A 96637-nucleotide genomic window follows, 5' to 3' on the forward strand; every position below is an offset into this window, starting at 1 on the left:
TCGACCCCTTGCCTCGTTCCATAAAAATCGGGTCCATATTAACTGATTTAAAAGCACGTACCGGACTATTTACTCCGCCTGGCATAATGGCTTGGGCTTCTTTAAATGCTTCAATCGACTTAGTATACGAACGCATGCCGATCCCTCTTTTCAAATTATTGGTCTTCTCTTAACCAGCGAACCGCATCTTTTGCAGCATAAGTGATGATTAGGTCTGCACCTGCACGTTTCATGCCGATTAACATTTCAAGCACGGTGTTTTTCTCATCAATCCAGCCGTTTTGCGCTGCGGCTTTAATCATTGAATATTCTCCGCTTACATTATAAATAACAATCGGTAAATTAAAAGTGTTTTTCATATCGCGAACAATGTCAAGGTATGGCATTCCTGGCTTGACGATGAGGAAATCTGCTCCCTCTGCCACATCGGATTCTGCTTCCCGAAATGCTTCCATACGGTTTGCTGGATCCATTTGATAAGTCTTCCGATCGCCAAATTGCGGTGCGCCTTCAGCCGCTTCCCGAAATGGGCCGTAGAAAGCGGATGCATATTTCACGGCATAAGACATGACCGGAATCTCCGTAAAGCCTGCTTCATCTAATCCTCTACGAATGGCAGCAACAAACCCATCCATCATATTAGATGGTGCAATAATATCAGCTCCAGCTTCAGCCTGGGCGACAGCCGTTTTTACAAGCAATTCAAGAGATTGGTCATTTAGAATCTTCTCACCTTCAACCACTCCACAATGACCGTGGCTTGTATATTCACATAGGCATGTATCTGCTACGACAATAATTTCCGGGAATTTTTCTTTGATAAAGCGAGTTGCTACCTGGACAATCCCATGGTCGTGATAGGCTTGCTCACCACATGCGTCTTTCGTTTTTGGAATACCAAAAAGTAAAACAGACTTAATACCATGGGCCACGATATCATCCATCTCTGCTTCTAAGTGATCCATCGATACTTGGAATACACCTGGCATTGATGAAACTTCATTGCGAATATTTTCACCTTCATAAATAAATAGTGGATAAATGAAGTCCTCCGCTTTCAGATGATTTTCTCGGACAAGTGAGCGCATGTTTGCACTTGAACGTAAGCGGCGATGACGTTTAAATTGAAGTTCCATTTATTATTCCTCCGTCTCTAAATAAGCAATCGTACTATTAATCATTTCTTTAACCGTATACTCTTTTGGCGAAGCATGGACGGTTAACCCATAGGCACGTAATTTTTTCTCAGTAACAGGCCCAATACAGCCGATAAGGCAGTTTCTTACCTGCTCATTAAGACCATATTCCTTAACAACTGCCATCAGATGGTCCACCGTTGAAGGGCTCGTAAAGGTAAGGATATCAAGTTGCTGATTCGCGAGCATCCGGGCCAGCTTATCACGACTTTCATCCGGCAGGTACGTTTCGTAAATGACCACTTCATCTACCTGAGCACCGAGTTCAGTTAAAGATTGGGCGATATATTCTCGGGCAAGATTTCCTTTCGGAAGCAGTACTCGTGCATTTTTATCTATAAATGGGCTAACTTCTTCCACAAATGTTTCCGCCACATAGGCACTCGGAACAAACACAGGCGAGAATCCCCTCTCTTCTAAAACCTCAGCAGTCTTTTTTCCGATCACAGCGATTTTGGGAAGGGAACTGCCAAGTTTATCCTCATCCAAGAAAGAAAAGAAGGTTTCTACAGTGACATTGCTCGTAAAAATAATCCAGTCATATGTATCAAGTGCCATCAAAGCATCGTGAAGGAGTTGATTTTCTTCAATCGGACGAAAGGCAATAAGAGGGATTTCGATTGGAATCCCTCCATACCTTTCAACCAGTTGTGAAAAGGATTTTGCTTGATCTTTTCCTCTAGGAACAAGAACCGTTTTATCAAGCAAAGGTAACGATTGGGTCATTGACCTTCAAGCTCCCGTTTCACCTTTTCAATTAGGTCTTTACCACCCTTTTGAATTAATAGGTCAGCTGCCTGAACACCAAGCTCTTCTGGATTTTGTCCTCTAACTTCCTCTTTAATGATTTCATGTCCTTCTGGTGAACCAACTAAAACATTTAGGACGATTTCATCATTTTCAGCTGCATAAGCGAAGCCGGCAATCGGTACCTGACAGCCGCCCTCCATTTTTTGAAGGAAAGCACGCTCGGCACGAACGGCTCTTTCTGTTTTCTTGCAGGTGAATTTTTCAAAAAGTTCTAGAAGTTCTTTATCATCTTCACGGCATTCGATTGATAATGCCCCTTGCCCCACTGCAGGAATACAAAGATCTGCATCTAAAAACTCAGTAACCACGTCCGTTGCCCAGCCTAGGCGTGAAAGGCCGGCTGCTGCAAGAATGATCGCATCGTATTCTTCCGTTTCTAATTTTGCTAATCTTGTATCCACATTGCCACGGATCCATTTAATCTCTAAATCTGGACGCGCCACTAATAGCTGTGCACTTCGGCGCAGGCTGCTTGTCCCGATAATTGCACCTGGTTTTAAATCTTTTAACTTTACATGACCTCTTGAGATAAGGGCGTCACGGTGATCCTCACGGAATGGGATGCAGCCGATTGTCAGGCCCTCAGGTAAAACCGCTGGCATGTCTTTCATACTATGAACAGCCATATCAATCTCTTTATCAAGCATAGCCTGCTCGATTTCTTTTACAAATAATCCTTTACCGCCCACTTTTGAAAGGGTAACGTTTAGAATTTGATCCCCTTTTGTCACGATTTCTTTTACTTCAAATTCAAAACGAGGGTCCAACTTTTTGAGTTGGTCTATCACCCAATTTGTCTGTGTTAAAGCCAATTTGCTTCGTCTTGAACCTACAATTATTTTTCTCATGATTGTGCCTCCTGAGTTTATGCGCTACGAATACCATAAATGAAAAGATGATAATCGACCAAATAAGAAAAAGTTAATTAGGACTATTAAAAATGCAGCTGTATTCCAAATAGCTAATTGTCTTCCAGATACATTTTTCATAATATGCAAATATAAAAGGATACTATAGACTGTTAGTAACAGAAAGGACCCAATGATTTTCATATCGTACCATGGCATCCCAGGCACCTTTAGGAAGGCCCACTGCAGTCCTAAAATCAAACTAAGCAGCAGCATCGGCACACCGATAACGGCCAATATGTAAGATGATTTTTCAAGTTTATCTAAGTCTGCCAGTCGAATGAGCCTTGTTCCCCATTTTTTCCTTTTTAATAAATCATATTGAAGTAGATATAAAGATGAAAAAACAAATGATAGTGAAAATGCCCCATATGAAAGTATCGCCATCGTAATATGAATCAACAGTAGTTCAGAAACAAGCTGCTTCGCCATGATATGTGAACTATATTGCATCGGGGCGAATGTATGAATGGCCATAACTGTAAAGCCAAGGATATTTGTGAAAAAAACGATAAAATCAACCCGTAATAAATGATTGATGACAATGGACAACGTAACTAATATCCACGCATAAAAATAAAGTCCCTCAAAAATCGTTAGTACAGGGAACCTGCCAGTTTTATACATATAACTTACGAGGAAAACTGTTTGTAAAACCCATACAAATGCAAGTAACCAGAAAGCAATACGGTTTGCCTTCCGGTTATGGTGTAGAAAATCGAAAAAATATAACAACACACTAAAGGCATATAGAACAACGGTCAATTCGTGAAGCCTTGTCATAAAGACATTAAACATAGAATGTACCCCTTATGACTGAAAGGAAGCCCGCGGTGTTGTAACCGGTATTGGATTGGTTTCGGCTGCTTTCGAATGTTGTTCTTGAACAAGCTCTTCTATATTAAAGATTTTCATGAATAAATCCATAGCCTGATTTGCATCAGGTCGGGCAGCCAATTCTTTTGCTTGTAAAATAGGGTCCTTTAAGAGCTGGTTGATAATACTTTTTGTGTGCTTATTTAATACTTTTAAATCCCGATCCGATAAATTAGGCAATTTTCTTTCCAAACTAACCATCGTTTCAGATTGAATGATATGGGCTTTTTCACGAAGCGCTGAGATGACAGGAACCACACCAAGCGTTCCAAGCCATTGCTTGAACTCGACGATTTCTTTTTCGATCATGAGCATGATTTTTTCAGCAGCTTTTTTGCGTTCTTGCAGGTTGGCCTCCACAATTCCCTCTAAATCGTCAATATCGTATAAAAAGACATTTTCAAGATCGCCAATTCTTGGATCTAAGTCACGCGGTACAGCAATGTCCACCATAAATAATGGCTTGCCTTTGCGTTTCTTCTCAACCTTTGCCATTGTCTCTTTTGTAATGACAAAGTCCTTCGCACCGGTTGAACTGATCAAGATATCTGCTTCCACCAATGCTTTTTCTAATTCAGCCAATGTTCTTGCTTTACCGCTGAAACGATTCGCTAAGTCGATCGCCTTTTCATGAGTTCGATTAATTACGGTTACTTCCTTCACTCCATTTCCATGGAGGTTTTGGGCAGCCAGTTCACCCATTTTTCCAGCACCAAAAATTAATACATGTTTATTGGCAAGCGAACCGAAAATCTTCTTCGCCAACTCCACTGCTGCATAGCTGATAGAAACTGCATTTGCACCAATATCCGTTTCTGAATGTCCCCGTTTGGCAAGGGTAATTGCTTGTTTAAACAAGTGATTACATACGGTACCTGTCGTGCCTTGTTCCTGTGCCAACATGAAGCTAGTACGCACCTGACCAAGGATTTGTGTTTCCCCTAAGACCATGGAATTAAGTCCGCAAGTAACGTTAAATAAATGATCAACCGCCCCATCATCTTCATAAACAAATAAGAACGGAGAAAATTCTTTTTGTTCTATTCCGAACCATTCGGACAGAAATTCTTTAATATAATAGCGGCCTGTATGTAATTGATCTACAACCGCATAAATTTCCGTACGATTACATGTAGATAAAATGATATTTTCTAGGATGCTTTTTTTGGTATTTAACTTTTTTATTGCACCCGCAAGGTCGGCTTCGTTAAATGACAACCGCTCGCGAATTTCAACAGGGGCAGTTTTATAGTTTATACCGATCACTAATGTATGCATTTCTAAGGACACCCCCAATAGATATTACAACTTAACTAGTATGATTATATCATGTGCAATTTCGACTTTTGCTCGAAAAATGTGAACAGAAAACGAAACTATATGTTACTATATTAAAGAAAAGTGCAGATTACCATTCCCTATAGGGACAGATTAGCAAAGTTTTCTTTAGTATTTCTTAATAATCATAAATGTTTTCGTAAAATACTTCCTTATGTACATTATCAAAAAAACGGACGAGATTCAAGTGAACCTTACTGGAAGTGTGGTGTTTTTAATGAAGAATCAACGAATTTTTCCTGGGATTATTCTAATAGGTTTTGGTGCTTATTTTTTGTTGCAGCAAACCGGTATTACTATTTTCCAACAATTTTTCACATGGCCGACTCTGCTGATTATTGTCGGAATTGCTTTTTTAGGACAGGGGTACTCTGCTCATGACTTTGAGGCAATTCTTCCAGGGGTCATTATGGCTGGATTTGGACTCCATTTTCATCTGGTCGGCAAAGTGTCCTTTTGGCCTAGCAACACGATTGGAATGTTAATATTAATTATTTCGATAGGATTTTTTCTCCGCTTTCAAAAGACGAATTCTGGTTTATTTCAAGCATTCCTCTTTCTTATTTTAGCTGTTCTTCTCTTATTTTATGATAAAATTACTGCATATTTTGATGTCCTGCAAAACGGAATGAGTTTTGTTTGGAAGTTTTGGCCTGCACTCCTTATTGTGGTTGGAATTTATTTTCTGCTTAAGAAAAAAAAATAACGCCTGGCATATGCGCCAGGCGTTATTTTTTACATAAAGCTCTGTAGAGCGGACCACGCATCATCTTTTCCTAAACCTGTTTCGGATGAGAAAAGAATCATTTGGTCTTTTTTATCAACATCCATTGTTTCGCGGACAATTTTTAAATGCTTTTGCCATTTCCCTTTGGGGATTTTATCGGCCTTGGTTGCAATGATGATGCAAGGGATATCATAATGCTTTAAGAATTCATACATCATCACATCATCCTTTGATGGTGGATGTCTAAGATCAACGATTTGCACAGCAGCTCTTAGTTGCTCCCGTGATGTAAAATAAGTTTCGATCATTTTCCCCCATGCTGCACGCTCCGATTTAGAAACCTTCGCGTATCCATAACCAGGAACATCCACAAAATGCATCATTTCGTTTATCAAATAGAAATTTAGCGTTTGCGTTTTTCCAGGCTTGGAGGATATTCTTGCCAGACCTTTTCGATTTAGCATTTTATTGATAAACGAAGATTTACCGACATTAGAGCGTCCGGCGAGGGCAAATTCAGGAAAATCGGTTTCTGGGTATTGATCTGGCTTTACGGCACTGATGACAATTTCTGAACTTACTACCTTCATCTCACTTCACCTTCCAAAAGGGCATGTCTCAAGACTTCATCCACATGAGAAACAAGGACAAAATCAAGATCATTCCTTACACTTTCAGGGATATCATCAATATCCTTTTCATTATCTTTTGGAAGAATAATCTTAGTTAAGCCGGCGCGGTGCGCACTAAGTGTCTTTTCCTTCAGACCGCCAATCGGCAAGACCCTTCCTCTTAACGTAATCTCTCCAGTCATGCCGACTTCGCGGCGAATTGGTTTCCCGGACAACGCAGACACCAATGCCGTTGCCATTGTAATCCCTGCAGATGGACCGTCCTTTGGAACAGCACCTTCTGGAACATGAATATGGATATCATATTTTTCATGGAAGTTTACATCAATTCCTAGCTCTTCCGCCTTGGAACGGATATAACTAAACGCTGCATGGGCCGATTCCTTCATGACGTCGCCAAGCTTTCCGGTTAATACTAACTTCCCTTTACCTGGAGCTAACGAAACTTCAATCTGGAGAGTGTCTCCCCCCACTGTTGTATAGGCTAACCCAGTTGCTACTCCGACCTGGTCTTCGGACTCGGCCATACCATAGTGGAATCTTGGTTTCCCTAAAAACTCTTCGATATTCTTTTCAGTAATAATGACGCGCTTCTTCTCACCGGAAACAATAATTTTTGCTGTCTTCCGGCAAAGGGTCGCCATTTGACGTTCTAAACTTCGAACGCCTGCCTCACGGGTGTAGTAACGAACCACTTTTAAAATGGCATCATCGCGGACTTGAAGAATTCCCTTTGAAAGACCATTTTCTGTAATTTGTTTGGGAAGTAGATGCTCCCTGCAAATGTGGACTTTTTCAAGTTCGGTGTAGCCAGCGATCGTGATGATTTCCATTCTGTCCAATAGCGGTCCAGGAATGGTGGATAGATTGTTGGCCGTTGCGATAAACATAACCTTGGAGAGGTCATAGGTTTCTTCTATATAATGGTCGCTAAAATTACTGTTTTGTTCAGGGTCTAGGACTTCAAGCATGGCGCTGGATGGATCACCGCGGAAATCACTGGACATTTTATCAATTTCGTCGAGTAAAAAGACAGGATTAATGGTTCCTGCTTTTTTCATTCCTTGGATGATTCGACCCGGCATAGCACCTACATACGTTCTCCGATGACCGCGAATTTCGGACTCATCACGAACCCCACCAAGAGAGACACGAACAAAATTACGATTGAGGGATGTCGCTATTGAGCGGGCAAGACTTGTTTTACCAACCCCTGGAGGTCCTGCTAGACAAAGAATTGGCCCTTTTAACGAATTGGTCAGCTTTTGGACAGCTAAATATTCGAGGACACGTTCCTTTACTTTTTCAAGACCATAATGATCCTGATTTAAGATTTTTTCTGCGCGGATAATGTCAATGTCATCCTCCGTTTTGTTCGACCACGGGAGGGAAATGAGCCAATCAATGTAGTTTCGAATCACGGCACTTTCTGCTGAACTTGCCGGTACCTTTTCATATCGGTCTAGTTCTTTTTGCGCCGCTTTAAGCACATGTTCAGGCATGCCTGCTTGCTCAATTTTTTTCGTCAGGTCTGCTATTTCACCCGTTTTACCTTCTTTATCGCCTAGTTCCTTTTGTATCGCCTTCATTTGCTCACGCAAATAATACTCTTTTTGTGTCCGTTCCATTGAACGTTTGACACGCTGACCAATCTTCTTTTCTAGGTTTAAGACTTCTTTTTCGTTATGAATGATATCAATGACTTTATTTATTCTTTCTTTACTATCAGTCGTTTCCAGGATTTCCTGCTTTTCCTTCAACTTGATTGGTAAATGCGAGGAAATGATATCAGCCATCCTGCCTGGCTCTTCAATATCTGCAACAGAAGCATACGTTTCTGCTGAAATCTTCTTCGATAATTTTATGTATTGTTCAAAATAGTCAAGCATGGTTCTCATTAGCGCTTGGTCTTCGACATCTTTCGTCTCTGCGTCATCATGGGTAATGACTGTAACCGCATAGTAGTCTTCCTCATCATGAAATGAAATTATTTCCCCGCGATTTAATCCTTCTACCAATACTCTTATCGTGCCGTTTGGCAGTTTAAGCATTTGTTTCACTTTTGTTAAAGTGCCTATCGTGTATAAATCCTCTTCAGAAGGATCATCAATCGATACTTCTTTCTGAGTGCTTAAGAAGATTAAATGGTCATCTACCATTGCTTTTTCAAGTGCTTGTACTGATCTTTCACGTCCAACATCTAAATGAAGGACCATAGTCGGATAGACGAGCAATCCTCGAAGCGGCAGGAGGGGGACGATCAATTCGTTCGTTTTCGTCAAATTACTGCACCTCCAAATGCAAACAATTTTTTTAACTGCAAAATCAGAATGGTCTTTGTACAATTCTATCCTATTTATTTTTAGGTGTCTATTTTTAGAGAGAGTAGGTAATTTCTCTTTTCAGCATACGTTTATTTTCCCCAATCATTCCGAATTCTTTCCTTATAAAGGTTAGAATTCTTTGATAAATTATGCAAAAAAACTTCGGTTTGCCAATTGTACCACAAACCGAAGTTTTTTATTAAAGCTATTTTCGCATTGATTGTTGTTTTTCGCATAAGTTCATCAACCCGTATAACTAGTTGCTTTGTAGCATCTTTTCGTAAGAACATTCGCGAAAATTGGCCTAGAAACTTAGTAAATGATCCTTATAAAGCTTCAAAAGCAAAAAAGTTTACGAAAAGTGCCTTTATTAAATACTCTCTTTTTTTGATAACTCAATCGATGCAGGGATTGCATCCATTTTTTGATGTTCATTGACAAGGGCAATATCAAATACTTCATGTAGATGGGAAACTGGAACAATATTGATTCCCTCTATCTCATTTAAAATGGTTTGCATGTTTTCCTCTGGTATGATCACTGTTTTTGCGCCGGCCTTTTTTGCAGCTTTTACCTTTGGATATACCCCGCCAATCGGTTTCACATTTCCATGGATACTTATTTCACCTGTCATGGCGACGGTGTTGTCGATTGGAATTTTATAAATAGCGGAGTAAATCCCTGTTGCCATTGCAATTCCTGCCGATGGACCGTCGATTGGTACACCGCCCGGGAAATTCACATGGATATCAAAGTCGTTTGCTGGGACTCCCATTGAGCGTAAAACGGTAATAACATTTTCGATTGAACCGCGCGCCATACTCTTCCGGCGAATCGATTTGCCTTGTCCGCCAATACTTTCTTCATCAACAATTCCTGTAATATTGATTGTCCCTTTATCTTTTGCCGGGATGACGGTTACTTCTATTTCAAGCAATGCACCTGAGTTCGGCCCATAAACCGCCAATCCATTAACAAGTCCCACATGGGAGAAATCATTGATCTTTCGCTCCATTCTTGGTGACATTTGGCTGGCATGGATGACCCACTCAATATCTTCATCCTTGATATAATTACGATCTTCCGTGATGGCGAGACCTGCAGCAATTTGAATCAAATTCACCGTTTCGCGGCCATTCCTTGCATAATTTGAAAGTGTATTTACTCCTGTTTCGTTGATCTGAAGGTTTACTTTTTTAGCAGCCTTATTGGCAATTTCGACGATTTCTTCCTGTGTTAAGTCTCGAAAGAAAACCTCCATACAGCGCGACCGAATCGCAGGGGGGATTTCGCTTGGTGTTCTTGTTGTAGCCCCAATTAGACGGAAATCGGCTGGAAGGCCATTTTTAAAAATATCATGGATATGGGTCGGGATCTGGTTATTTTCCTCATGATAATACGCACTTTCGAGGAATACCTTCCGATCCTCTAATACCTTTAAGAGTTTATTCATTTGAATCGGATGCAATTCTCCAATTTCATCGATAAAAAGAACTCCGCCATGAGCGTTAGTCACTGCTCCCTGCTTTGGCTGTGGAATTCCTGCTTGCCCCATTGCACCTGCTCCTTGGTAAATCGGGTCATGCACTGAACCAATTAACGGGTCAGCAATCCCTCTTTCATCAAATCGTGCCGTTGTTGCATCCAGTTCGATAAAAACGGATTCAGGTTTAAAAGGTGATTTACGATTTTTTTTCGCTTCTTCTAACACAAGGCGGGCAGCTGCTGTTTTTCCAATTCCAGGCGGACCATAAATGATCACATGCTGGGGATTCGGTCCACATAGCGCTGCTTTTAATGATTTGATTCCGTCTTCTTGGCCGACAATGTCTTGAAAGCTTGAAGGCCGCACTTTTTCAGCTAATGGTTCTGAAAGTGAAATAGATCTCATCTTACGAAGTTGTTCCATTTCCTTCCGGGATTCCCGATCAATGGACACTTTTTGTGTACGCTGATTCCTAAGCAAATTCCAAAAATACAGCCCAATAATGATCCCGAAAAATAGCTGTATAAATAAGGCAATCCCCGTCCAACTCATACATTTCCCTCCTGCACTTCAACTTTTTACTAAATATATATTAATAAGTATTTCCTGCAGTGGGATGGAATAAACCATTATATTGTGAGAAACTGTTTTGAGTGACGAGGAAAAGCAGATTCGCTCAATGAATCGGAAAATTCGCTCATTAATCTGGAGATTCGCCCATTAAATCGAGAAATTCGCCCATTGATCATAGAAATTCGCCCATTACTTACGAAAATACAGAAAAAGACCCAGCACAAAGCCAGGTCTTCAGTATTATTATGCAGATTTTTCTTCTGCAACGACTGTTCCATCTTCTAATAAGAGTGTAGGAACACCATTGTTAACGACCGTTTCTTGGGTAATAACACACTTGGTGATGTCATCACGGGATGGTAGATCAAACATGACATCAAGCATTATTCCTTCAATGATGGACCGTAATCCACGGGCTCCTGTTTTGCGTTCAATTGCCCTTTTAGCAATCTCCGTCAAAGCACCCTCTTCAAATTGAAGCTCAACGTCGTCGATTTCAAGCATTTTTTGATATTGTTTCACAAGCGCATTTTTCGGCTTTGTTAAAATTTCAATCAATGCCGCTTCATCTAACTGCTCAAGGCTCGCAATTACTGGAAGACGTCCGATAAATTCTGGAATTAATCCAAAGCGAAGTAAATCTTCCGGTAATACTTTAGAAAGAAGTTCTTTCTGAGCTACTTCTTGCTGCTTAACATCAGAACCAAAACCAATCACTTTTTGGCCTAAACGTCGCTTAATAATTGGTTCAATTCCATCAAATGCTCCACCACAGATAAAGAGAATATTCGTAGTATCGATTTGGATAAATTCTTGGTGCGGGTGTTTTCTTCCACCTTGAGGCGGAACACTTGCAACCGTACCTTCAAGAATTTTTAATAAGGCTTGCTGCACGCCTTCACCAGAAACATCCCTGGTAATGGAAGGATTTTCGGATTTACGAGCGATTTTATCAATCTCATCAATATAAATAATCCCTTTTTCCGCCTTTTCTACATCGTAATCAGCAGATTGGATTAGTTTTAATAAAATGTTCTCAACATCTTCCCCAACATACCCTGCTTCGGTAAGTGAAGTAGCATCCGCGATAGCAAATGGTACATTCAAAATACGAGCCAATGTTTGGGCTAGTAATGTTTTACCACTTCCTGTAGGTCCAATCATACAGATGTTACTCTTTGCAAGTTCAACATCATCTATTTTGCTGTTGGAATTAATACGCTTATAGTGATTGTATACTGCTACAGATAGTGATTTTTTGGCCTGATCTTGACCGATAACATACTCGTCAAGAATTTCACAAATTTCTTTCGGCTTTGGTACGTCTTTAAATTCTACTTCTTCTTCTGTTCCAAGTTCTTCCTCAACGATTTCTGTACAAAGTTCAATACATTCGTCACATATGTAAACTCCTGGTCCGGCAACGAGTTTACGAACTTGGTCCTGTGTTTTACCACAGAAGGAACATTTTAATTGTCCTTTTTCATCATTAAATTTAAACAAATCCTTTCACCCCTTAAAAACGTGTTAGTATCCTACGAGAAGCAGTGAATTACACAAACAATGTCATTTTTCTCTCTAATTACTGAATAGTATGTATTTTGCATTGTAACACATAAAGCCAATGGACTGGAAATGAAAAGCTTTTGGTAAATAGGGTTTCATTTTGTTTGTGTAGTTCAATTGAAATGACTTATGTATTCATTAATTTTAACCATTATGATAAAAATAAATCTCAAAGCTGTCTGGAAATTATTTTATATTTATTCGCTTTGTCATAGATGATTTCCTGCCCATTGTAAAAAATGTTCCTGCTTCTTATTATAATATGTAATTGTAAAAATGTATAAAACAAGGCACGATTTTTATCGTGCCTTGCATTATTTATGTTAAATGTCTAGCTCTGCAACTAGTGAGCTTCGCTAAACGGGCGCTACCGCGTTTTTAATTACTTCTTGTTTTCAATAAGAAAGTCTACTGCTTTTTTAAGTTTAAGGTCACCTTGGATACCTTCAAGTCCGCCTAGCGCTTGTTTAATGCTATCAACTGTCATGTTGTACATACCAGCCATGTTTTCAAGTTCAGCATTAACATCTTCGTCCGTTACTTCAAGGTTTTCAGCCTTCGCAATCGCTTCTAGTGTTAAGTTCACACGTACGCGGTTTAAAGCTTCTTCCTTCATTTGCTCACGTAACGCATTTTCATCTTGACCTGAGAACTGGAAGTATAGTTCAAGATTCATACCTTGCATTTGTAAGCGTTGTTCGAATTCTTGAAGCATACGGTTTACTTCGTTCGTAACCATAACTTCTGGAATTTCCACTTCTGTATTTTCAGCAGCTTTTTCAACAACTGTATCACGTAAATGATGCTCAGCTTCGTGTTTTTTGCTGTTTTCTAAACGAGTTTTGATTTTCTCTTTAAGAGCATCTAATGTTTCAACTTCATCATCTACATCTTTTGCAAACTCGTCATCTAATGCAGGAAGTTCTTTACCTTTGATTTCATGAAGTGTTACTTTGAATACTGCAGGCTTACCAGCTAGTTCAGCAGCATGGTATTCTTCAGGGAATGTTACTTCAACGTCTTTAGATTCACCAGCAGCTAGTCCTACTAATTGCTCTTCAAAACCTGGGATGAATGATCCAGATCCAATTTCAAGTGAATGGTTTTCAGCTTTTCCACCTTCGAATGCAACGCCATCAACGAATCCTTCGAAATCGAGAACAGCTGTATCACCGTTTTCCACTGTGCCTTCTTCTTTGATAACAAGCTCAGCTTGGCGCTCTTGAAGAGTTTTAAGTTCGTTAGCAACATCTTCATCTGTTACAGTTGTATCGAATTCTTCTACTTCTAAGCCTTTGTACTCGCCTAATTTAACTTCAGGCTTAACTTGTACAGTTGCTTTAAAGATAAGGTCTTTACCTTTTTCCATTTGTTCAATGTCGATATCAGGACGGTCGATTGGCTCGATGCCTGTTTCATCAATCGCATTGCCATATGCTTCTGGAAGAAGAATATCTAATGCATCTTGATATAGAGATTCTACACCAAAACGTTTTTCAAACATTCCACGAGGCATTTTCCCTTTACGGAAGCCTGGAACATTTACTTGCTTAACAACTTTTTGGAATGCCGCGTTTAAACCTTCAGTTACTTTGTCCGCACTTACTTCAACAGTAAGAACCCCACGGTTTCCTTCTAATTTTTCCCATTTTGCTGACATACGTTTTCCCTCCAACAATCTATTCTCATATCATTCTTAACGAATTTGAGTAGTTCGGAAATCACCTGTCCAACAAGCAAATTTCCTTCTTTTAAATGTAAAATATAGTTTTTTACACAATGCAACCACTACATTATAACATAGGATTGTTTTCTTTCAACAGCCCAGCCTATATATTAGGATAAGAAATTTTCTCAATTTGTTCAATTTTGGCCATTGCTTCTTCTATTTCCGTCACGGATGCACCATATTCGCTTGAAAGAAGATCGATCCTCGTATTCATCCCCAGATAATCTTGTGCCAAATGGTGAAAGGCTGCGGCCCAAGCATGAGTGCTTTGCGGCTCTAATTCAAACGGATAGCTCATAAAAAAATTACGCTCTACCATTCCGCTGGTATTCTCAAAAAGACCAGGGTTATTACTTTCCAGTCGAGACTCTACTTGAGCCTTTACCTCTTTCATTCTTGGTGCTTCTCTAACCTCTGGAAGTTGTGTTGGAATAACTTTCATTTCCATTCCAAATTTCTTGATAGATAGTTCACTATCAATTTCCTGCTCTTTTAAAAGGGTTAAAAGGATTGTTTTTAAAAATGGATGGCCTGCTTCCGCTTCTAAATAATCTGCAATTTCAGCGAGATAGGGACGAATATTTTTCTCTGCTAGACTTGAAACTAGGAGCAATTGTTCATTTAGATTTTCATTGGCAAATAGATTTAACTCTTGGAGCGGCGGTGTTTCCTCCGGTTCGATTTCATCCCTTTGAAGTTGACGATTCTCTGCCATTCGCCTGCTAAATTGAAGAATCGTTATGAAATGATCATACTTGTCAGGCGGAATCTCTTTTTCATCTAACAGGGCTTCAACGGTCGATACGATTTCCTGATATTCATGTAGTTGAATTAGGACTGTCAAATAGAGGTCGACCATTTGGAGGTAGTCACCGATCCCCTTATGGAGCATTTCCTTAGCAAGCTCTTTCGCTTTTAGAAAAGATGAAGCTTCAAAATAAGCAAGAACCAGCCCGATTAATATTTCGTCATTGTCAGGGTCATACTCTCTTGCTTCTTCCAAAAAGGTAATGGCTTCTTTAAATTTTTTCTTTTCAAGGTTTTCGAGACCTTTGTCGGTTAATCTTTTTTCAAGGCCGGGAAAAAAGACTATATTATCTATTTTTTTTACAGGTTTCCTTTTTTTCATAAAAAACCGTCCTTAATTAGAAAAGCGCAAGCGCCTTGGACAGCCCTGACCTCCGCTACCGGGCCCGGCAGTGAAGTCGCTTTTTGACTTCATTGGCAAGTCCGAAGCGTCTCGAGGGGCTAGGCGCTGAAGTTAGGCATTTTTCAAAGTTATTTGGAAAATAGTGTAACATAAATACACGGCAAAAAAAACAACATCAATGGTGATGGTTTCGAAATAGAGAGGGAAAACTGTTTATCTACTTTAAACTTAGTTCCAATCCTATTGCGTCACTTTAAGTTACCGTAAACTTGGATCCATTGCCATTACGGTCACATAGAACCTCTTTAAGTTACCGTAAACTTAGCTCGCACACCTTTTCGGTCACATAGAACCCTATTAAGTTACCGTAAACTTGAATCCATCGCCATTTCGGTCACATAGAACCTCTTTAAGTTACCGTAAACTTGAATCCATCGCCATTTCGGTCACATAGAACCTCTTTAAGTTACCGTAAACTTGAATCCATCGCCATTTCGGTCACATACAGCCCCTTTGAATGACAGATTGTTGTTTATAAACAGAAAAAAACTCACTTATAAAAGTGAGTTTTTTTCTCTAGTATGTAGTATAGCGTCCCAGGAGAGATTCGAACTCCCGACCCACGCCTTAGAAGGGCGTTGCTCTATCCAGCTGAGCTACTGGGACATATAAGTTGTTTAAGACAATATTTATTATATTACCGTAATATCAAAAAGTCAACAGACTTTCTAATATTTTTTTCAAAAAAATAAAGGGAGAGAAAATCTCCCCATTATTTATGACAGGACAAACTCCCGGGCAAGCTCCGAAAGTTCCTTTCCGCTTATATCATAAACGGACATCTTTATTTTTTCATCCAGCAAATCAAGGATTATATAAGTTTTTTCAAAGCGCTCTCTTGGCAGACGGATGCTGCCTGGATTTAAAAATAAGATTCCATCAATTACTTCTGCACCGAGGACATGGGAGTGTCCAAAACAGACGATATTTGCTTTTACTTCCTGTGCCTTGTATTTTAAATTCATCAAGGTGGTTTTAACTGAATAACGGTGACCGTGAGTAATAAAGAACTTTCGGCCCCCCACTTCAGAAATCGTCTCTAATGGATATCCGCCGCCAAAATCACAATTCCCCATTACCGTTAGATATCCGGAAATCACTGGATTATCAGGGGTCAATTCCGAATCACCGCAATGAATCATTAAATCGACTTCATCCAAGTGTCTCTCTCTTAACACACTTAGTTCCTTCGTTAATCCATGGCTATCACTAACAATTAACACCTTACTCATTTCTGGTCCGCTCTTTCTACAATAGAATCCAAGACTGCATCTAGCTTTTTTAACGCATTCGCACGGTGGCTGATATTATTTTTTTCTTCCGCAGAAAGCTCAGCCATCGCTAAGCCTTTCTCAGGCACATAAAAGACCGGATCATACCCAAACCCATTGGTACCCCGTCTCTCTTCAAGAATACGACCTTCACAGGTGCCTGACACCGTTATCGTTTCTTGACCAGGAACGGCGACTGCTAAGGCACAGTAAAATCTTGCCGAACGTTTCCCCTCAGGAATCCCTTCTAATTCAGACAGTACCTTATCTGTATTGTTCTGGTCATTTTTTGGTTCACCTGCATACCGTGCTGAATAAATCCCCGGTCTGCCTTCTAGGGCATCCACAATTAAGCCTGAGTCGTCGCCAATTACCATTTTCCCCAGCGCTTTAGAGACAGCCTCGGCCTTCAATGTCGCATTTTCTTCAAAAGTATTTCCTGTTTCCTCGACCTCAGGAATCTCTGGAAAATCAAGCAAGGTACGAACGGTGATGCCTCTTGACGAAAAGATGTGCTCAAATTCCATCGCCTTGCCAGGATTTTTAGTCGCAATAATAACTTCTTTCATTTCGATCGCCTCTTATTTTAATTTCTTCCTTCTATCTTCAATCTTTTTGGTTATCTCTTCACCCAGTACTGCTTTTTGGTGTTCGAATAGTTCCATCAAACCTTCTTGAGCAGCACTAAGCAGTCCTTGTAGTTGTTCAAAAGAGAAGGTTGACTCTTCTCCCGTACCCTGTAGTTCAACAAATTCGCCATTACCGGTCATAACTACGTTCATATCAACTTGTGCCTTAGAATCTTCCGCATAGTTTAAATCAAGGACTGTTTGGTTATTTTGTAAGATCCCAACACTGGTTGCTGCTAAATAATCCGTAATTGGAAACTTGGCAAAAGACTTTTTCTCGGCATAGCCATTTAATGCAAGGGCCATCGCCACAAATGCTCCTGTAATGGAAGCTGTTCGGGTCCCGCCATCGGCCTGGATGACATCACAATCAATCCAAACGGTTTTTTCACCAAGTGCCGCTAAATCGACGATAGCTCTTAGAGCGCGGCCGATTAGTCGTTGAATTTCCATCGTTCGACCGGAAACCTTCCCTTTAGAAGATTCGCGAATGTTTCTTGTTTCTGTTGCTCGTGGGAGCATGGAATACTCGGCAGTAATCCAGCCTTTTCCTTCTCCTCTCATAAAGTGAGGCACTCTGTCTTCAATACTAGCTGCACAAATTACTTTCGTATTTCCTACAGAAATTAGGACAGAACCTTCCGGATGCATTAAATAATTCGGTTCAATATGTATGGGTCTTAGTTGTAACGGCTCTCTTCCATCAACACGCACCATTACTGCCTCCTTAATATTTTGGCTGTGTTAAACTAGCATGTTGATTTGCGCTCCAGGCACTAGCGGTTCGCGAGCGGTCAGAGTGTCTCCCCAGCCCCGAATTCCTGCAGGACATTGAAAAAGCATCGTCGAGTCAACACCGCACGAAGGAAATGCGATAGCATTTTCGAGGATCTCGCGCCTTCGGCTCCAATCAACGTAGCTAAAATAACAACAATAACCTTTAACACAGCCATATTTTTAAATTGGTATATCATGTGCTTTAAATACCAAATAAAGAAGAGGCGGCATTCAAGCCAACCTCTTTCATTTTCATTATATAGTATAACAAATATATATTTTTTTTAAAAACTACCTGTGTTTACTTTTTCTGGTCGAGTTACGGGTTCAGTTAATTTTTTCCCATTATCATTTTTAATATCTGCTTTGCCGTTAACTTCAACAGCTACTTTTTCAACGCCCTCTTGTTCCGTTAGAGAAAGGACAAGTGTATCTAATAAATGCTGGGAGATTTCCTTATCTTCAAAGCTGCCAAAAACATTTTCATTAAAATTCAAGGTGACTTTTCCATCCTCATATTTTGGTGCTTCAAGGAGTTTCACATCTGACATAAATTCAGATACAAGTGTTGATTTTTCACTAGGTCCTTTAATTAATTCATTAACGACTGCTACATAATTATCTTTTTCATTGTTATTTACCCGGCGCGTAACAGGCACATAATAATAGGAACCTTCTTCACCGCCGATATAATACACAGTCACAGGTTTGGTATTGGTAATATCATTTACATCCGTTGTATCAATGTTGATACCGGTTGCTCTGGAGAGATTTTCGCTAATAGGTGTGCCGTTCACAGGCATTTCAGTCAAATCATGACCATTCATTTTAAGCTTCACTGTTTTAATATTATCAAACTGAGTCAGCGTCCAAGTGACGGATTGGAGAATTTTCATCTCATCTTCAGCTTGGTAATTTTTAAACTCTTTCGAAAAATTAACCGTAGCAACACCATCTTTATCAATATTCACAGAAAGTTCCGTGTCCTCCGGGAGAACTGCGCGAAAATCATTTGGGAGTTTATCTGTAACTGGGCCGTTTGTTACTAAATATTCAAGCGCCTGTTTAGCGACTGAATTAGTTTTTGGAAGATCCAATGTTTGTGGAACGACATAACCGTCTTTATCGACCAAATAGAGCTCCGTTTTGACGGTGTTTGCATTTGCCTCCTTACCAGATTCCTTCTTTGTCGTTTCCTTACTTGTTTTATCTTCCTTAATCGTCACACTCTTTGGCGGATCAATTTTCTTCTCTGTTTCGGACCCTAATAATCCACATCCTGACAGTAGAACTGTTGATGTAAGCACAGTCGACATAAGGATCTTCGCCTTATTTGTAGACATAATTATTTCCCCCCTAAGACAGTTTGTACTAACATATATACGAGCCTTCCGATAAATTAGACCGACTTCCACAAAAAAATAGAACAAAATTTTAAAAATAATAGAAACAGAAAAAGGTGTCAGGCACCGCTCGTGGACAAATGTCCACGAGTGGTGCCTGACACCCTCATTTTTCCAAAAAAACGAGCCTCATCTAGAGAGTGCTCGAATTATAGCTTTAGTTTTTTGACTTCGTTAAGTGGAGATTCCAGCCACTGAGAGGCGATTTTTGTAAAGATTCGCCTTGAGCCAGTTGTGTAAAATTCGTGTTCTGGTTCTTCCTCACATGTTTCTAATAGCCCATTATACTGGAGGATTGCACTAATTTCCCGAGCGGTTTCGTCACCCGAACTAATAACGCTGACTGACTCACCCATCACTTGCTTAATTACTGGCTCTAAGAGCGGATAATGGGTACACCCTAAAATAAGCGTATCCAAATTCTGATTTAGCATCGGCTTTAAGGCTTCGTCGACAATTTTTTCTGCTATCGGACCATTAAATTCGTTACTTTCTACAAGCGGAACAAACTTCGGACAAGCATGTGCTTTCACAAAAAGCCGACTATTTAACGATTTTAATGCTCTTTCATAAGCCCCGCTTTTTACGGTACCCTCTGTGCCAATAATTCCAACACGATAGTTCTTTGTCTTCTTGATTGCCGCACGAGCTCCGGGATTAATTACTCCTAACACTGGTATGGATAATTCATTTCGAATCTCGTCCAAGGCAGCAGCTGTTGCCGTATTACAGGCAATCACGAGCATTTTAATTTTTTGATCTAATAAAAATGAGGTCATCTCCCAAGTGAATCTCTTGACTTCCTTTGTTGTTCTCGGACCATATGGGCAGCGAGCAGTATCACCCACATAGATTATTTTCTCATTTGGAAGCTGGCGCATCACCTCTTTGGCAACTGTTAGTCCGCCAACCCCAGAATCTATTACACCAATTGCTTGTTTCAAAACGTATCGCCTCTTTTAACGCATTTCCTTATGCAATTTCGTTAAGCTTTTTTGAAGAAGTTGAATTTCTTCAGGTGAGAAATCAACCAATACTTCTTCTAGATAAGCTTGCCGTTTTTTTATGACTTCATCAATGATTCTTTTGCCCTCTTCAAGTAAATGGATTCTCACCACACGACGGTCGTTTGGATTTTTCACCCGCTCAACGAGCAGATTTTTTTCCATCCGATCAACAAGATCTGTGGTCGTACTGCATGCCAAGTACATTTTAGTAGAAAGTTCCCCGATTGTCATATCACCATCTTCAAAGAGCCATTGCAAAGCAATGAATTGTGGAGGAGTAATGGTATAAGTACTTAACATTTCTCTTCCTTTTTGTTTAATGATTCCAGAAATGTAGCGTAAATCCTTCTCAATATTTGCAACAATGTCCCCATTTGCTCTTTGTAAATTTTCGACATTCATCTCATACACTCCTATAAAAAAACTTCTCTACTTCAAAAAACGATATCTATTTTAAAAGTAAGTTCAGTGTTTTCGGACTTCATGCTTCTACTTATTTTCTACTTTTTTCGCCAAAAATTCAAGTTGAAACTATTAGAAAAATACTATAATATCACTCTTTGGAGATAATAATCAAAGGAAATTTCAATAAAAAACCAAAGGTGAGAAAAGAATGGAAATTGTGATCAGCACGTCTGCACTAAAATGGTTTAAAGAAGAGGTCGAATTAAAAAAAGGGGATAAAGTGAAGTTTTATCCGAAGGTATATGGAAACAGCCCTGTCCAAGAAGGGTTTTCGCTCGGTTTCACTGTAGACAATCATCCTATCGATATAATTGTGAAAACCGAAGCTGAAGGCTTGTTATTTTATATTGAAGAAAGGGATTTGTGGTTCTTCAATGAACATGATTTACATGTCGACTACAACGAAAAAAGGGACGAAGTTGAATATCGTTATACCAAGTCGAAGGAATAATCGGTAAAAAATAGGAAGGGTGATGGTCAGCCTTCCTATTTAGTCCTTCTCAAATTTCCTGCCTATCTTACATATCATCATTAAATAAGCCCTTATTCCTCGTTTGTTTGTTAATCGATCGGCAATATTACTTCAATAAGCGTTCCTTTGTCATCGCTCCAAAAATGAACCGTCCCACGGTGATTTTGAACAATTTGTTTAGAATTCATAATCCCTAATCCTGTTCCATTTTCTTTTGTTGTAAAAAATGGTTCTCCAATCCGCTTTAACACATGTCTTGGCATGCCGCAGCCTGTGTCCTTAAATAACATCTTCACATGATGACTACCATGTTGTTTGATGTCTATCATAATTTTCCCGCCATTCGGCATCGCTTCAATTGAATTTTTTAAGAAATTAATGACGACTTGTTTTAGTTGATTTTTATCACAGTTAATAATTATATTTCCACAATCGCTCATAAATTTAATGTGAACATTTTTCATAATGGCCTGGGTATCAATCAGCGTCTTCACATCTTCGATTAAATTTCGGAGAAGGACAGGTTCAAATTTTAAATCCTGAGGTTTTGCTAATACCAATAATTCGCTGAGGATGAGATCAATCCGATTGATTTCAGATTGGATAATATCAAAATAAGTTTTATGATCATTCACTTTTGTTTCGATCAGTTGAAGAAACCCTTTAATCGCCGTGAGCGGATTACGAACTTCATGGGCAATCCCAGCTGCCAATTGTCCTGCAACATTTAATTTCTCGGAGTTTAACAATAGTTCAAGTGTCTTCTTTCTTTGGGTTATATCCCTGATGATGATGTGCCGTGCCGGTTTATTTTGAAAAATCGTCGGAATCCCTTTTACTTCCGCCTCAAAAGTGGTTCCATCCAACCGGAGCAGTTTATATTCAAGAAAATCGGTGGCTTCGCCTCCTGTAACCATTTCCACCCTGCTCTTTATAAACCGATGATAATCAGGGTGAACGATTTCACTTACTTTCTTTTGGTAAAGTTCCTCTTTTTTTGATGCGCCAAATAATCTTGTACCGGTTGCATTTATAAATAATATGTCATCTTCACTGGCAATAATCACGTTATCAGGAGAATTTTCAACTAAATCGCGATACGATTCCTCACGTTTTTCTATTTCTTCTTGGATTGTTTTTTTATCATTTTTTGTCGAACTATTCATCTCTATTTATCTATTCCTTCCCCATAAAATAAAAAGCCAAGATAGGAGTCATCCCATCTTGGCTTATGTCTAGCTCAATCGCAATTGTCTAGCTCATTTCCGCCTTTATGCTTTTGGTGATAAAATCAGTACGATTACACTTTTATCGCGGTTAAAATCCCAATCCACAAAAATATCATTCACTTTTGTTTGGAGGATAGATTCAAAATTACCGCTGCCATGTAATAATCGTTTTTCAAGATTGCGTTTCGCAAGCCTTAATGCTTCAAAATTTCCTAAACGAATTAATTCTTTTTCAATTGGAACAAGAATCCCATTTCGAACCACCACCAGCGTCCGTTCATTTAATAGGTAGGAAACGACGTCTTCTGGCGCTTTTTCCGCTTGTAGGCTAATTCTATTTATTTCTTGGTGAAGAGAATCTTGACCAGGGTAATGATATTGTTTTTCATATTGAGGGTCGCTTTCACTCGAGGTAGAGCCTATACAAACAAATATCCCACTTTTATTGTGTAATCCCCAATCATAATAAAATTCACTTACATCCATATCAGTCAGAATTTTAATATAAGCTTTAAATTCAGGGATTAATGTTTGCATCAACAAATCTCTTGTGGTTTGTACCATTGTTTCTTGTTGCTGCCCTAACAAAACACTCTCAGAAGGCGAAATAAAGTTACGTAAATAAACAGTCATTACTGAATGATTATAGGAAACAAAAACAGATTCGGGACCTTTTCCGAAATTTTCACGAAGAGTCCTTCCAATAAAACCTGCTAGCTCCGTTTGCACTTGTTTATTTTCCAAGTAAAACATCCTTTTATGAGATAAAAGCATTATTTCTTTTATCCTAAATTTATTTTAAATGTCTATAACTAGATTATCAATTTATTTCTGTGGATTTATTCGCAAATATTGTGAAATATTTACAACAAAATACATTTCGATTAGGTTTTTTCACTTTAAGGCCGAATAAAATTAGTTTGCAGATTAACAATAATGCTAGTGTTACTTTTTAACACTAAAACTTCAATGTGGAGGGGTATACTTTGAATATATTTTACAGCTTAGTCTCAACCTTATTCATTTTGGGTTTTAGAGCGGCATTCTTATTTAGTCATACATCCTCTTGGTTAAAAAGGATGGTAAGAATACCTGCTTTCATTTAAGCAGAGAAATATTTCCAAGTATTAATCATCCGCATTGTCATCAAAAAAGGTAAGCATTTCGCATGCTTACCTTTTTTATGACGATCTATTAATAATGAAACCGGCCTCCTAAAAAAGGATGCCGGTCTGTGTTAAAGTTCTAGCTCTCCCATTCGAAGGAGCTCTACAACTGCTTGAGAACGCCCCTTTACACCAAGCTTTTGCATGGCATTTGAAATGTGATTCCGAACCGTTTTTTCGCTTATAAATAATTCACCAGCGATTTCTTTTGTTGTTTTGTCTTGTACTAATAACTCGAATACTTCTCTTTCTCGTTTGGTGAGTAACGGCTTATGATTATAAACATTCTCCTTCAAGTACTGTAACCCTCCTTGCCTTCGCCAGTTATGAACACGGGGTGGGTATATATTTAGTCAACATATCTTATGTGAACAATACTAATGTAGTGACTATATTTGCTTAGAGGAGATTGTTTTTTATGAAAAAAAAGCTCCTAATCATTAGGAACTTTTGGGTGTTGCATAAATTATATATCGCTTTGGTGCATTCCCTACATAACGAAACGGATAACAGGTTGTCAAAATTAATTCCTCTTTCTCATGTTGGAGCGTAATAATGCTTGTATCATCAGACTTCACAATCTTCGTATCAGTGATTTCATAAGTATAGGATCCATACGGCATTTCCATCTTAAGTGAATCACCAATCTTTAACTCACCTAATTTACGAAATACGGTGTCTCGATGCCCGGATAAAACAATTTGTCCTTGATCCCCAGGAAAATATGCCCCTTTATAATGACCGACCCCTTTTTCGAGGTCATCCGGATCGGTTCCTTCGACTATGGCTAGCTCTGCTTTGATTTTTGGAATGGCTAAGAGACCGACTGTATCCCCCATTTTAGGAGGCGGGCTGTTTACAACCCTTTTTTGAGGAGCTACTGCAGGCCGATCGGCAATCAGTTCCTTTGCTTCTTTGAGTGATGCATGCGTTTGCGTTTTCACATCGATAAATTGCCGTAGTCCTATCCCTACTAAAATTAGACCTGCAATAATAATTAACAGCGGAAATTTATTTTTCACCTCTATATACCATCCTTTTCTAACCGGCTGTACATCAATATGAGTATAACAAACCGCTGCTGAAAGAACCAATGCAATCATTCGCCCATAAACGACAAAAAAACCTTCTTTTCCACACTTGAAAAGAAGGTTTTTCTATTGGATTACGCTAAAAGAGTTCTGCCCTTTTAAGCGTGGTCACTACCAAAAAAGCTTCTGAAAGCTTGAATGGTAGTATCACGGTTCAATGCCGCAATGGAGGTAGTCAACGGAATACCTTTTGGACAAGATTGAACACAGTTTTGTGAATTACCACAGTTAGCAAGTCCACCATCACCCATAATCGCTTCAAGACGTTCTGCCTTATTCATCGCACCAGTTGGATGTGCATTGAAAAGACGAACTTGTGAAAGCGGCTGAGCCCCAATGAAGTTTGATTTACTGTTTACGTTTGGGCATGCCTCAAGACATACACCACATGTCATACATTTAGAAAGTTCATATGCCCATTGACGCTTTGTCTCTGGCATACGTGGACCAGGTCCTAAATCATAGGTACCATCGATAGGAATCCACGCTTTTACTTTCTTTAAGGCATCAAACATTCTACTTCTGTCAACCTGAAGATCACGTACCACTGGGAATGTCTTCATCGGTGCTAAACGAATTGGCTGCTCCAATTGATCGATTAGTGCGGAACAAGATTGACGCGGCTTGCCGTTGATGACCATCGAACAAGCGCCACAAACTTCTTCTAAACAGTTCATATCCCATGTAATTGGGGTAGATGCTTGTCCTTTCGCATTGACAGGATTTTTACGGATTTCCATTAACGCCGAAATGACATTCATATTCGGACGATAAGGAACCTCAAATTCCTCCTCATAAGGAGCAGAATTTTCGCTATCTTGACGTGAAATAATAAATTTCACCATTTTAGTTTCAGACATTTTTCCTACTCCCCTTTATTTTTAGCATAGTTACGTTCACGTGGCTTAATCAATGAAACGTCAACATCTTCGTAATGGAAAGCCGGTGCTGATGTACTATCAACGAATTTCGCCATTGTTGTTTTTAAGAATTCCTCATCATTACGGTTAGGGAAGTCAGGTTTGTAATGCGCACCACGGCTTTCATTACGGTTGTATGCACCGATCGTAATTACACGAGCCAACTGAAGCATGTTTTGCAGTTGTCTTGTAAATGCAGCACCTTGATTGCTCCATTTTGAAGTATCATGGATGTTGATATTTTGGAAACGTTCTAATAGCTCTTGGATTTTCTCATCTGTCTTTAACAGCCTGTCATTGTAACGAACAACTGTTACATTATCCGTCATCCATTCTCCAAGCTCTTTATGAAGCACATAGGCATTTTCGTTTCCATTTAGAGACATAATCGAATTCCATTTGTCTTCTTGTTCTTTAACATGACGATCAAATACTGAAGAAGATACTGCATCCGAACTCTTTTCTAGACCTTTGATATATTTAACAGCGTTTGGTCCTACGACCATTCCGCCGTATATAGCTGATAGCAAGGAATTGGCACCTAAACGGTTCGCTCCATGCTGTGAATAATCACATTCACCTGCTGCAAACAGACCTGGAATATTGGTCATTTGGTCATAATCAACCCATAGACCGCCCATCGAATAGTGAACCGCAGGGAATATTTTCATAGGAACTTTACGTGGGTCATCACCCATGAATTTTTCGTAAATTTCAATAATCCCGCCTAGTTTAATATCCAATTCATGCGGATCCTTATGAGAAAGATCTAGGTATACCATGTTCTCGCCATTGACTCCGAGTTTTTGATTCACACACACATCAAAGATTTCGCGAGTTGCGATATCACGCGGTACAAGGTTTCCATAGGCTGGATATTTTTCCTCTAGGAAATACCAAGGCTTACCATCTTTATATGTCCAAACACGGCCGCCTTCACCACGAGCAGATTCACTCATAAGACGAAGTTTATCGTCTCCAGGAATAGCTGTTGGATGGATTTGAATCATTTCACCGTTAGCATAATAAGCACCTTGCTGATACACAATCGATGCGGCGGAACCTGTATTAATAACGGAGTTTGTTGATTTTCCAAAGATAATACCAGGACCTCCAGTAGCCATGATTACGGCATCGCCAGAGAAGGATTTAATTTCCATTGTTTTTAAATTTTGAGCAACAATCCCACGGCATACACCATCGTCATCAACAACGGAACCAAGGAATTCCCAGCCTTCGTATTTCGTAACAAGACCTGCTACTTCTTCACGACGTACTTGTTCATCCAAAGCATAGAGCAGCTGTTGACCAGTAGTTGCACCAGCAAATGCCGTCCTGTGAAACTGTGTACCTCCAAAACGACGGAAGTCCAATAATCCTTCTGGAGTACGGTTAAACATAACTCCCATACGGTCCATTAAGTGAATAATGCCAGGTGCTGCGTCACACATCGCTTTTACTGGAGGCTGGTTAGCCAAGAAATCTCCGCCATAAACGGTGTCATCAAAGTGGATATATGTTGAATCGCCTTCACCTTTTGTATTTACTGCTCCATTAATACCACCCTGGGCACAAACAGAGTGAGAGCGTTTAACAGGAACTAAAGAGAACAGCTCTACGGGTGTTCCTGTTTCTGCAACTTTAATCGTTGCCATTAAGCCAGCTAAACCGCCGCCGACTATAATCACCTTACCTTTACTCATTCGTGACTCACTCCCTTAATCCAAAATCCAATATTTTTCCGTTCAATCATTCATTTGTTATACAAAAGCTAGTAATGTTGTCACACCTACATAGGATAGAGCCAAGAAAATAACGATTGTCACGTATGTAGAAATAACTTGAGATCGAGGCGTTACAGTAATGCCCCAGCTAACCAAGAATGACCACAATCCATTTGCAAAGTGGAAAATCGCTGAAATGATACCAACGACATAAAATCCAAACATGAATGGGGATGAAAGAATATCTTGCATCATTTGGAAGTTAACTTCATTTCCAAAAGCGGCAGCTACACGGGTTTCCCAAACATGCCAAGTGATAAAAATTAGTGTAATTACACCAGACACACGTTGGAGTAAAAACATCCAGTTTCTAAAAAAACCATATTGACTTGCATTGTTTTTGGCTGTAAATGCAATATACAGGCCATAGATTGCATGGAATAAAATCGGTAAATAAATAATTACAGTTTCTAAAACATAGCGAAATGGAAGACCCCCCATAAAGTTCGCAGCTTTGTTGAAGGATTCTACCCCTTCAGTTGCATAGTGGTTCACAACCAGATGCTGCATCAAAAAGATCCCGATTGGAATAACACCAAGCAACGAATGCAATCTCCGATAAACAAACTCTCGATTACCCGCCATAAATTTACCCCCCTAAAATGTTAAAAAAATGATGTTCAGTTTCTATTAATTTAAATCCCATAAGTTTGAAACCTTCCATCACTGTGACAATAATGTGACAAGTACATTTTACTCCCATCATCTAAGAGCGTCAAGAAAACGGATACACAATTCCTACATAAAACTACAATTTTTTTAAATATATTGAAATTATAATAGATTGACTTTTTCACTACTTAAAATGGATATATTTTAAAAATAAATCGATTTTTATGATTAATTACCAAGATATTACGGTTGTAATTTTTCCCATAAAGGGAATCATAATTATTATGATAAACAAGGTTAGATATTGCAAAATAACAAAAAATGAAGCTAATTTGATTCGTTATAACTAGAAAAACTGTACTGAAACTTTTTAAAAAGTGTATATAATAGAATGATAGAAAGAGGGGAAGCTTGTGAATAATAGTACAGTTGTTAATGAAACGATAAATATCGATGAGCCAAGAACGATATCCATTTTCGGTTATGAATTAATCAGGGAAATTCTTTTGCCAGAAATTTTAGGAAAAGATACGCCTGAAATTTTATATTGGGCCGGAAAACGACTTGCGCGAAAATATCCATTAACGGATATGGAGCAGATTATTGATTTCTTCGCCAAAGCCTCTTGGGGCCAACTGGAACTAACAAAGGAAAATAAAACAGAAATCCAATTTGAATTGATGAGCCCGATAATGGTCTCTCGTGTTAAGTCCAAAGCAGAGCACTTTTTCCAACTCGAAGCGGGATTCCTTGCTCAACAAATTGAATATCAAAAAGAAGCTAGTGCTGAAACCTTCGAGCATCCAGTAAAAAAATCAAACAAAGTCCTTTTCACCGTCAAATGGGAAAAAAACTAAAGCGCAAGCGCCCGAAAATGGTGTCAGGCACTCAATAGTGCCTGACACCATTTTTGGCGTTTCCGCTTATTTATTAGCCAGTTCGAATGCTTCGTGCAAAGCTTCTACTGCTTTTAACATATATTTTTCTTCAACCACAGCAGAAACCTTAATTTCTGATGTGCTGACCATTTTGATTTGGATGTTGTGTGTAGCGAGTACCTCAAACATCTTTGCTGCTACACCAGGATTAGAAATCATCCCTGAACCGACAATGGACACCTTCGCTAATTTGTTTTCAGCATCAATTTGCTCATAATTAAGCACAGATTTATTGTCTTCTAAGACATTTAACGTTTCTAATAGGTCGTCAGTATGAATAGAGAATGATAAATTCGCAGAACCACCCTCTGTGGTGCTTTGAATAATAATATCTACATTCAGATGATTTTCTGCAAGTGTTGTAAAGATTGTAGACAGGCTTGTTAATGAATTGGCTAAGCCTAATACTGTTACTTTTGTAATTTCATCTTCAAATGCGACACCGCGGACTACTAAGTTTTGTTCCATTGCTGCTTCCCCCTCAATAACTGTTCCTTCTATTTTCTCCATACTTGAACGAACCTCGAGCCGAACTTGATAGTTTTTGGCAAATTCTACTGCCCGTGGATGAAGTACACCTGCACCTAAATTAGCTAACTCAAGCATTTCATCGTACGACACTGATAATAATTTACGAGCACTTTTAATATATCTTGGGTCTGTCGTGAAAACTCCCGTTACATCTGTATAAATGTCACATTTATCTGCTTTAAGAGCAGCAGCCAACGCTACTGCTGTCGTATCGGAACCTCCACGGCCAAGTGTTGTAATTTCTCCGTCTTCTGTGATTCCCTGGAATCCAGCAACAATCACCACTTTGCCGTCTTCGAGTTGAGTTTCAATCGCTGCTGTTTTAATACTTGAAATCCGGGCATTTCCATGGACTGGTTCTGTCATAATCCCTGCCTGCCAGCCAGTAAAGGAAACAGCATCAAGCCCTTGCTGGTTTAAAGCCATAGACAATAACGAGATGGTTACTTGTTCTCCAGTTGATAACAGCATGTCCATTTCTCGTTTATTAGGCTGCTGAGAAATTTCCTTTGCTAAACTAACTAGGGTATCCGTAGATTTCCCCATTGCAGAAACAACAACAACCACTTTGTTACCGCGATCTATCTCCTCTTTTACACATGATGCTACATTTAAGATTCTTTCTACGCTAGCAACGGAGGTACCTCCGAATTTTTGTACAATAATCCCCATGTTTGTTTTCTCCTTCTTTCCGGTGAATACGTTAATTTTTCGCAAATAAAAAAGCAATGAGAAGGGCATCTCATTGCTTAAAACACGAAAAAAATTCTCGCATCTACAATGTAAGATAGCTCTCCAAGACATTCGTCTTGACAATCCAGCATTTATTCAATACAGGACCAGCAAAGAAAGAAATGAGACCTTCCTTACTTCGGCGAACATCCCCTTTCATGATTCTTCTCAGAAGCTCATCCTTCTCAGAACCACTACTCTTGAAGTTCGCACCTCTACCTTCACTTTAATACGTAAAAGTGATAGTAAATTAAATTTTCACTTATTATAGCATGTTCCTTTTTTTCTGACAATCACTAGGATTGAAGTTTTTTGATTAATTCATCGGCTACATTGGTCGGAATTCCGATATTTATGAATTCCTCTTTGCTAGCCTCTTTCATTTTTTTCACCGAGCCGAACTGTTTTAACAACAACTTTTTCCGTTTCTCCCCAATTCCAGGAATATCGTCAAGCAAGGATTGGAAAGCACTTTTTCCACGAAGTTGGCGATGGAAGGTGATCGCAAAGCGATGGACTTCATCTTGTATCCTTTGCAGCAAATAAAACTCCTGGCTATTTCGCCCCAAAGGAACAATTCCTAATGGATTGCCATACAACAATTGTGAAGTACGGTGTTTATCGTCTTTTGCAAGACCCGACAGCGGTATATCTAAGCCTAACTCATTTTCCAATACATCTCGTACTGCTTCGACATGTCCTTTTCCACCATCGATAATGATTAAATCTGGTAGAGGGAGCTCCTCTTTTAGAGCACGTGAATATCTTCTGCGCGTTACTTCCCGCATCGATTCATAATCATCCGGTCCTTGGACGGTTTTGATCTTGTATTTTCGGTATTCACGATGATTCGCCTTACCATCAATGAAAACGACCATTGCGGAAACAGGGTCTGTTCCTTGAATGTTAGAATTATCAAAGGCCTCAATTCGATGAGGCGTATAGATTCCCAATAATTCGCCCAGGTTCTCGACTGCCTTAATGGTTCGCTCTTCATCTTTTTCAATCAATGAAAACTTTTCATCCAAGGCAATTTTTGCATTTTTAATGGCCAATTGAACAAGATCCTTCTTTTGCCCTCGTTGAGGCTGGAACACTTTAACTTCTAAAAGTTGTTCAGCTAAACTTAACTCGACTTCATCCTGGATGAGGATTTCCTTTGGCTTGAAGTGATTGGCTTTTGAATAAAATTGGCCGAGGAACGTTAGGATTTCCTCGTCAGGCTCATTATAAATAGGGAACATCGAAACATCACGCTCGATTAGTTTTCCTTGGCGGACAAAAAAGACTTGCACACACATCCAGCCTTTATCGACTGAATAGCCAAACACATCACGGTCCGTAAAATCAGTCATCGTGATTTTTTGTTTCTCCATAATCGTTTCTATATGGATGATTTTATCACGATATTCTTTCGCTCTTTCAAAGTCTAATTCTTCGGAGGCAGCAGACATTTTTTCCTTAAGTTCTTTCTTAATTTCCTTATAGCCACCATTTAAAAAGCGAGTGATTTCATCTGTCATTTGTTTATACTGTTCTTCCTGAACTTCATTCACACATGGTGCCAGACATTGCCCTAAGTGGTAGTATAAGCAAACTCGATCCGGCAGGGTTGAGCATTTACGAAGTGGATAAATGCGGTCAAGAAGTTTTTTCGTTTCATTGGCTGCGGTCACATTTGGGTACGGTCCAAAGTATTTGCCTTTGTCTTTTTTTACTTTTCTAGTAATGATAAGTTTCGGATGCCTTTCCGCTGTCAACTTTATAAACGGATACGTTTTATCATCCTTCAGCATGATATTGTATTTTGGATCGTACTTTTTAATAAGATTTAGTTCCAGTAGGAGAGCTTCAATATTCGAAGAGGTGACAATATATTCAAAGTCCTCAATTTCATTGACAAGTCTTAACGTCTTCCCATCGTGTGACCCAGTGAAATAAGAACGAACACGATTCTTTAATACTTTGGCCTTTCCTACATAAATAATCGTTCCCTGACGGTCTTTCATTAAGTAGCAGCCAGGCTGATCCGGCAGCAGCGTCAGTTTTTGCTTAATAGTTTCATTCATTCCGGCCACTCCCCTCCCGTCTTTTTTTGTTTACCTTATAAAATTTTAAATCATAGCACTGATAATTAAAAGTGGATTCTTTTACAAAAAAAGCTTTGTAAAACTTGCCTGTGGATTTTCGCTCCACTTGGTTAGACTATCAACAATGATCTTTAATACAGCCTTGCAAAAAGAAAAAACCTTAGCTGGAGTGATCCAAGCTAAGGTTTTTCGATATGGTTACACGTGTTTTTCTAAAACACTTGCTAATGCATCTTTTGGTTGGAAGCCGACAACTTTATCAACGACTTCGCCATCTTTCATAACTAATAACGTTGGGATGCTCATTACACCGAAGTTTGCCGCAGTTTGTGGGTTATCATCCACGTCAAGTTTTGTGATTTTTACTTTCTCGCCCATTTCTAAATCAAGTTCTTCAAGAACTGGAGCGATCATTTTACAAGGTCCGCACCATGGTGCCCAAAAATCTACAAGAACGAGGCCAGAACCTGTTTCAGTCGAAAAGTTTTGATCTGTTAAATGTGAAATTGCCATTTATATTGCCCTCCTAAAAATTACTGAATTACTATCGAAAGTATAACATCGTTTGGAAAATCAAGCTAATAAATTGCTTCACCTATCATTCTTACCATGAATAATCTTTCATATCCAAAAATAAAACGAGCGGAAGCATCCGCTCGCCCTTCTTATTATGAGTGTACTTTCAGCTTTTTAAACTCTTCAGTTAGTAATGGCACAACTTCAAACAAGTCTCCGACGATTCCGTAATCAGCTACCTTGAAGATGTTCGCTTCTGGGTCTTTGTTAATAGCGACGATCACCTTTGAGTTGGACATTCCCGCTAAATGTTGAATAGCCCCAGAAATACCGCAGGCAATATAAAGGTCTGGTGTGACAACCTTGCCAGTTTGGCCAATTTGTAAAGAGTAATCACAATAGTCAGCATCACAGGCACCACGGGATGCACCAACAGCTCCGCCTAGAACAGCCGCAAGTTCTTTAAGTGGTTGGAAACCATCCGCACTTTTTACACCGCGGCCTCCAGAAATAACCACCTTTGCTTCACTTAAGTCAACGCCCTCACTTGCTTTTCTGACGACCTCTTTAATTATGGCACGAAGGTCTTTAATGTCTACGGAAAGAGTTGAAACCTCGCCGCTTCTGCTTTCATCTTTTTCTAGAGGTGCGATATTATTTGGTCGTACCGTTGCGAAAATTAAGCCATCGGTAACAATTTTCTTTTCAAATGCTTTTCCTGAATAAATTGGTCTTGTGAAAACGACATTACCGCCAGCTACTTCAACAGCTGTGGCATCGGAAATTAAACCTGATGCTAATTTCCCTGCAATTCTTGGAGACAGGTCTTTCCCAAGTGAGGTATGGCCTAAAACCAATCCTTCTGGTTTTTCTTGATCGAGCACTGCTAACAGCGCTTGAGCATAACCATCTGATGTATATAGTTTTAATTTTTCATCCTCAACCACTACTACTCGGTCTGCTCCGAAGTGGATCAACTCAGTCGATAGAGCGCTTACAGAAGCGCCTACTAAAACACCAACTACCTCTCCGCCCTCAGCAATTGTTTTTGCTGCTGCAATCGCTTCGAATGATACATTACGTAATGAACCGTCACGAACTTCTCCTAATACTACCACTTTTCTTGACATTTCATTTACCTCCTGAGAACAATTTTTGTATAAAAACGTTTAAATTACTTTTGCTTCGGTATGAAGAAGGTGAACAAGTTCCTTCACTTGATCATTCAAATCACCTGCTAAAACTCGGCCCGCTTCCTTTTTAGGCGGCAAATAAATTTCAATCGTTTTTGTTTTTGCTTCAACATCGTCTTCTTCAAGATCTAGGTCGTCTAACTCTAATTCTTCAAGCGGCTTTTTCTTTGCTTTCATGATTCCAGGTAAAGAAGGGTAGCGCGGCTCGTTAAGACCTTGTTGTGCCGTTACTAATAATGGAAGGCTCGTTTCAATGATTTCTGAATCGCCCTCGACGTCACGGGTAACGGTTACATTTGTTCCCTCAATTTCTAACTTTGTAATAGTAGTTACATAAGGAATGTTTAGTAATTCCGCAACACGAGGTCCTACTTGACCGGTTCCGCCGTCAATCGCAACATTTCCGCCAATAATTAAATCAGCGTCTTTATCCTTTAAATATTCCGCAAGGATTTTCGCAGTTGTAAATTGATCTCCACCTTCAACATCATCCTCCGTATTAATTAGGACTGCTTTGTCAGCACCCATCGCAAGTGCGGTACGTAATTGTTTTTCTGACTCGTCAGTTCCAACTGTAATGACTGTTACTTCCCCACCCTTAGCATCGCGAACTTGGATCGCTTCTTCAATTGCATATTCGTCATAAGGATTGATGATAAATTCTGCACCATCCTCATTGATTTTTCCGCCTGAAATCGTTATTTTTTCTTCAGTATCAAAAGTTCTTTTTAGTAATACGTAAATATTCATGGTATCCCTCCTGATAAAATTTCGAGCATTCGCTCAGTTTGAAAGATTAAGAAAATTTTATAGAAAAAATTTTTTATTTAAGCCTTCCTTGCAATTATACCTGCAAAGATAAGTTTATTCACCTTTAAAATGTGGTTCCCTTTTTTCAATAAAGGCTTGTATGCCTTCTTTTCCATCCTTAGAGACGAAAACTTCACCAAATAACTGAGCTTCCCTTTTGGAACCTTCAAAGAACTCATCTGTTTTTGCATAATTTAACAATTCAATGGTAGCCTTAAGTGCACCAGGGCTTTTCTTGGCGATTTTCCTTGCAAGCTTATATGCCTGCTCGACCACTTCCGTTTCTGGAAAGGCACGATTTGCTAATCCAAATTGGACTGCCTCAACACCTGAGATAGGCTCAGAAGTAAACAGCATTTCCGCCGCTCTTGCCACTCCGACATATTTAGGCAGACGCTGCGATCCGGCGAATCCGGGAATTAAGCCAAGCTGCAATTCAGGAAGACCAAGTTTTGTCGTTTCACTTACATAACGGATATGACAGGCCATTGCTAATTCAAGCCCTCCGCCAAGTGCTGCGCCATGAATAGCTGCGATAATCGGTTTCGGAAATTTTTCCATCCGGTCAAATAAATCTTGTCCGAACTTACCAAGATTAGAGAACCCTTCTGAAGAAGAAACCGTTGTAAATTCTTTAATATCTGCACCAGCAGAGAAAAAGCGCCCTTCCCCATGAATGACAATCACCCGGATCTCGCGATTGGGTTCGATTTCATCAAGAACTGCCGCCAATTCCCTTAAAAGTCCTGAAGAAAGGGCGTTTGCCGGAGGACGATCAATTGTGATCGTGGCAATATTGTCTTGATATGACCATTTTAAGTATTCCATTTGAATTCCCCCTATTAACTTATCTACCGGCTCCCACAGCCATTAATCAAGAGACGATGGACTGGAGAGGCCAGTGCTACTAAATCATACTTTTCCTCGTTCATCACCCATGATGTTACGGTTTCATCGATAGTACCGAAAATCATCTGCCGGGCAAGACGAATATCAAGGTCATTTGAAAACTCTCCTGTTTCCTTGCCTTCAATAACAATCTTATCAATTACCTGGAGGTAACCTTTTAGAACATTATTAATTCGGAGTCGCAATTCCTTATTGGATTGCCTTAATTCAAGTTGTGTCACGATTGCCATGTGATGGTCTTCAGAAAGCATACTAAAATGAGCTTCGATCATCATTAATAACTTCTCCGCCGCCGACCCTTTTCCTGCTATCATGGTATCTATTTTTTCAATGAAACTTCCCATTTTTTCTTCAAAGAGAGAGATAAGGATGTCTTCCTTGTTTTTAAAATAAAGATAAATGGTGCCATCAGCCACTCCAGCTTGCTTAGCAATCTTTGAAACCTGGGCTTGGTGGTAGCCATTTTCCGCGATTACAACCACTGCAGCATCAATAATTTGCATGTATTTTGGTTTATTTTTTTTCAACTATATCCCTCCTTTGAAAGAAAAGTTCCGTTTCAGTTTTTACGGTTTACATGATTAAAAAAGAAAAAATATGAATGAATAATCATTCATATTTTAATAATAGTGATTATCTTTATCTGTGTCAAGATATTCTCCGGACCTTTTTTCATATTCCCAGCAATGGGACAGGCTTTATATGTCAAAAAAAGAGGGAGCAATAATAGTGCCATTATGCGTGTTTTTGGCTTTCTTCTTCTAATTTTTGTTTTTCTTCTTCAACAAGCATCCTTCTTAAAATTTTCCCAACAGCGGATTTAGGCAATTCCTGTCTAAATTCATAATATCGCGGAGCCTTATAGGCGGCAAGATATTTTCTTGAAAATTGGTTCATTTCTTCTTCAGTTACCGTGGACCCTTCTTTTAAAACAATATATGCCTTGACGGTTTCTCCGCGATACGGATCAGGAATACCGGCAGCCACGGCTTCAACCACATCCGGATGTTCATATAATACTTCCTCTATCTCCCTTGGATAAATGTTATATCCGCCAGCGATTATCATATCCTTTTTACGGTCAACCACATAAAAATATCCTTGTTCATCCATATAACCAAGGTCACCTGTATATAACCATCCTTCGTGGAGGACTTCCTTTGTATCCTCTGGACGATTCCAATACCCTTTCATGATTTGAGGGCCTTTTATCACGATTTCGCCAATTTCCTTTATCGGTACCGGTTCACCCGTCTCAGGAGATACAACTTTCACTTCGGTATCTGGCCAAGGCACACCAATACTACCCTTTACACGAGGGACATCCCATAAAAAGTTAGCATGTGTGACTGGAGAGGCTTCCGTTAATCCATAGCCTTCAACAAGTTTTCCTCTCGTAATGGCTTCAAATTTTTCTTGTACTTCAACTGGAAGTGCCGCAGATCCACTAATACATGAATGAATCGACGAGAGATCATATTTTTTCAAATCTGGATAATTTAAGATTCCAATATAAATGGTTGGTGCTCCTGGAAACAATGTTGGGCGCTGTTGTTGGATGGTTTTTAATGTTGTCTCAACATCAAATTTAGGCAATAAGATCATTTTATTGGCCTGCATCACTGATAAAATGAGCACGGTAGTCATGCCATAGACGTGGAAAAACGGGATAATGCCGAGAACAGATTCTTCACCTGGCTTTGATTTGTAAAGCCATGACTGGCACATCTTTGTGTTAGCAATTAAATTCATATGTGTGAGCATTACGCCCTTTGGAAATCCTGTCGTCCCTCCTGTATATTGAAGGAGCGCTACATCTTCATCTGGTGTTATTTCAACCTTTTTCACTTTTTGAGGCTTCATTGTTACAATTTCCGAAAGCAAATGTGTGCTTCCTCCATGCCTTACATTTACGACAATACCGTATTGTTTTTTCTGGATGAAAGGATAGATTAAATTTTTAGGGAATGGTAAGTAGTTCTTGATAGCGGTTACAATTACATGCTGTAACTCTGTTTGCGGAATAACTTTTGATACGCGTGGGTAGAGGATGTCGAGTGTGATGATAGCCTTTGCGCCTGAATCTTTCATCTGGTATTCAAGTTCACGTTCTGTATATAATGGGTTCGTTTGAACGACAATTCCGCCTGCCATTAATATCGCAAAATAACTAATCACGGCCTGTGGAGTGTTAGGCAGCATAATGGCGACCCGGTCACCTTTTGAAATGCCTAGGGTTCCCTGCAGATAACCGGCGAAATTCATTACATCATCGTAAAGCTTTTTATAGGTAATATCTTTTCCCATAAAATGAATAGCCACTTTTTCCGGGTATTGTTCCGCCGATTTCACTAAGTATTGCTGAACAGGCTCTCTAGAGTATTCCAATGTGGCAGGTATTTCGTTTGGATACAGTGCCAACCACGGTTTAGTTTCATACATAATATCCCCCTTTTCTATGTGTATAATTATAAAAATTCAGACTTCTCTTTTATTATAGTACAGTATTTTACAATTAACAATTAACGTTACAGTAAAAAAATCACCGCTGATGGTCTCAGCGATGATTTTCTTCTAAGCAAAAAACAACATATAGATCAAACCGATTAGCAAAAACAAGCCGCATAATCCAAGAAGTATCTTAGCTAATGTCTCCACTTTTTTCTCCCCTTACGTTATACCTGCACCAATGACAATCGATAAACCAATTGAGATCACCATCGAAATCAACCCAACAGCACGGTTATCATTTTGAATTTCTTCGTCAATTTTAAATTTGGGTGTTAAAAATTCAAAGATAAAATACCCTACTAATAATAGTAAAAATCCATAAATCCCCCAACCAACCATGGAAAGCAGCGAATTGTTCTGCTCAATCGTACAGCGAAAGATATTGGCCACGCCAAATATTTTTCCTCCAGTAGCCATCGCCACAGCCACATTGCCTTTTTTGATTTCTTCCCAATTTTTATATCTGGTCACCATTTCAAAGATCGCTAAAAAGACCACCAAACATAAAATGACAACACTATAATAAGCTGCTATTTGAATATATTCGTTCTCCCAAAACTGGTCCATTGTCAAAACTCCCCGGACATTATTTAAACTCAACGATGGTTACGCCTGATCCGCCTTCCCCAGCTTCTCCAAAGCGGATTTTTTTGACAGATCGATGGTTTCTTAAGTATTCCTGTACTCCCTGTCTTAACGCGCCAGTGCCTTTTCCATGGATAATCGATACACGTGGATAACTAGAAAGCAGCGCATCATCAATATATTTTTCCACCTTAAGGAGAGCATCTTCGTACCTCTCCCCGCGAAGGTCTAACTCCAGTTTAACATATGAATCCCGGCCTTTTACAATCGCCATCGGCTTTGTTTCAACTTGTTTCGGGGTACTCATATATTCCATATCTTTTTCTTTTACTTTCATTTTGAGAATTCCGATTTGAACCTGCCATTCACCCGAAGAAACTTTTGCAACAAGCGTGCCTTTTTGGTCAAAAGTAAGTACCTTTACCTCATCGCCAGGCATATAGGTATGTTTCTTTATTTTTTTATTCGCAAGTTTAGCGGATTTTGGTATTTCAGGTGCGGCTTCTTCAAGGCGACGTTTTGCTTCAATTAATTCATGTTCCTTAATATCTGCATGCTTTTCCGTCCGCATTTTGCGAAGATCACGGATTACCTTCTCGGCTTCACTCTTTGCCTCATCCACAATTTCTCCGGCTTTTTCTGCCGCCTTTTCCAACATGGAGTCTTTTTTCTCGTAGAATTCCATTAGTTGTTTTTGCAAGTCTTGATGGAGTTTCTCAGCAGATTTTAAATAATCGCGAGCTTCCTCTCGCTCTTTTTCTGCCAGTCGTTTACTGTCTTCCAAGGAAGAAATCATTTTATCAATTTGGTTCGTATCTTCACTTACATGGGAACGTGCAGCCTGAATGACCCAATCATTTAAGCCGAGACGTTTGGAAATTTCAAATGCATTACTGCGGCCTGGTACTCCTAATAACAATTTATAAGTTGGGCTTAAGGTTTCGACATCAAACTCGACGCTGGCATTTAACACACCCTCACGGTTATACCCATAAGCTTTTAATTCAGGATAATGAGTCGTTGCAATGACTCGTGCACCCCGCTTGTGAACCTCATCCAAAATGGAAATAGCCAAGGCTGCCCCTTCTTGCGGATCCGTCCCTGCACCCAACTCATCAAATAATACAAGGCTATTAAAATCAACTCTATTTAAGATATCAACAATATTAACCATATGAGATGAAAAGGTACTTAAGCTTTGTTCGATGGATTGTTCATCGCCGATATCTGCATAGACAGCATCAAAGACAGCTAACTCTGATCCGTCCAGTGCTGGAACCTGCAAACCCGCTTGGGCCATTAATGTACACAGGCCTAGTGTTTTTAAGGTGACTGTTTTTCCACCTGTATTCGGACCAGTAATGACAATCGTTGTATAGTCTTTTCCTAGCATGATATCGTTGGCCACGACTTCTTCAATTGGAATAAGAGGATGTCTTGCCTTATATAACACAATTCTTCCTTCATTATTCATGATCGGCATGGATGCTTTTATGCGTTTCCCATATCTTGCTTTTGCAAAAATAAAATCTAAATTAGCAAGGACTTCGACGATTACCTTGAGTTCACTATCGTGCTCCGCCGCTGCTGCGGATAATTCTGTCAGAATCCTGTCGATCTCCAGTTGTTCCTTCACACGAATATCCTGGAGTTGATTATTTAATTGAACAATGACTTGCGGTTCAATAAAAAGTGTTTGTCCTGAGGCACTTTGATCATGAATAATCCCGCCATAGTGACCGCGATACTCCTGTTTAACAGGAATCACAAAGCGGTCATTACGAATTGTCACGATAGCGTCTGAAAGCATTTTACTTGCATTTGATGAACGAATCATGCTTTCAAGTTTTTCCCGAATCCGCGATTCATTTGACCTCAATTGTTGCCTTAATGACCGCAGCAAATCACTTGCACTATCTAATACCTCTCCGTTATCGTCGATCGCGTGTTTAATCGAATGCTCAAGGTTTGTGAGCGGAATAATTCGCTCTGCTTGTTCAGACAAAATGGGAATTTCGGTTCTTTCATCGGCAAACTCCTCGATAAATCGTTTCATTTGCCGGCTTGCATGGATGGTACTGGCGATCTGAATAAGTTCATACGGGCTTAACACCCCGCCAATAACAGAGCGTTTAATGTGAGCGCTGATATCATGGACACCTGAAAGTGGAACATTTCCTTTCACACGATACACCGTGGATGCTTCATCTGTTTCTGCTTGGAGTTTAACTACCTCCTCAAAGTCAGTAGAAGGCACTAATTCCTGAATTTTTCTTCTCCCAAGGGATGAAGCAGCATGTTCTAGCAACTGCTCTTTTACTTTCGTGAATTCTAATACTTTTAAAGCTTTTTCATGCATGGAGATAACCTCCTATCCTCGATTATGTAAAAATTCTAGCAGTTCATGTTTATCTAGGGCATTTAGCACAGATGATTTTTTGATCCAGCCCTTTTTGGCTGCGGAAACACCGATTTCCATATGCTTTAAAGTATCCATTTTATGAGCATCTGTATTGATGAGAATTTTGACCCCCTCGTCCTGTGCTCTTCGTAAATATTCTGCTGCTAGATCAAGCCTGTTTGGATTTGCATTTAGTTCTAATGCCGTATTGGTTTCTTTTGCAAGTTGGATCAGTAAATCGATGTCGACATCGTATCCTTCGCGCCGGCCTATTTTCCGACCAGTTGGATGGGCAATTAAATCCACATGGGCATTTGTTAAAGCTGTCTTAAGCCGCTCCATAATTTTTTCCCGTGATTGGGAAAATGCTGAATGAATGGAAGCAATAACAAAATCCATGTCAGCTAGTAACTCATCGTCATAGTCCAAGCTGCCATCTGGGAGAATATCCATCTCGACACCCGCTAGAATAAGAAAATCATCGTATTTTTCATTTAGTCTTTTTATTTCTTCTCTTTGTAATAATAGTCTTTCACGTGTTAGACCATTAGCCACTTTTAAATACTGGGAATGGTCCGTAATCGCCATATACTGATAGCCTCTTGCCCGGCATGCCTCAGCCATTTGTTCAATTGAATGGGCACCGTCACTCCAGGTGGAATGCATATGAAGATCACCCTTGATATCTATTAACTCTATTAATTCCTCAGCGGAGGTGAATGTCTCTACTTCCTTCCCGTCCTCTCTTATTTCCGGAGGAATGAAGGGAAGATCGAAATGCTTGAAAAATTCTTCCTCCGAAGAGAAAGTAAGAATTTCCCCTGTTTCAATGATTTCCACACCATACTCACTGATCTTTTCACCACGTTCTTTCGCGAGTTGCCTCATCCGAACATTATGTTCTTTTGATCCGGTAAAATGGTGCAGGGTTGTGATAAATTCTTCTGGTTTAACGAGACGGAAATCAACCGAAATATCAAAATCATAGGCAAAAACTAAGGATACCTTTGTCTCACCAGCACCAATTACTTCTTTAATGTTTGGTAATTGTAATAGCTGTTCCCTTACTAGTTCAGGCTGATTGGTTGCAAGGATAAAATCAAGATCCTTTATCGTTTCTCTCATTCTCCGTAAGCTGCCAGCACGTGAAAACCGCTGAATATCCCGAAAATCCGCAAGCGTTGCTTCAATCTGCTCTGCAATTGGCAGCATATAAGCTAACGGAAGCCGTTCTGGCCGTGTACCCACATTAGCAATTGAACTGAGGATTTTTTCCTCTGTTTTCTTACCAAAACCTGCGAGTGCTTGAACCTTACCTGCTTCACATGCTGCTTTTAAACTGGTAACATCAACAACCTGTAACTGTTTATAGAGTTTGGCAATTTTCTTACCGCCAAGTCCAGGGAGCTGTAATAATGGGATCAGTCCGCTGGGAACCTCCGCCTTTAACTCGGTCAATACTGAGGAAGTTCCGTCTTTTATGTATTCATCTATGACAGCAGCCGTGCCTTTACCGATTCCAGAAATCGTTGTAAAGTCTTCAATCTCTGTTAGGTCGCGTTCATCGGTTTCCAAGGCATTGGCAGCTTTTCGAAAAGCGGAAACCTTAAAAGGGTTTTCTCCCTTTAACTCCATATAAATCGCGATGGTTTCTAATAATCGTAATAAATCTTTTTTCGTTACTTCCATTAATAAGTCACCTACCTACTGTTTAGCATTTTCAATTTATCCTACTTTAAGGCATGAATAGAAAAACTTCTCTGCTACAGAGAAGTTAAAGCAGCTGAATATTCAATCCACAAACTTTTAATTTGTTGTGAAAGGATAGGAGTGTGATTCACAATTGCTTTTGACAAAATGGAATGATCCAAAGCATTTTGCATAAATTCAATTGGTACAAGGGCTGAAATATATAATAAAATAAAGATAACCAAATACACTTCAACGAAACCTAGAATTCCTCCTGCCCAAACATTAAGCTGCCGGATGACCGGCAAATGGGCAACAAAATCAAGCATGGAACCAATAATTTGTAATAACACTTTTACCGCAAAAAAGATAATGACAAAGGCAATTGCACGGTAGAAGGCGGTTTCCATATTACTGCTTTCAGTAAGTATTTTTAATGATGTCACATTTCCAAAGTTCGGATATGGAATCCATAGAGTTAATTTTGGAGCCAACTGTTCGTAGTATGAATTTGCTGCCACATATGCAATAATAAAACCTATTAAATGAACAATTTGCAGAATAAAGCCTCTTTTAAGGCCTACAAAGAATCCAATAATTAAAAAAATAATAATTGCTAAATCCAACATGATATTTAGTCCTTTTCCTTTAGTATTTCTGTTTGAAGTCGATCTAAATGGTCTTTCATTTTAAGATAATCATTGACTGCATTTACAGCTGTTAAAACGGCGAGTTTAGTTGCGTCTAAATTTGGATTCTTAAAACTGATTTCGCGCATTTTATTGTCAACTAATGAAGCCACATGCCGGATGTGACTTGGACTTTCGGAACCCATAATAACGTATTGCTGTCCGTAAATATCTACGGTTGTTCTATTTTTTTGATTATTCGACAACGTCATGCCTCCATTCAGAGAATCCTACTCTATATCATAACATGAACCGTTATCTGTGGAAAAGTTAAAGCGTATTTTATATTAATTTAGAAATGTGGTGGTTGTAGTATGGGAAATGTTGTATTGAATCTGGAAATGAATAAAATAATGGAAATGAGGGGCTACTACGGGAAAAATTTAATAGATAAAAACATTCCAGGAAGTGTGTTTGCCGCGAAAACGTCAGCCTGTATGATCACAGCTTATAAATCAGGCAAAGTATTATTTCAAGGGAACGATAGTGAAAGAGAGGCCAGTAAATGGGGCAGTGCAACCGTGTCCCCGAACAAGCATGCCTCTTCTTCTAAACCGAAGTCAACAGCAAAAGGCGATCTGCCTATTGGCATTAGTCAAATGTCAGTAATTGGTTCAGATGAAGTCGGTACGGGAGACTTTTTTGGACCGATTACGGTCGTAGCAGCTTACGTAAAAAAAGAGAATATTCCTTTGTTGAAAGAATTAGGGGTCCGGGATTCGAAGGATTTAAACGATGAAAAGATTATTGCGATTGCAAAGGTCATTAAAGATATTATTCCCTTCAGTTTGATGACATTAAAAAACGAAAAGTATAATCAGGTCCAACAATCAGGAATGTCGCAAGGAAAAATGAAAGCTATCTTACATAACCAAGCCATCTTAAATGTTTTAGACAAAATTGCTCCTGAGAAACCGGAAGCGATTCTTATCGATCAGTTTGTTCAAGGCAGCACCTATTTTCAGCATATTAAAGGCCAAAAAGCGGTGGCCAAGGAAAATGTTTATTTTAGTACGAAAGCAGAAGGCATTCATTTGGCAGTTGCTGCAGCAAGTATTCTTGCCCGATATGCCTTTATCCAATATATAGATAAACTAAGCGAGTCTGCCGGATTTAAGATTCCAAAAGGTGCCGGGGCACAGGTAGACGTGGCTGCAGCAAAGCTGATCATGAGCAAAGGACGTGACATCCTTCCGTCTTTTGTAAAGCTCCATTTTGCCAATACCGACAAAGCAATGGCCCTTGTTAATAAAAAACGAAATTGAAAGGTTTTTTTGGGCTTTTGCGAATAGATATATATAAACAATGTTTGGAGGGGTTTTCTGAGTGGCCAATCGACTAAGTGAAGAAGAGATTACTACCGCAGTTGCCGGATTAACAGGCTGGAAATTGGACGGAAAATTTATTGTGAAAAAGTACCGCTTTCGTGAGTTTTTACAGGGCGTGGCGTTCGTAAATGTCATTGCCCAGCTTTCAGAGGAAAAAAATCATCACCCCTTCATTGCGATTGACTATAAACTAGTGACACTTAGACTAACCTCGTGGAACGCCGGAGGATTAACCGATTTAGATATCACATTAGCGAAGAACTATGACTCCATCTATGAAAAAATATAAAAGTGATTGAAAATGAAAGAGGATGTCGCAGTTATCGACATCCTCTTTTTGAATTTTAATAGTAAATAGGCAAGATTTATCGAAAAAATCGACTATGTTCTTAAAAAATAGAAATTGGTGTCATTGAAAGAATTAATTACACGCAAGGACAAGTACTTTGAACTAACCATCTAGTAATTAATCATACGTGAAGCGGATATAAGACTGTTTATTTGCGAATAAATCGTGCGGATTCGACGGTTTTATTTGCGCATTAAACGCTTTTATTTGCGGATTAAACGCTTTTATTTGCGGATTGAATTTTGAGGCATAATTTCATGGAAAATTAATTAGAAAATAAGTTCGCTGCTTTTTTGTTCCAGTACTTTTGAGATTCTCGGAACGCAACATTCTACCTGCTATATTAATTGAATCAAGATGGGTAAATTCTCGAAACTGTTGGTTGGTAATTTTTAAATCAATCAATAAAAAGTAATCCCTCAGGGCATTTATATGTGCATCTTTTGAAAATTTGTCGCAAGAAGGACAATACCATTTCTGTTTTTTACGAACAAGTGGTAAGAAGTTACAGTCAGGGCAACAGACACCGCTTAATAAATCCGCTTTGTTAATTCCGTACTTTTTCAAAATATTGCTTGTTGGTATCTTATTCATCTTTACGAGGAGGCGGCCCAGTTTTCGGAGGTCTTTGGCATGAAGGAGTGGATTAGAATATAGTTTTTCAAAAAACTGAATTTTATTAAGGAATACATCTGACTTACATACTCGCGGTTTCACTTTATGAGTATTTTTTCCGGTTATGACATATGAAGCATAGTTATTGCTTAGGACTACTATGTAATCAATTGGAACTGGAGGAAATTTATGTTCTGCCATCAGTTTCTCTAGATACTTTTTATGCCTTTCACTCTGAGCAATTGGATCGGGGTAGCCTTTTTCCTTGTCGTTGTTTATTTGGATAAACTGTTCATTTTCTGTATCAAATATTAATTTACCAGCCATATTTTTCACTTCAACAATTAGGACGAATTCTGGCGTGAGGAGAAGGGTGTCAATTTGGCAGTTGTAGTCACCATCGGGTAGGTTTAAATCGTGGAGGATCATATATTTATCAATTGGCAGGAGACGTAAATAATAATCAAGACTTACTTCACCTTTGTATCCAGCCTGCCTCCTCCCAAGTTCCTCTAACATTTGCTGGTACTTGGGGTAATTTAAAGGGAGTCGCCGGCATAATGCCTCTAAAATAAGAATTACTAATGGAGTTGTTCTTTCTTTTATAACCAATTTTTTCACTCCTTTCATTTTTAATAAAATAATTCTGATTGATACTTGAAATCCCTGCCGAATTTTAGCGGAATTTGTTAATAATATTTGTCTATTTATTTTTATCAGCGCTACGGGACCATTTATCAGCGAAAAATTCAATTTATCAGCGAAGCGGAAATTCCACTCAAAAAAAAAGCTAGCCCCGAAATCTATCTTCGAGCTAGCTTCTATTAATTAACCTCTCAGTACCGCGCCTGTTTTTTCCTCCAACGCTTCAAGCACTCGGTTATGAACCTTCGTTACTTCTTCATCCGTTAACGTACGTTCAGGATCAACATATTTAAGTGAGAACGCAATCGACTTTTTACCGTCCTCCATTTTGTCTCCCTCATATAAATCAAACACTTCCGCTTCCTTCAATAGTGGTGCCCCTGCTGTTACGATAATATCTTTTAGGGTGCCTGACACCGTTTCTCTGTTTACCACAAGGGCAATGTCTCTTGTAATGGAAGGGAAGCGTGGGATGGCTTCATATTGTAATGCTGGTGTTTCTGCTTCCAGTACTGCTTTCAATGAAAGTTCGAATACATAGGTATCTTTTAAGTCGAGTTCTTTTTGGACAGTTGGGTGGACTTGACCGATAAAGCCGATTTTCTCACCATTTAGGAGTAATTCTGCTGTACGGCCAGGGTGCATTCCATCTACTTGTGCTTGAACAAATTGAACCTGTTCTAACAGTCCAAGTTTTGCAAACATTCCTTCTAGGATTCCTTTGATCACGAAGAAATCAACTGCTTTCTTCTCTCCTTGCCAAGGATGACTTGACCAAAGCCCTGTGATGGCTGCTGCTAAATGTTCTTTTTCCAATGGTAGAGCGTCTGTGCCATTTGCTAAGAATACAGCACCAGTTTCATACACACCTAAGCTATCGTTTTGGCGAGCACTGTTGTATTTTAATACTTCTAAAAGCTGTGGCATGATGCTTAAACGCAGGATGCTGCGTTCTTCACTCATCGGCATTGAAAGACGGATGGTGTCTCGCTTTTCAAGTGCGAATTGGGTTGCCTTTTCCTCGCTAGTAAGAGAATAGGTCACTGCTTGATACAGGCCAGCTCCTTCAAGGTATTGACGAACCACTCGACGCTTCTTCTGGTACTCAGACAATCTTCCAGGTGTGGTTGAACCAATTGGTAATGTTTTTGGGATATTGTCGTAACCGTAAAGACGAGCAACTTCCTCTAGTAAATCTTCTTCAATTTTTATATCGCCGCGGCGTGTTGGTGCCGTAACGGTGATGGTATCCTCTTCGATGCTAACAGCAAATTGGAGACGATCAAAAATTTCTTTCACATCGTTCATGACAAGATCTGTACCAATGACACGATTGATTTTTTCTAAAGTAATGGAAACAACTGCTGGCTCAACGGTTAGTGTGTCCGCTTCAGCTGCGCCCTCTAATACTTCACCGCCAGCGTACTTTGCCATCAAGTATGCTGCACGCTCTCCTGCGGCACGAACACGATTTGGATCGACACCTTTCTCAAAACGAGCACTCGCTTCACTTCTTAAACCATGGTCTTTGGAAGCTTTTCGGACTGTTGCCCCGTTAAAATAAGCAGATTCAAGTAATACAGTGGTTGTATCTGACGTTACCTCTGAATTGGCTCCCCCCATTACACCGGCAAGGGCAACTGGTTCTGTTCCATTTGTGATAACGAGGTGGTCTGATGTAAGTGTCCGTTCTGTATCATCAAGTGTAACGAATTTCTCACCATCAGCCGCACGACGGACAAGGATTTCTTTTGAACCTAGGCGGTCAAAATCAAACGCATGAAGCGGCTGACCGTATTCAAGCAGAATATAGTTGGTAATATCAACAACATTATTATGAGGACGAATTCCAGCTGACATTAAGCGTGTTTGCATCCAGAGTGGAGATGGTCCGATTTTTACATTTTTAACGATTTTTGCTACATATAATGGGTTATCTTCTTTAGCCTCCACCACGATTTTTACATAATCAGAAGCTTTTTCAGTTGTAGACTGAAGGTGAGTTTCAGGAAGTTTCACGTCTCGTCCAAGGATCGCCGCTACTTCATAGGCCACACCAAGCATGCTTAAACAATCAGCGCGGTTTGGGGTCAAACTTAGCTCAAGAATTTCATCATCTCGATTTAACATGCTAATCGCATCGACGCCCACTTCAGTATCTGCTGGAAAAACAAAGATTCCCTCGGAATACTCTTTCGGGACCACTTTCCCTTCGATCCCTAGCTCTGTAAGCGAACAAATCATACCGTTTGATTCTTCGCCGCGTAGTTTCGCGCGTTTTATTTTAAAATTACCTGGCAGAACAGCCCCTACTGTTGCTACGGCAACTTTTTGCCCTTGTGCTACATTTGGAGCACCGCAAATGATTTGTACTGGTTGTTCCCCGCCTACATCAACAAGACACTTGCTTAATTTATCAGCATTTGGGTGCTGCTCACGTTCAAGGACATGACCAACTACTACACCTTGAATCCCATCATTAAGGATTTCGACTCCCTCAACCTCAATACCGCTTTTTGTAATTTTTTCAGCTAACTCTGCTGCTGTTACTCCAGTTAAATCGATATAGTCCTGGAGCCATTTATATGAAACGAACATGTCGTCATCCTCCTTTATTTATTCAACCTCAACAAGTTGAAGCATCAAGTTTACTCGTGTTTGGAAAATTGTTTTAAGAAACGAACATCATTTGTATAGAAATGTCTGATATCATCGACTCCGTACTTTAACATCGCAATCCGCTCTGGTCCCATACCGAAGGCAAAGCCAGTGTATTTTTTAGAATCGTATCCGGCCATTTCAAGAACATTCGGATGAACCATTCCTGCTCCGAGAATTTCGATCCAGCCGGTGCGCTTACAAACACTGCAGCCATGGCCGCCACAAATTTTACAAGAAATATCCATTTCAACAGACGGTTCTGTAAATGGGAAAAAGCTAGGGCGTAAACGAATTTCACGATCTTCCCCGAACATTTTTTTCGCAAAAACTTCTAATGTTCCTTTAAGGTCACTCATACGAATGTTTTCGCCTACAACAAGTCCTTCGATTTGCATAAATTGATGAGAGTGTGTCGCATCATCATTATCACGGCGGTACACTTTACCTGGGCAAATAATTTTAATTGGCCCTTTGCCTTGGTTCTTTTCCATCGTCCGTGCTTGAACTGGAGATGTATGGGTACGAAGAAGGATTTCCTCTGTGATATAGAACGAGTCCTGCATATCGCGTGCTGGGTGTCCTTTCGGCAAATTAAGTGCTTCGAAGTTATAATAATCCTGCTCTACTTCAGGACCTTCTGCTACTTGATAACCCATGCCAATAAATAAATCTTCAATTTCTTCGATGATTTTTGTAAGCGGATGATGATTTCCAACCTTTACCGGGCGGCCTGGAAGGGTTACATCGATGCTTTCAGAAGCTAGTTTTTCAAGGACCGCTGCCTCTTCTAACCCCTTCTGTTTTGCTTCCATTTTTACAGCAATCGCTTCACGGACCTCATTTGCTAATGCCCCCATAACTGGACGCTCTTCAGCAGAAAGTTTTCCCATTCCGCGCAGAACTTCGGTAATTGGACCCTTTTTTCCTAGGTAGGCAACACGGATGTCATTTAATTCTTTTAAGCTTACGGACTGTTCAATTTTTTGAATAGCCTCTTCCTGCAATTCCTTTAAACGTTCTTGCATGTCAATTCCTCCTTAATAGTTATCGGTGTCAGGCACCGGAAAAAACAAAAAAACCCCATCCCTGGAAAGGGACGAGGTTTATAGTTCGCGGTACCACCCTTGTAAACACGTTATGTAAAAACATTGTGTTCGCTTCATTCGGATAACGGCTTATGCCGGTGCATCTTTACACGAAAGCGGAAGCTGGACAGTAATCTACTATCAAGCTATTGCTTATTATTGTGGTCCCGATGCCAACTCAGGAGGTGAACTTCTCTTAATATCGCCATAAAAGTGCTTTCAGTCGCGGCACTTTCTCCCTAAATGGTTCTAAAAAAGATACTTTTCTCCGTCATCGTTATTAAATATTTCATATTGTTCATTATTATATATTATTTTTCCTCATAAGGTCAAACTAGTTTTCGCCTATTTTTTCAAATAATAAAGAAGGATTCCCGTAGCAACGGCTACATTTAAGGACTCACTCTTCCCATAAATCGGGATATAAAGATTCGCTGTTGTACTCGCAAGTATATCTTTACCGACACCATTTCCTTCATTTCCAACAATCAAGGCGAAAGAATCTCCAGTAGAAATATCAGTATATGCAGATGCGCCTTCAAGTGCTGTACCGTAAACAGGAATATTTTTTTCGTGCAGTTTGTCCATCCATTCATGAAGGTCGCCTCTAATAATCGGAAGATGAAAATGGCTCCCTTGTGCAGACCTAATTACCTTTGAGTTAAAAATATCGACACTACCACGTCCAACCACTACAGCATCTATCCCTGCAGCATCAGCGGTGCGAATCATGGTTCCAAGATTTCCAGGATCCTGAACAGCATCAATCATCAGGAACGTTTTTGCATCCCGAACCTCAGCAGCTGTGATCCGGCACACCGCATAAATTCCTTGCGGTGCTTCTGTATCTGATAATGAATTCGATATCTCCTCAGTGACTTGAGTTACTGGCGTGGAACCAGCATCCCAGCGTGAAGGCACGTCAACCTTTTCAGAAACGATGATTTCCAAAACTTGTTCGCCTTGTTTTAGAGCTTCCTCCACTAAATGAAAGCCTTCTACTAAAAATGTACCGGACTTATCCCGCTCTTTTTTCGTTAATAACTTTTTCCATTGTTTTACTTTAGGATTATTGATTGATTCGATATACTTCAAAACCCGCTCTCCTTTTACAATAACGATGATTTTTTTATTATAGCCTAACAAAAATACATAATAAAACCAAAAATAGAAAACATATTAAAAGAAAAGCGAAAGCGCCTTGCCCAGGGGCGACAAGCATAAGACAAGCACTGACAGAAGGCGCCGTTTACCTTCCGAAGTGATTGGCTTATGCCTCGAGCCCCTAGGCGCTGTAGCTAGACAGTTCTCAAGGTTCAAAATTTTAAACATATTTATTTATTGAAAAGGAGTGCACATACATGAATTTAAATTTACGAAATGCAATTGTTCACAATGTTACCGGGAATACACAAGATCAATTAGAAGATACCATTGTTGATGCTATTCAAAATGGGGAAGAAAAAATGCTCCCAGGTCTCGGCGTTTTATTTGAAATCATTTGGAAAAATTCATCCGAAGAAGAAAAAAAAGAAATGCTCGCAACTCTTGAAAATGGGTTAAAGTAGCTAAATGGTAAAACTGTCGATGATCTCCCTTCGGCAGTTTTTTTATGAAAAAGAAATCCCCGGCCAATTGACCGAGGATTACAAATGCAATTTATTCAAACGTAATTTTATCAACCGTTTCACGATCTAATCGCTTGATGACTTCAACAATTAGCTTAACGGCATTTTCATAATCATCACGATGGAGCATTGCGGCATGGGAATGGATATACCTTGTCGCAATTGTAATCGCCATTGCTGGAACCCCATTATGTGTTAAATGGATCGACCCTGCATCCGTACCGCCGCCCGGAATCGATTCGAATTGATAGGGAATGTTCAATTCATCAGCTGTATCGGTCACTAAATCACGCAGACCTTTATGGGCAACTAGGGAGGCATCATAAATGACTACTTGTGGTCCCTTACCCATTTTACTCATGGCATCTCTTTCAGAAACTCCCGGTGTATCCCCGGCAATACCTACATCTACAGCAAAGCCGATATCTGGGTTAATTTTTGCTGCTGCGGTCTTGGCACCACGTAAACCAACCTCTTCTTGGACATTTCCGACACCATAAACAACATTAGGATGGTCGACACCCTTTAATTGTTTGAGAACATCGATGGCAATGGCACAGCCAATTCGGTTATCCCAAGCTTTAGCTAATAGCATCTTTTCATTGTTCATCACGGTAAATTCAAAATACGGGACAACCATATCGCCCGGACGAACGCCCCACTCCTTGGCTTCCTCACGGCTTGAAGCACCAATATCAATAAACATTTCTTTAATTTCAACAGGTTTCTTACGAGCCTCTGCTGACAGAATATGTGGTGGCTTAGAACCGATAATCCCGGTTACATCTCCCTTTCTCGTTACGATCGTCACGCGCTGGGCTAGCATAACCTGCCCCCACCAGCCGCCAACCGGTTGAAAACGAAGGAAACCTTTGTCATCGATTTGCGTAATCATAAAGCCAACTTCATCCAAGTGACCCGCGACCATAATTTTCGGGCCGCCTTCTTTACCTACTTTTTTAGCAATCAAGCTGCCAAGTCCATCGGTTGTGAGTTCATCTGCAAATGGTTCTATGTATTTTTTCATGACCTCGCGAACTTCACGCTCATTGCCAGGAATCCCTTTGGCATCTGTTAACTCTTTTAGCATCGTCAAGGTTTCATCTAGTTTTGCCATTATTAAACCCCCTTATCTGTTTGCTGACCTTCATTATACAGAAAATAGCAGTAAATTCCCAATTTTTTCTGCTAATAGTTATTCTGCTGTCTTAAATAATTTACTTCGTTTTTGTGGAAATATGCTCTTTCTATTTCTTCATTTGTAAATCCGAGTAAGGAAGCTAAACACAAATAGGATGCAAATAACTTCCGATAATCATCCAAACTTCTGCTCTTTTGAAAAATAAGGATCCTGTCGTACAAAAATAGAAACTGCTCTGTCACATTGAAAGATGCCTGACCTTCATTCAAAACCGTTTGCTCCGTATCATATCCACATTCGATTCCAAGCGATAAAATAAAATGTACACCATCCACAAATTCCTCTAGTATGACTTCTTTAGCTGATGATGGCTTGAAACTCCAAAATTTAAAACTGCGCGTTTCATTGGCTAATTCGCCGATTTCTACAAGCAAGGCAAGGACCTTTCTGTCAAATAAATCTTCGTCCTGCAGATTGTGCTTATCTTCAATATGGGTATCCAATGCTTTTTGCATCTGAAAGAGTTTTTCTAATTGCATGATTACCGTCACTCCCTATGGAAATTAATTTAGTATGCCCAATGCTAAAACTAATTTGATAAACCCTATTACCAAATTACCGCATAAAATTACGGTTTTTAAAGAAGAACCTTTAATAAAAGTCCAAGTTCGAACACAGCAAGGATCGGAAAGCCAATCTTAAATGAGAGATGCTTCGTTTTATGTCGATAAAGCTGCATTCCCGCAGTCGTACCGACAGCACCTCCAAATAACGCTACCAGCCATAAGGTTCTCTCAGAGATGCGGTACTCATGCTTTCTAGCCCGCTTCTTATCCTCCCACATAATCACAAGTCCAGCAATATTCATGATTACATAGACTACTAACCATATTTTCATCCACCGTTTCCCCCTTATAGAAAAGGCCATTCTCATCAAAGAGAATGGCCTTTAAAATATGTCTAGCATCAACGCCTAGGGGCGCCTCCGCTTTTCTTATTACTTGTTAATGTTTTGTTTTGCAACGTTTGCTAATTCAGCAAATGCGTTTGCATCGCTTACTGCTAATTCAGCAAGCATCTTGCGGTTTACTTCGATACCAGCAAGCTTTAAGCCATGCATTAAACGGCTGTAAGAAAGACCGTTCATACGAGCAGCTGCATTGATACGAGTAATCCAAAGTTTGCGGAAGTCGCGTTTTTTCTGACGACGATCGCGGAAAGCATACATTAAAGATTTCATAACCTGTTGGTTAGCAACTTTATATAATGTATGTTTTGAACCGAAATAACCTTTTGCTAATTTAAGAACTTTTTTACGACGTTTGCGCGTAACTGTACCGCCTTTTACACGTGGCATTTAATTTCCCTCCAATATATAAATCGATCACTTAATTTTTACTTCATGTAAGTTAATAATTGACGAATGCGTTTGAAATCACCTTTAGAAACAAGTGATGCTTTGCGAAGCTTACGCTTTGCTTTAGTAGATTTGTTAGCAAATAAGTGGCTTGTATAAGCGTGGTCACGTTTTAATTTACCTGAACCAGTCTTTTTAAAACGCTTTGCAGCGCCACGGTGAGTTTTCATTTTTGGCATTGGGATATCCTCCTTATTACTTGTCGGTTTTAGGTGCTAAAACTAGGAACATGCTTCGACCATCCATTTTTGGATGTGATTCAATCGTTGCAACTTCCTTGCACGCCTCTGAAAAACGGTCTAACACACGTTGACCAATTTCTTTATGGGTAATCGCCCGGCCCTTGAAACGGATTGAAGCTTTTACCTTGTCGCCTTTTTCTAAGAACTTAATTGCATTGCGTAACTTTGTATTAAAGTCATGCTCATCAATTGTCGGGCTGAGACGAACTTCTTTAGTAGTGATGATTTTTTGATTCTTACGAGCTTCTTTTTCTTTCTTTTGCTGCTCGAATTTAAATTTGCCATAGTCCATAATTCTGCCGACTGGAGGCTTTGCATTTGGTGCAACAAGTACCAAATCAAGGTTCACTCTTCCGGCAATCTCCAAGGCTTCAGTTTTGGTTTTAATCCCCAACTGTTCGCCATTTTGATCGATTAGGCGAATTTCGCGAGCGCGAATGCCCTCATTTAACAACATGTCTTTGCTAATAATTAGCCACCTCCAAGGTTTTATCACGAATACAACGTCTTGGTTAAGAAAATCATAACAAGCCCTTTCAAACCTTAACGTGTGACGCTTCAATGAATGAACAGGTATAAAACTTTTTAGTAGTGCTATCAAATGCACAAACAAAAAAGTGCGGATGAATACACCCACACTTTACAGAACATAAGTAATGAAACCAAAAAGTTCAAGTAAAACCTGCCAACTGCCAATTGCGTCAATCAGGTGAGAAGCGGGTGCTTCTTCTTTTCCCAAAAACAAGTATTCAATTTTTAACCTTAGTAAATATAACATAAGCAAAGATATAATGTCAAATGAACTATTTACTTTGACAACGAAATTTATTTTAGCAAGAAACAAATAATTATTCAATAGTTTTTTTCAAACAAAAAGAGAGGCATGCCTCTCTCTTTACCATTATCCTCTTTTTACTTCAGCAGCCAACTCAGTGATAAACTCTGAGAATGGCTTTGTTTCTGAGTTTTGTTCTCCATATTTGCGGACGTTGACAGCCTGATTTTCGACTTCTTTATCCCCAACAACTAGCATATATGGTATTTTTTGCATTTGTGCTTCGCGGATTTTATAACCGATTTTCTCATCACGGCCATCCAATTCGACACGGAAACCTTCACTTTGAAGCTGTTCCTGTACTTGCTTAGCATAATCATAGTGTACATCAGGTGAAACTGGAATTACCTGCACTTGTACCGGAGCGAGCCAAGTAGGGAAAGCACCTTTATATTCTTCAATTAAGAAGGCAACAAAACGTTCCATTGTCGATACAACACCACGGTGAATAACGACTGGACGATGCTGTTTGCCGTCCTCACCAACATATGTTAAATCAAAACGTTCTGGTAATAAGAAGTCTAATTGGACAGTGGAAAGTGTTTCATCTTTTCCTAAGGCTGTCTTCACTTGAACATCAAGTTTAGGACCGTAGAAGGCCGCTTCTCCTTCTGCCTCATAATAGTTAAGTCCTAGATCATCCATGGCATCCTTAAGCATACCTTGTGCTTTTTCCCACATAGCATCATCGTCAAAATACTTTTCAGTATCTTGTGGATCGCGGTATGAAAGGCGGAAGGAATAGTCATTAATATCAAAGTCTTTATATACCGCTAAAATGAGGTTTACAACCCGTTTGAATTCATCTTTAATTTGGTCAGGACGAACAAAGATATGTGCATCATTTAGAGTCATTCCCCGGACACGCTGTAGTCCTGAAAGTGCACCAGACATCTCATAACGATGCATTGTTCCAAGTTCAGCAATCCGAATCGGAAGCTCGCGATAGCTATGAATGCTGTTTTTGTAAACCATCATGTGATGCGGGCAGTTCATTGGACGAAGTACTAATTGTTCATTGTCCATATCCATGACAGGGAACATATCTTCCTGATAATGATCCCAGTGACCTGAAGTCTTATATAAATCTACACTCCCCATTATTGGAGTGTAAACATGGTCATAACCAAGACGCTGTTCTTTATCTACAATGTACCGTTCAACCACCCGGCGAATAGTTGCGCCCTTTGGAAGCCATAACGGTAAACCTTGACCTACTAATTGGTTACTTGTGAAGAGGTTCAACTCTTTACCAATTTTACGATGGTCACGCTCTTTCGCTTCTTCAAGCAAGCGGAGGTGTTCTGCTAAGTCTTCTTTCTTGAAGAAGGCAGTACCATAAATACGTTGAAGCATTTTATTATTACTGTCCCCTCGCCAATATGCACCGGCGATACTCAATAGTTTAAACTCCTTGATTTTACCAGTTGATGGAACATGAACACCACGGCAAAGGTCAAAAAATTCACCCTGTTCATAAATTGTCACAGTTTCTTCATCTGGAATCGCTTCAATTAATTCCAGCTTATATGGGTCGCCTGCTTCTTTAAATACCTGTACTGCTTCAGAACGGCTGACTTCTTTGCGAACAATCTCAAGATTTTCATTAACGATTTTTGCCATTTCTTTTTCAATTTTAGGAAGGTCTTCAGGAGTAATGGACACCTCAAGGTCGATATCATAATAAAACCCACCTTCGATGACAGGACCGACACCCAAATTCACATTCGGATATAGCCTTTTAATCGCTTGTGCCATTAGATGTGCTGTACTGTGACGTAAAATCTCTAATGCATCATTGGAATCTGGGACGACGATTTCTATTGAACCGTCTTCATTAATTGGACGGCGAAGATCATACAATTGACCGTTCCATTTGCCGGCAATCGCCTTTTTCTTTAGGCCCGGGCTGATAGATGCGGCAATATCTTCCGTTGTTGTTCCTTGTGGGAACTCCTTTACTGCCCCATCTGGAAACGAAATCTTAACAACGTCTGACATGGTAATTCCTCCTTTGTAATTAAGCGTTTTCGGGTCTTTTTTTCCAAAAAAATTCGCTTTTAAAAAAATAAAAAAACCCGTCCCTGGAAAAGGGACGAGTTTTGATAAACACGTGGTTCCACCCAATTTTTCATTTCCAAATGATGACACATTGAAAATGACTTTGGTCTGTTAACGGTCGAGTGCCGTCAACAATTACTTACTTCATGAAAATATGAAGTGTTCACTGTTGAAGTTTAAAGGTGGTAAGTATAATTTTCGTGTTAGGAGGCTTTCAGCCATGTCCTCCCTCTCTAGAAACCGTAAAAAATACTGTTATCCTTATCATTACTTTTACTATGAATATACTATGTAGGTTATTATAATGATTAATTTTTTAAAAATCAAGGGACAGAAACCTAATAAGACAAATTTTCTCACAATTCCTGATCCTAGGCATGGTTTTCCGAAGAATGTTGATTTTCCACCCATTTATTCACTTCTCGTAAAGCCTCAAATGATTTAATAGTTACTCTTTCTTCAAAGATGTTTTTAATTGTCCTTACTAATGGCTCGTCTGGGTCCGTTGTATACAAAAAAATCGTTGTTGGTGCAATGGATAACAATGGGGCAATCGACGCCGAATCCACATAAACAGGATGATTAACCAATAACTTACGGTCAATCAATCTGGTTAATTCAGCTCTTTTCATTTCCACAAACTGATCATTATAAAAGGTGATTTCCTCATCAAACAGTAAATGCAGCACGTCCATTTTCGGTTCTCGCTTCAACAGGAACTCCCGGAGCATTTGCACAAATATTTGATATTCCTGTTCCAATTTATATTCATCAATGGCAATTTCAACATAACTTTCCAACGACTGGAGATATGGACGTAATCGAAACTTAAGAAATGAATCAAACGAAAAAGATATATTATCTTGAAAAATATACTCAATAGCCGCCTTTATATTCGTTTCCTCATTTGAATCCCTCAAAAAAACAGAAAGATCTTCTCTCTGACCTTCGAGAATAGAATAGATAATCTCGATAATTTCCTGTTGTTCTTCTATATCATCATAAAAATATTGATTTTTTAATATTTCTCTAAACCAGTCGTCACGCTTAATATTTGTAATAAATTCATAAAAAGCATGTTTAACAATGGAAGAGATTTCAATCGATAAAAAACTACCTACAATTTTTACTATATATCGATCTTCTATAAGAAGAATAGGTTCTTTGTCATTAATATTTGGTAAGTACTTCAGCAAGTGGTAATAATATTTTTCTGCATCCATCTTGCTTTGGAAGATGATTTCCGCCAACCAAATCCCCCCTTTAAGCCAATCTTTGTATTAATATATATGGGGGACTTGGCTAAAATAGACGTTAGCTGGCAAATGCTTTTGTTTTTTACAGAAAAAAAGTGAAGAAAAAGGACTGCCGACCTGATATCGGCAATCCTTATTACACTTTCTATGATTGTTATTACCTTCTGTTCGGTCCTTCGACCATGACAGGCACACTCAAAGAACGAATTCGCTCCATGATTCGTCGTGCTTTCATTTTCTCTTCTTCGCCTCTTTGGCTGTAAGTTAAATGATGCTCTAACTCTGCAAAATTAAAGTTCGAAGTAAAAAATGTTGGCAGACTTTCAAGCATACGAAACTGTAAAATCGGCCCCAATACTTCGTCTCTAGTCCAACTTGAGACAGCTTCTGCACCGATATCATCAAGCATTAAGATAGGTTCTTTTTTTAATGCTTCAATTTTTTCATTCAATGTAGAATCCGCAATCGATCCTTTCATCTCCCGTAACAATTCCGGAACATAGACAATCATTGAAGAAATTTGTTTCTTTGCCAATTCATTGGCTATAGCCCCTAATAAATAAGACTTCCCTACACCAAATTTGCCGTATAGATAAAGGCCTTTTGGTTTATTTCCTGCCTCATAATTCATTAAGAACGTTGCGGCCTTATCTCCAGCATTGAGTCGACCTTCGTCCCCTTCAAACTCCTCAAATGAAGCATTAAGTATGTCTCTAGGTACATATAAACTTTTGATCAACTTTTCATTTTTCTTCTTTTCGTCTGCCATAATTTTTCGAGGACATTGTTTATAAACAACATCAATTGAATTCCGTGCTAAAAGCAGATCAGGATGATACCCTTTCATAAAATTAACGCAGCCTTCAAGGGATTCACATTTATTGCAATCCTTGCTCTGATTGATATACTCGTAAAGTTTACTCATACTTTTATCAATCATTGCTTGGTCAATAGCACCTTGATGTTGGGCCATAAATGTTTTAACATCTGGATTTTGCAGGACTTGGTTGCGTTGTTGTTCATAGCGTTTTTGAAAACTTTCATTCGAAGCTAATCTGCTTAATGTTCTATTGATTCTCTCCAACTGTGACACCCCCTATTTACGGAAAGCTTTTAATTTTTCTTCTATTGCACGTTTCTTTGCTTCAACATCATCGGTATTTTCCTGTGAGCGTTCATTGCTTGCTTCTTGTGTGCTCTCATCAAACCAATCGGGAATTAACTCTGTTCGAATAGGCTTTTTATTACTTGATCTTCCCGCTTTTTTACTTTCCTTATCCTTATGTGCATCATTCTTCGCGAGTTCCATTGCTTCCTTCACTGTTTTAACTTGCTTACTTGCCCAATGTCTAGCGATTGAGTCTACAAAGTTCTTGGTGAACCTCATGTCCGTTTTTCTCATCGCCACATCAGTTAAGACATTTACAACACCTGGAGGGAGTTTATATTTAATCATGATTTCTTCTAATGTTTTCAAATTGGCATTTGAAGGTTCTACTCCACCTGAGAGTTCCTTAAAAACGATAAGTGGTGAGGTAGTTTCATAAAAGCGAATTAATTTTTCTTCCGGTGTTTTCGGTTCAGTTATTTGCGTTTGCAGAGCATGAGGCTGGGTACGGTTAATTAGACTGGGAAGTTGATCATAATTAACAAATTGATACCAGTCACGAGCCCCTTTTCTTAAGTCTTCGATATCTATTTCGTCATGTTCGTTAATCGCACCTAACATAAAATTTTTCATTTCGATTGGATCGATTTGATAAAGAAACGCAAGATTACTAATCACATTTTTCACTTTCGGTGTTAATGCCTTTTTCGGTACGAGCGATTCATTCAGCCCTGCTGTTAACATTTCAAAATCAAACGTATCCAAACCGATTTGGATTGGATTAGCTTCCGTTCTTCCGATAAACTGCTGATTTTTTTCCTCATGTAAATCTGCAGAAATGCCTTGAATATAGTCCATACTGCCAGGGGATGCTGAGGCAAACACATCCTGAAAGGCTTTAGTAACATCTACATACTCATCATCGCTTGGCTTTTGTTGGTCACTAAAAAAGCGTTTTAACCGAGAAAAATGATTTTTTCCGATTTTACGATAAAGATAAATATTTAGCATCCCATCTAAAAAGAATTGTTCAGGACTAAGAGGAGGACGGAGTTCATATAAAAAGGATCGTCCTCCTTCATCTGTTTTGACACGCGTCTTTAATAACCCTATACCTTCTAGCTTTAATCTTGCTTCGTAGATGTCATTTAGGTTCAACTCTAAGAGATTCATCAATAAATGGTGTGTGGAAGACTCAGACCAAAGCCGATTTTCCTCTAACTCTGCCCAGAGTGTCATATATAAACTAAAGCAAGTCGAACCAATCAAGGGCTGATATAAAAACGTCAGCACTTTACGGTCGTAATCATGCAGTAACCCATCAGCAGCTACGATATAACGATCGATAGGAAGAATTTCCTGCCAATGCTGCGCCACATTCATTCAACCCTTTCTTTACCTTAAATAACTGTCCAGCGGGCCATACGCCGCTAAACAGGGCGCCTCCGCTTTTCCTATTTGTCTAGCTCCAGCGCCTAGGGGCTCGGGTCATAAGCCAATCCGTCCTGAAGGTTAAAAAGCAACCTTCACGCCGGCTCGTCTTATGCCTGTCGCCCCTGAGCAGGCGCTTCCGCTTTCCTCAGTAAAAAGAGCCAAAGACCACAATCCTCTTTAGCTCCTTAAGATTTTTCTTTTTTTATTAATTCTTTTAATTCATTAATGAAAACATTGATATCTTTAAATTGACGATAAACCGACGCGAATCTGACATAGGCAACTTCGTCTACATGTGCGAGCCTGTCCATTACCATTTCACCTATTGCTTCACTTTTTATTTCTGAAATACCTTGACTGCGCAGATCTTTTTCAACACCGTGGGTTATATCTTCTAATTCCTTTAAAGCCACGGGGCGCTTCTCACATGCTTTAATCAAGCCGCGTAATATTTTATCACGGCTAAACTCTTCTCTGGTACCTTCTTTTTTGACTACAATCAACGGGATTTCTTCAATCTTCTCAAACGTAGTAAAACGATACCCACATTCTTCGCATTCGCGTCTCCTGCGTGTGGCCCGACCTTCATCAACAGGTCGAGAATCAAGGACACGTGTTCCATAATTTTGACAAGAAGGACATTTCATTGTAATCAACTCCAAATTCTACACTGTAACTTCCGGACAAACGCTTACTTTCATCTTATAAAAAAGAATATCTTTATACAAGTAAGTATTAGGAGTTTTTTATTCCTACGAATGTATGTAATTGATTAATTCGTTCGTAATAAGAATTAATCCGCTTTTTTAAAGCAGGATAAGTGCCCAGTAAGGAAAATCTTTCTGATGATATATTAAAGTCTACAGCTGTTTCCATTGGTTTTACAGCAACAATCGTAATAATCAAGAAACAGCGGATTGGTTTATTGATTTCAACAGCAATTTCTCCATGTTCTTTCGAAACGGTAGTTACCTGGCAATCGGCATCATCACGAAATAACTTTTCAACTGATTCAAATACTTGATTAAACTTCGCCTTATAATAATGCGTTTTTAAAGAATCATCTGCAATTCGATCTGAAGTCTCAATTTGCTGTTTAAAACGGACAAATATGTTTCCTAACATAGCCATAATATTCCTCCCCTTATACCCTTTGGTCTTATTGTACAACATTTTCGTACAAAATATAAAAAGAGGTGTATTTCAGATACACCTCTTCACTAAATTATTTTTATTAGGATTATAAAACCTTTGCCTGTTTGACATGAACAGGACCCATGCCACGTGGAATTTCAATATTTTCACGTGTTTGTGCATTTAATGCCTCAGCAATGTAATCTGCTGCAACATTAGGATTTAAATCGCCGCAAGTATAAACATCAATGCTCGCGTATCCATGTTCAGGGAAGCTGTGAATGGTTAGATGTGATTCGGAAATAATTACAACACCACTAACACCTTGAGGAGCAAACTTATGAAATGCAACTTCACGGATTTCTGCACCAGACTTAAGGGCTGCTTCAACAAAAGTCGTTTCAATAAAATTCATATCATTCAATTTTTCAAAGTCGCATCCCCATAATTCAGAGATTACGTGACGTCCCATTGTTTCCATATTCATTTTTCCCCCTCTAACCTTTTATGTTCTTTCTTGAAATCCTTTGTTGACGGTAACACGTAAGTACCACGGGGGAAAGTTAGTCCAGAGAGGTCCTAACCCTTTAAGTAATTAATTGCTACCTAATTTCAAGAAGTTCACGATGACTAGTATACTTTGTTTATATTTTTTTTGCAACCTATCAATATAAAAAACTTAATTCGTTAATTTTGTAATACTTCTGTTTTACAGAGCCTAGTTTTAAAATCAACAAAGCTATTTTATGCCGATTGTTCCAAAAGGTCACAAATCAGCACAAAAAAAAGGCTGTCTATCGACAGCTTTTTTTAACTAACTTTTATCTGAGAGGATTTTGCGATTTCTTGAGCAACTAACAAAGTGAGATCAACAACTCGTGATGAATATCCCCACTCATTATCATACCAGGCCAAAACTTTTACCTTTCTAGTCCCCATCACCATTGTAGAAAGACCATCAATGATAGCAGAATGCTCATTCGTATTAAAATCAACAGATACTAACGGTTCCATCGTTAAATCCAATATGCCCTTCAATGGACCATCGGATGCTTCAATAAAGGCATTATTGACTTCATCGACCGTTACATCTTGCTTAAGATCAACGACTAAATCAACAAGTGATACGTTTGGTGTAGGTACACGAAGTGACATGCCATGTAATTTCCCTTTTAGGTGCGGTAATACTAAAGAAATTGCTTTAGCTGCTCCTGTTGTCGTTGGAATGATAGACTGTCCACATGCACGAGCCCTCCGTAAATCTTTGTGAGGATTATCAATATTTTTTTGATCATTGGTATAAGCATGAATCGTTGTCATTAATCCGCTTTCAATTCCAAATTTCTCGTCTAATACCTTTGCAACAGGTGCCAGGCAGTTAGTTGTACATGATGCATTGGAGATAATGTCATGATAATGAACATCAAGCATTTCCTCATTAACACCCATTACAATGGTAACATCCTCATTTTTCCCTGGTGCTGTTAAGATCACTTTCTTTGCTCCTGCCTCTAAGTGCAGTGCTGCCGCTTCACGGGCATTAAATTTTCCTGTTGCTTCTATAACAATCTCAACCCCGAGTGCTCTCCATGGTAGTTCCTCTGGGTTGCGGCTACTTAATAATTTAATCCTTTTTCCATTTACAAGCAGCTCATCATCTAATGGGATAACTTCTCCCTGGAATGGTCCATGATTTGTATCATATTTAAGTAAATGTGCTAATGTTTCTGCAGGATAACTTGCGTTTATAGCCACAACATCCAATTTATTTTCAAGGATCGCTTTCCTAAAAACCATCCTTCCAATTCTCCCAAATCCATTAATTGCAACTTTTGTCTTCATTTTGCAACCCCTTCCGCATTAATGTCATACTTAATACTCGTACTGATGTAATTAGTATAACATATTTAGGTGCAATTGTGCTGAATAAAATGCGGATTTTTAAAATGTTTTATTATTTAGACAACTTGGTAACATAAAAAAAGAGAAGGTGGCCCTTCTCTTCCATTACTTAATCGTTTTTTTATTGATATCAAACTGCGCTAAAATTTCAATAAGCTGTTCTTTTGTATCTGCAATCGAACCATTATTGTTAATTACGGCATCCGCGAGCCTAATTTTTTCAGACAATGGCATTTGAGAATGGATCCTCGCTTCTGCATCCTCGACCGATAGATTATTTCTTGCGATTAATCTCTTTAATTGAGTTTCATTGTCAACAAAAACTAGTAATGTTTTATCCACCATATACGTCAGCTTACTTTCGAAAAGTAATGGGATATCTAAAACAACCACTTCTTCCCCATTTTGTTTCGCCTTTTCGACTTGGGCACTCATCCTTTTTCTGACTTCAGGGTGAACAATATTGTTTAATAATTGTCTTTTTTCTTCATGATGGAAAATAATCGAGCCCAGTTTTTGACGGTCAATTTCTCCATCGGCTATTAATACCTCTTCACCAAATTCAGCTATAATCTTAAAATATGCAGATTCACCTTTCATTACCGCTTGGCGTGCTTCAATATCTGCGTCAACCACTGTGATATTCAATTCTTTGAAAAAGTTTGAGACCGTACTTTTACCACTGGCAATACCGCCTGTTAAACCGATAACTAATGTCATCCCCATATCCTCTTTCTGGTTATTTCAAGGTATATACTTTGAATTTTAATAACTATCTAGCTTCAGCGCCCAGCGACTAGTAGACTTCGCTCTCCTCCCTACGATAAGTCAACATCGAATCGCTGTCGCTCTTCGTGTTTCCTTTATCTCAGTCAGAGCGCTCCAGTCTATACGTCGCTAAACGGGCGCTTCCGCTTTTATAATTTCCAAATCCCTATGATGATTAATAAAACCCCTGGCAAAAAGGTAAACTTTTGAATCCATTCAAACTTGTGAAAAAACGTTCCACTTTTTATTCCCAATAGGACAAATAACGAACTCATAATCGCGACAGTAAACGCTAAATAGTAGGGTGAAAAACCTAGCATCGCCGCACCAATCCCAGCTCCAAAGGCATCTAGCGACAAGGCAAATCCTAACATTAATGCTTCAATCCCGGTAATCGTACCCGATAAATCGAAATCAGCCGACATCGGCTTTTTCAATATGTTAATTGCTAATCCGAGGGACTTAATCTCAAAATTTACGATTGTTTTTTCCTGTTCGAGTACGTCTTTTTCTTTTTCTGGCCTGAAAAATTGAAAAAGTACCCAAGCACCAAGACCAATAAGGATGATTCCCCCTAGGCTGGAAGTAATTCTTGGTGATAAAACTTTTTCGAGTCCGTGTCCAATTGATACTGCGATCATTAAAGATATCGCCGAGCAACTTGCAATAATAATAATTGACCTAAGCGGCATTACCATTTTTCTTAGTCCATAGGTAAACCCAACACTAAAGCTGTCAAGGCTAAGAGCAAAAGCAAGGATGAGAAGTGATAACAACTGAACCATGATGTCTAGGGCTCCTTCCTCCAAAATCATTACGATAGTATATGGCAGGAGCCTATCAATGGTTAATGTTATTCTATTCTTACTTTTTTACTTTTCGTCTACACTTGGACCTTTTGGCAATTCGGGCAATAATGGGTTCCCCTGCCCCCTACAGTGGTCTTTTCTAAAGGTGTACCGCACCGTTTACACTCTTCCCCTTTTCGACCGTATGCATATAATTCAAGTTGGAACATACCAATCTCCCCTTGAGAATTAACATATGAACGAATCGTACTTCCTCCCTTTTTGACTGCTTCACTCAAGGTCGCAACAATTTCACGATGAAGAAGGGAAATTTCATTTATATCGAGTGTGTTTGCCAGACGTTCAGGATGGATACCGGCCCTAAAAAGCGCTTCATCGACATAGATATTACCAAGACCGACAAAGACTTTTTGGTCTAATAAGGCCGTTTTTATTTTCCGATTCGTTTTTTTCAGCTTTTCAGCTAAATACTCGACGGTAAATTCTTCTGAAAAAGGTTCAGGGCCCAGTCCTATCAGGGGCTCTGTTAAGAATTCATCGCCTTTTTTATATAGGTGCATAGTACCAAACTTTCGAACGTCCCGATACCTTAACTCGGTCCCATCTGTGAAATGAAAGAGAACATGTGTATGTTTATCAAAGGGCTCATCTTTAGGATATAGGCCGTACTTCCCTTCCATTCTTAAATGGGAAACTAATGCGAAATTTCCAGTATAGATAATTAAAAATTTCCCTCTTCGACCCACATCGATAATGGTCTCCCCACTCAATGCATCTATAAATTGTTCAACTTCTAGTGGGGATTTTATGATTTTAGGCCAATAGACCGTTATATCTTTGATGGTTTTATTAACAACTAATTTTTTCAATGTTTTCCGTACGGTTTCTACTTCAGGAAGTTCAGGCAAGATAGCCCCCCCTTTTATTTCGCATCAAACCAAGTTGGTCCGTAGGCATAATCCACTTTCAATGGCACCTTCAATTCAAGTGCATTCTCCATCACGTCTGGGACTAACTTTTTCAAAATTTCTACTTCTTCCTCAGGTGCTTCAAAAATTAATTCATCGTGGACCTGAAGTAAGAGGCGTGTCTTTAAACCTTTGTCTTTTAAGGTATCGTCCATATCTATCATGGCTTTTTTAATGATATCTGCGGCACTGCCTTGAATTGGAGTATTCATAGCTGTTCTTTCTGCAAAGCTTCTGATGTTGAAATTACGGGCTGTAATTTCAGGAATATATCTTCTTCTTTGCATCAGCGTCGAAACATATCCTTTCTGCTTGGCTGAATGAATAATATCATCCATGTATTCTTTGACACCAGGATAGGTATCAAGATAACGTTCTATGAATTGACCTGCTTCTTTCCTAGTTATTCCTAAGGATTGGGAAAGACCATAATCACTGATTCCATATACTATTCCAAAGTTAACGGCTTTTGCCTGACGTCTCATGTTAGAGGTTACCTCATCTTTATTGACATGGAAAACCTCCATCGCTGTTTTTGTGTGAATATCCATATCTTCTTTAAATGCCTGAATCAACTTTTCATCACCAGCAATATCTGCGAGAACGCGGAGTTCAATCTGTGAATAGTCAGCAGCAAAAATGATCCAACCTTCCTCAGACGGAACAAAGGCTTGTCGAATTTTCCGACCTTCTTCCAAACGAATCGGGATATTTTGTAAATTAGGATCAATCGAACTTAACCGTCCTGTCGCGGTTAAGGTTTGTTGATATCTTGTATGTACTTTTCCGGTTTTAGGATTAATCACCTTTAGCAATCCTTCTATATAGGTAGATTGAAGCTTACCTAACTGTCTGTAAAGGAGGATGTGTTCAATAATTTCATGATCTTCCGCTAATTTTTCCAATACATCTGCTGAAGTTGAATAACCTGTTTTTGTTTTCTTTATGGCAGGCAGATTTAATTTTTCGAATAAAATCACACCTAATTGTTTTGGTGAGTTGATATTAAATTTTTCTCCTGCTAATTCACATATCTTCTCTTCAATCTCAATCAATCGTTCATTGAGCTCTTTACCCATAGTCTGAAGTCGTTCTTGTTCCACTTTAATCCCGCATGATTCCATATCGGCCAATATAAGTGATAATGGCATTTCAAGTACGGTAAATAATTCATATTGTTCATTTTTCCTTAATTCATCTTCAAGTATATCTCGTAGATCAAACATGGCCAGACTTTTTCGGACAAGATGTTCTGCAAGCTTCGTTGCTTCAGGGACTTTTCGCTTCGCCCCTTTTCCATAAAAAGATTCATCTGACTGGATCGTATGTATATCGAATCGTTTGGTAATGGCTGCGAGATCCTCAATGTTTTCTGAAGGATTTAAGATATAGGATGCCATCAGGATATCAAAATCGACACCTTTTAAATGAATATCATATCTTCTTAATGAGACTTCAGAACGCTTGGCATCATAGACTATCTTCTTTTTACTTTCATCCTCTGCCCATTTTTTGAAGGCGTCCGATTGCAATACTTGGTCTGTAGAAAAGTAGAAATGTCCCTTTTCATTTACAAGGGAGAAGCCGATAATCTCTGCATAATGATAATTTTCATCCAACATTTCAATATAAAAATAATTGTTTTCTGCAAACAACTCTTCCGTTATTTCTGCTGGAGTCTGAAACTCAATCTCTTCCAGCTCGGGCTCTTCTGTCATGTCAGGACCTTCTCCTAGTTTGTCCAATAAGGAATGAAAGCCTAATTCTTTAAATAGAGCCACTAATTTATCTCGTGTAAACCCCTCATAAGCGATGGTGTCTATATCCACTTCAATAGGTGCTTGTCTTTCAATCGTAGCAAGCTCTTTGCTCATAACGGCCTGGTTCTTAAATTCTGCTAATTTCTCTTTAAGCTTATTTCCATTTACCTGATCAATGGAAGCTAATAAATTTTCAAGTGTAGTAAACTCCTTTAAAAGCTTGATGGCAGTCTTCTCACCCACTCCAGGGACACCTGGGATATTATCGGAAGGATCTCCCATTAATCCTTTCATATCAATAATTTGCTCAGGTGTGAGTCCATATTTTTCAGCGACATGTTCAGGGGTATATTCTTCAATATCCGTAATACCTTTACGGGTAATTCCAACTGTTGTTGAAGGAGAAGAGAGTTGTGTTAAATCTTTGTCTCCGGAGATTACCTTTACTTCATAACCATCATTTTCAGCACTTAATGACAACGTACCGATGATATCATCGGCCTCATAATTCTCAAGTTCGTATCTAGAGATTCCATATGCATCAAGAAGGTCACGGATAAAAGGAAATTGCTCCGATAATTCAGGTGGAGTTTTTTGTCTTCCACCCTTATATTCACTAAATGTTTTATGACGAAAGGTCGTTTTTCCCGCATCAAATGCTACAAGGATATGGGTCGGCTTTTCATCTTCAAGAATTTTCATAAGCATCATCGTAAAGCCATATACGGCATTCGTGTGAATTCCTTTATCGTTATTAAGCAGGGGTAATGCAAAAAATGCTCGGTAAGCAATACTATTTCCATCTATAAGGACAAGTTTCTTCTTTTCCAATTACATCCACCTTCCAAAATCACCTTAAATATTTATCCAGTTCGATAATAAACTCGCTTCCTTCACCCAAATCACTTCTAACACTTATATTTCCATGATGGGCTTCAATTAAATGCTTAACAATCGCTAGCCCAAGCCCCGTTCCACCAGAGTTCCGGCTTCTCGCTCGGTCGACACGGTAAAATCGTTCAAAAATACGCGGAATTTCTTCTTTACTAATTCCAATCCCCGTGTCTTTTACATGGACTCGTACATTTTCACCATGATCGAGAAGAATAATTTTCACATCCCCTTCAAGAGGAGTATACGAAATTGCATTGGCGATCAAATTAATAAACACTTGTTTTAAACGGTCTGAATCACCATGGACCATCACTTGATTTTGTTTACAAACAAGGTCAAGCTGGATGTTCTTCGCTTGTGCTTTTTCGCTAAAAATGGCAATAACATCTTTTAAAAGCGCGTACAAATCAAGTTCCTGAATATTTAATTTGAAGCCTTGCTGTTCTATTTTTGAAAGATCCAACAATTCTTGTATAAGGGTTTGCAGGCGATCACTTTCTTTGCGAATAATGGAAAGAAACGCTTCCAATGTTTCTTTATTGTTCATAGCACCATCCAATAGCGTTTCCGTAAACCCTTTAATAGAAGTAACTGGGGTTTTTAATTCATGGGATACGTTGGCCACAAAATCCTTACGCATTTGCTCGAGTTTTTTAATTTCAGTTATATCATGAAATACGAGCAATACCCCTTTCCAAACATTATTTGTTCCAATAATCGGGACACCATATACAATAAAGTATCTTCGTTCAATAAATAAAGGAACAAGTATTTGTCTGTTAACCTTTTTTTCGGTCCGAAAAACTTCGGCAACTAACTGACAAATTTCCTCATAATCAATAACTTCATAATAAAGCTTATTTAAATAATTTGTTGGATTCACATGAAAAATATCAATATATCCTTTATTTATTAGATTTATGTACCCGCGACTGTCAATTAACACTAAACCAGAGCCCATATTTTCAATTAATGCACTTAGCCTGTCCTTCTGCATTTCTTGTGCTTTGGTGAGTTCTTGAAGGTTTTCAGCTAGCATATTAAGCGATGATCCAAGCATTCCAGTTTCATCTAATCGATTTACTTTGGTCCTGGCCCGGTAATTTCCTTTAGCCAGTTCAATAGCGACATTTGTTGCCGCTTCAATTGGTTTTGTATATTTTGAGGTAATTCTTAACCATAGGAAAATTATGATTATAAATGCAATCCCAAGGCAAATGGAAAGAACCCACAAAATTTCTATTTTAAGATGTTCATCTAATGACTCTAAGTAATAGCTTTTAAAAAATAGACCTAACAAGATTCCTAATCCAACTAATACTGCAATAATTAATATAATTAGTGAAATTAGCAGTCCTTTTCGGAATTTGGTCATTCTCCTTTTGGCTCCTCCATTTTATAACCCAAGCCCCGTATCGTCTTGATATATACTGGCTTTTTGGTTTCCACTTCAACTTTTTCTCTTAAATGAGAAATATGCACATCGACAATTCTAGTATCGCCAGCAAAGTCGTAATTCCAAACAGCACTTAATAATTGATCACGTGTCATGACGCGCCCTTTATTTTGAGCAAGAAAAAGAAGCAATTCAAATTCCTTTAAAGTTAACTCCAACAGATTATCATTAAAATGAGCCTCATATTTTTCAGGATTAATTCTTAAATTACCGATTTGTATTTGCCCTGTTTCTTCCCCACCTACATTAGTAGTCTCCGTTTGAATTTGTATTCTTCTGAGGATTGCTTTGACGCGGGCTATCACTTCTCTTGGACTAAAGGGCTTCACCATGTAATCATCAGCACCAAGTTCAAGACCCAAGATTTTATCAAACTCATCATCCTTGGCAGTTAACATCAAAATTGGGGTCATGATTCTCTTTTGTCTAAGCTGTTTGCATACTTCCATCCCATCCATTTTAGGCAGCATAAGATCCAAAACAATGATATCAAGGGATTGTGTCTCAGCAATTTGTATTCCCGCTTCGCCATCCATTGCTGTTAGGACTTCGAACCCTGCTTGCTCCAAATTATATTGTAGTAACGTAACAATTGATTGTTCATCATCGACAACTAGAACTCTATTTTTCATACGATCCCCCACTTTTTTAGTTACCTCCATTATAATAATAATGCTAAATTATTATCTAGATTTACAAAACTTTAACAAAGGCTATTTACGCAAGATTGTTTTTTTCGTATAAGTTCATCCACCCGTACAACAAGTTGCTTCGTGGCATCTTTTCGTAAGGACATTAGCGATATTGCCTAGAGACCTAGTAAATGAGCTTTATTTAACTCCAAAAACAATAAAGTTTATGAAAAGAGCCTTAACAAAAAAGGAATGTGAATTGGTCACATTCCTTTTATTTATACATTATTTCCACTTTTTTATCAAAAATTATCCAAGGTCTTCGCATGTATTTCTTCTAAGCGGTGTGGCGGGCAAACTTTCACCTTGCCTTGAATGACAGGCTCGTTCTTTTCATTGATTCCTAGGACACTAATTACAATGGTATGCTCATCTCTTAATACTTCAATCACTTCGAACAAGAACTCGACCGATCCATAATGGTAAACAGGTTTAGGAAACAAGATTTCTTGACTTAAAATATGACTCCCAGGACCGGGTAGATATTTTGAGATGGCTGAGGTGATTATTCCTGTCAGCATGATACTTGGAACAATCGGTTTTTCAAAAGGAGTCTGTGATGCATAATCATGCTGAATATAGAGGGGATTTGCATCGTCAGTTAATCCTAGATAAAGCAGGAGATCTTTGTCTTCTATTTTTTCAGTCATAGATAATTTTTCACCGACAGTAATTTCTTCAATCTTACGGCCTAGCTTTCTCTTTTTACCTAAAAGCATGAAACTCCACCTCCGTGTAAGCGGTTGCAAATTAATACAAAGAAATTCGGGGAACTTTTGTAACCCCGAATTTCTCTTTTATTTTTTTAAACTAAAACTTGCATAACATTGCGAACGGATTCAACTGATTTATTTAAAGCAGTTTTTTCGTCTGCAGTTAATTCAAGTTCGATTACTTTTTCTATACCATTTGCACCAAGGATTGTTGGTACGCCAAGGTAGATGCCATCGTAACCAAATTCTCCTTCAAGATATGCAATGGAAGGAAGAACGCGGCGTTGGTCTTTAAGGATTGCTTCACACATTTCGACTAATGACGCAGCAGGAGCATAATAAGCGCTTCCATTACCAAGAAGGTTTACAATTTCACCGCCGCCTTTTCTTGTGCGTTCCACAATTGCTTCGAGACGATCTTTAGGAATTAATGTTTCTAACGGAATACCACCAGCATAAGAGTAACGCACAAGCGGAACCATGTCATCACCATGTCCACCCAATACGAAGCCTGTAATGTCTTTAACAGAAAGGTTTAATTCTTGAGCAACAAATGTACGGAAACGTGCAGTATCTAGGACACCAGATTGGCCAATTACACGGTTTTTAGGGAATCCTGATTCTTTAAATACCGTGTAGGTCATAGCATCAACTGGGTTTGTTAACACTAGAATCGTACAGTTAGGGGAATACTTCACAATTTGCTGTGTTACACTTTTCATAACCTTTTGGTTTGTTTGAACCAAATCATCACGGCTCATACCAGGTTTACGTGCAATACCAGCAGTGATCACAACAATATCAGAATCACTAGTATCTTCATAGTTTGAAGTACCAGTAATATTTGCATCAAAGCCTTGAACTGGACTTGCTTCAAGCATGTCTAATGCTTTACCTTTTGTCGGATTTTCCATTTGTGGGATATCAACAAGAACTACATCTCCTAGTTCCTTTTGTGCAAGTAAAAATGCTGTAGTTGCTCCGGTGAATCCTCCGCCGATTACAGATACCTTTTTACGTTTTAATGACATTTTGACACTCCCCTTTGTACGTTTTTTGTTGGTCTTAAACCTTAAAATGCAGGTAGGGCTATTAACTAACAGCCCTCATCTGCATCAACTGTTTAATCCATGTTCTTAATTAGCTCGTCAGCAAATTCAGAAGTTTTAACTTCTGTTGCTCCGTCCATTAAACGAGCAAAATCGTAAGTTACAACTTTGGATGCAATGGTTTTTTCAACAGATCTAATAACCAGAGTAGCTGCTTCATTCCAGCCTAAGTGCTCAAGCAATAACACACCTGATAAAATAACGGATGAAGGATTCACTTTATCAAGACCAGCATATTTAGGGGCAGTACCATGTGTTGCTTCAAAAATAGCATGTCCTGTTTCATAGTTAATGTTAGCGCCTGGTGCAATACCAATACCGCCTACTTGTGCTGCAAGTGCATCTGAAATGAAGTCCCCATTTAAGTTCATTGTTGCAACAACATCAAACTCACGTGGACGTGTAAGGATTTGTTGTAAGAAGATATCTGCAATGGCATCTTTTACGATGATTTTTCCAGTTGCTTCTGCATCTGCTTGTGCCTTGTTTGCCGCTTCTGAACCTTGCTCAGCTTTAATGCGGTCATATTGAGCCCATGTAAAGACTTTATCGCCAAATTCCTTTTCAGCAAGTTCGTAGCCCCAGTTTTTAAACGCGCCTTCAGTAAATTTCATGATATTACCTTTGTGCACGAGTGTTACTGATTTACGGCCTTCTTTAATAGCATAGTTAATTGCTGCACGTACTAAGCGGCTTGTTCCTTCTTCAGAAATTGGCTTAATTCCAATTCCTGAAGTTTCAGGGAATCTGATTTTCTTAACACCCATTTCGTTTTGTAAGAAGTCAATTACTTTCTTGACTGCTTCTGTACCTTTTTCATATTCAATACCAGCATAAATATCTTCAGTGTTTTCACGGAAAATAACCATGTCAGTATCTTGTGGACGCTTAACTGGTGAAGGAACACCTTCGAACCATCTTACCGGACGTAAGCAGACAAATAAATCTAACTCTTGACGTAGAGCAACGTTCAACGAACGAATTCCTCCACCAACAGGAGTCGTTAATGGCCCTTTGATAGCAATCAAATATTCATTGATTAAATCTAGTGTTTCTGATGGAAGCCATTCGCCAGTTTGGTTGAATGCTTTTTCACCTGCTAAAACTTCTTTCCATACTAGTTTGCGTTCACCTTTGTAGGCTTTTTCAACTGCTGCATTTAAGACTCTCTCAGAAGCAGCCCAAATATCAGGTCCAATCCCGTCTCCCTCAATAAATGGGATAATTGGATTGTTTGGTACGTTTAATACTCCGTTAGTAACTGTAATTTTTTCGCCTTGCATAGTTGTATTCCCTCCTATTATGTAAAAAAGCTAAATAAAGAGCATTGTCCACCCTTTGTCTTATCAAAGGTTAGAGATGTGAGTCTCTAACCTTTTCATACATTCCTATTAGACCAATAATTGCAACAAAAGTAAATATTAACCTCGTTGCTCGATTGGTACATATTTTTGCATTCCAGGACCTGTATAATCTGCACGAGGGCGGATTAACCGATTGTTTTCATACTGTTCTAGAATATGGGCAAGCCATCCTGATACCCTGCTTACTGCAAAAATTGGTGTCATTAAATCATGATCAATCCCTAAGCTGTGATAAACAGAAGCAGAATAGAAATCCACGTTAGGTGGTAATTTCTTTTCACCAGTAACAATGCTTTCAATTTTTTCAGAAATATCATACCATTGTGGTTCGCCTGTTAGTTCAGTTAATTTTTTAGACATTGCTCTTAAATGCTTGGCACGTGGATCTCCATTTCGATAAACACGATGGCCAAAGCCCATGATTTTTTCTTTCTTCTCAAGCTTTCCACGTACATAAGGCTCTACGTTTTCAAGCGTACCGATTTCTTTAAGCATTTTCATAACAGCTTCATTCGCACCACCATGTAGTGGACCCTTAAGAGCACCAATTGCAGCTGTTACTCCAGAATAAACATCCGATAATGTCGCTACACAAACACGTGCAGTAAATGTGGATGCGTTTAATTCGTGGTCCGCATGTAAAACGAGTGCTTTATCAATCGCTTCAACCGCAATGGCTGCTGGTTCCTTCCCAGTCAACATATATAAGAAATTGGCTGCAAAGCTTAATTCCTGCTTAGGAGCAATTGGTTCTAACCCTTTTCTAACGCGAGCAAATGTTGCAACAATCGCAGGCATTTTAGCCTGAAGGCGAATCGCTTTTTGATAATTTGAATCCGCATCCATTAAATCAGCTTCATCATCATAAATCCCTAAAAGCGAAACGGCTGTACGAAGGGCCGCCATTGGATGTACTTCTTGAATTGGAAACAACTTAAAGTGTTCAATTACTTCCTGCGGTAGTGCTGAATTTTCAGCAAGTTGTTTTTTCAATTCTGCCAACTGGTCTGCAGTCGGCAATTTGCGATGCCATAATAAATAGATTACCTCTTCAAAACTAGCATTCACAGCTAAATCGTCAATGTCATAGCCAACATAAGTGAGCGTATCATCAATAATTGAGCTGATGGAGGAAGTTGTTGCAACTACCCCTTCAAGACCGCGTGTTACTGTCATAGTAAATCTCTCCTTCTTATTCTAAATTTCCCCATACCAGTAAAACAAAAATATTCCCCTTATCCATCCATTAGATTAACTGAGCGATTGCTCGGGTAAAAAGCAAACAATTAAATGCTATTACTTTAGGCATAAATAAATTAATTAGCAAATCAGCATATATATGTGGTTTATGTAGAAAAAGAAACGCTTACAAGCCTATTATAAACAATTATCAGATTTTTGTGAATGAAAAGGCTTCGAAAAGTGAAAAAAATATTATTTTACAAAAAATCTACGTAAAAAAACTATAAATTTTCATTGCCATATAGGCGATTCCAGCACCAATTAATGGACCGACTGCTACACCTTTGAAAATAGACACAGAAAGAATCGTTCCAAGTACCAATGCTGTAGTAATCTGTGGGTCATCAGCTAACAACTTTACCCCCCCTTTTGCCAGCAACGCGACAATCATACCAGAGATAAGGGCAATCCAAGCATAAGATGATTTAAATGCGCCAGTTAAGTCTTTAAAACCGATTTCTCCACTCGCAATCGGTGCTAATACGGCAATGGTGATAATGGTTACACCCCAATTAATCCCTTTTGACTGTATATATGAGAAAGCTTTTGTATCTAATCCTCCTACCTTTAAAGCAAGGAGGACAGCAATTGCAATCATTAAGGAACTGTTTTTGGCGATAAAACCTATGACTAGCAATAATAGTAAAAATAGTACTGACTCATTAAACATGTTGTCACCTTCCCTAATACAAATTATCGTACCATAATGACTTGGTAAGAGCGAAATGAATATTTATGTCAGGTTTTGTCTAATCCAATCTCGAATCTTCCTCAAAAAAAAATGTTCGTAATATTTTTGTTAATTTTATTCACCTGGAAAAATATGCAGATAATTTTATAAGATGTTAAACTAGAACTACGATATTTGCATATAAAGGGAGGTTTGTTTTTGAACCTAAAGTATTTATACCGGACTATACGATTTATCATTGTAATTGGTGCAATTGTTTTGGGACTTTTGTCATTTTATTTTTTGTCAAAAGTGACCTATCCATTTTTAATTGGTCTATTAATTGCGTTTTTAATTAATCCACTTGTAGATATTTTTGAAAGAAAGGCTAGAATGCCTCGTGCATTAGCTGTTTTTATTGCACTAATAATTATATTTGCTTTATTCGCTGGACTTATTACACTCCTAGTAGCTGAAATTGTTTCTGGAGCAAATTATTTATCTACGGTAGTACCGGAACACCTTGATACTTTAATAGAGTATATAGAAAAATATTTCACTGCCCAAATTTTACCGATTTACGATCAATTATCCAGTGTGTTTAAAAAACTTGATTCCGGGCAGCAGGATACGATTATTAGTAATATTAAGAATGTCGGGACAAGGATTGGCACAACAGTTGGAAATTTTATACAAAATCTATTTGCGATTATCCCCAATATTATCGCTTGGCTTCCAAATGCAGCGACTGTATTAATCTTTTCCTTACTTGCTACTTTTTTTATCAGTAAAGATTGGTACCGATTATCAACTTTAGGGGGCAGACTCTTACCCGAAAAAGCAAAAACAAGCAGCAGATCTGTTTTTATCGATTTAAAAAAGGCACTATTTGGTTTTATTAAGGCCCAATTAACACTAATTTCGATTACAACAGTTATTATTCTAATAGGCTTACTTATCCTTCGTGTAGATTATGCGATTACCATTGCATTAGTAACTGGAATTGTCGATATTATTCCCTATCTTGGTACAGGGGCCGTTTTTGTCCCTTGGATTATATATGTGGCTATCGGTGGCAATATGGGACTGGCAATAGGGTTAGGAGTTCTTTATGTTGTGGTCCTCGTTCAACGGCAAATCATGGAGCCAAAAATTCTTTCTTCAAATATTGGTCTAGATCCATTAGCAACACTAATTGCATTATTCGTTGGTTTTAAATTAATCGGGTTATTAGGACTAATTGTTGGTCCAGTAACACTAGTGATCATTAGCACTCTATATCGAGCCAATGTTTTTCATGATTTATGGGGATTTATAATGGGAAAAGATATATAATGCTAAAAAAACAAAAGTCAGCTCCGATACTCGAAGCTGACTTTTATTTAATTATTTTTATATTTCCTTTATTAATCCTTCTTTGCCACATTTTTATAAGTAAATATTTAATCGGCTTTCGGGTTGGTGGAAAAAGGAATAAGAAGCCAGTAACATCTGTAATAAATCCAGGTGTTAATAGCAGTGTTCCACCGATTAATATACATATCCCATCTAATAAAGCATCTCCAGGAAGTTGACCATAGCTCAACTGATCTTGCACCCTGCGGATCGTCTGTAAGCCCTCTCTCTTGGCTAAATACGCCCCTATGATTCCTGTCAATACAATTAGTGCAATGGTTGGCCAAACACCAATTGCGTTACCTGAAAGAAGCAGTACACCTATATCTAGAGCTGGGATTAATATGATCAATATAAATAAATAACGCATAGATTGTCCCCTTTCCTAAAGGCCTATTTTCATTATATTACGAATGGGGATCATTTTGTCATGATATAAAAAAGAAGGGTCTCCCCTTCTTTAATTAGTAAATAGATGAATATGTTCTTATAGCACGCTCGCGTGACCGTTGTAGATAACTCCTCTTGTTGCATCAACGGTGATTTCTTGACCATCTTTGAACAATTCTAAAGCATTTTCTACCCCAACAACCACAGGGATGCTAAGGTTTAGACCAACAACAGCTGCGTGGCTGGTTAATCCACCTTCTTGCGTAATAACTGCAGCACATTTCTCAAGCGCTGGAATCATATCACGATCCGTACCGATTGTTACTAGAATGGAGCCCTGTTTTACTTTTTCTAAAGCTTCCTTGGCATCTTGTGCAACTACCACTTTACCAAAGGCAGACCTACGGCCAATTCCTTGTGCTTTTGTAATAATATCTCCGACCACATGAATTTTCATTAAGTTGGTTGTACCGGCCTCTCCAACTGGCACACCAGCAGTAATGACAACTAAATCACCACGGTTGACGATACCGCTATTTAAGCTAGCCTCAACTGCGTTATCAAGCATTTCGTCTGTTGTGGTCGCAACATTACCAAACTGAGGGTAAACACCCCATACAAGGGAAAGACGACGGCAAACATGTTCAATGGAAGTCACCGCAACAATCGCTGCTTTCGGACGATATTTAGAAATCATTCTTGCTGTATGACCGCTTTCAGTTGGAGTAATAATTGCTTGTACTGCAAGATTCAATGCAGTGTGTGCAACAGATTGTCCAATTGCATCCGTAAGATTATGTTCTGTATCTTTACTGCGGCTTGAGAGTATTTCTTTGTGATCTAATGCAGATTCTGCTCTGGAAGCAATATTGTGCATAGTTTGAACAGCTTCGACTGGATATTGGCCTGCTGCTGTTTCACCAGAAAGCATGATCGCATCGGTACCATCGAAAATCGCATTTGCTACGTCACTTGCTTCAGCGCGAGTAGGTCGTGGATTTCTTTGCATAGAATCTAGCATTTGTGTAGCGGTAATGACAGGTTTTCCAAGTGCGTTACATTTCTTAATTAACATTTTTTGAACCAATGGAACTTCTTCAGCAGGGATTTCTACGCCAAGATCACCACGAGCAACCATTAAACCATCAGAGATTTCTAGGATTTCGTCAATATTATCGACGCCTTCCTGATTTTCAATTTTAGGAATAATATGGATGTGTGTGGCTTTATTTTCTTCTAAAAGCTGACGGATTTCTAATACGTCCTTTGAACGACGTACGAATGATGCTGCAATAAAATCAATACCTTGTTCAATTCCAAAAAGAATATCTTTTGTATCTTTTTCTGTGATGCCAGGCAGGTTAACTGAAACACCTGGAACGTTTACACCTTTTTTATTTTTTAGCGTACCGCTATTTAAGATTTTTGTATGGATTTCATTTTTTGAGTTATCTACGTTCGTCACTTCTAGACCAATTAAGCCGTCATCTAAAAGAATTTTAGAACCTACATGAACATCATCAATTAACCCTGGATATGTAACAGAAAACTTATCAAGTGTCCCTTCCACCTCTGTCATGGAGACAATAATATTTTCTCCAGCCTGAAGTTCAATGGCCCCGTTTTGCATATTGTTTGTCCGAATTTCAGGACCTTTTGTATCAAGCAAGATAGCTACTGTTTTCCCAGTCAGTTTTGCTGCTTCACGAATATTTTTAATTCGTGCGCCATGTTCTTCAAAATCACCATGAGAGAAATTCAAACGAGCCACGTTCATACCCGAATTGATTAATTGAGTTAATTTTTCCACGCTTTCACTTGCAGGGCCTATTGTACAAACAATTTTGGTTTTTCGTAACATCCTTGTATTCCTCCTATAATATAAAAGCACCTACGCCATTTCTTAAGTCCTAAATTCTTAAATTGATAATTCCATGGAAAGCTTGTATAAATCAAGGTCTAAAGTATGTTCACGGCCTAGAGCCTCAATAATGTCATAGTCGACCAGTTGATTCTTCTCAATTCCAACAGCACGACCGCCTTTTCCTTCAATCAAAAGCTCGACTGCTCTTGCTCCTAAACGGCTTGCAAGAACCCTGTCTGCTGCAGTAGGTGAGCCCCCGCGTTGGATATGTCCTAAAACAGAAACTCTCGTATCGAAGTTGGTTGCTTCTTGTACCTGCTTCCCAAACTCCACACCACTGCATACACCTTCAGCCACGACAATAATACTATGCTTTTTACCACGTTCATGTCCTTTTCGAAGTTTTTCGACAATATCATTCATGTCATAACCTTCTTCAGGAATCAAAATCGTTTCAGCTCCGCCTGCTAGACCAGCCCATAAAGCAATGTCACCAGCGTTTCGTCCCATTACTTCAATGACAAAAGTTCGTTCATGGGATGTAGCCGTATCACGAATTTTATCTAATGAATCGATCACAGTATTTAATGCAGTATCGAATCCGATTGTAAGCTCTGTTCCTGGAATATCATTATCAATCGTACCTGGAACCCCCACGCATGGATAGCCTTGTTCTGTTAAGGCTTTTGCCCCACGGTATGAGCCATCTCCGCCAATTACTACTAGACCTTCAATGCCATGTGCTTTTAACTGCTCAATTCCTTTTTGTTGTCCTTCCTTTGTTTTAAATTCTGGACAGCGCGCAGATTGAAGCATAGTCCCACCGCGTTGAATAATATCACCAACCGAACCTAACTCTAGTTTCTTTATATTTCCAGAAATTAACCCAGTATAACCTCCATAAATACCATATACTTCTACATTATGATAAATCGCTTTTCGCACCACAGCACGAATAGCTGGATTCATCCCTGGAGAATCTCCGCCACTAGTAAGAACTCCTATTTTTTTCATGGGCAATCACCTCAGTTATTTTATTGGGATATTATGTATTAAAACATTATGTAGTAAATTAAAGGCACGATGAGTTTTAGAATTACTTCTTTTATTATTTACATAAAACCCGCGAATACTTATAAAATAACATGAAGAAATAACTATAACAACCTTATGCTATTAGTAAATATAAGAGACGGAATAATCAGTAAATTGTAAGCGTTTCAATTAAGTTTGTAAACGTAATCATTGCCTTATTTAAGAAATTCCCGTGAACATTTTGTGAATTACAAAAAGTGGAAACACTCGTTCAAAAAATTACACAACATAAAAAGTGCCCATGAGGATGAGCACTTTTTTATTAATTTACACCAATGTAATCATTAACTGTGGCAAATTCACCGATTGTCCTGAAACGGTTGTAGCGATCACTGATAAGTTCCTCTTCTGACAGTTTCAGAAGTTGCTCCAAGGCTTTCTTCAGTATATTATCAATTTCCTCAGCTTGCTTCATGACATCCCTTTGGGCTCCGCCCTTAATTTCAGGAATAATCTCATCAATGACACCAAGCTCTTTTAGATCAGGAGCAGTAATTTTCATCGTTTCAGCGGCATTTCTCGCTAAGGATGCATCCTTCCATAATATAGCCGCCGCACCCTCAGGTGAAATGACTGAGTAGGTCGAATTCTCAAGCATATAAATCCGATTGCCTACTCCAAGTGCAAGAGCACCACCACTTCCGCCTTCGCCAATAACAATACAAACCACAGGAACTCTTAACCCAGCCATTTCAAATAAATTGCGCGCAATTGCTTCACTTTGTCCGCGTTCTTCTGCTGCCTTACCGGGATAAGCACCCTTTGTATCAATGAAACAAATAATCGGGCGATTAAATTTATTCGCTTGATTCATTAAGCGAAGTGCTTTTCGATAACCTTCTGGATGAGGCATTCCAAAGTTTCTACGAATATTCTCTTTTGTATCTTTTCCACGTTGATGACCAATCACGGTAACTGGTAAACCTCGATACTTAGCAATCCCGCCTACAATCGCCTCATCATCAGCAAAGGTTCGATCTCCATGACATTCAAAGAAGTTTTCAAACAGGTAAGGAATGTAATCTAACGTGGTAGGCCTGTTCGATAGGCGAGCAATTTGCACTCTGTCCCATGGCTTAATATTTTCATATATGCTCTGCTCAAGCTTTTCAAGCCTTTTCTCTAATTTAGCAATTTCCGAACTAAGGTCAACATCTGCTGTTTTGGTGAACTCTTGTAAATCAGCGATTTTCTTTCTTAATTCAATTACCGGGCGTTCGAATTCTAACTCTCCTACCATCTGAACACACCTCCAGGTTGATGGATTTCTAGAATGCTGGTGATTTTTTCAACTAAGTCCGCTCGATGTATGATTGCGTCTAACTGACCATGTTTTAAAAGGAACTCAGACGTTTGAAAATCCTCTGGCAATTCTTCGCGGATGGATTGTTCAATGACTCTGCGTCCTGCAAAAGCAATGAGCGCACCAGGTTCAGAAAGGTTATAATCACCTAATGATGCAAAACTAGCGGAAACCCCGCCTGTTGTCGGATGTGTCATAATGGAGATGATTAAACCGCCATTATTACTAAACTTCTTTAACGCCACACTTGTTTTGGCCATTTGCATCAAACTTAGAGCGCCCTCTTGCATTCTTGCCCCACCTGAAGCAGTAAAAATGATAAAAGGTACATTTAACTCATCCGCTTTTTCAATAGCTTGGGTGATTTTTTCGCCGACAACAGAGCCCATGCTCCCCATTCGGAACGAAGAATCCATTATCGCAAGAACAATCTTATGGTCATTAACTGTGCCCATTCCTGTTACAACAGCCTCATTCAACTTACTTTTTTGCCGATCCTTTTCAAGCTTTTCAAGATAGTCAGGGAAATTTAAAGGATTTTTAGAAATCATATCTTCATTAATTTCGACAAAACTTCCTTCATCAATGAAACTGTCCAAACGTTCCTTGGAGTTCATTGGAAAATGGTGTCCGCAATGCAAACATACCTTTACATTTTTCAATAATTCTTTTGTATACATGATTTTCTTACATGAAGGACACTTTGTCATGATTCCTTCAGGAACATCATTTTTTGCATTTTCCGTCGGTATTTGAGCGTATTTCTTCTTTTTTGTCTGATTTTTTGAAAAAAGATCTTTAAGCGCCAAAATTAAACCTCCTTTGTGATACGATAACGCCAATTGGACAGGTACTCCAATCATCTCTTTTTTAAAAGTTTTTCTAATAAAGCTTTACTTCATACCTGATGCTTTCATAGGTGGTCAGACCACTTGCAGATAAAAAACACCCGTTTTCATGGGCTTGGATAACCTTCACTATAAGATAAAAAGAGTTCAAAATCTGTTAGTTTTTGTCGTTAAAAACAGACAAATTCCGTAGTTTGTAATATGCAGACAGTGTTTTTTCTTCATTCTTTTCGGCTAAAGCATTTAGCAGGATTAAATAGTCTTCACGCTGATAGATGACATTTCTGGAATCTAGTGAACGGTAATAATCCTTTAAGATAGACCAAATTCTCGTGAAGAGGTGGTTATCTGCTATTTCAATTAACTGATAAAAAAACGCATCATCATTTAGAATTTCTTCCTGATGCACCCATTTTTTTAAATTTAACAACTTCAGATCATCTAATTTTTGAATGGCTAATCTCAGGCAATCCATCTCAATAAAATTTTTGGTTTCAAACACATCTCGTTTCGCTTTTTCATCTTGTAAAATAAAGGTACTAAGCAACTGGACGAGATGATTCCCTCGAAAATCCCGAATAAACGTCCCTTCCCCACGCCTAGTTTCAATTAATCCGAGCAGTTCTAAGGCTCGAAGTGCTTCTCTAACGGAAGAGCGCCCGAAATTCAGGCGCTCAGACAATTCACGTTCAGAAGGGATCTTATCTCCAGTTTTTAGTCCATCAATGGTAATCATCTCACGAAGTTGCTTTACGATCTCTAAATAGACCTTAGTGTTGGTTCCCACTTACGTATCACTCACTTTTACCAATAATAGCGAGCCTCTTTGTTTTTTCTTTGACTTCTTCTGGATCAACCTTAATGCGGGCAACACCCGTTTCCATCGCTGCTTTTGCCACTGCTGCGGCTACATCTGGTGCAACTCTTGGATCAAAAGGTCCTGGAATAACATAATCAGCATTCAGTTCATCAGGACTGATCAGGTTGGCAATAGCTTCAACAGCTGCAACTTTCATTTTTTCATTTATATGTGTAGCGCGAACATCAAGGGCGCCACGGAAAATTCCTGGAAAGGCAAGAACATTGTTTACTTGGTTTGGAAAATCAGAACGGCCTGTTCCTACCACTTTTGCTCCTGCTGCTTTTGCATCATCTGGCATAATTTCAGGGACCGGATTGGCCATCGCAAAAATAATAGAATCAGGATTCATAGAAGCAACCATTTCTTTGGTTAGTGCACCTGCAACTGAAACTCCGATAAATACATCCGCACCCTTAATGACATCTTCAAGGCTGCCTGATAGATTCTCACGATTTGTAAATTTTGCTACTTCTGCCTTCACTGTATTCATACCTTGAGGGCGACCTTCGTAAATGGCTCCTTTGGTATCACACATAATTATGTCCCTTACACCATAACTATATAACAATTTAATAATAGCAATCCCAGCAGCACCTGCACCGTTAGCGACTACTTTAATTTCGGTCATTTTTTTGCCAACAAGCTTTAGAGCATTGACAAGACCAGCTACCGTTACAATGGCAGTACCATGCTGATCATCATGGAAGATAGGAATATTGGCTTCCTTTTTCAACCGTTCTTCAATAACAAAACAATTAGGAGCAGCAATATCTTCTAAATTCACACCACCAAATGTAGGTTCAAGCAATTTTACCGTTTCCACGATTTTGTCTACATCAGTTGTGTTTAAACAGATAGGAAACGCATCAACACCGGCAAAACTTTTAAATAATACAGCTTTACCTTCCATAACAGGGAGTGCTGCTTCTGGACCAATATTCCCTAAACCAAGTACAGCTGTACCATCAGAAACCACGGCAACCATATTCCCTTTCATGGTATATTCGTAAACCAATTCTGGTTTCTCATAGATATCTTTACATGGCTCTGCAACACCTGGTGAATAAGCTAAGCTTAAATCATGCGCATTTCGGACTATAACTTTTGATTTCGACTCTAACTTTCCTTTATTAATTCGATGCATATGTAATGCTTCTTCCCGTAAAGTCAAGATATGTCACCCCTCAAATTTTTACAAAAAGTTTAGAACATCCCTCTATATGTAGCCCGATTTTATGGTGGTCAGACCACACTTGTCTCATTATCACTATAACATATCTGGGATAGTTGTAAAGAATTAATCCTTCAGGACGACATTTTTTGGCCCAAGCATCTCTCTTAATAATTCGAGTAATTCTGGAGTCGGATTGATATAATTTTCTTCACCTAACTTAATTGTTTTACGGCCTTTTTCATAGTGTAAGATTACGGCTGCAACTCCTCTGTTTTCTTTCAAAAGTTGATGGATTTGCTGAAGAAATTTCTCAGATTGGTTTTCTTCCACTATTTTCAAATATAATACTGATTGCTTCCGTGTTTTTGTTTGGAGCCACTCTTCTAATAGAAAAACTTGTTGAATGATAAATTGTCGTTTCCCATCCCGCTCTTCAACCTTCCCTTCAAGCAATGTAAACTTCCCATGCCCTAATAGGTGAGAATATTTTTTGTATACATTAGGGAATGCTACTGCTTCCATCTCACCGCTTGAATCGCTTACCATTAAAAAGGCCATCGAATCACCTTTTTTAGTCCGAATTGATTTCATCGAGGTGATATATACACCAGAGGATACCCGTTGATTATTAGGTTTCATATCAAATAGGTTTTGTGCCCCAGCTTGCTTTAACTGCCCTTCATAGATAGAAATCGGATGGTCAGAAAGATAAAAACCCAGGGCTTCTTTTTCAAATGTCAGCTTATTCTCCTGACTAATGGGATCGACGAGCATATATTTCGGCTTTGGCATGAATTCTTCATCAAATAAATCAAATTGGTTATTGTCAGTTGGTTTAAAAATTTGTGCATGTTCCATCGCGACATCTAAACTAGCAAGCAATACGGCACGATCTTCTCCAAATTCGTCGAACGAGCCAGAGTGAGCAAGGAACTCAAGCGTTTTTCGGTTGATAGCTTTCGAAGAAACTCGTATACAAAAATCAAATAAATCAACGAACCTTTTCTTTTTCCGCGCTTGAAAAATCTCTTTTAAGGCAGCAGCCCCTACACTTTTAATCGCCGCCAAGCTATATCGGATTCCCTCTTGTTCCACTTGGAAGGAGTAGCCGCTATGATTGATCGATGGGGGGAGGACCGTGATATCTTTTTGTTTCGTTTCCAGGATGTATTGTGCAATTTTCGTATCATTGCCGATAGCCGAGGTAAGCAAGCCTGCCATAAAATATACAGGATAGTTTGCTTTTAAAAATGCCAATTGGTAGGCAATCATACTATAGGCAACGGCGTGACTTCGGTTAAAGCCATAGTTCGCAAAACGGACGATTAAATCATAGATTTCATTGGCTAGTGTTTGTTCATATCCTTTTTTTAGGGCTCCCTGAACAAAATGACTGCGCTCTTGATCAAGAATATCTTTTTTCTTTTTTCCAACAGCCCTTCTTAATAAATCGGCTTCACCTAGTGTGAAACCAGCCATTTTCGAAGCAATTTGGATAATTTGTTCTTGATACACAATAACTCCATATGTATTTTCAAGGATGGGCCGTAAATCAGGATGTGGATATTCAACTGCCTGTACGCCATGTTTCCTGTCAATAAAGAGCGGGATGTTTTCCATTGGTCCTGGGCGGTACAATGCATTGACTGCCACAATATCCTCAAATCGAGATGGCTTTAAGCGTGTTAGAACCTTGCGCATACCCTCTGATTCAAGCTGAAAAACACCTGTTGTTTCACCTTTTGCTAACAGGTTGAAGGTTAACGAGTCATCTAATGGAATCGAACTGATATTTAATTTTTTTCCAGTTTTACGAGTGATCGAGGATAAAATTGAATCTATCAATGTCAGATTTCTTAAGCCCAGAAAGTCCATTTTTAATAGGCCTATTTCTTCGAGATGTTCCATTGATAATTGCGTTAAAAAAACATGGTTTGACCCTCGTTGAATGGGGATTAAATCGATAAGCTGCTTCTCACTAATGACGACACCTGCTGCATGGGTGGAAGTATGACGCGGCAGACCTTCAAGTTTTAAAGCCGTTTCAAAAAGACGAAGATTCACCGGACTTTCTTTAATAAACCTTCGCAGTGCTTCCGATTCTTTATAGGCGCCTTTCAGGTCAATTCCAAGGCGGGACGGAATCATTCTTGATAATTGTTCGAGTTCCTTGGAATTTAACCCGAATACTTTACCGATATCTCTTAGGACTGCTTTGGCTGCAAGTGTTCCAAATGTAACAATTTGCGCGACATGCAGTTCACCGTATTTCGCGGCAACATAATTTATGACTTCATCACGACGATGGTCTGGAAAATCAATATCGATATCCGGCATGGAAATCCGCTCAGGATTTAAAAACCGTTCAAATAATAGGTTATGCTTTAATGGATCCACATCTGTAATGTATAAAACATAGGCAACCAATGAACCGGCAGCTGAACCCCTTCCCGGTCCTGTCAAAATCCCATGCTCTCTTGCATATTTCATAAAATCCCAAACAATTAAAAAATAGTTGCTAAACTTCATCCGTTTTATCACCGCTAATTCATAGGACAACCGTTCAAAATACTCCTTAGACGGTGCGGGAAAACGTTCACTCAATCCCTGTTTACACAGCACATCAAGGTATTCCTCAGCAGGAATCCCATTTTCTGTTGGAAATGCAGGTAAATAGGTCCTGTTTAATTCCATGTTAAATTGACACCTGTTTGCTATCCGGATAGTATTTTCTAACGCATCTAGTTCATTAGAAAAGCGCTCAACCATTTCAGCAGCAGTTTTTAAATAGAACTGATCGGTTTCTAACTTTTCTCTCTGTTCGTCCTGCAGTTTATCACCATTTTTGATTGCTAACAAACACTCATGGGCAAACATATCTTCTTTTTCTAGATAAAAGACTTGGTTAGTAGCTACAAGCGGGACATTCATTTCCTTCGAAATCATACTAAACTTATTACTGATTATTGTTTCTTGTTCAAGTTGGTGATTTTGAATCGCAAGAAAAAAGTTATCCCTGCCAAAAATGGTATCTAGTTTTTTAATAATATCTCTAGCCATTTTCTCGTTGTCATTGATGATTGACTGTTCGATTTCACCATCAAGACCTGGTGTAATCGCAATAAGCCCTTCTGCATAATGTTTCAACCATTTTAGCGGAATTCCATTATCCGTTTTGGTTTGTACCGTACTTGATATTTTTAAAAGATTTTTATACCCACTATCATTTTCAGCGAGTAAGACCAATGGATAGGATTCGTTAGCGGTGTACTCACTCTCCACATCAACTGTTAATCCGATAATCGGTTTCAAATTATTTTGTTTGCACAACTTATAAAATTCGACTGTTCCGTACATGACGTTTCTGTCCGTTAAGGCAATGGCAGAAAACCCTTTTTCTTGTGCATTTTTTATTAAATCCGGGACAGATGCCGTACTTGTTAATAAACTGTATGCACTATATACATGCAGGTGAATAAAAGACATATTGTCACACCCTTAGTTCCATAATCTCTCCCTCTATTATAGAACGAGATCGATAAAAAAGAAAATATGTTCTCATTTTGAAAAAATGTTGACTCGCTCGTTAGGAAATGTACACCAGCTGCGGAGCCTTGAAACAAGACAATCCTCTCAATTTAGGACTCTAAATTCATATTTCCATTGGTTTGTCCATATAAATGAGTATGGAGTCTTGACTATGGGTAGAGGCGGTAGACAAAATGAAAGAAATTGGATTTTTCCCTGCTTTTATAGAAAGCTACTTTATTGCCTTAGGAGTCGTGCTTGGCGGTGCACTTATTGGGGGAATAGCTTCATTCTTAACCGGGCAGCCGCCGCTGACAACCGTTTATCGCTTATCTTCAGCTCTTCGAATTTGGGCTATTGTATCTGCAATAGGCGGGACGTTTGACGCGGTTTACACTTTTGAAAGGGGATTATTTAACGCCGATACAAAGGATCTATTTAAACAATTTTTATTAATTCTCTCTGCCTTAGGCGGTGCCCAGACTGGAGCCCTGATTATTAATTGGTTAACCCAGGAGCATATCTCATCATGAGAATACCACCGTTGTATAGAAAACCTGCCTGGCAGCGTTTTTTTGCAGGAATGGCCATTGGGGGAGCGATTAGCTGGTGCATTTTTTTATATATTTATGGAGTCTGGCAGGAAGAGAACACCGAATTAATTCGAAAACAAGCGCAGGAGATTGTGGACCTAAACGGCGAGAAAAAGATTTGGCAGGAAGAATATAAAGAGATGAACAAGCGAAACATTGAACAACTCACCGTTCAGAAAATCAATATTAGAATAACAAACTCGGAAAAATATAAACTTGATTCTTTAAGCGTATTAGAAACAGAGGATTCTGTTAGAGATGATATTAGCTTGATGATTGCCAAAGATATCGACACAGTCTACAAAAGCAAAGACCTATTAAAAAAGATTATTGAAAATAAACCCATAAAAATAAATGATAAAAGATATAAACTTAAGGTTAAAGAAATGGTTTTCTATACAAATCTAACGATACAATTGGAGATTAAATTTGAATAAGAAAAACGGAAACACCCGTATAAAAAAATCGGCCCCCACTCCGAGGGCCGATTTTTTTAATGGTTAAGTGAATAATTTTCACATACCTCATCAAGTGCTTTCAATACATTTTCCACTTCGTTCCATGTATAGATGGAGGCACCTGATGCCAGTGGATGTCCCCCGCCTTTAAACTTGCGTGCGACTCCATTGATAACCGGGCCTTTTGAACGAAGTCGGACTCTAATTTGGGCGTCCTCTTCGATGAAGAAAACCCATGCTTTAATACCTTTTACATTCCCTAATGTTCCGACAAGAAGAGATGCTTCGGCTGGTTTTGCATTGTATTCGTTTAGCAATTCTTTGGTTAGCTTTACAGACGCAACCCCGTTTTGCTGAAAATCAAAATTTTGGAGTATGTAACCGTTTAGTTTAATTATGTTGAGATCCAATTCATACATCTTGTCAAATAATTCAGTACGAGAAAAATTATAATGAATCAAATCACCGGCATAGCCAAGTGTTTTTTCTGTTGTGCTTGGAAATAAAAATCTTCCAGTATCACCGACAATTCCAGCATATAACAGTCGCGCCGCTTCATCATTCACTTTTAACCCTTTGTCTTTTCCGTTTAAATAAAATTCATAGATCATTTCGCTGCATGAGCTGGCATTTGTATCCACCCATAGTAAATCACCATATGGGTCTTCATTAGGGTGATGATCTATTTTTATTAATTTATCACCAAGAGCGTATCGCTTGTCACAAATCCTATCAACATTTGCGGTATCACAAACGATTACCAATGCCCCCTTATATACTTCATCATCAATTACATCCAGCCTGCGCATGTAATGAAGGGTTGGTTCCTCTTGACCAACTGCATAAATCTTTTTATTCGGAAAGGATTCTTTCAAAATTGCTGCCAACCCGCCTTGTGAACCATAAGCATCCGGATCCGGACGGACGTGACGATGAATAATGATCGTTTCATATTTTTCAATCTCTGCTAATATTTGCTCAATCATGGGCACTGCTCCTTTACCTACTCATAAACCATGGTGGTATTTTTTTGTTTTTACAGGTACAATAATAGAAGATTTTCTAAGCTTGGAGGAAATAATATGTTTGTACTTGTTCTATTAATTGCACTACTATTCGCTTTCTACCTATTTTATAAAACAAAATACATCAGAAGCAACCGTTTAGTAGAAAAGAAATGGCTTGCAGCTAAATCAAATATTGCTTTAGGGCTTTTTGTATTGTTATTTGGTGTTAATCATTTACTATTTATTTCCGAAACAACCGTATCGTATATTGTTGCTGCAGTATTTATTATTTATGGGGCAACATTCAGCTGGATCGGTTTAAAAAAATATAAACACTACCTTCCTTTCGCAATCGAGGAAGCGAAAAATTTTGAACTGCAAAAATAAAATAAAAAGCCGCTTCGCATTTTAGTGAAGCGGCTTTGTTTTAAATATATATTTGAATACTGTCTAGCTCCACTGCCTAGGGGCTCGGGGTCATAAGCCCCTAGGCGCTTCCGCTTTTCTAACTTCTATCCAACAATTGACACATCATCATCGCTTTTCCGACTAATATTCCTTCATTGAAAACTTCTACATCTACTTTTCCAAATTTACGCCCCACTTCAAGGACTTTCGGATAAATTTCTAAGTTACTTTCCATTTGAACTGGTTTAATAAAGTAAATGGTCATATTTTCGACGACAAGGTCACCTTTTTTATAGGTTCGTAATACTCGGTTGGCAGCATCTGAGACGATGGTGGTAAAAACACCATAAGAAATGGTTCCCAGCTGATTGGTCATTTGCGGGGTTACTTCACAAGAGTAGACTTCTTCTCCTTTTGCTCTTCCCTGCATTAACACCATTCGATTGGTAACGATATCATCAATCGTTTCCCCAACCTGTGGCTGCCGTTGGTTCATTTGTAAGGCCTTTAACACATCCTGTCTGCTAATGATCCCTTCTAGCCGGTTAGATTCATCCGTAACAGGAAGCACTTCAATCCCTTCCCAGACCATTGTATGAGCCGTTGAGGCCACACTTGTCTTACCATTAACCGACATTGGGTGTTTGGTCATGATCTTTTCGATGGATGTGTCCATAACTTGACCTAAAATATCCTTACTTGTCACCATTCCTTGTATCTTCATGTTTTGATCGACAACTGGATAGCGGCTATGTGCCGTTTGTTGATTGAACTCATGCCATTTGGACACCCTATCCGTTGTTTTGAGATAAAATGTTTCAGCAAGTGGAGTTAAAATATCTTCAACCAAAATAATTTCCTTTTTTATCAATTGATCATAAATAGCCCGGTTAATCATTGTAGCAACAGTAAACGTATCATAGCTTGTTGAGATGACCGGTATTTCGAGGTTATCAGCCAGCTTTTTGATATCATCTTCAGCATCGAACCCCCCGGTAATGAGTACGGCGGCGCCTGCTTTTAAGGCAAGTTCATGTGCCTGGGTCCGGTTCCCAACAATTAATAGATTGCCTGCTTCGGTGTAACGCATCATGGCTTCTAGTTTCATGGCCCCAATCACAAATTTATTGAGAGTTTTATGCAAGCCTGTTCTTCCGCCCAATACCTGACCGTCAACAATATTTACTACTTCTGCAAAAGTCAGTTTCTCAATATTTTCTTTTTTCTTTCGTTCAATTCTAATCGTTCCAACCCGTTCAATCGTACTGACATATCCTTTATTTTCTGCTTCTTTAATCGCACGGTAGGCTGTACCTTCACTTACGGCCATCGCCTTAGCAATTTGCCTGACAGATATCTTTTCCCCAATCGGGAGTCCATCAATATATTGTAAAATTTGTTCATGCTTTGTGGTCAAGACCTTCACCCTTTTTATAGTCAAATTCCAATCATTCAGTTACGAATAATCCGGATTACATATAAATTTATTATAGAGTGTTAAAAGCCTTGATTCAATGCGGATTCTCACATAATACCTAATTCTCAAAGATAGGACCTAGATTTCTTCCTTGGACGTCGATCCGATTGAAGCTTTTGTCCTTGCCTTTTTGGACTATAAAGCAAACCAGTAAAATTTCCAGCGATGACGATTAAAGCAAAGGAAAGCCAGACTAACGAAAAGATTCCTTGGGCACCTTCTGCCTGAATCGATAATCGTGGTACTCCATAATAAAGCAAGAAGCCACTGAGTAAAAGGCAAAGTAAATATCTGTTCTTTTTCAATTTTAATTCCTCCTCTTAAAGACTGCTTGTTCATATTTATGCATTTTGGAGGAAAAAAAGTATGTAAATCATCTAGAACTTTTAAATTTCAATGGCTTCGCCTGGTTGGAGTACCCTGCCATTTTTATCTTCCAGCATGTCAATAAACTTAAACGGATCCTGTTTAATTGGCGGGAATGTATTGAAGTGAATTGGGACAACTGTTTTAGCTTTTAGTAACTTGGCAGCATAGGCCGCATCTTCTGGACCCATTGTAAAATTATCACCAATTGGCAGGAAGGCTACATCGATTGGATGTCGCTCGCCAATCAATTTCATATCTGAAAATAATGCTGTATCTCCAGCATGATAAATGGTCTTGTCTTCATTCATAAATAAAATCCCAGCAGGCATTCCACAATAGATAATTTCATTATTTTCCGTTGTATAGCTTGACCCATGAAAGGCTTGTGTTAATTTTACTTTGCCAAACTCAAATTGATGGGCACCACCAATGTGCATCCCATGGGTATTAACTCCCTGCCAACTTAGATAAGTGGAAAGTTCATGGTTGGCAACTACCAGAGCATTATTTTTCTTTGCCAGTTCGACCGTATCCCCGACATGGTCATTGTGACCATGCGATAAAATAATAACATCTGGCCTTATTTCATCCACTTTCAGGTCTGTTAATTGGTTTCCATTAATAAATGGGTCAATTAAAATACGCTTCCCATTCGATAGAATTTGCACCACTGAATGTCCATGATAAGAAATTTTCATCAGACTCGCTCCTCTCGTTTTCCTCTAAATATATTTCCATGCAATAACTGGAATTCCTCCCATATTTCTAGTTTATTCCTAATAAATCGAATTTAAGCAAGGTGAAGGGCAGAAACTTCAGTTAGTTTACATTTCAACTTTTAATTGATACTCTCATATAGGATATGAATTACATAGGGGGAGTTAAAATGAATCAGCGATTAACTAAACTTCAAAACTGGATGAGGGAAAACGAGATTGAAGTTACCTTTCTAACCTCTTCCGAAAATGTCTTTTACTTGAGCGGATATTACACCAATCCCCATGAGCGCTTGCTTGCACTAGCCATTTTTCAGACGGACGAGCCTTTCCTTGTCTGCCCTGGAATGGAAGTACCTGAAGCGAAACGTTCTGGCTGGGAGCATGAAATTCTTGGCTATAGCGACATCGAGAATCCATGGGAAATGATTCTAAATGCTATTCAAAAAAGAATAAATGGTGTCTCCAAAGCAGCGATTGAAAAAGAGCATATGAACGTCGAACGATATGAACATCTTTCAAGGTTATTCCCGCAAGCATCCTTTGTTTCAGCGGAAGAAAAATTGCGCATGCTGCGAATGATTAAAGATGCCAAGGAATTAAAAATTATTGAAGAGGCGTGTGCCCTAGCTGACTATGCGGTGGAATTTGGTGCTAGTGAAATCAAGGAAGGCAAAACAGAGTTGGAAATACTAAACGCCCTGGAGTACGCTCTAAAACAAAGGGGTGTGACGGAAATGTCGTTTTCGACAATGGTTCTATCCGGCGCCAATGCCGCTTCTCCCCATGGAAATCCTGGAGAAACAAAAATCCAAAAAGGGGATCTAGTTTTATTTGATTTAGGTGTGGTTGTTGACAGGTATTGTTCAGATATTACTAGAACCGTGGCATACGGGGATATTAATGACAAGCAGAAGGAAATCTATGACACTGTATTAAAAGCGCAACTCGCTGCTATTGAAGCCAGCAAACCTGGGATAACTGCAGCAGAAGTAGACCTTACTGCACGCCGAATTATTGCTGATGCTGGCTTCGGGGACTATTTTCCACACAGGCTTGGCCACGGTCTCGGAATTAGCGTTCATGAGTATCCATCACTAACAGAAACAAACCCGCTCATTATCGAGGAGGGTATGGTATACACGATTGAACCAGGTATTTATGTTCCAAATGTGGCCGGTGTCCGGATTGAAGATGACGTTTATATTACGGCAAATGGGGCAAAAGTTCTCACAAGATTCCCGAAAGAATTGCAGATCATAAAATAATTTCATTTGTGATATTTTTACATTGAAATTTAGACAGAATTGAGATATTATACTTATACAAGCTGCGTTGTTCGTAGTCATAATAAAGTTTTAACCTTTAAGCTGTAAAAGGGAGTTTAACCATTGGAACTGGATTGACAAGCCTCTGTCTATAAGACTTGGAGGACATGCAAGAAAAGTTTCTGAGAACACCCACTTTGAGGAGTGGTGGTTTAAAACTTTCTTATATTAATACGGCAAATGCGGCTATATAGTATGTACTTCAAACCAGTTCCTTTCAGGGACTGGTTTTTATTTTTAAGTCAAAAAAGGGCTATCATCAATTTACGGGAACCCACACAACAGAATGCAGACACACATTCATATGAAAGACAAAACTCGTAAAAAAACTGGTTAAATTGTCCTTCATAACTCTTATGAAGGACAATACTCGTAAAAAACCGAATAAATTGTCCTTCATAACCCCGATGAAGGACAATACTCGTAAAAAAACCGAATAAATTGTCCTTCATAACCCCGATGAAGGACAATACTCGTAAAAAAACCGGGTAAATTGTCCTTCATAAGTCAAGTCCTATATTTTGTGTAAATTGTATTTCCTATGGTTACAATGTTTTTCAGCTTTTATGAATTTTGATGGTTTGGAAGGGGGTACCCCCTTCCAAACCATCAAGATTTCGCGCGCTTCGCGCCTAGCCTTTTTCTTGCACTACTTTTTTCATAGCTTGTTCTTCGGCTAGGTCGATTAAGACCGCTCCAATTAATCGGTACGCAGATTGTGTATTAGGAAAAATACGGATT

90 protein-coding genes, 1 tRNA gene, 1 other RNA gene, 1 riboswitch and 3 other annotated features (1 of these 96 only partly in view) are annotated in these 96637 nt (G+C 39.0%); of the genes, 12 read left to right on the forward strand and 80 right to left on the reverse strand.

Translation table 11 applies throughout. The annotated features are described in order from the left end of the window. The 6 genes in view from hemL to hemA are tightly spaced (at most 24 nt apart) and all read right to left on the reverse strand, a layout consistent with a single transcriptional unit that may run on beyond the window. A protein-coding gene (hemL, locus tag KW850_RS12135; protein WP_218347836.1) for a glutamate-1-semialdehyde 2,1-aminomutase crosses the window boundary here: on the reverse strand, positions 1-136 show its beginning. 1151 nt of this gene lie to the left of the window's left edge; 136 of the gene's 1287 nt are visible here — the first part of the coding sequence; its start codon is at positions 134-136; its stop codon lies beyond the left edge, outside the window. A 19-nt stretch (positions 137-155) separates the two neighbouring features. Beyond that, the gene (gene hemB / locus KW850_RS12140; protein WP_218347837.1) at positions 156-1136 is read right to left on the reverse strand and encodes a porphobilinogen synthase; all 981 of its coding nucleotides are present in this window, start codon (positions 1134-1136) and stop codon (positions 156-158) included. Between the two features lie 3 nt (positions 1137-1139). Beyond that, the gene (locus KW850_RS12145) at positions 1140-1922 is read right to left on the reverse strand and encodes a uroporphyrinogen-III synthase (protein ID WP_218347838.1); all 783 of its coding nucleotides are present in this window, start codon (positions 1920-1922) and stop codon (positions 1140-1142) included. Further along, the gene (gene hemC, locus KW850_RS12150; protein WP_218347839.1) at positions 1919-2854 is read right to left on the reverse strand and encodes a hydroxymethylbilane synthase; all 936 of its coding nucleotides are present in this window, start codon (positions 2852-2854) and stop codon (positions 1919-1921) included. The genes KW850_RS12145 and hemC overlap by 4 nt, the downstream gene beginning before the upstream one ends. 24 nt (positions 2855-2878) lie before the next feature. Then, positions 2879-3712: a cytochrome C assembly family protein gene (locus KW850_RS12155; RefSeq protein ID WP_218347840.1), complete on the reverse strand. Its 834-nt coding sequence runs from the start codon at positions 3710-3712 to the stop codon at positions 2879-2881. Positions 3713-3724: 12 nt separating this feature from the next. Further along, positions 3725-5068, reverse strand: coding sequence for a glutamyl-tRNA reductase (gene hemA, locus KW850_RS12160; RefSeq protein WP_218347841.1), 1344 nt, complete (start codon positions 5066-5068; stop codon positions 3725-3727). A gap of 277 nt (positions 5069-5345) precedes the next feature. Here hemA and KW850_RS12165 point away from each other — a divergent pair, with 277 nt between their 5' ends. Next, entirely contained in the window at positions 5346-5834 is a 489-nt protein-coding gene (locus KW850_RS12165) for a LiaF transmembrane domain-containing protein (RefSeq protein WP_218347842.1), read from the forward strand. A gap of 29 nt (positions 5835-5863) precedes the next feature. Here KW850_RS12165 and yihA read toward each other — a convergent pair whose 3' ends face one another. The 13 genes from yihA to KW850_RS12230 form a co-directional block, all read right to left on the reverse strand. After that, a complete protein-coding gene (gene yihA, locus KW850_RS12170) occupies positions 5864-6445 on the reverse strand; it encodes a ribosome biogenesis GTP-binding protein YihA/YsxC (RefSeq protein WP_218347843.1) in 582 nt (193 codons plus the stop codon). Continuing rightward, positions 6442-8769 (reverse strand): endopeptidase La, encoded by a 2328-nt coding sequence (lon, locus tag KW850_RS12175; RefSeq protein WP_218347844.1) that lies wholly within the window; start codon positions 8767-8769, stop codon positions 6442-6444. Before lon ends, yihA begins: the two co-directional genes overlap by 4 nt. A gap of 412 nt (positions 8770-9181) precedes the next feature. Next, entirely contained in the window at positions 9182-10849 is a 1668-nt protein-coding gene (gene lonB / locus KW850_RS12180) for an ATP-dependent protease LonB (protein ID WP_218347845.1), read from the reverse strand. Between the two features lie 264 nt (positions 10850-11113). Next, entirely contained in the window at positions 11114-12373 is a 1260-nt protein-coding gene (gene clpX / locus KW850_RS12185) for an ATP-dependent protease ATP-binding subunit ClpX (RefSeq protein WP_218347846.1), read from the reverse strand. Positions 12374-12818: 445 nt separating this feature from the next. Continuing rightward, positions 12819-14096, reverse strand: coding sequence for a trigger factor (gene tig / locus KW850_RS12190; protein WP_218347847.1), 1278 nt, complete (start codon positions 14094-14096; stop codon positions 12819-12821). Between the two features lie 169 nt (positions 14097-14265). Continuing rightward, positions 14266-15294, reverse strand: coding sequence for a tetratricopeptide repeat protein (locus tag KW850_RS12195; protein WP_218347848.1), 1029 nt, complete (start codon positions 15292-15294; stop codon positions 14266-14268). 613 nt (positions 15295-15907) lie between these two features. Further along, positions 15908-15981, reverse strand: a tRNA-Arg gene (locus KW850_RS12200). Positions 15982-16091: 110 nt separating this feature from the next. Further along, positions 16092-16607: a metallophosphoesterase family protein gene (locus KW850_RS12205; RefSeq protein WP_218347849.1), complete on the reverse strand. Its 516-nt coding sequence runs from the start codon at positions 16605-16607 to the stop codon at positions 16092-16094. Further along, positions 16604-17215 carry an XTP/dITP diphosphatase gene (locus KW850_RS12210; protein ID WP_218347850.1) on the reverse strand — a complete coding sequence of 204 codons (612 nt, stop codon included), beginning with the start codon at positions 17213-17215 and terminating at the stop codon, positions 16604-16606. The genes KW850_RS12205 and KW850_RS12210 overlap by 4 nt, the downstream gene beginning before the upstream one ends. Positions 17216-17227: 12 nt before the next feature. After that, positions 17228-17989: a ribonuclease PH gene (gene rph / locus KW850_RS12215; protein WP_218347923.1), complete on the reverse strand. Its 762-nt coding sequence runs from the start codon at positions 17987-17989 to the stop codon at positions 17228-17230. 347 nt (positions 17990-18336) lie between these two features. Then, positions 18337-19395, reverse strand: coding sequence for a GerMN domain-containing protein (locus KW850_RS12220; RefSeq protein ID WP_218347851.1), 1059 nt, complete (start codon positions 19393-19395; stop codon positions 18337-18339). Between the two features lie 209 nt (positions 19396-19604). After that, positions 19605-20399 (reverse strand): glutamate racemase, encoded by a 795-nt coding sequence (gene racE / locus KW850_RS12225; RefSeq protein ID WP_218347852.1) that lies wholly within the window; start codon positions 20397-20399, stop codon positions 19605-19607. A gap of 15 nt (positions 20400-20414) precedes the next feature. Continuing rightward, positions 20415-20864 (reverse strand): MarR family winged helix-turn-helix transcriptional regulator, encoded by a 450-nt coding sequence (locus tag KW850_RS12230; RefSeq protein WP_218347853.1) that lies wholly within the window; start codon positions 20862-20864, stop codon positions 20415-20417. A gap of 211 nt (positions 20865-21075) precedes the next feature. Between KW850_RS12230 and KW850_RS12235 the strand changes: the two genes are divergently transcribed. Next, positions 21076-21378 (forward strand): HesB/YadR/YfhF family protein, encoded by a 303-nt coding sequence (locus KW850_RS12235; protein WP_218347854.1) that lies wholly within the window; start codon positions 21076-21078, stop codon positions 21376-21378. Positions 21379-21488: 110 nt separating this feature from the next. Here KW850_RS12235 and KW850_RS12240 read toward each other — a convergent pair whose 3' ends face one another. The 7 genes from KW850_RS12240 to KW850_RS12270 all read right to left on the reverse strand — a co-directional run bounded on the left by KW850_RS12240 (position 21489) and on the right by KW850_RS12270 (position 28174). Further along, a complete protein-coding gene (locus KW850_RS12240) occupies positions 21489-22565 on the reverse strand; it encodes an ATP-binding protein (RefSeq protein WP_218347855.1) in 1077 nt (358 codons plus the stop codon). A gap of 105 nt (positions 22566-22670) precedes the next feature. Beyond that, positions 22671-23372: a Na-translocating system protein MpsC family protein gene (locus tag KW850_RS12245; RefSeq protein WP_256358220.1), complete on the reverse strand. Its 702-nt coding sequence runs from the start codon at positions 23370-23372 to the stop codon at positions 22671-22673. Between the two features lie 493 nt (positions 23373-23865). Beyond that, on the reverse strand, positions 23866-24090 hold the full coding sequence (gerE, locus tag KW850_RS12250) for a spore germination transcription factor GerE (RefSeq protein WP_026563391.1): 225 nt from the start codon (positions 24088-24090) through the stop codon (positions 23866-23868). Between the two features lie 144 nt (positions 24091-24234). After that, positions 24235-24816: a class D sortase gene (locus KW850_RS12255; RefSeq protein ID WP_218347925.1), complete on the reverse strand. Its 582-nt coding sequence runs from the start codon at positions 24814-24816 to the stop codon at positions 24235-24237. 167 nt (positions 24817-24983) lie between these two features. Continuing rightward, positions 24984-25745: a succinate dehydrogenase iron-sulfur subunit gene (gene sdhB / locus KW850_RS12260; protein WP_218347856.1), complete on the reverse strand. Its 762-nt coding sequence runs from the start codon at positions 25743-25745 to the stop codon at positions 24984-24986. Positions 25746-25750: 5 nt separating this feature from the next. Then, complete coding sequence (gene sdhA, locus KW850_RS12265) at positions 25751-27508, reverse strand: succinate dehydrogenase flavoprotein subunit (RefSeq protein ID WP_218347857.1); 1758 nt, start codon at positions 27506-27508, stop codon at positions 25751-25753. A 57-nt stretch (positions 27509-27565) separates the two neighbouring features. Next, entirely contained in the window at positions 27566-28174 is a 609-nt protein-coding gene (locus KW850_RS12270) for a succinate dehydrogenase cytochrome b558 subunit (RefSeq protein ID WP_218347858.1), read from the reverse strand. Positions 28175-28614: 440 nt separating this feature from the next. Between KW850_RS12270 and KW850_RS12275 the strand changes: the two genes are divergently transcribed. Next, positions 28615-29058 carry a YslB family protein gene (locus KW850_RS12275; RefSeq protein WP_218347859.1) on the forward strand — a complete coding sequence of 148 codons (444 nt, stop codon included), beginning with the start codon at positions 28615-28617 and terminating at the stop codon, positions 29056-29058. A gap of 66 nt (positions 29059-29124) precedes the next feature. On the opposite strand, the gene KW850_RS12280 is transcribed toward KW850_RS12275, so the two are convergent. From KW850_RS12280 to zapA, 13 genes are all read right to left on the reverse strand, one after another. Continuing rightward, complete coding sequence (locus KW850_RS12280) at positions 29125-30342, reverse strand: aspartate kinase (protein ID WP_218347860.1); 1218 nt, start codon at positions 30340-30342, stop codon at positions 29125-29127. Positions 30343-30450: 108 nt separating this feature from the next. After that, positions 30451-30628: riboswitch (Lysine riboswitch) on the reverse strand. Positions 30629-30698: 70 nt separating this feature from the next. After that, complete coding sequence (uvrC, locus tag KW850_RS12285; RefSeq protein ID WP_218347861.1) at positions 30699-32471, reverse strand: excinuclease ABC subunit UvrC; 1773 nt, start codon at positions 32469-32471, stop codon at positions 30699-30701. A gap of 219 nt (positions 32472-32690) precedes the next feature. Then, positions 32691-33005: a thioredoxin gene (trxA, locus tag KW850_RS12290; RefSeq protein WP_218347862.1), complete on the reverse strand. Its 315-nt coding sequence runs from the start codon at positions 33003-33005 to the stop codon at positions 32691-32693. A gap of 155 nt (positions 33006-33160) precedes the next feature. Then, a complete protein-coding gene (locus KW850_RS12295; RefSeq protein ID WP_218347863.1) occupies positions 33161-34138 on the reverse strand; it encodes an electron transfer flavoprotein subunit alpha/FixB family protein in 978 nt (325 codons plus the stop codon). Positions 34139-34177: 39 nt separating this feature from the next. After that, positions 34178-34951, reverse strand: a complete 774-nt coding sequence (locus KW850_RS12300; protein ID WP_218347864.1) for an electron transfer flavoprotein subunit beta/FixA family protein — start codon at positions 34949-34951, stop codon at positions 34178-34180. A gap of 114 nt (positions 34952-35065) precedes the next feature. Further along, on the reverse strand, positions 35066-35839 hold the full coding sequence (locus tag KW850_RS12305) for an enoyl-CoA hydratase (RefSeq protein ID WP_218347865.1): 774 nt from the start codon (positions 35837-35839) through the stop codon (positions 35066-35068). A 23-nt stretch (positions 35840-35862) separates the two neighbouring features. Continuing rightward, the gene (locus KW850_RS12310; RefSeq protein ID WP_218347866.1) at positions 35863-36447 is read right to left on the reverse strand and encodes a fatty acid metabolism transcriptional regulator FadR; all 585 of its coding nucleotides are present in this window, start codon (positions 36445-36447) and stop codon (positions 35863-35865) included. A gap of 208 nt (positions 36448-36655) precedes the next feature. Next, positions 36656-38362 (reverse strand): AMP-binding protein, encoded by a 1707-nt coding sequence (locus tag KW850_RS12315; protein ID WP_218347867.1) that lies wholly within the window; start codon positions 38360-38362, stop codon positions 36656-36658. Positions 38363-38590: 228 nt separating this feature from the next. Next, on the reverse strand, positions 38591-38998 hold the full coding sequence (locus KW850_RS12320; RefSeq protein WP_218347868.1) for a DUF350 domain-containing protein: 408 nt from the start codon (positions 38996-38998) through the stop codon (positions 38591-38593). Positions 38999-39017: 19 nt separating this feature from the next. Next, entirely contained in the window at positions 39018-41375 is a 2358-nt protein-coding gene (locus KW850_RS12325) for an endonuclease MutS2 (protein WP_218347869.1), read from the reverse strand. A 12-nt stretch (positions 41376-41387) separates the two neighbouring features. Then, positions 41388-43106 (reverse strand): DNA polymerase/3'-5' exonuclease PolX, encoded by a 1719-nt coding sequence (polX, locus tag KW850_RS12330; RefSeq protein ID WP_218347870.1) that lies wholly within the window; start codon positions 43104-43106, stop codon positions 41388-41390. Between the two features lie 74 nt (positions 43107-43180). Then, a complete protein-coding gene (locus KW850_RS12335; protein ID WP_218347871.1) occupies positions 43181-43735 on the reverse strand; it encodes a CvpA family protein in 555 nt (184 codons plus the stop codon). 5 nt (positions 43736-43740) lie between these two features. Next, the gene (gene zapA / locus KW850_RS12340; protein WP_218347872.1) at positions 43741-44001 is read right to left on the reverse strand and encodes a cell division protein ZapA; all 261 of its coding nucleotides are present in this window, start codon (positions 43999-44001) and stop codon (positions 43741-43743) included. A 108-nt stretch (positions 44002-44109) separates the two neighbouring features. Between zapA and rnhC the strand changes: the two genes are divergently transcribed. Further along, a complete protein-coding gene (gene rnhC, locus KW850_RS12345) occupies positions 44110-45060 on the forward strand; it encodes a ribonuclease HIII (protein WP_218347873.1) in 951 nt (316 codons plus the stop codon). Between the two features lie 61 nt (positions 45061-45121). Further along, positions 45122-45412, forward strand: a complete 291-nt coding sequence (locus KW850_RS12350) for a 4a-hydroxytetrahydrobiopterin dehydratase (RefSeq protein ID WP_218347874.1) — start codon at positions 45122-45124, stop codon at positions 45410-45412. A gap of 315 nt (positions 45413-45727) precedes the next feature. Here KW850_RS12350 and KW850_RS12355 read toward each other — a convergent pair whose 3' ends face one another. From KW850_RS12355 to KW850_RS12370, 4 genes are all read right to left on the reverse strand, one after another. After that, positions 45728-46699 (reverse strand): NERD domain-containing protein, encoded by a 972-nt coding sequence (locus KW850_RS12355; protein ID WP_218347875.1) that lies wholly within the window; start codon positions 46697-46699, stop codon positions 45728-45730. Between the two features lie 216 nt (positions 46700-46915). Further along, positions 46916-49330 (reverse strand): phenylalanine--tRNA ligase subunit beta, encoded by a 2415-nt coding sequence (gene pheT / locus KW850_RS12360; RefSeq protein WP_218347876.1) that lies wholly within the window; start codon positions 49328-49330, stop codon positions 46916-46918. Positions 49331-49380: 50 nt separating this feature from the next. Next, positions 49381-50418 carry a phenylalanine--tRNA ligase subunit alpha gene (gene pheS, locus KW850_RS12365; RefSeq protein WP_218347877.1) on the reverse strand — a complete coding sequence of 346 codons (1038 nt, stop codon included), beginning with the start codon at positions 50416-50418 and terminating at the stop codon, positions 49381-49383. Positions 50419-50482: 64 nt separating this feature from the next. Beyond that, positions 50483-50762: a binding site (T-box leader), on the reverse strand. A gap of 61 nt (positions 50763-50823) precedes the next feature. Continuing rightward, positions 50824-51573, reverse strand: a complete 750-nt coding sequence (locus tag KW850_RS12370) for a TrmH family RNA methyltransferase (RefSeq protein ID WP_218347878.1) — start codon at positions 51571-51573, stop codon at positions 50824-50826. Positions 51574-51839: 266 nt separating this feature from the next. On the opposite strand from KW850_RS12370, the gene sspI reads away from it, so the two are divergent. Beyond that, the gene (gene sspI, locus KW850_RS12375) at positions 51840-52046 is read left to right on the forward strand and encodes a small acid-soluble spore protein SspI (protein WP_218347879.1); all 207 of its coding nucleotides are present in this window, start codon (positions 51840-51842) and stop codon (positions 52044-52046) included. 91 nt (positions 52047-52137) lie between these two features. Here the strand turns inward: sspI and KW850_RS12380 are convergent, their stop codons facing one another. The 25 genes from KW850_RS12380 to KW850_RS12500 form a co-directional block, all read right to left on the reverse strand. After that, positions 52138-53223 carry a M42 family metallopeptidase gene (locus tag KW850_RS12380; RefSeq protein WP_218347880.1) on the reverse strand — a complete coding sequence of 362 codons (1086 nt, stop codon included), beginning with the start codon at positions 53221-53223 and terminating at the stop codon, positions 52138-52140. Positions 53224-53294: 71 nt separating this feature from the next. Further along, a complete protein-coding gene (locus KW850_RS12385) occupies positions 53295-53786 on the reverse strand; it encodes a dUTP diphosphatase (RefSeq protein WP_218347881.1) in 492 nt (163 codons plus the stop codon). A gap of 98 nt (positions 53787-53884) precedes the next feature. After that, entirely contained in the window at positions 53885-54145 is a 261-nt protein-coding gene (locus KW850_RS12390) for a DUF1294 domain-containing protein (RefSeq protein WP_218347882.1), read from the reverse strand. Positions 54146-54244: 99 nt separating this feature from the next. Then, entirely contained in the window at positions 54245-54604 is a 360-nt protein-coding gene (gene rplT / locus KW850_RS12395) for a 50S ribosomal protein L20 (RefSeq protein ID WP_026563363.1), read from the reverse strand. A gap of 38 nt (positions 54605-54642) precedes the next feature. Beyond that, positions 54643-54843 carry a 50S ribosomal protein L35 gene (gene rpmI, locus KW850_RS12400; RefSeq protein ID WP_026563362.1) on the reverse strand — a complete coding sequence of 67 codons (201 nt, stop codon included), beginning with the start codon at positions 54841-54843 and terminating at the stop codon, positions 54643-54645. A 16-nt stretch (positions 54844-54859) separates the two neighbouring features. Beyond that, the gene (gene infC / locus KW850_RS12405; RefSeq protein WP_180230124.1) at positions 54860-55378 is read right to left on the reverse strand and encodes a translation initiation factor IF-3; all 519 of its coding nucleotides are present in this window, start codon (positions 55376-55378) and stop codon (positions 54860-54862) included. A gap of 133 nt (positions 55379-55511) precedes the next feature. Beyond that, positions 55512-55644 (reverse strand) — a sequence feature (ribosomal protein L20 leader region). 163 nt (positions 55645-55807) lie between these two features. After that, a complete protein-coding gene (gene thrS, locus KW850_RS12410; RefSeq protein WP_218347883.1) occupies positions 55808-57742 on the reverse strand; it encodes a threonine--tRNA ligase in 1935 nt (644 codons plus the stop codon). A gap of 87 nt (positions 57743-57829) precedes the next feature. Beyond that, positions 57830-58079, reverse strand: a binding site (T-box leader). Between the two features lie 94 nt (positions 58080-58173). Beyond that, positions 58174-59052, reverse strand: a complete 879-nt coding sequence (gene ytxC / locus KW850_RS12415) for a sporulation protein YtxC (protein WP_218347884.1) — start codon at positions 59050-59052, stop codon at positions 58174-58176. A 163-nt stretch (positions 59053-59215) separates the two neighbouring features. Continuing rightward, positions 59216-60142 (reverse strand): primosomal protein DnaI, encoded by a 927-nt coding sequence (dnaI, locus tag KW850_RS12420; RefSeq protein ID WP_218347885.1) that lies wholly within the window; start codon positions 60140-60142, stop codon positions 59216-59218. Between the two features lie 12 nt (positions 60143-60154). Further along, positions 60155-61543 carry a replication initiation and membrane attachment family protein gene (locus KW850_RS34050; RefSeq protein WP_218347886.1) on the reverse strand — a complete coding sequence of 463 codons (1389 nt, stop codon included), beginning with the start codon at positions 61541-61543 and terminating at the stop codon, positions 60155-60157. A 242-nt stretch (positions 61544-61785) separates the two neighbouring features. Further along, positions 61786-62247, reverse strand: coding sequence for a transcriptional regulator NrdR (gene nrdR, locus KW850_RS12430; RefSeq protein WP_218347887.1), 462 nt, complete (start codon positions 62245-62247; stop codon positions 61786-61788). A gap of 88 nt (positions 62248-62335) precedes the next feature. After that, positions 62336-62731 (reverse strand): hypothetical protein, encoded by a 396-nt coding sequence (locus tag KW850_RS12435; protein ID WP_218347888.1) that lies wholly within the window; start codon positions 62729-62731, stop codon positions 62336-62338. Positions 62732-62840: 109 nt separating this feature from the next. After that, positions 62841-63215 carry an adenosylmethionine decarboxylase gene (gene speD / locus KW850_RS12440; RefSeq protein ID WP_218347926.1) on the reverse strand — a complete coding sequence of 125 codons (375 nt, stop codon included), beginning with the start codon at positions 63213-63215 and terminating at the stop codon, positions 62841-62843. Between the two features lie 329 nt (positions 63216-63544). After that, complete coding sequence (locus KW850_RS12445) at positions 63545-64576, reverse strand: glyceraldehyde-3-phosphate dehydrogenase (RefSeq protein WP_218347889.1); 1032 nt, start codon at positions 64574-64576, stop codon at positions 63545-63547. A 165-nt stretch (positions 64577-64741) separates the two neighbouring features. Beyond that, positions 64742-65356, reverse strand: a complete 615-nt coding sequence (gene coaE / locus KW850_RS12450) for a dephospho-CoA kinase (RefSeq protein ID WP_218347890.1) — start codon at positions 65354-65356, stop codon at positions 64742-64744. 197 nt (positions 65357-65553) lie between these two features. Then, entirely contained in the window at positions 65554-66189 is a 636-nt protein-coding gene (gene ytaF / locus KW850_RS12455) for a sporulation membrane protein YtaF (RefSeq protein WP_218347891.1), read from the reverse strand. Positions 66190-66287: 98 nt separating this feature from the next. Beyond that, positions 66288-67121, reverse strand: coding sequence for a DNA-formamidopyrimidine glycosylase (mutM, locus tag KW850_RS12460; RefSeq protein WP_218347892.1), 834 nt, complete (start codon positions 67119-67121; stop codon positions 66288-66290). 14 nt (positions 67122-67135) lie between these two features. Next, positions 67136-69772, reverse strand: coding sequence for a DNA polymerase I (gene polA, locus KW850_RS12465; RefSeq protein ID WP_218347893.1), 2637 nt, complete (start codon positions 69770-69772; stop codon positions 67136-67138). A 19-nt stretch (positions 69773-69791) separates the two neighbouring features. Next, positions 69792-71210, reverse strand: a complete 1419-nt coding sequence (gene pnpS / locus KW850_RS12470; protein WP_218347894.1) for a two-component system histidine kinase PnpS — start codon at positions 71208-71210, stop codon at positions 69792-69794. Then, positions 71207-71923 carry a response regulator transcription factor gene (locus KW850_RS12475; protein ID WP_218347895.1) on the reverse strand — a complete coding sequence of 239 codons (717 nt, stop codon included), beginning with the start codon at positions 71921-71923 and terminating at the stop codon, positions 71207-71209. Before KW850_RS12475 ends, pnpS begins: the two co-directional genes overlap by 4 nt. A 302-nt stretch (positions 71924-72225) precedes the next feature. After that, complete coding sequence (locus KW850_RS12480; protein ID WP_218347896.1) at positions 72226-72702, reverse strand: MaoC/PaaZ C-terminal domain-containing protein; 477 nt, start codon at positions 72700-72702, stop codon at positions 72226-72228. Between the two features lie 86 nt (positions 72703-72788). Next, on the reverse strand, positions 72789-73727 hold the full coding sequence (gene mdh, locus KW850_RS12485; RefSeq protein ID WP_218347897.1) for a malate dehydrogenase: 939 nt from the start codon (positions 73725-73727) through the stop codon (positions 72789-72791). Positions 73728-73819: 92 nt separating this feature from the next. Further along, a complete protein-coding gene (gene icd, locus KW850_RS12490) occupies positions 73820-75088 on the reverse strand; it encodes an NADP-dependent isocitrate dehydrogenase (protein ID WP_218347898.1) in 1269 nt (422 codons plus the stop codon). Between the two features lie 138 nt (positions 75089-75226). Beyond that, entirely contained in the window at positions 75227-76345 is a 1119-nt protein-coding gene (gene citZ, locus KW850_RS12495; RefSeq protein ID WP_218347899.1) for a citrate synthase, read from the reverse strand. A gap of 274 nt (positions 76346-76619) precedes the next feature. Next, positions 76620-77081, reverse strand: a complete 462-nt coding sequence (locus KW850_RS12500) for a DUF441 domain-containing protein (RefSeq protein ID WP_218347900.1) — start codon at positions 77079-77081, stop codon at positions 76620-76622. A 219-nt stretch (positions 77082-77300) separates the two neighbouring features. Here KW850_RS12500 and ytvI point away from each other — a divergent pair, with 219 nt between their 5' ends. Beyond that, a complete protein-coding gene (ytvI, locus tag KW850_RS12505; protein ID WP_218347901.1) occupies positions 77301-78416 on the forward strand; it encodes a sporulation integral membrane protein YtvI in 1116 nt (371 codons plus the stop codon). A 43-nt stretch (positions 78417-78459) separates the two neighbouring features. Here ytvI and KW850_RS12510 read toward each other — a convergent pair whose 3' ends face one another. The 8 genes from KW850_RS12510 to dnaE all read right to left on the reverse strand — a co-directional run bounded on the left by KW850_RS12510 (position 78460) and on the right by dnaE (position 89498). Further along, positions 78460-78846, reverse strand: a complete 387-nt coding sequence (locus tag KW850_RS12510; protein WP_218347902.1) for an FxsA family protein — start codon at positions 78844-78846, stop codon at positions 78460-78462. Positions 78847-78963: 117 nt separating this feature from the next. Continuing rightward, complete coding sequence (gene pyk / locus KW850_RS12515; protein ID WP_218347903.1) at positions 78964-80727, reverse strand: pyruvate kinase; 1764 nt, start codon at positions 80725-80727, stop codon at positions 78964-78966. Between the two features lie 57 nt (positions 80728-80784). Then, the gene (gene pfkA, locus KW850_RS12520; protein ID WP_218347904.1) at positions 80785-81744 is read right to left on the reverse strand and encodes a 6-phosphofructokinase; all 960 of its coding nucleotides are present in this window, start codon (positions 81742-81744) and stop codon (positions 80785-80787) included. Between the two features lie 343 nt (positions 81745-82087). Next, positions 82088-83065, reverse strand: a complete 978-nt coding sequence (gene accA / locus KW850_RS12525) for an acetyl-CoA carboxylase carboxyl transferase subunit alpha (RefSeq protein ID WP_218347905.1) — start codon at positions 83063-83065, stop codon at positions 82088-82090. Continuing rightward, positions 83059-83991, reverse strand: coding sequence for an acetyl-CoA carboxylase, carboxyltransferase subunit beta (gene accD, locus KW850_RS12530; protein ID WP_218347906.1), 933 nt, complete (start codon positions 83989-83991; stop codon positions 83059-83061). Before accD ends, accA begins: the two co-directional genes overlap by 7 nt. Positions 83992-84133: 142 nt before the next feature. Continuing rightward, positions 84134-84763 (reverse strand): FadR/GntR family transcriptional regulator, encoded by a 630-nt coding sequence (locus KW850_RS12535; RefSeq protein ID WP_218347907.1) that lies wholly within the window; start codon positions 84761-84763, stop codon positions 84134-84136. A gap of 7 nt (positions 84764-84770) precedes the next feature. After that, entirely contained in the window at positions 84771-86009 is a 1239-nt protein-coding gene (gene ystJ / locus KW850_RS12540; protein ID WP_218347908.1) for an NADP-dependent malic enzyme, read from the reverse strand. Positions 86010-86135: 126 nt separating this feature from the next. Continuing rightward, positions 86136-89498, reverse strand: a complete 3363-nt coding sequence (gene dnaE, locus KW850_RS12545) for a DNA polymerase III subunit alpha (RefSeq protein ID WP_218347909.1) — start codon at positions 89496-89498, stop codon at positions 86136-86138. Positions 89499-89734: 236 nt separating this feature from the next. Between dnaE and ytrH the strand changes: the two genes are divergently transcribed. Further along, a complete protein-coding gene (gene ytrH / locus KW850_RS12550; protein ID WP_218347910.1) occupies positions 89735-90073 on the forward strand; it encodes a sporulation membrane protein YtrH in 339 nt (112 codons plus the stop codon). Then, positions 90070-90570, forward strand: a complete 501-nt coding sequence (gene ytrI / locus KW850_RS12555; protein ID WP_218347911.1) for a sporulation membrane protein YtrI — start codon at positions 90070-90072, stop codon at positions 90568-90570. Before ytrH ends, ytrI begins: the two co-directional genes overlap by 4 nt. A gap of 56 nt (positions 90571-90626) precedes the next feature. Here ytrI and KW850_RS12560 read toward each other — a convergent pair whose 3' ends face one another. Next, the gene (locus KW850_RS12560) at positions 90627-91577 is read right to left on the reverse strand and encodes a DHH family phosphoesterase (protein ID WP_218347912.1); all 951 of its coding nucleotides are present in this window, start codon (positions 91575-91577) and stop codon (positions 90627-90629) included. A 96-nt stretch (positions 91578-91673) separates the two neighbouring features. Here KW850_RS12560 and KW850_RS12565 point away from each other — a divergent pair, with 96 nt between their 5' ends. Then, complete coding sequence (locus KW850_RS12565; protein ID WP_218347913.1) at positions 91674-91985, forward strand: YtpI family protein; 312 nt, start codon at positions 91674-91676, stop codon at positions 91983-91985. Between the two features lie 118 nt (positions 91986-92103). Here the strand turns inward: KW850_RS12565 and KW850_RS12570 are convergent, their stop codons facing one another. The 3 genes from KW850_RS12570 to KW850_RS12580 all read right to left on the reverse strand — a co-directional run bounded on the left by KW850_RS12570 (position 92104) and on the right by KW850_RS12580 (position 94550). Next, the gene (locus KW850_RS12570; RefSeq protein ID WP_218347914.1) at positions 92104-93423 is read right to left on the reverse strand and encodes a CBS domain-containing protein; all 1320 of its coding nucleotides are present in this window, start codon (positions 93421-93423) and stop codon (positions 92104-92106) included. A gap of 125 nt (positions 93424-93548) precedes the next feature. Continuing rightward, positions 93549-93788 carry a hypothetical protein gene (locus KW850_RS12575; RefSeq protein ID WP_218347915.1) on the reverse strand — a complete coding sequence of 80 codons (240 nt, stop codon included), beginning with the start codon at positions 93786-93788 and terminating at the stop codon, positions 93549-93551. 81 nt (positions 93789-93869) lie between these two features. Continuing rightward, positions 93870-94550, reverse strand: a complete 681-nt coding sequence (locus KW850_RS12580) for a metal-dependent hydrolase (RefSeq protein WP_218347916.1) — start codon at positions 94548-94550, stop codon at positions 93870-93872. Positions 94551-94738: 188 nt separating this feature from the next. Here KW850_RS12580 and KW850_RS12585 point away from each other — a divergent pair, with 188 nt between their 5' ends. Both KW850_RS12585 and ssrS read left to right on the forward strand, forming a co-directional pair. After that, positions 94739-95836 carry a M24 family metallopeptidase gene (locus KW850_RS12585; RefSeq protein ID WP_218347917.1) on the forward strand — a complete coding sequence of 366 codons (1098 nt, stop codon included), beginning with the start codon at positions 94739-94741 and terminating at the stop codon, positions 95834-95836. Between the two features lie 56 nt (positions 95837-95892). Then, positions 95893-96089, forward strand: a non-coding RNA gene (ssrS, locus tag KW850_RS12590) — 6S RNA. Positions 96090-96637: the final 548 nt, after the last annotated feature.

It is taken from the genome of Bacillus sp. sid0103 (genome assembly GCF_019219025.1).

Coding starts and splice junctions, on each gene's coding strand:
- hemB (WP_218347837.1), bottom strand. CDS start 1,136: ATGGAACTTCAATTTAAACGTCATCGCCGCTTACGTTCAAGTGCAAAC.
- KW850_RS12145 (WP_218347838.1), bottom strand. CDS start 1,922: ATGACCCAATCGTTACCTTTGCTTGATAAAACGGTTCTTGTTCCTAGA.
- hemC (WP_218347839.1), bottom strand. CDS start 2,854: ATGAGAAAAATAATTGTAGGTTCAAGACGAAGCAAATTGGCTTTAACA.
- KW850_RS12155 (WP_218347840.1), bottom strand. CDS start 3,712: ATGTTTAATGTCTTTATGACAAGGCTTCACGAATTGACCGTTGTTCTA.
- hemA (WP_218347841.1), bottom strand. CDS start 5,068: ATGCATACATTAGTGATCGGTATAAACTATAAAACTGCCCCTGTTGAA.
- KW850_RS12165 (WP_218347842.1), top strand. CDS start 5,346: ATGAAGAATCAACGAATTTTTCCTGGGATTATTCTAATAGGTTTTGGT.
- yihA (WP_218347843.1), bottom strand. CDS start 6,445: ATGAAGGTAGTAAGTTCAGAAATTGTCATCAGTGCCGTAAAGCCAGAT.
- lonB (WP_218347845.1), bottom strand. CDS start 10,849: ATGAGTTGGACGGGGATTGCCTTATTTATACAGCTATTTTTCGGGATC.
- tig (WP_218347847.1), bottom strand. CDS start 14,096: ATGTCAGCAAAATGGGAAAAATTAGAAGGAAACCGTGGGGTTCTTACT.
- KW850_RS12195 (WP_218347848.1), bottom strand. CDS start 15,294: ATGAAAAAAAGGAAACCTGTAAAAAAAATAGATAATATAGTCTTTTTT.
- KW850_RS12205 (WP_218347849.1), bottom strand. CDS start 16,607: ATGAGTAAGGTGTTAATTGTTAGTGATAGCCATGGATTAACGAAGGAA.
- KW850_RS12210 (WP_218347850.1), bottom strand. CDS start 17,215: ATGAAAGAAGTTATTATTGCGACTAAAAATCCTGGCAAGGCGATGGAA.
- KW850_RS12220 (WP_218347851.1), bottom strand. CDS start 19,395: ATGTCTACAAATAAGGCGAAGATCCTTATGTCGACTGTGCTTACATCA.
- KW850_RS12230 (WP_218347853.1), bottom strand. CDS start 20,864: ATGAATGTCGAAAATTTACAAAGAGCAAATGGGGACATTGTTGCAAAT.
- KW850_RS12235 (WP_218347854.1), top strand. CDS start 21,076: ATGGAAATTGTGATCAGCACGTCTGCACTAAAATGGTTTAAAGAAGAG.
- KW850_RS12240 (WP_218347855.1), bottom strand. CDS start 22,565: ATGAATAGTTCGACAAAAAATGATAAAAAAACAATCCAAGAAGAAATA.
- sdhB (WP_218347856.1), bottom strand. CDS start 25,745: ATGTCTGAAACTAAAATGGTGAAATTTATTATTTCACGTCAAGATAGC.
- sdhA (WP_218347857.1), bottom strand. CDS start 27,508: ATGAGTAAAGGTAAGGTGATTATAGTCGGCGGCGGTTTAGCTGGCTTA.
- KW850_RS12270 (WP_218347858.1), bottom strand. CDS start 28,174: ATGGCGGGTAATCGAGAGTTTGTTTATCGGAGATTGCATTCGTTGCTT.
- KW850_RS12280 (WP_218347860.1), bottom strand. CDS start 30,342: ATGGGGATTATTGTACAAAAATTCGGAGGTACCTCCGTTGCTAGCGTA.
- uvrC (WP_218347861.1), bottom strand. CDS start 32,471: ATGAATGAAACTATTAAGCAAAAACTGACGCTGCTGCCGGATCAGCCT.
- trxA (WP_218347862.1), bottom strand. CDS start 33,005: ATGGCAATTTCACATTTAACAGATCAAAACTTTTCGACTGAAACAGGT.
- KW850_RS12295 (WP_218347863.1), bottom strand. CDS start 34,138: ATGTCAAGAAAAGTGGTAGTATTAGGAGAAGTTCGTGACGGTTCATTA.
- KW850_RS12300 (WP_218347864.1), bottom strand. CDS start 34,951: ATGAATATTTACGTATTACTAAAAAGAACTTTTGATACTGAAGAAAAA.
- KW850_RS12305 (WP_218347865.1), bottom strand. CDS start 35,839: ATGGAATACTTAAAATGGTCATATCAAGACAATATTGCCACGATCACA.
- KW850_RS12315 (WP_218347867.1), bottom strand. CDS start 38,362: ATGTATGAAACTAAACCGTGGTTGGCACTGTATCCAAACGAAATACCT.
- KW850_RS12320 (WP_218347868.1), bottom strand. CDS start 38,998: ATGGACCAGTTTTGGGAGAACGAATATATTCAAATAGCAGCTTATTAT.
- KW850_RS12325 (WP_218347869.1), bottom strand. CDS start 41,375: ATGCATGAAAAAGCTTTAAAAGTATTAGAATTCACGAAAGTAAAAGAG.
- polX (WP_218347870.1), bottom strand. CDS start 43,106: ATGGAAGTAACGAAAAAAGATTTATTACGATTATTAGAAACCATCGCG.
- KW850_RS12335 (WP_218347871.1), bottom strand. CDS start 43,735: ATGTTGGATTTAGCAATTATTATTTTTTTAATTATTGGATTCTTTGTA.
- rnhC (WP_218347873.1), top strand. CDS start 44,110: ATGGGAAATGTTGTATTGAATCTGGAAATGAATAAAATAATGGAAATG.
- pheT (WP_218347876.1), bottom strand. CDS start 49,330: ATGTTCGTTTCATATAAATGGCTCCAGGACTATATCGATTTAACTGGA.
- pheS (WP_218347877.1), bottom strand. CDS start 50,418: ATGCAAGAACGTTTAAAGGAATTGCAGGAAGAGGCTATTCAAAAAATT.
- sspI (WP_218347879.1), top strand. CDS start 51,840: ATGAATTTAAATTTACGAAATGCAATTGTTCACAATGTTACCGGGAAT.
- KW850_RS12380 (WP_218347880.1), bottom strand. CDS start 53,223: ATGGCAAAACTAGATGAAACCTTGACGATGCTAAAAGAGTTAACAGAT.
- KW850_RS12385 (WP_218347881.1), bottom strand. CDS start 53,786: ATGCAATTAGAAAAACTCTTTCAGATGCAAAAAGCATTGGATACCCAT.
- KW850_RS12390 (WP_218347882.1), bottom strand. CDS start 54,145: ATGAAAATATGGTTAGTAGTCTATGTAATCATGAATATTGCTGGACTT.
- rplT (WP_026563363.1), bottom strand. CDS start 54,604: ATGCCACGTGTAAAAGGCGGTACAGTTACGCGCAAACGTCGTAAAAAA.
- rpmI (WP_026563362.1), bottom strand. CDS start 54,843: ATGCCAAAAATGAAAACTCACCGTGGCGCTGCAAAGCGTTTTAAAAAG.
- thrS (WP_218347883.1), bottom strand. CDS start 57,742: ATGTCAGACGTTGTTAAGATTTCGTTTCCAGATGGGGCAGTAAAGGAG.
- nrdR (WP_218347887.1), bottom strand. CDS start 62,247: ATGAAATGTCCTTCTTGTCAAAATTATGGAACACGTGTCCTTGATTCT.
- KW850_RS12435 (WP_218347888.1), bottom strand. CDS start 62,731: ATGGCTATGTTAGGAAACATATTTGTCCGTTTTAAACAGCAAATTGAG.
- speD (WP_218347926.1), bottom strand. CDS start 63,215: ATGGAAACAATGGGACGTCACGTAATCTCTGAATTATGGGGATGCGAC.
- KW850_RS12445 (WP_218347889.1), bottom strand. CDS start 64,576: ATGAAGACAAAAGTTGCAATTAATGGATTTGGGAGAATTGGAAGGATG.
- coaE (WP_218347890.1), bottom strand. CDS start 65,356: ATGACATTAGTTATCGGTTTAACAGGCGGTATTGCCAGTGGTAAAAGT.
- ytaF (WP_218347891.1), bottom strand. CDS start 66,189: ATGGTTCAGTTGTTATCACTTCTCATCCTTGCTTTTGCTCTTAGCCTT.
- pnpS (WP_218347894.1), bottom strand. CDS start 71,210: ATGACCAAATTCCGAAAAGGACTGCTAATTTCACTAATTATATTAATT.
- KW850_RS12475 (WP_218347895.1), bottom strand. CDS start 71,923: ATGAAAAATAGAGTTCTAGTTGTCGATGATGAACAATCAATTGTTACG.
- KW850_RS12480 (WP_218347896.1), bottom strand. CDS start 72,702: ATGCTTTTAGGTAAAAAGAGAAAGCTAGGCCGTAAGATTGAAGAAATT.
- mdh (WP_218347897.1), bottom strand. CDS start 73,727: ATGTCATTAAAACGTAAAAAGGTATCTGTAATCGGCGGAGGATTCACC.
- icd (WP_218347898.1), bottom strand. CDS start 75,088: ATGCAAGGCGAAAAAATTACAGTTACTAACGGAGTATTAAACGTACCA.
- citZ (WP_218347899.1), bottom strand. CDS start 76,345: ATGACAGTAACACGCGGTCTTGAAGGGGTAGTTGCAACAACTTCCTCC.
- KW850_RS12500 (WP_218347900.1), bottom strand. CDS start 77,081: ATGTTTAATGAGTCAGTACTATTTTTACTATTATTGCTAGTCATAGGT.
- KW850_RS12510 (WP_218347902.1), bottom strand. CDS start 78,846: ATGCGTTATTTATTTATATTGATCATATTAATCCCAGCTCTAGATATA.
- pyk (WP_218347903.1), bottom strand. CDS start 80,727: ATGTTACGAAAAACCAAAATTGTTTGTACAATAGGCCCTGCAAGTGAA.
- pfkA (WP_218347904.1), bottom strand. CDS start 81,744: ATGAAAAAAATAGGAGTTCTTACTAGTGGCGGAGATTCTCCAGGGATG.
- accA (WP_218347905.1), bottom strand. CDS start 83,065: ATGGTAGGAGAGTTAGAATTCGAACGCCCGGTAATTGAATTAAGAAAG.
- accD (WP_218347906.1), bottom strand. CDS start 83,991: ATGATTGGAGTACCTGTCCAATTGGCGTTATCGTATCACAAAGGAGGT.
- dnaE (WP_218347909.1), bottom strand. CDS start 89,498: ATGTCTTTTATTCACCTGCATGTATATAGTGCATACAGTTTATTAACA.
- ytrH (WP_218347910.1), top strand. CDS start 89,735: ATGAAAGAAATTGGATTTTTCCCTGCTTTTATAGAAAGCTACTTTATT.
- ytrI (WP_218347911.1), top strand. CDS start 90,070: ATGAGAATACCACCGTTGTATAGAAAACCTGCCTGGCAGCGTTTTTTT.
- KW850_RS12560 (WP_218347912.1), bottom strand. CDS start 91,577: ATGATTGAGCAAATATTAGCAGAGATTGAAAAATATGAAACGATCATT.
- KW850_RS12565 (WP_218347913.1), top strand. CDS start 91,674: ATGTTTGTACTTGTTCTATTAATTGCACTACTATTCGCTTTCTACCTA.
- KW850_RS12580 (WP_218347916.1), bottom strand. CDS start 94,550: ATGAAAATTTCTTATCATGGACATTCAGTGGTGCAAATTCTATCGAAT.
- KW850_RS12585 (WP_218347917.1), top strand. CDS start 94,739: ATGAATCAGCGATTAACTAAACTTCAAAACTGGATGAGGGAAAACGAG.